This window comes from Cryobacterium sp. TMS1-20-1, assembly GCF_004402355.1.
Taxonomy (GTDB): domain Bacteria; phylum Actinomycetota; class Actinomycetes; order Actinomycetales; family Microbacteriaceae; genus Cryobacterium; species Cryobacterium levicorallinum.
Map to the genome: position 1 here is coordinate 1 of NZ_SOGF01000023.1, position 115,343 is coordinate 115,343.

103 protein-coding genes, 2 tRNA genes and 1 pseudogene (1 of these 106 running past the window's edge) are annotated in these 115,343 nt (G+C 64.5%); 36 read left to right on the forward strand and 70 right to left on the reverse strand.

All coding sequences use genetic code 11. The features are described from left to right. Positions 1 to 186: 186 nt before the first annotated feature. The 4 genes from E3O45_RS04330 (at position 187) to E3O45_RS04345 (ending at position 2,962) form a co-directional block, all read left to right on the forward strand. A complete protein-coding gene (locus E3O45_RS04330; RefSeq protein WP_134442035.1) occupies positions 187 to 672 on the forward strand; it encodes an NfeD family protein in 486 nt (161 codons plus the stop codon). Further along, positions 665 to 1,714, forward strand: coding sequence for an SPFH domain-containing protein (locus E3O45_RS04335; RefSeq protein ID WP_134442037.1), 1,050 nt, complete (start codon positions 665 to 667; stop codon positions 1,712 to 1,714). Before E3O45_RS04330 ends, E3O45_RS04335 begins: the two co-directional genes overlap by 8 nt. A 3-nt stretch (positions 1,715 to 1,717) precedes the next feature. Then, positions 1,718 to 2,482, forward strand: a complete 765-nt coding sequence (locus E3O45_RS04340; protein WP_241985222.1) for a glycerophosphodiester phosphodiesterase family protein — start codon at positions 1,718 to 1,720, stop codon at positions 2,480 to 2,482. Positions 2,483 to 2,593: 111 nt separating this feature from the next. Further along, positions 2,594 to 2,962, forward strand: coding sequence for an RNA polymerase-binding protein RbpA (locus tag E3O45_RS04345; protein WP_092448605.1), 369 nt, complete (start codon positions 2,594 to 2,596; stop codon positions 2,960 to 2,962). Between the two features lie 92 nt (positions 2,963 to 3,054). On the opposite strand, the gene lnt is transcribed toward E3O45_RS04345, so the two are convergent. The 9 genes from lnt to E3O45_RS04395 form a co-directional block, all read right to left on the reverse strand. Continuing rightward, positions 3,055 to 4,578 carry an apolipoprotein N-acyltransferase gene (gene lnt / locus E3O45_RS04350; RefSeq protein ID WP_134442039.1) on the reverse strand — a complete coding sequence of 508 codons (1,524 nt, stop codon included), beginning with the start codon at positions 4,576 to 4,578 and terminating at the stop codon, positions 3,055 to 3,057. Positions 4,579 to 4,585: 7 nt separating this feature from the next. Then, positions 4,586 to 7,048: an RNA helicase gene (locus E3O45_RS04355; RefSeq protein WP_134442041.1), complete on the reverse strand. Its 2,463-nt coding sequence runs from the start codon at positions 7,046 to 7,048 to the stop codon at positions 4,586 to 4,588. A gap of 30 nt (positions 7,049 to 7,078) precedes the next feature. After that, positions 7,079 to 7,840 carry a twin-arginine translocase subunit TatC gene (gene tatC / locus E3O45_RS04360; protein WP_092448602.1) on the reverse strand — a complete coding sequence of 254 codons (762 nt, stop codon included), beginning with the start codon at positions 7,838 to 7,840 and terminating at the stop codon, positions 7,079 to 7,081. A 47-nt stretch (positions 7,841 to 7,887) separates the two neighbouring features. Next, complete coding sequence (gene tatA / locus E3O45_RS18270; RefSeq protein ID WP_134442043.1) at positions 7,888 to 8,118, reverse strand: twin-arginine translocase TatA/TatE family subunit; 231 nt, start codon at positions 8,116 to 8,118, stop codon at positions 7,888 to 7,890. Between the two features lie 19 nt (positions 8,119 to 8,137). Next, positions 8,138 to 8,464, reverse strand: coding sequence for a hypothetical protein (locus E3O45_RS04370; RefSeq protein WP_134442045.1), 327 nt, complete (start codon positions 8,462 to 8,464; stop codon positions 8,138 to 8,140). Positions 8,465 to 8,467: 3 nt separating this feature from the next. Continuing rightward, positions 8,468 to 10,597 (reverse strand): YafY family protein, encoded by a 2,130-nt coding sequence (locus E3O45_RS17915; RefSeq protein WP_241985223.1) that lies wholly within the window; start codon positions 10,595 to 10,597, stop codon positions 8,468 to 8,470. A gap of 17 nt (positions 10,598 to 10,614) precedes the next feature. Next, entirely contained in the window at positions 10,615 to 11,562 is a 948-nt protein-coding gene (locus E3O45_RS04385; protein WP_134442047.1) for an FKBP-type peptidyl-prolyl cis-trans isomerase, read from the reverse strand. A gap of 129 nt (positions 11,563 to 11,691) precedes the next feature. Next, on the reverse strand, positions 11,692 to 12,693 hold the full coding sequence (locus tag E3O45_RS04390; protein WP_092448598.1) for a tRNA (adenine-N1)-methyltransferase: 1,002 nt from the start codon (positions 12,691 to 12,693) through the stop codon (positions 11,692 to 11,694). Continuing rightward, positions 12,690 to 13,454, reverse strand: coding sequence for an HAD family phosphatase (locus E3O45_RS04395; protein ID WP_255452952.1), 765 nt, complete (start codon positions 13,452 to 13,454; stop codon positions 12,690 to 12,692). The genes E3O45_RS04390 and E3O45_RS04395 overlap by 4 nt, the downstream gene beginning before the upstream one ends. A gap of 79 nt (positions 13,455 to 13,533) precedes the next feature. On the opposite strand from E3O45_RS04395, the gene E3O45_RS04400 reads away from it, so the two are divergent. Beyond that, on the forward strand, positions 13,534 to 14,490 hold the full coding sequence (locus E3O45_RS04400; RefSeq protein ID WP_134442049.1) for a proteasome assembly chaperone family protein: 957 nt from the start codon (positions 13,534 to 13,536) through the stop codon (positions 14,488 to 14,490). A gap of 3 nt (positions 14,491 to 14,493) precedes the next feature. Here the strand turns inward: E3O45_RS04400 and mshC are convergent, their stop codons facing one another. The 3 genes from mshC to E3O45_RS04415 are packed head-to-tail and all read right to left on the reverse strand — an operon-like array spanning position 14,494 to position 18,093. Then, positions 14,494 to 15,768: a cysteine--1-D-myo-inosityl 2-amino-2-deoxy-alpha-D-glucopyranoside ligase gene (gene mshC, locus E3O45_RS04405; protein ID WP_134442051.1), complete on the reverse strand. Its 1,275-nt coding sequence runs from the start codon at positions 15,766 to 15,768 to the stop codon at positions 14,494 to 14,496. 43 nt (positions 15,769 to 15,811) lie between these two features. Further along, on the reverse strand, positions 15,812 to 16,666 hold the full coding sequence (locus E3O45_RS04410; protein ID WP_134442053.1) for an undecaprenyl-diphosphate phosphatase: 855 nt from the start codon (positions 16,664 to 16,666) through the stop codon (positions 15,812 to 15,814). A gap of 59 nt (positions 16,667 to 16,725) precedes the next feature. Continuing rightward, positions 16,726 to 18,093, reverse strand: a complete 1,368-nt coding sequence (locus tag E3O45_RS04415) for a M20/M25/M40 family metallo-hydrolase (protein ID WP_134442055.1) — start codon at positions 18,091 to 18,093, stop codon at positions 16,726 to 16,728. Positions 18,094 to 18,199: 106 nt separating this feature from the next. Between E3O45_RS04415 and E3O45_RS04420 the strand changes: the two genes are divergently transcribed. Continuing rightward, a tRNA-Leu gene (locus tag E3O45_RS04420) sits at positions 18,200 to 18,284 on the forward strand. 110 nt (positions 18,285 to 18,394) lie between these two features. On the opposite strand, the gene E3O45_RS04425 is transcribed toward E3O45_RS04420, so the two are convergent. Genes E3O45_RS04425 through E3O45_RS04440 form a run of 4 tightly spaced genes read right to left on the reverse strand, consistent with a single transcriptional unit; the run spans position 18,395 to position 21,873 of the window. Further along, positions 18,395 to 19,267, reverse strand: coding sequence for an ABC transporter permease (locus E3O45_RS04425; protein WP_241985224.1), 873 nt, complete (start codon positions 19,265 to 19,267; stop codon positions 18,395 to 18,397). Next, positions 19,254 to 20,234, reverse strand: coding sequence for an ATP-binding cassette domain-containing protein (locus tag E3O45_RS04430; protein ID WP_134442057.1), 981 nt, complete (start codon positions 20,232 to 20,234; stop codon positions 19,254 to 19,256). Before E3O45_RS04430 ends, E3O45_RS04425 begins: the two co-directional genes overlap by 14 nt. 37 nt (positions 20,235 to 20,271) lie before the next feature. Continuing rightward, on the reverse strand, positions 20,272 to 21,414 hold the full coding sequence (locus E3O45_RS04435; protein WP_134442059.1) for a DUF2092 domain-containing protein: 1,143 nt from the start codon (positions 21,412 to 21,414) through the stop codon (positions 20,272 to 20,274). Between the two features lie 51 nt (positions 21,415 to 21,465). After that, positions 21,466 to 21,873, reverse strand: coding sequence for a hypothetical protein (locus E3O45_RS04440; RefSeq protein ID WP_134442061.1), 408 nt, complete (start codon positions 21,871 to 21,873; stop codon positions 21,466 to 21,468). An 83-nt stretch (positions 21,874 to 21,956) separates the two neighbouring features. Here E3O45_RS04440 and E3O45_RS04445 point away from each other — a divergent pair, with 83 nt between their 5' ends. Next, entirely contained in the window at positions 21,957 to 22,835 is an 879-nt protein-coding gene (locus E3O45_RS04445) for a hypothetical protein (RefSeq protein ID WP_134442063.1), read from the forward strand. 3 nt (positions 22,836 to 22,838) lie between these two features. Here E3O45_RS04445 and E3O45_RS04450 read toward each other — a convergent pair whose 3' ends face one another. From E3O45_RS04450 to E3O45_RS04455, 3 genes are all read right to left on the reverse strand, one after another. Continuing rightward, positions 22,839 to 23,768 carry a nuclease-related domain-containing protein gene (locus E3O45_RS04450; RefSeq protein ID WP_134442065.1) on the reverse strand — a complete coding sequence of 310 codons (930 nt, stop codon included), beginning with the start codon at positions 23,766 to 23,768 and terminating at the stop codon, positions 22,839 to 22,841. A 129-nt stretch (positions 23,769 to 23,897) separates the two neighbouring features. After that, positions 23,898 to 24,062, reverse strand: coding sequence for a hypothetical protein (locus tag E3O45_RS17460; protein ID WP_166787591.1), 165 nt, complete (start codon positions 24,060 to 24,062; stop codon positions 23,898 to 23,900). A 91-nt stretch (positions 24,063 to 24,153) separates the two neighbouring features. Beyond that, complete coding sequence (locus E3O45_RS04455) at positions 24,154 to 24,873, reverse strand: SOS response-associated peptidase (RefSeq protein WP_134442066.1); 720 nt, start codon at positions 24,871 to 24,873, stop codon at positions 24,154 to 24,156. Between the two features lie 59 nt (positions 24,874 to 24,932). Between E3O45_RS04455 and E3O45_RS04460 the strand changes: the two genes are divergently transcribed. After that, entirely contained in the window at positions 24,933 to 25,769 is an 837-nt protein-coding gene (locus E3O45_RS04460; RefSeq protein ID WP_134442068.1) for a DUF3097 domain-containing protein, read from the forward strand. Between the two features lie 309 nt (positions 25,770 to 26,078). Beyond that, entirely contained in the window at positions 26,079 to 26,282 is a 204-nt protein-coding gene (locus E3O45_RS04465) for a cold-shock protein (RefSeq protein WP_035840308.1), read from the forward strand. Between the two features lie 71 nt (positions 26,283 to 26,353). On the opposite strand, the gene E3O45_RS04470 is transcribed toward E3O45_RS04465, so the two are convergent. Then, entirely contained in the window at positions 26,354 to 26,833 is a 480-nt protein-coding gene (locus tag E3O45_RS04470; RefSeq protein WP_092107921.1) for an Lrp/AsnC family transcriptional regulator, read from the reverse strand. 106 nt (positions 26,834 to 26,939) lie between these two features. On the opposite strand from E3O45_RS04470, the gene E3O45_RS04475 reads away from it, so the two are divergent. Then, positions 26,940 to 28,142: a PLP-dependent aspartate aminotransferase family protein gene (locus E3O45_RS04475; protein ID WP_134442070.1), complete on the forward strand. Its 1,203-nt coding sequence runs from the start codon at positions 26,940 to 26,942 to the stop codon at positions 28,140 to 28,142. Here the strand turns inward: E3O45_RS04475 and E3O45_RS04480 are convergent. After that, positions 28,139 to 29,956, reverse strand: coding sequence for a DEAD/DEAH box helicase (locus E3O45_RS04480; RefSeq protein ID WP_134442072.1), 1,818 nt, complete (start codon positions 29,954 to 29,956; stop codon positions 28,139 to 28,141). The two genes, E3O45_RS04475 and E3O45_RS04480, sit on opposite strands and share 4 nt — an antisense overlap. 87 nt (positions 29,957 to 30,043) lie before the next feature. On the opposite strand from E3O45_RS04480, the gene E3O45_RS04485 reads away from it, so the two are divergent. After that, complete coding sequence (locus E3O45_RS04485) at positions 30,044 to 30,832, forward strand: SGNH/GDSL hydrolase family protein (protein ID WP_134442074.1); 789 nt, start codon at positions 30,044 to 30,046, stop codon at positions 30,830 to 30,832. 61 nt (positions 30,833 to 30,893) lie between these two features. Here E3O45_RS04485 and E3O45_RS04490 read toward each other — a convergent pair whose 3' ends face one another. Both E3O45_RS04490 and E3O45_RS04495 read right to left on the reverse strand, forming a co-directional pair. After that, positions 30,894 to 32,129 (reverse strand): D-alanyl-D-alanine carboxypeptidase family protein, encoded by a 1,236-nt coding sequence (locus E3O45_RS04490; RefSeq protein ID WP_134442076.1) that lies wholly within the window; start codon positions 32,127 to 32,129, stop codon positions 30,894 to 30,896. A gap of 44 nt (positions 32,130 to 32,173) precedes the next feature. After that, entirely contained in the window at positions 32,174 to 32,983 is an 810-nt protein-coding gene (locus E3O45_RS04495; RefSeq protein WP_134442078.1) for an RNA methyltransferase, read from the reverse strand. 130 nt (positions 32,984 to 33,113) lie between these two features. Between E3O45_RS04495 and E3O45_RS04500 the strand changes: the two genes are divergently transcribed. Beyond that, the gene (locus tag E3O45_RS04500) at positions 33,114 to 34,037 is read left to right on the forward strand and encodes a Sir2 family NAD-dependent protein deacetylase (RefSeq protein ID WP_134442079.1); all 924 of its coding nucleotides are present in this window, start codon (positions 33,114 to 33,116) and stop codon (positions 34,035 to 34,037) included. Positions 34,038 to 34,088: 51 nt separating this feature from the next. Continuing rightward, entirely contained in the window at positions 34,089 to 34,691 is a 603-nt protein-coding gene (locus tag E3O45_RS04505; RefSeq protein WP_166789398.1) for a histidine phosphatase family protein, read from the forward strand. Positions 34,692 to 34,974: 283 nt separating this feature from the next. Here the strand turns inward: E3O45_RS04505 and E3O45_RS04510 are convergent. From E3O45_RS04510 to E3O45_RS04520, 3 genes and pseudogenes are all read right to left on the reverse strand, one after another. Beyond that, positions 34,975 to 35,385, reverse strand: a pseudogene (locus tag E3O45_RS04510) (MFS transporter); the annotation flags it as partial. A gap of 71 nt (positions 35,386 to 35,456) precedes the next feature. Next, positions 35,457 to 36,527, reverse strand: coding sequence for a glycosyltransferase family 1 protein (locus E3O45_RS04515; protein WP_134442082.1), 1,071 nt, complete (start codon positions 36,525 to 36,527; stop codon positions 35,457 to 35,459). Next, the gene (locus tag E3O45_RS04520; RefSeq protein ID WP_241985226.1) at positions 36,524 to 37,486 is read right to left on the reverse strand and encodes an alpha/beta fold hydrolase; all 963 of its coding nucleotides are present in this window, start codon (positions 37,484 to 37,486) and stop codon (positions 36,524 to 36,526) included. Before E3O45_RS04520 ends, E3O45_RS04515 begins: the two co-directional genes overlap by 4 nt. A gap of 118 nt (positions 37,487 to 37,604) precedes the next feature. Here E3O45_RS04520 and treS point away from each other — a divergent pair, with 118 nt between their 5' ends. The 4 genes from treS (at position 37,605) to E3O45_RS04540 (ending at position 41,780) form a co-directional block, all read left to right on the forward strand. Then, positions 37,605 to 39,302: a maltose alpha-D-glucosyltransferase gene (gene treS / locus E3O45_RS04525; protein ID WP_134442086.1), complete on the forward strand. Its 1,698-nt coding sequence runs from the start codon at positions 37,605 to 37,607 to the stop codon at positions 39,300 to 39,302. Positions 39,303 to 39,445: 143 nt separating this feature from the next. Continuing rightward, a complete protein-coding gene (locus E3O45_RS04530; protein WP_241980491.1) occupies positions 39,446 to 40,126 on the forward strand; it encodes a GAF and ANTAR domain-containing protein in 681 nt (226 codons plus the stop codon). A 29-nt stretch (positions 40,127 to 40,155) separates the two neighbouring features. Then, entirely contained in the window at positions 40,156 to 40,869 is a 714-nt protein-coding gene (locus tag E3O45_RS04535; protein ID WP_104132461.1) for a GAF and ANTAR domain-containing protein, read from the forward strand. 224 nt (positions 40,870 to 41,093) lie between these two features. Next, on the forward strand, positions 41,094 to 41,780 hold the full coding sequence (locus tag E3O45_RS04540) for an exonuclease domain-containing protein (RefSeq protein WP_134442088.1): 687 nt from the start codon (positions 41,094 to 41,096) through the stop codon (positions 41,778 to 41,780). A 105-nt stretch (positions 41,781 to 41,885) separates the two neighbouring features. Here E3O45_RS04540 and E3O45_RS04545 read toward each other — a convergent pair whose 3' ends face one another. The 3 genes from E3O45_RS04545 to glgA form a co-directional block, all read right to left on the reverse strand. Continuing rightward, on the reverse strand, positions 41,886 to 42,137 hold the full coding sequence (locus E3O45_RS04545) for a type B 50S ribosomal protein L31 (protein ID WP_092448573.1): 252 nt from the start codon (positions 42,135 to 42,137) through the stop codon (positions 41,886 to 41,888). A 173-nt stretch (positions 42,138 to 42,310) separates the two neighbouring features. Further along, positions 42,311 to 43,093 (reverse strand): ABC transporter ATP-binding protein, encoded by a 783-nt coding sequence (locus E3O45_RS04550; RefSeq protein ID WP_134442090.1) that lies wholly within the window; start codon positions 43,091 to 43,093, stop codon positions 42,311 to 42,313. A gap of 97 nt (positions 43,094 to 43,190) precedes the next feature. After that, positions 43,191 to 44,372: a glycogen synthase gene (gene glgA, locus E3O45_RS04555; RefSeq protein WP_134442091.1), complete on the reverse strand. Its 1,182-nt coding sequence runs from the start codon at positions 44,370 to 44,372 to the stop codon at positions 43,191 to 43,193. Positions 44,373 to 44,451: 79 nt separating this feature from the next. On the opposite strand from glgA, the gene E3O45_RS04560 reads away from it, so the two are divergent. Next, positions 44,452 to 45,696, forward strand: coding sequence for a glucose-1-phosphate adenylyltransferase (locus E3O45_RS04560; RefSeq protein ID WP_134442093.1), 1,245 nt, complete (start codon positions 44,452 to 44,454; stop codon positions 45,694 to 45,696). Next, positions 45,693 to 46,346, forward strand: a complete 654-nt coding sequence (gene serB, locus E3O45_RS04565) for a phosphoserine phosphatase SerB (RefSeq protein WP_134442094.1) — start codon at positions 45,693 to 45,695, stop codon at positions 46,344 to 46,346. The genes E3O45_RS04560 and serB overlap by 4 nt, the downstream gene beginning before the upstream one ends. Positions 46,347 to 46,368: 22 nt before the next feature. Here the strand turns inward: serB and E3O45_RS04570 are convergent, their stop codons facing one another. Then, entirely contained in the window at positions 46,369 to 47,079 is a 711-nt protein-coding gene (locus tag E3O45_RS04570; protein WP_134442096.1) for a beta-ketoacyl-ACP reductase, read from the reverse strand. 147 nt (positions 47,080 to 47,226) lie between these two features. Between E3O45_RS04570 and E3O45_RS04575 the strand changes: the two genes are divergently transcribed. The 3 genes from E3O45_RS04575 (at position 47,227) to E3O45_RS04585 (ending at position 48,619) form a co-directional block, all read left to right on the forward strand. After that, positions 47,227 to 47,502 carry a DUF3099 domain-containing protein gene (locus E3O45_RS04575; protein WP_134442098.1) on the forward strand — a complete coding sequence of 92 codons (276 nt, stop codon included), beginning with the start codon at positions 47,227 to 47,229 and terminating at the stop codon, positions 47,500 to 47,502. 143 nt (positions 47,503 to 47,645) lie between these two features. Beyond that, positions 47,646 to 47,774 (forward strand): hypothetical protein, encoded by a 129-nt coding sequence (locus E3O45_RS18345; protein WP_370450307.1) that lies wholly within the window; start codon positions 47,646 to 47,648, stop codon positions 47,772 to 47,774. Continuing rightward, positions 47,771 to 48,619: an SURF1 family protein gene (locus E3O45_RS04585; RefSeq protein ID WP_134442100.1), complete on the forward strand. Its 849-nt coding sequence runs from the start codon at positions 47,771 to 47,773 to the stop codon at positions 48,617 to 48,619. Before E3O45_RS18345 ends, E3O45_RS04585 begins: the two co-directional genes overlap by 4 nt. Before the next feature lie 56 nt (positions 48,620 to 48,675). On the opposite strand, the gene E3O45_RS04590 is transcribed toward E3O45_RS04585, so the two are convergent. The 8 genes from E3O45_RS04590 to sufB form a co-directional block, all read right to left on the reverse strand. Next, positions 48,676 to 49,902 carry a glycosyltransferase gene (locus E3O45_RS04590; RefSeq protein WP_134442102.1) on the reverse strand — a complete coding sequence of 409 codons (1,227 nt, stop codon included), beginning with the start codon at positions 49,900 to 49,902 and terminating at the stop codon, positions 48,676 to 48,678. Positions 49,903 to 49,963: 61 nt separating this feature from the next. After that, positions 49,964 to 51,562 carry an ABC-F family ATP-binding cassette domain-containing protein gene (locus E3O45_RS04595; protein WP_134442104.1) on the reverse strand — a complete coding sequence of 533 codons (1,599 nt, stop codon included), beginning with the start codon at positions 51,560 to 51,562 and terminating at the stop codon, positions 49,964 to 49,966. 106 nt (positions 51,563 to 51,668) lie between these two features. Then, entirely contained in the window at positions 51,669 to 52,226 is a 558-nt protein-coding gene (locus E3O45_RS04600; RefSeq protein ID WP_158251654.1) for a TetR/AcrR family transcriptional regulator, read from the reverse strand. Positions 52,227 to 52,475: 249 nt separating this feature from the next. Next, positions 52,476 to 52,805, reverse strand: a complete 330-nt coding sequence (locus tag E3O45_RS04605) for a metal-sulfur cluster assembly factor (RefSeq protein WP_092448561.1) — start codon at positions 52,803 to 52,805, stop codon at positions 52,476 to 52,478. Between the two features lie 4 nt (positions 52,806 to 52,809). Then, entirely contained in the window at positions 52,810 to 53,574 is a 765-nt protein-coding gene (gene sufC, locus E3O45_RS04610) for a Fe-S cluster assembly ATPase SufC (protein WP_134442107.1), read from the reverse strand. 55 nt (positions 53,575 to 53,629) lie between these two features. Then, positions 53,630 to 53,956, reverse strand: coding sequence for a non-heme iron oxygenase ferredoxin subunit (locus tag E3O45_RS04615; protein ID WP_092340113.1), 327 nt, complete (start codon positions 53,954 to 53,956; stop codon positions 53,630 to 53,632). A 2-nt stretch (positions 53,957 to 53,958) separates the two neighbouring features. Continuing rightward, complete coding sequence (gene sufD / locus E3O45_RS04620) at positions 53,959 to 55,197, reverse strand: Fe-S cluster assembly protein SufD (RefSeq protein WP_134442109.1); 1,239 nt, start codon at positions 55,195 to 55,197, stop codon at positions 53,959 to 53,961. Then, a complete protein-coding gene (sufB, locus tag E3O45_RS04625; protein WP_134442110.1) occupies positions 55,198 to 56,616 on the reverse strand; it encodes a Fe-S cluster assembly protein SufB in 1,419 nt (472 codons plus the stop codon). Positions 56,617 to 56,951: 335 nt separating this feature from the next. Here sufB and E3O45_RS04630 point away from each other — a divergent pair, with 335 nt between their 5' ends. Continuing rightward, entirely contained in the window at positions 56,952 to 57,926 is a 975-nt protein-coding gene (locus tag E3O45_RS04630) for a heme A synthase (protein ID WP_241985227.1), read from the forward strand. 226 nt (positions 57,927 to 58,152) lie between these two features. After that, positions 58,153 to 58,740 (forward strand): hypothetical protein, encoded by a 588-nt coding sequence (locus E3O45_RS04635; RefSeq protein WP_134442114.1) that lies wholly within the window; start codon positions 58,153 to 58,155, stop codon positions 58,738 to 58,740. Positions 58,741 to 58,762: 22 nt separating this feature from the next. Here E3O45_RS04635 and E3O45_RS04640 read toward each other — a convergent pair whose 3' ends face one another. After that, positions 58,763 to 59,683 carry a heme o synthase gene (locus E3O45_RS04640; protein ID WP_134442116.1) on the reverse strand — a complete coding sequence of 307 codons (921 nt, stop codon included), beginning with the start codon at positions 59,681 to 59,683 and terminating at the stop codon, positions 58,763 to 58,765. A gap of 324 nt (positions 59,684 to 60,007) precedes the next feature. Between E3O45_RS04640 and tkt the strand changes: the two genes are divergently transcribed. The 6 genes from tkt (at position 60,008) to pgl (ending at position 68,383) form a co-directional block, all read left to right on the forward strand. Further along, positions 60,008 to 62,101, forward strand: coding sequence for a transketolase (tkt, locus tag E3O45_RS04645; RefSeq protein WP_134442117.1), 2,094 nt, complete (start codon positions 60,008 to 60,010; stop codon positions 62,099 to 62,101). Between the two features lie 115 nt (positions 62,102 to 62,216). Beyond that, on the forward strand, positions 62,217 to 63,344 hold the full coding sequence (gene tal / locus E3O45_RS04650) for a transaldolase (protein WP_134442119.1): 1,128 nt from the start codon (positions 62,217 to 62,219) through the stop codon (positions 63,342 to 63,344). Beyond that, a complete protein-coding gene (locus E3O45_RS04655) occupies positions 63,344 to 64,945 on the forward strand; it encodes a glucose-6-phosphate isomerase (protein WP_134442121.1) in 1,602 nt (533 codons plus the stop codon). Before tal ends, E3O45_RS04655 begins: the two co-directional genes overlap by 1 nt. A gap of 155 nt (positions 64,946 to 65,100) precedes the next feature. After that, positions 65,101 to 66,642 carry a glucose-6-phosphate dehydrogenase gene (zwf, locus tag E3O45_RS04660; RefSeq protein ID WP_134442123.1) on the forward strand — a complete coding sequence of 514 codons (1,542 nt, stop codon included), beginning with the start codon at positions 65,101 to 65,103 and terminating at the stop codon, positions 66,640 to 66,642. After that, a complete protein-coding gene (locus tag E3O45_RS04665; RefSeq protein WP_134442124.1) occupies positions 66,639 to 67,595 on the forward strand; it encodes a glucose-6-phosphate dehydrogenase assembly protein OpcA in 957 nt (318 codons plus the stop codon). Before zwf ends, E3O45_RS04665 begins: the two co-directional genes overlap by 4 nt. Before the next feature lie 2 nt (positions 67,596 to 67,597). After that, a complete protein-coding gene (gene pgl / locus E3O45_RS04670; RefSeq protein ID WP_092448722.1) occupies positions 67,598 to 68,383 on the forward strand; it encodes a 6-phosphogluconolactonase in 786 nt (261 codons plus the stop codon). A 104-nt stretch (positions 68,384 to 68,487) separates the two neighbouring features. Here the strand turns inward: pgl and E3O45_RS04675 are convergent, their stop codons facing one another. The 10 genes from E3O45_RS04675 to uvrA form a co-directional block, all read right to left on the reverse strand. Beyond that, positions 68,488 to 68,856, reverse strand: coding sequence for an RNA polymerase-binding protein RbpA (locus E3O45_RS04675; RefSeq protein ID WP_092107849.1), 369 nt, complete (start codon positions 68,854 to 68,856; stop codon positions 68,488 to 68,490). Between the two features lie 143 nt (positions 68,857 to 68,999). Further along, the gene (gene secG / locus E3O45_RS04680) at positions 69,000 to 69,251 is read right to left on the reverse strand and encodes a preprotein translocase subunit SecG (RefSeq protein ID WP_092107845.1); all 252 of its coding nucleotides are present in this window, start codon (positions 69,249 to 69,251) and stop codon (positions 69,000 to 69,002) included. 132 nt (positions 69,252 to 69,383) lie between these two features. Further along, positions 69,384 to 70,184 carry a triose-phosphate isomerase gene (tpiA, locus tag E3O45_RS04685; RefSeq protein WP_174843050.1) on the reverse strand — a complete coding sequence of 267 codons (801 nt, stop codon included), beginning with the start codon at positions 70,182 to 70,184 and terminating at the stop codon, positions 69,384 to 69,386. Continuing rightward, entirely contained in the window at positions 70,175 to 71,389 is a 1,215-nt protein-coding gene (pgk, locus tag E3O45_RS04690) for a phosphoglycerate kinase (protein WP_134442126.1), read from the reverse strand. The genes tpiA and pgk overlap by 10 nt, the downstream gene beginning before the upstream one ends. Before the next feature lie 9 nt (positions 71,390 to 71,398). Then, positions 71,399 to 72,406 carry a type I glyceraldehyde-3-phosphate dehydrogenase gene (gene gap, locus E3O45_RS04695; RefSeq protein ID WP_092448548.1) on the reverse strand — a complete coding sequence of 336 codons (1,008 nt, stop codon included), beginning with the start codon at positions 72,404 to 72,406 and terminating at the stop codon, positions 71,399 to 71,401. A 123-nt stretch (positions 72,407 to 72,529) separates the two neighbouring features. Next, entirely contained in the window at positions 72,530 to 73,156 is a 627-nt protein-coding gene (locus E3O45_RS04700; RefSeq protein WP_134442128.1) for a superoxide dismutase, read from the reverse strand. 100 nt (positions 73,157 to 73,256) lie between these two features. Beyond that, positions 73,257 to 74,237, reverse strand: a complete 981-nt coding sequence (whiA, locus tag E3O45_RS04705; RefSeq protein WP_134442130.1) for a DNA-binding protein WhiA — start codon at positions 74,235 to 74,237, stop codon at positions 73,257 to 73,259. 84 nt (positions 74,238 to 74,321) lie between these two features. Beyond that, positions 74,322 to 75,197, reverse strand: a complete 876-nt coding sequence (gene rapZ, locus E3O45_RS04710) for an RNase adapter RapZ (RefSeq protein ID WP_092448545.1) — start codon at positions 75,195 to 75,197, stop codon at positions 74,322 to 74,324. 61 nt (positions 75,198 to 75,258) lie between these two features. Further along, a complete protein-coding gene (uvrC, locus tag E3O45_RS04715) occupies positions 75,259 to 77,163 on the reverse strand; it encodes an excinuclease ABC subunit UvrC (RefSeq protein WP_134442132.1) in 1,905 nt (634 codons plus the stop codon). A gap of 14 nt (positions 77,164 to 77,177) precedes the next feature. Continuing rightward, complete coding sequence (gene uvrA, locus E3O45_RS04720) at positions 77,178 to 80,045, reverse strand: excinuclease ABC subunit UvrA (RefSeq protein WP_134442133.1); 2,868 nt, start codon at positions 80,043 to 80,045, stop codon at positions 77,178 to 77,180. Between the two features lie 136 nt (positions 80,046 to 80,181). On the opposite strand from uvrA, the gene E3O45_RS04725 reads away from it, so the two are divergent. The 3 genes from E3O45_RS04725 (at position 80,182) to E3O45_RS04735 (ending at position 84,355) form a co-directional block, all read left to right on the forward strand. Further along, complete coding sequence (locus E3O45_RS04725) at positions 80,182 to 80,790, forward strand: PadR family transcriptional regulator (RefSeq protein ID WP_092448542.1); 609 nt, start codon at positions 80,182 to 80,184, stop codon at positions 80,788 to 80,790. Continuing rightward, positions 80,787 to 81,515 (forward strand): ABC transporter ATP-binding protein, encoded by a 729-nt coding sequence (locus tag E3O45_RS04730; RefSeq protein ID WP_134442135.1) that lies wholly within the window; start codon positions 80,787 to 80,789, stop codon positions 81,513 to 81,515. The genes E3O45_RS04725 and E3O45_RS04730 overlap by 4 nt, the downstream gene beginning before the upstream one ends. Positions 81,516 to 81,586: 71 nt before the next feature. After that, complete coding sequence (locus tag E3O45_RS04735; RefSeq protein WP_166789399.1) at positions 81,587 to 84,355, forward strand: FtsX-like permease family protein; 2,769 nt, start codon at positions 81,587 to 81,589, stop codon at positions 84,353 to 84,355. Positions 84,356 to 84,488: 133 nt separating this feature from the next. Here E3O45_RS04735 and uvrB read toward each other — a convergent pair whose 3' ends face one another. From uvrB to polA, 7 genes are all read right to left on the reverse strand, one after another. Beyond that, positions 84,489 to 86,552 carry an excinuclease ABC subunit UvrB gene (gene uvrB, locus E3O45_RS04740; protein ID WP_092448539.1) on the reverse strand — a complete coding sequence of 688 codons (2,064 nt, stop codon included), beginning with the start codon at positions 86,550 to 86,552 and terminating at the stop codon, positions 84,489 to 84,491. A 29-nt stretch (positions 86,553 to 86,581) separates the two neighbouring features. Further along, positions 86,582 to 87,247: a dephospho-CoA kinase gene (gene coaE / locus E3O45_RS04745; RefSeq protein ID WP_134442139.1), complete on the reverse strand. Its 666-nt coding sequence runs from the start codon at positions 87,245 to 87,247 to the stop codon at positions 86,582 to 86,584. Continuing rightward, positions 87,238 to 87,606, reverse strand: a complete 369-nt coding sequence (locus tag E3O45_RS18350; protein WP_134442141.1) for a nuclear transport factor 2 family protein — start codon at positions 87,604 to 87,606, stop codon at positions 87,238 to 87,240. Before E3O45_RS18350 ends, coaE begins: the two co-directional genes overlap by 10 nt. An 18-nt stretch (positions 87,607 to 87,624) precedes the next feature. After that, a complete protein-coding gene (locus tag E3O45_RS04755; protein WP_134442143.1) occupies positions 87,625 to 88,638 on the reverse strand; it encodes a response regulator in 1,014 nt (337 codons plus the stop codon). Between the two features lie 299 nt (positions 88,639 to 88,937). After that, positions 88,938 to 90,392 (reverse strand): 30S ribosomal protein S1, encoded by a 1,455-nt coding sequence (gene rpsA / locus E3O45_RS04760; protein WP_092448535.1) that lies wholly within the window; start codon positions 90,390 to 90,392, stop codon positions 88,938 to 88,940. A 206-nt stretch (positions 90,393 to 90,598) separates the two neighbouring features. Beyond that, entirely contained in the window at positions 90,599 to 92,275 is a 1,677-nt protein-coding gene (locus E3O45_RS04765; RefSeq protein ID WP_134442145.1) for a DUF885 domain-containing protein, read from the reverse strand. A gap of 144 nt (positions 92,276 to 92,419) precedes the next feature. Then, entirely contained in the window at positions 92,420 to 95,092 is a 2,673-nt protein-coding gene (gene polA, locus E3O45_RS04770) for a DNA polymerase I (RefSeq protein ID WP_134442146.1), read from the reverse strand. A gap of 53 nt (positions 95,093 to 95,145) precedes the next feature. Here polA and E3O45_RS04775 point away from each other — a divergent pair, with 53 nt between their 5' ends. After that, positions 95,146 to 95,571, forward strand: a complete 426-nt coding sequence (locus E3O45_RS04775) for a hotdog fold thioesterase (protein WP_134442148.1) — start codon at positions 95,146 to 95,148, stop codon at positions 95,569 to 95,571. On the opposite strand, the gene E3O45_RS04780 is transcribed toward E3O45_RS04775, so the two are convergent. Together E3O45_RS04780 and E3O45_RS04785 are read right to left on the reverse strand one after the other, a co-directional pair. Then, a complete protein-coding gene (locus E3O45_RS04780; protein WP_134442150.1) occupies positions 95,568 to 99,194 on the reverse strand; it encodes a bifunctional RecB family nuclease/DEAD/DEAH box helicase in 3,627 nt (1,208 codons plus the stop codon). The two genes, E3O45_RS04775 and E3O45_RS04780, sit on opposite strands and share 4 nt — an antisense overlap. Before the next feature lie 133 nt (positions 99,195 to 99,327). After that, complete coding sequence (locus E3O45_RS04785; RefSeq protein ID WP_035879545.1) at positions 99,328 to 99,933, reverse strand: ANTAR domain-containing response regulator; 606 nt, start codon at positions 99,931 to 99,933, stop codon at positions 99,328 to 99,330. Between the two features lie 37 nt (positions 99,934 to 99,970). Here E3O45_RS04785 and E3O45_RS04790 point away from each other — a divergent pair. Together E3O45_RS04790 and E3O45_RS17465 are read left to right on the forward strand one after the other, a co-directional pair. Further along, positions 99,971 to 100,056: transfer RNA gene (locus E3O45_RS04790), tRNA-Leu, on the forward strand. Between the two features lie 51 nt (positions 100,057 to 100,107). Then, a complete protein-coding gene (locus E3O45_RS17465) occupies positions 100,108 to 100,278 on the forward strand; it encodes a hypothetical protein (RefSeq protein WP_166789400.1) in 171 nt (56 codons plus the stop codon). 57 nt (positions 100,279 to 100,335) lie between these two features. Here the strand turns inward: E3O45_RS17465 and pyk are convergent, their stop codons facing one another. The 12 genes from pyk to hisF all read right to left on the reverse strand — a co-directional run. Next, a complete protein-coding gene (pyk, locus tag E3O45_RS04795) occupies positions 100,336 to 101,781 on the reverse strand; it encodes a pyruvate kinase (protein WP_134442152.1) in 1,446 nt (481 codons plus the stop codon). A gap of 66 nt (positions 101,782 to 101,847) precedes the next feature. Next, a complete protein-coding gene (locus E3O45_RS04800; protein ID WP_134442154.1) occupies positions 101,848 to 103,305 on the reverse strand; it encodes a glutamate synthase subunit beta in 1,458 nt (485 codons plus the stop codon). Then, a complete protein-coding gene (gene gltB / locus E3O45_RS04805; protein WP_134442156.1) occupies positions 103,298 to 107,875 on the reverse strand; it encodes a glutamate synthase large subunit in 4,578 nt (1,525 codons plus the stop codon). Before gltB ends, E3O45_RS04800 begins: the two co-directional genes overlap by 8 nt. A gap of 165 nt (positions 107,876 to 108,040) precedes the next feature. Beyond that, the gene (gene lgt / locus E3O45_RS04810) at positions 108,041 to 109,030 is read right to left on the reverse strand and encodes a prolipoprotein diacylglyceryl transferase (protein ID WP_134442186.1); all 990 of its coding nucleotides are present in this window, start codon (positions 109,028 to 109,030) and stop codon (positions 108,041 to 108,043) included. A 94-nt stretch (positions 109,031 to 109,124) separates the two neighbouring features. Then, positions 109,125 to 109,958, reverse strand: a complete 834-nt coding sequence (trpA, locus tag E3O45_RS04815; protein WP_134442157.1) for a tryptophan synthase subunit alpha — start codon at positions 109,956 to 109,958, stop codon at positions 109,125 to 109,127. After that, positions 109,955 to 111,181 (reverse strand): tryptophan synthase subunit beta, encoded by a 1,227-nt coding sequence (gene trpB, locus E3O45_RS04820; protein ID WP_134442158.1) that lies wholly within the window; start codon positions 111,179 to 111,181, stop codon positions 109,955 to 109,957. Before trpB ends, trpA begins: the two co-directional genes overlap by 4 nt. Next, positions 111,182 to 111,952, reverse strand: coding sequence for an indole-3-glycerol phosphate synthase TrpC (trpC, locus tag E3O45_RS04825; protein WP_134442159.1), 771 nt, complete (start codon positions 111,950 to 111,952; stop codon positions 111,182 to 111,184). A 19-nt stretch (positions 111,953 to 111,971) separates the two neighbouring features. Then, positions 111,972 to 112,202, reverse strand: a complete 231-nt coding sequence (locus tag E3O45_RS04830; protein WP_092448525.1) for a DUF6704 family protein — start codon at positions 112,200 to 112,202, stop codon at positions 111,972 to 111,974. A 74-nt stretch (positions 112,203 to 112,276) separates the two neighbouring features. Next, complete coding sequence (locus E3O45_RS04835) at positions 112,277 to 112,951, reverse strand: Trp biosynthesis-associated membrane protein (RefSeq protein WP_134442161.1); 675 nt, start codon at positions 112,949 to 112,951, stop codon at positions 112,277 to 112,279. Then, positions 112,951 to 114,498, reverse strand: coding sequence for an anthranilate synthase component I (locus E3O45_RS04840; RefSeq protein WP_134442163.1), 1,548 nt, complete (start codon positions 114,496 to 114,498; stop codon positions 112,951 to 112,953). Before E3O45_RS04840 ends, E3O45_RS04835 begins: the two co-directional genes overlap by 1 nt. Then, the gene (gene hisI / locus E3O45_RS04845) at positions 114,495 to 114,872 is read right to left on the reverse strand and encodes a phosphoribosyl-AMP cyclohydrolase (RefSeq protein WP_134442165.1); all 378 of its coding nucleotides are present in this window, start codon (positions 114,870 to 114,872) and stop codon (positions 114,495 to 114,497) included. The genes E3O45_RS04840 and hisI overlap by 4 nt, the downstream gene beginning before the upstream one ends. After that, positions 114,872 to 115,343, reverse strand: the 3' portion of a protein-coding gene (gene hisF / locus E3O45_RS04850; protein ID WP_092448521.1) for an imidazole glycerol phosphate synthase subunit HisF. 290 nt of this gene lie beyond the right edge of the window; only the last 472 of its 762 coding nucleotides appear in the window; the start codon falls outside the window, past its right edge — the gene reads right to left on this strand; the stop codon is at positions 114,872 to 114,874. Before hisF ends, hisI begins: the two co-directional genes overlap by 1 nt.

Here is a 115,343-nt window from a genome sequence, read left to right on the forward strand (position 1 = left end):
CTCGATCGGCGATGTCAGCCCCGTCACCTTCGAACTGCAATACTCGTCAGAGACCGCGGAAGTTCAACTCGCCGCTTAACCCGTGTCCACTAACCGGGGGCAAGGCCAAGCACCGGTCGCTCCCCCGGCGTGTTGTCGGTGGCACCTGCTAGTTTCAGAGGAAATGGATTGGGGAAAGTGGCACCCATGGTCGACCTGACTGATTATCTCTGGATTCTGTGGCTCGTCTTCATTCTCGTCGCCGTAACGATCGAGCTCCTGAGCCTGGAATTCACCTTCCTGATGATTTCCATCGGCAGCCTGGGCGGCCTGGGCGCCAATCTGCTCGGTCTGGAGTGGTGGCTGCAAATCGTCGTCGCCGCCGGCCTTTCGGTGCTGCTCCTACTCACCATCCGGCCGTTCCTGCTGCGTGCCCTGCGCAGGGGCGGCGATCCGGCCTTGAGCAATATCGACGCCCTGATCGGCATGACCGGTCGCGTCGTCGCGACGGTAACCCAGACCGGCGGGCTCGTCAAACTGGCCAACGGTGAAACCTGGACCGCGCGCCTGGTCGGACCGGCCGGCACCACCGACAACGGATCCGTTGATCCCGGACAGGCGATCACCGTGCACCTCATCGAAGGCTCCACCGCCGTCGTCATCTCCGCCGAAAGGACCCAGAATCATGCTTGACCCCGCAGCCTTCATCGGACAGATCTTCGTGTTCGCCCTGCTCGCCGTTTTGGCGGTGTTCGTCATCGTCATTTTGTTGCGCGCCATTCGCATCATTCCGCAGGGCAACGCCGGCGTGGTCGAGCGCCTCGGCAAGTACCACAAGACCCTGCTGCCCGGTCTGAACCTGCTCGTGCCTTTCGTCGACCGGGTGCGTCCCCTCCTCGACATTCGCGAGCAGGTCGTGTCCTTTCCTCCGCAGCCGGTCATCACCGAGGACAACCTCGTCGTCTCGATCGATACCGTCGTCTATTTTCAGGTGACGGATGCCCGGGCGGCCACCTATGAGATCAACAACTACCTCGGCGCGGTCGAGCAGCTCACCACGACCACCCTGCGTAACGTCGTCGGTGGCCTGAACCTCGAAGAGGCCCTCACCAGCCGGGACAATATCAACAGCCAGCTCCGCATCGTGCTCGACGAAGCCACCGGTAAGTGGGGCATTCGTGTCGGCCGAGTTGAGCTCAAGGCCATTGAACCGCCGCACTCCATTCAGGACTCGATGGAAAAGCAGATGCGCGCCGAACGTGACCGCCGTGCGCTCATCCTCACCGCTGAGGGAACCAAACAGTCCGCGATCCTCACCGCCGAGGGCGCCCGCCAGGCGGCCATTCTCGAGGCCGAGGGCGACGCCAAGGCTGCCGTCCTGCGCGCCCAGGGTGAGGCCGAAGCGATCACGACCGTATTCAAGGCCATCCACGATGGCGACCCCGACCCCAAGCTGCTGGCGTACCAATACCTGTTGACCCTGCCTAAGCTCGCCGAAGGAAGCGCCAACAAGCTCTGGATCGTTCCGAGCGAACTCACCGAGGCGATGAAGGGAATCGGCAGCGCGTTCGGTGCTCAACAAAGCGGTGCTCAACAAAGCGGTCCCCAACACAGCGGTCCCCAACAAAACGGCGCACAACAAAACGGTGCCCAGACTGCTGGTGCGAACCCGGCGGATGCTGCCGGCGCGGCGGCACCGGCAGCATCCGCTCCCCCGGTTTCGCCGCAGGGCTAGCCGGTGGCCGAAAATGCCCAGTCGGTGTTTCTCAGCGGGACGCCGCCCCGGGTGTTCGCGCATCGGGGCCTGACCCAGGCCGCCCCGGAAAACACGCTGCTAGCCTTCGTGAAGGCGCTCGCGACCGGAGCCACGCACCTCGAGACCGACGTGCAGGTATCACTCGACGGTGTCGCGGTGCTCAGCCACGACCCCGACCTCACGCGGCTGGGTCGGGATGTGCGCATTGATCAGCTGACCATGGTCGAGCTCAAACGCATCAGTCTGGGCGAGGGCCAGGGGTTCACGTCGCTCAGCGATGCTCTGGAAGCTTTTCCGGACGCCCTGTTCAACATTGATATGAAAAGTGATGCTGCGGAGGAGCCGACCGCGCGGGCGATTCTCGATCAGCGGGCCTCTGAGCGAGTGCTCGTGACCTCGTTCAACGAACCACGGCGGCGGCACGCTCTCAGCCTTCTCCCCGGCGTGGTGTCGTCGGCGTCATCGTCACTGGTGGCCCAGGCCGTCGCCGCGACGAATCTGGGGCTGACCGCCCTGGTTCGACGCACCCTGCAGGGGTGCGTCGCTGTGCAGGTGCCCGAACGGCTCGGACCGGTGCGCATAGTCACTCCCCGATTTATCGCGATGATGCATCGGGTCGATGTCGAGGTGCATGTGTGGACCGTGAACGATCCGATCGACATGATTCGACTCCTCGACAGCGGAGTTGACGGCCTCGTCACGGACCGTGCAGATCTGGCCGTTGCCGCCATTACTCGCCGAACCTGAGAGTTACCTCCCAGAACGGGGGGAGTGGGAAGGTTAACGCCCAGCTTGATGGTTTAGAACTGTGAAGGCATCGTGATCGATCTGTGATTACGAGCGAGAGGAGACCACACTATGGCTGACCGCAGTTTGCGTGGCATGAGATTGGGCGCACAAAGCCTACAGAGCGAAGAAGGCGTCACCTTCTCCCCCCGAGTGGGCCACACCTACCGGTGTGAAACATGCGGGCGCGAGACGGTAATGATTTTTTCGGCCGAAGCCGAGGCTCCGGACGAATGGGAATGCAAGTACTGCGCACGGACGGCGACTCGGCTCGTCGACTCCATGCCCGTAATCGTTGACCACTCCGACGAGAAAATTCCTCGGACCCACTGGGATATGTTGCTGGAGCGTCGCACCAGGGACGAACTCGAAGAGCTGCTCGAAGAGCGCCTCTCGGTGTTGCGTCTGCGTCGTGGTGGCCAGCAGAAGATCGGTGCCTAACCGCTCAAAATCCCCGCTCGACCCCGCACCAATGTGTTTGTACCCCGTACTCGCACCCGTGGTGGCGGGGTCGTCGTTGGTTAACCCGGATTTTACCGGCGCTGTCGCCGGGCCGCGCCCAGGCAGAGCGCCAGACCGGCCAGGCCCAGACCCGACAGCAACCACTCAGTTGCCCGACCGGCCACCATCGCCGGCGTGATGGTGTCGCTGAGCGGCACCGTCTGCACCATGGCGCCCGCAGTGAAGGTGGGCAGGCTGTCGAGGGTGTCACCGTTGGGTGTGATGATGGCGCTCGACCCAACCGTGGAGATATTCACAACGGTGCGACCGGTTTGGATCGCACGCAGCCGGGCGATGGCGAGCTGCTGCACGCTTTCATCGGTGTGTCCGAAGTCAGCATTGTTGGTCTGGGCCAGAATCAGCTGCGCCCCGCTGTCGATCATCTCCTGCACGAGCTGGTCATCGGCGATGTCGAAGCAGATTGCGATGCCGGCCAGCACACCGTCGATGTCGAAGACATTGTCGCGGGTACCGATACCGTAGTCGCGTGCGATTAGATCAATCAGCTCCGGCGCGAACGGGCGCCAGAATGCTCGATCCGGCATATATTCGGCAAACGGCACCGGATGCACCTTGTCGTAGACGTCGACGGCCCCGCGTCCGGCCTCCCAGAGCAGAGAACTGTTGAAATAGGTGTCTTCGGGCTGGGTGATCGTGCCCGTGATGAGCGGAGCATCCATTTCGGTGCTGATGTAGTCCAGTACCTGCGCCGCCGCCGCCGAGCGGGTCGGGTCGATGTCGCTCGCGTTCTCCGGCCAGACCACAAAGTCCACGCTCTCGCCGATCAGCGGCAGGGTGGCCGAAGTGTGGTCCTGCAGAATCTGACCGGGTGAATACTCCGCAAACAGACCGGCGTCGGCGTTGCCCTGCACCGCTGCCAGCCGGGTCGTGCCGCTGGGCAGCGTCGGCCACGCGGGGATGGCGAGCACGAGGGCGACCGCACCGACCGCCACGGCTGCCCGCAGGGTGTGGGCCAGGTCGGGCTCCCGTAATAGTTGCACGGCGAGGGCGCTCAGCCAGACCAGGATGAAACTCAGGCCGGACAGTCCCACCCAGGCGACGAGCGAGCCGAACGGACTCTCCGATTGGGAGAGCGCGACTCGGCCCCAGGCGAATCCGCCGTAGGGCCAGACCGCGCTGATCGCTTCCCTGGCCGTCCAGAGCCCGGCCACGATGACCGGAACCAGTCCGACGCGGCCCCAGACGCTCGGCCAGAGGCGCGGTCCGTGCCGCAGAACGAGCGCGGTGAGGCCGAGGCCGAGGCCGAAGAACAGGCTTTGCAAGCCACCGAGCGCGAACCACGGCACGAGTCCGAGATACAGAGTGATCCAGTAGATGTGGATCAGCCAGAAGGACAGCCCGGCGACCAGCCCGACCAGCAGCCCGGTACCGAGGCTTCGACCGAGCAGCGCCACGAGCATGAGCGCCACGCCGACCGGGGCGAGAAACCACCAGTCCCGGTCCGGAAATCCGGCGTCGAGGATGGCGCCGGCACCGGCCGCCACCAGAACGGATGCCCACAGTGGCAGGCTGAACGCACGCTCGCTCCCCCCCATGGCTGGTTCAGGCCACCGAGGAGTACGCGACGATGCCGCGACGGATCGAGTCCATGGCCTCACGCGCGGTCGGCCCAACGCGACCGTTACCGGCGATACTGCGCTGGTCAACCTGCACGAGCTGGTCGAGGAGGTCGATGGTCTGTTTGGTCCAGCGCACGAAATCTCCCGCGGCCATTTCGGCTTCGTAGAGCACATCGGCGAGCGACGCGCCGCGGGCCCATTTCCACATGGCCAGGCTAAGGCCAACCGCCAGCGGATTGCTGCCGGGCAGTTTGTGGTCGCGTTCGAGGTCGTCGATGCGGCTCCACAGGTCTTGCGTCTCGTCCAGTGCCGGTCGGAACGGCCCCTTGGGCAGGTAGCGGGCATCGATCAGCCCCTCGTCGCGGCGAGGCTCGAACACCAGAGCGCAGGCCATGGCGGCCAAACTGGCGGCATCGAGGTCCTTCCACAGGCCGCGGCGCAGGGATTCGGCGACGAGCAGGTCCCGCTCGGCGTAAATGCGGCGCAGGATGCGTCCGCTTTCGCTCAACGCGATCGTTCCGCGCGCGTCGGATTCGAGGTAGCCGTAACCGAGCAGAACGTCGGTCACCCGGTCGAAAACCCGCGCGATGGCGCCGGTGCGCTCGGAGATCTGCTGGTTGAGGGCATCCGTTTGCCGCTTGAGCTTGAACCAGCGCTCAGCCCAGCGGGAGTGCGCCTCGCGGTCGGGGCAGTGGTGACAGCCGTGGGCGCGCATCTGCTTGCGCAGGCTGGCCACCTCACGCTGCCGCTTGTCGCGCTCCCCACGGAGTGAGTTGTCGGCCTTGGTACCTTCACGCTCGACCTCGGTCAGCCGTCGTCGAATGGATGAGTACTCCTCGAAATTGCCGAGGTGGCAGGTCATGCTCGTCTTGAACCCGGCCAGGGACTCTTCCTGCTGACGCACGGAGCGCGCGAGGTCGACGACAGCCCGATCGGCCTGGAACTGGGCGAAGGAGGATTCGAGGACACCTCGGGTACGGGCGACGCCGAACTGATCGATCAGGTTGACGGCCATGTTGTAGGTCGGCTTGAAACTCGAATTCAGCGGATAGGTACGACGGGAGGCCAGCGACGCGACAGCCTGCGGGTCCAGACCCTGGGCCCACTGGATGACGGAGTGACCGAGCGTGTCGATGCCGCGACGGCCGGCCCGCCCGGTCAGCTGGGTGTACTCCCCCGGCGTGATCGGCACCCGGGCTTCACCGTTGAACTTCTCGAGCTTGTCCAGGACCACGGTGCGCGCCGGCATATTGATGCCGAGGGCAAGGGTTTCGGTCGCGAAGACGGCCTTGACCAACTTCTTCTGAAACAGCTCCTCGACCACCTCCTTGAACGCGGGCAGCAGGCCGGCATGGTGAGCGGCTACTCCGCGTTCGAGCCCGTCGAGCCACTCAAAGTAGCCGAGCACACCGAGGTCTTCGTCGAGCAGGGTGCGACAGCGGTCGTCGACGATCCGGCGTATTTCGTCGCGCTCATGTTCCTGGGTCAGGCGCACACCGGAGCGGAGCACCTGCCGCACGGCCTGGTCGCAGCCGACCCGGCTGAAGATGAAGAAGATCGCCGGCAGCAGATGTTTACCGTCGAGCATGCGCACGATGTCGCCACGGTCCATCCGGCCGGCATCGAACTGCGGGCGGTGCTTGTCATGACCGCGATACCCTCCGGAGGAACCGCCCTGCCGGCCGGAGCCACGGCCGCGCCCGCCGGCGTGGGCCAGCCGAACGAGTTCAGGATTCACCCGATGAGTGCCGATCAAACCGGTGGAATCGAAGAGATCGAGCATGTTGTTCTTGACCAGAACGTGTTGTTCCAGGGGTACTGGGCGCTCCTCGGAGACAATAACATCGGTTTCGCCGCGGACCGCCTGCAACCAGTCGCCGAATTCTTCCGCGTTTGACACGGTGGCGCTCAGCGAGACCATCCGCACCGGTTGCGGAAGATGGATGATCACTTCTTCCCAGACAGCGCCGCGAAAGCGGTCGGCGAGGTAGTGCACCTCGTCCATCACCACAAAGGCCAGGTTGGTCAGCAGGTCAGAACTGGCATAAAGCATATTGCGCAGTACCTCGGTCGTCATGACCACGATGCGCGCCCCCGGGTTCACATTGCTGTCGCCCGTGAGTAATCCGACCTGATCCGCACCGTACTCGGCGACAAACTCCTGGAATTTCTGATTGCTGAGCGCCTTCATGGGCGCGGTATAGAACACCTTTGCGCGAGACTGCTGCATCGCGAGGTAGATGGCGAATTCGGCCACGATCGTCTTGCCGGCACCGGTCGGTGCCGCGACGAGCACGCTATTGCCCGCCTCCAGACAAGCGCAAGCCTCGCGTTGAAACGGGTCGAGGTCGAATTTGAGACCGCTTTCGAAGGCCTGCAGTTTTGGCTGACTGGCCCGGGTGCGAGCGGCCGAGTAGCGTTCGGCCGGCGATTGCGTGTGCGTCACGTGATCCTTAACAGTTACGACAGCGGGCTCCTAGGGTGCCCGGAGTCCAAGTTCCTTTTCGAACGCGAGCACTTTTCTGGCCGCGCGTCGATCGTGCAGCCACGCGATCCCGTAGGCGGCAAAGTACAACATGACCATGGGGATCGCCAGTAGGAACATCGACACGACATCGGCCGCGGGGGTGGCGATCGCGGTGAACAGCACAATGACCAGAATGGCGATCCGCCACGATTTGATGATGGATGCAGCACTGATGACACCGGCAAAGTTCAAAAGCACGATGAACACCGGCAGGACAAAGGCGATCCCGATGGCAACGACGAGCTTCAGGACGAAGTCGAAGTACCCTTGGGCGTTGATGAATGCGGAGTCCTCGGTCGGGGCGAAACTCGTCATGAGTTCGACCACGTGCGGCAGCACGACCCAGCCGGCCGCGCATCCCGCCAGGAACAACGGGATGGCGGTGAACAGAAAACCGAAGGTGTACTTCTTCTCCGTGCGCGTCAGGCCGGGAACCAGGAACGCGAACACCTGGTACAGCCAGACCGGGCTGGACACGATCAAGCCGACATACAGAGAGATCTTGAGCTTGAGGTCGAAGGCGCTCGTGATGTCGGGGTAGTTGATCTGCGCGTTGCGATGTTGGGCGTTGATGATGGCGTAGATCGGTTCGCGCAGCTGGTCCCAGACAAAATCCGAGAGGAACCAACCGGCAATCGCACCGATCAGTAGGCCAGCGGCGGCTAGGTAGAGGCGCTTACGCAACTCGACCAGATGCTGGCCGAGCGACATTTTGCCTTCAACGGGCGTACGCCGACGCGTGCGTACCGCCACGGTAGCTAGGGCTTCGCGGCCGGGTCGGTCGGACCCGCGGATTTCGCGGCGTCATCGCCCGACTGGGTCGGTGCGTTGGGATCGGGGTCGACGCTGTCGCTCTTGATTTCGCTTTTGAAAATCTTCATCGACTGGCCGAGGCTGCGGGCGAGTCCGGGCAGTTTGGGCGCACCGAAGAGAAGCAGTACGACCACGAGGATGATCAGGAAATGCCATCCGGTCAGGTTTTGCAGCATGAGGGTGTGTCCTCTTGTCTTAGCGGGTAACGTAGCGGGCGTTTCGCATCAGTTTACCCCGCACGATCCGGCCGTCGCGACGAACCTGCCGCCGATGGACGCGTTCCGCTTCGCGCTGCTCGACCTCGAGGCGCAGCGCCGCTAGATCCGTGAAGACGGCCGGTCTGAACTGCTCCGGCCTCGGGCTGACGTCCACGTTCAGTACGGCGATCCGATCGCCCAGGGCTTCGAAGGCACGCAGCGCACCGAGGGATTTTCGGTAGAGCCGCACACCGGACCACACCAGCAGGGCGAGGAAACCCAGCGTCAGCGCGCTCCAGATGAGCAGCCAGGACCACCAGGGCATCCGCTACTCCTCGCTGGCCGGGGCATCGGTGTACTGCGCGACGCCGGCCGCCGCCCACTCGGCGACGACACGGCGTGATTCGGCCGGTTCGAGAACGGTGACGATCCCGGCCAGTCCAGCGACCAGTCGTTTGAGGGCGTGGGAGTGGGCGACCCGCAGGGTGGTGCGCGTACGACCCCCCGTACCGACCGGAACCGACCGTTCGGGGCGATAGTCGGCGAGCAACGGCAATGCCGCGGTTTCGAGTTCGAGTCGCACGTCCAGGTCGCCGCTGGAGGCCTGGAACAGGGTATCGGGCAACAGAATATCCGCAGCGTGCGTGCTGCGTGCTCTGCTGGTCGTGCGCGGGTCGCTGATGCGATCGAGACGGAAGGTGCGCACCGCTTCGCGGAGATGGCACCAGCCGCGCAGGTACCAGTCGTTGTCAACAGATTCGATGCGCAGCGGATCGACGAGACGGTGTTCCTGAGCACCGCGGGCGTTGAGGTAGTCGAACTCGACCTGCATCCCCGACGTGAGAGCTGCCTGGAGGAGCACTCGTGTCGCCCCGCCATCGCGCCGCGCGACGGCGAGTTGGGTCGGCGGCGCCGACGCGCCGCGGGTCAATTTGGCCATCAGCGATGCAATCGCATCCGTATCAGCATTCTCGGGTAGGGCCGAGAGATATTGCAGGCCGGCGATGAGCGCTGCAGCCTCCCGGGCCGAGAACCTGGGCGAATCGTCGATGGCGACCTGATGGGTGAGGACGATGCGGTCGTTCAGCTCGAATTCATCCCAGAGGATGTCGAAGAGATCGCCGTGCAAATACTGACGGGTTTCTCCGGGAATTCCGGATAAGGCGATGAGACTGACCAGGGAGCGCACACGCTCAGGGGGCAGGTCGAAATGCTCGGCGACCTCCGTGACGGTCACCCGACCCTGCTCGATCAGGTACGGAACCAGCGAGAGCAGGAGAGTGAGCTGGTCGCTGGCGATTCGCGACTGCGCGGCCGTCGTGGCCGGTTGCGTTTTGGGTTGCGTCAGGCGGCGGCGCGGCGCCGCTCCGGCTGCCCCGACCGGCAGGTCGGGCGAATGAGCATCGCGAACAGCGAGCAATCGGCTGGTCACGGCCGTGCGGAGCGCGGGAGGACCAACGACGAATACTTCCGGCCCGAAGGCGGCCAATTCGTCGGCGAGAACGTGCAGGTCGGTGAAATGCACGACGCGCTCCGGGCTGGACGCCGGGTCAGTTGCCGGGATTCCCGACTGACGCGCGCCGAGGCGCACTGCCGCGTCGGTGCCCGGCTGCACCAGGACGTGCGCGACGTTGCTCGCCCACAGTTCTTCCAATTCGGCCAGGGCGCGGGCACTGTCGGCGGCAGTGCTGGCGGACGCGTCGTTGGCAGCATCGGTGACCGGGGACGGGAACGCCGCCGGTACGACCTTGACCGCTCCGACGATGCGCGAAAGGAGGAAGGTGCGCGGAGCATGAGCGACTTCATCGGTCGCGTAGAGGTGCCAGCGCCCCTCGTGCTGCACGAGCGCCCGGGGGACGACCACGCGACGAAGCGGTTTCCTGTTGCCCGGTTTGAGGTAGAGAAAGGCCACTACCTCGGTGCGATCCAGCGCTTTGCTGAGCGGGTCAAAGCTTTGGTCCCGCGTGCGCAGCAACGGTGCGTAGCCGAGCACAGGTTCGCTCGAGTCGACGCCAAGCGAATTCAACTTGATCAGGGCGCGACGGGATTCACCGGACAGCGATCCTTCACGCCAGACCGTGCCGGCGAGTTTGAGCAGCGACACTTCGTCGGGAGTGAAGGTCACATCGGCCGGGAGGTCGTACAGCCCTTTCGGTATGCGATAGCGCAAGTGATGGTTGCTGCCCGGAACGTCCGGCGTCTCGATCGTCTCGAGGGGAATGCCCAGTTCGCGAATGTCGTCCTTGTCGCGCTCAAATTGGCGCTCCAAACTGCCATTGGGTCCAGCGATCAGGAATCGCTGCCGATAGCCCTGAACGTTGGCGAGGATATCCGCCTTGGTCAGCCCGGTGTCCGTCGCTACGAGCGCCAGGACCAGGCTGAACAGACGTTCCGGAGCGGTGACCGGGCGCGGTTTGGGCGCGTCGCCGCGTTCGTCTGGGTCGACCGGGGAAGGCACGAGGTTACTCCCGCCGTTTAGTTGATGCCGAGGATGTCGAAGACGAAGATGAGCGTGGAATCGGCCGGAACTGCGCCCGACGCGGTCTTACCGTAGGCCTGTGTGGGCGGAATGACGGCGACGATCTGCGACCCGACGGTTTGCCCGGTGAGAGCCGCTGCCATGCCGGGGATGAGCTCAGTGGGAACGAACTCGACCGGGCTGCCGTTCGCCCAACTGGAATCAAAGACCGTCTTCTCTTTCCAGAGCACTCCGGTGTAGTTCAAGGTGACCGTCGAATCTTCCAGGACCTTGGCCCCGGTGCCCTTCTTGAGGACCCCGATTTCAAGTTCAGTGGGCGCATCGCCGGACGGCACCACGATGCCGGGCGTGCCGTCGGCGTCCAGGACGACGGCGGGAAGACCGTTGGCGACCAGCTGGTCTGCACCGTCGGCGCGAGGCAGGAAGGCCTTCACGATGTCGACCACGAGCACGAGGGAGTCCGTCGCCGCGACCTGGAACTGTTCGTTGCCGCCGGCTGGTCCGAAGGCGTCCTCGGGTGCGATGACGATCGCGACACGTGCCCCGACCTGGGTGCAGAGCAGACCGTCGACGAATCCAGGAAGGGTGCTCTCGTTGAGGATGATCGGGACGGCCGTTGAGCCGTCGAAAGCACTCTGCTGGATCGCAGCACCGGTCGTACCGTTGTAGAGGTTGAACTCTGCGGTGATCTTCTGTCCGGGAACGATGTTGTCCCCCGAACCCGCAATCACCTCGGTGCGCTGGGTGGACGCGGACTTGAGGGGCGTCGGAAAAGTGACCTCCGGTGCTGAACCAAAGTCGCCGGAAACTTTCACCAGCTCGGAGGCGGCACCCGCGGAGACCGGTGCGTCACAGGAGGCCTGGGCCGTGCCGGGGCTGGCACAGGCGGTCAATGCCGCCATCACGAGTCCGGCGGTGGCGATCAGCGCGGATGCTTTGCGCACAAGTCCTTCTTTCGATACGGGGTTGCTGCAGCACTGGGCGCTGCGCTGGATGCTGTGGGGTCGATCTGTGACCGGGTGGCGCGGCCGAGGCCTCGCACGTAGTACAACCGAAACGGGCCGGGCCCTATCCTAACCGGCGTCGAGGTCTCGAGCTTTGGAGAGGTCTGCGCTGGTCCCGGCGATCCGCACGCGTTTGCGCATGACCTTGGCACTGACATTGCGCTCACCGAGCGCCCCGGGCGTCCACGCCTCGACGTCGGCGTCACTGAAGTCGGTCTTCGACGGTCGCCGTTTCAGTTCGGGCAGAATCGTGTCGGGAGCGAGCCGTCTGGCGGTGATGAGAAAGCCGGTGTGCCCGATCATGCGATGGTCTGGGCGAACGGCGAGTCCCTCGACGTGCCAGCCACGAATCATGGTCTCGCTGGAGTCCGGGTTGGTGTACAACCCGGTACCACGAATGGCCTCGGCCACGCGAGACAGCTGCGTCACCGTGGCAACATAGCAGAGCAGGACCCCGCCGGGCTTGAGGGCGTCGGAAACCGAGCCAAGGCACTCCCACGGTGCCAGCATGTCCAGGACGACCCGGTCAACGCTCTGCGCCGGCAGGGTCTCCGGCAGGGTTTCGGCGAGGTCACCGAGCGTGATGGTCCAGTTCTCCGGATCGTTGCCGAGGAACGTGGCGATATTGTCCCGGGCGACGTCGGCGAATTCTTCCCGCCGTTCGAAGGAAGCGAGCCGACCGGCCGGACCGATCGCCCGCAGCAGCCAGAGCGAGAGCGCTCCCGAACCGACCCCGGCTTCGACGACAGTGGCACCGGGAAAGATATCGGCCTGGGCCAAAATCTGTGCAGCATCCTTGGGATAGATGATGGCCGCGCCGCGCGGCATGCTCATCACGAAGTCCACCAGCAGGGGGCGCAGCGCAAGATGCTCGACCCCGACGTTGTTGGTGACGACCGATCCGTCGGGCTGCCCGATGATGTCGTCGTGCGCGAGAATTCCGCGATGCGTGTGAAAGGTCAGGCCAGCCTGGAGCGAAATGGTGTTCATTCGCCCCTTCGGTCCGGTGAGTTGCACGCGGTCGCCGACGCGAAAGAGTCCACTGTTTTGGATTACCTGGTTGTTGCTCATGCGAGTGGTGCGCTTTCGTGTTGGGCAGCCCGGGTGGGGGCGAGAAGATGAACGGGTTCGGAAAGTCCAGCGGTGGAGAAACGATAGAGCGCTGCCAGATCATCAATCGTGCGACCGACCAGCGTCGACCAGCGGGTGTAGTCGTCGCTTTCCGGCAGGTCGATCTGGTGGGGCACAGCGATGGTGATGGTACCGGCGGCCACGGCCGAGGCGACGCCGGGAACGGAATCCTCAATGGCGATGCACCGGCGCGGATCGACGCCGAGCCGTTCGGCGGCCACGAGGTAGGGGTCAGGGTGCGGCTTGCTGTTGGCGACCATATCGCCGGCGATAATCAGGTCGAACGCGGGAAAATCGATCAGGTCGATGATCTGCCGAGCCATGCGCTCGACCGACATCGTCACGAGCGCAGTGGGCACTCCCGCCGCCTTCAACTCTTGCAGGAGTTCACGAGAACCGGGGCGCCAAGGAATACCATGCTCGGCCAGCTGCTGCTGCACCCGGTCGGTGAGGCGAGCGACAATGGCGTCTGGCGTGAGATCCACCCCGCGGGACTGCAGAATCGCCGCAGAGTTCCACAGTCCGGAGCCGACCAGCAGCATGCCATCATCATGCGTCCAGACGCCGCCGAATTCAGCGACCAGCTCCGTTTCCGCACGCATCCAGTACGGTTCGGTGTCGACGATGGTCCCGTCCATGTCCCAGAGGACGGCGGCGGGAAGGGAAACGGGCGCGGAGGGCGGCACAGGAGAAACATTCACGGGGTTCAAGTCTAGGGCCACCGCCTATCCTTGACTGAGGCGCTCCACCGGGAGTCCGAAAGAATTGAGGATATACACGGTGACTGACGGTAATGGGTTTCTGGGCGGGCGGCTTCTCGTCGTTGCTTTCGAGGGCTGGAATGATGCCGGCGAAGCTGCGACCGGGGCAGTACGTGCGCTCAAGGACCTCCTCGACGTCGAGGTCATTACCGAGGTCGATCCGGAGCTGTACTTTGACTACCAGTTCAACCGGCCGACCGTGTCGACCAATGAAGACGGCGTGCGTGCCATCGGATGGCCGAGCGCGATCATGTACGGACCGACGGCCGCCGGCCCGGTCAGCGTTCCGCTGGCCGAGGACGCCGAGTTGCGGGTCAGTGGTACGAATGCCGGCAACATCTACCTGCTCATCGGTACCGAACCGTCACGAAGTTGGAAGAGTTTTGCGGCGGAGATTCTCGACGCTGCCCTCGCCGCCGATGTCAGCGGTGTGGTGTTTCTGGGAGCGATGCTCGCCGACGTTCCGCATACCCGGCCCATTTCCATCTTCGTGTCGAGCGACAATTCGAAGGTGCGCGGCGAATTGCAGATCGAACGAAGCAATTACGAGGGGCCCGTCGGCATTCTCAGCGTGCTGTCGGACGCCGCCGAGACGGCGGGCATTCCGACGCTGTCGATTTGGGCATCCGTTCCCCACTACGTGCACAACGCGCCGTCCCCCAAGGCGATGCTGGCCCTGATCGACAAGCTGGAAGAAGTGATCGACGTCGTGATCCCCCGTGGTGCCCTCGTCACCGAGGCGGCCGAATGGGAAACCGGGATCGATGTGCTGGCCGGTGAGGATGAAGAGATGGCCGCCTACATCGCCCAGCTCGAGCAGGCCCGAGATACCGTCGACTCCCCCGAAGCGAGCGGCGAAGCCATCGCTCAGGAATTCGAGAAATACCTGCGTAAACGCGGCACTGACGGACGCGATGGACGCGCTGACGGACGACCCGACGGGCCGGGCAGCCGGCCAGAGGGCCCGCGGCAGTAGGTTCTAGAGCTCCACGCCGAGCAGGGCATGGACGGCGCGATGGACGAGTTCAGGGGCGTCAACGGTGTCGGCTGCAGCGTGGTCGAGAATGCGCAGCGCCTCCGGCGTGTCCAGATCGTGTCGGAGAGCCAGACGAAGCGACTGCACGATTGCTGTTGCTGAACCGGAGGCACCGGCGCCGAACGTGGCACCGGCACCGAAGGCCGCCGACCAGCGGGCCAAACGCTCCACCCCTTCGTCGAGCAGGGAGGACGTCCACTCCCAGTCGGTGCGATAGTGGCGGTTGAGCAGGGCAAGACGAATGGCCCGGGGATCGATGCCCCTGGCCCGCAGGCGCGACACCAGCACGAGGTTTCCGAGCGACTTGCTCATCTTCTCCCCCCGATAGGCAACCATGCCGGTGTGGCTGTAGACGCCGGCGAGCGGATGCCCGGACAGCCCTTCCGCGTGTCCGGCGCTCATGTCGTGGTGCGGGAAGATGAGGTCGGATCCGCCGCCCTGCACGGTGAAGTCGGTGCCGAGCTCCTTCAGGGCGATGACCGAGCACTCGATGTGCCAGCCGGGTCGCCCCGCACCGACGAGGGATTCCCAGGCAGGTTCTCCGGCCCGGGCGGCCCGCCAGAGCAGCGGATCGAGACGGTCGCGCTTGCCCAATCGGTCAGGGTCTCCCCCGCGCTCAGCGAACAGTCGGAGCATGCTCACGAGGTCGAGGCTGCTCTCCTCGCCGAGCGTCCAGCCCGTGTTCGCTTGCGCTGCTGCGATATCGAAGTAGAGATCGGCGGCGATCTGCCCGTCAGCACCGGCCACGGCATCGTCGGTCGGCACGGGGTAGGCCAGCCCGGCATCGCGAAGCGCGGCGACCGCCTCAGCAATCTCGTCGATGACCTCGGTCACGGCGACGAAATCGTTCGGTGGGATGATGCTGAGCGCTTGCATATCGGTGCGGAACAGCTCCACCTGAGATGCGGCGAGGTCGCGCCAGTCCACGCCGGTGGCCGTCGCCCGCTCCAGGAGCGGGTCATCGACATCCGTTACATTCTGGGCATAGTGCACCCGGAAACCGGCGTCGATCCAAACCCGCTGCAGGGTATCGAAGGCCAGGTAGGTGTTGGCGTGACCAATGTGCGTCGCGTCGTAGGGCGTGATGCCGCAGACGTACAGACGGGCCGCATCGCGTGGCTGTGCCAGCACCAGGCTGTCCGTTTTGGTGTCGTGGAGCCAGGGAGCACTGGATTCCCCGGGGACAGAGACAATTTCGGGTCGTTCCCATGCACGCATACAACCAGCCTAGCTTTCAAAGGGCGGTCGCCTTGCGAGCGGGCTAGGCGGAGATGACGTTCGTGCCGAGGAGCACGAACAGCACGATGCCGAGCACGATGCGGTAGATCACGAACGGCAGGAAGCTGCGCTTGGAGATGTAGTTCATGAAGAACGCGATCACGGCGAGGGCCACGAAGAAGGCGATGACGGTGGCCACGAGCGTTTCCAGCGGACCGAAGATTTCGGGCGTGCAGTTGGCTGCGCCAGCCAGACACGGCTCGGCAATGGACTTGTAGATCTGGAAGAAGCCGCTGCCGAGCACCGCCGGAATGGCCAGTAGGAAGGCATAACGGGCGGCGGCAGCGCGCTCATAGCCGAGAAACAGTCCGGCCGTGATGGTTCCGCCGGAGCGCGACACCCCAGGGATGAGGGCGAGGGCCTGGGCGAATCCGAAGATGACGCCGTGCCCGACCGTGACGTCCTGCAGCCTGCGCCGTTTGGCTCCGACATGATCGGCGATTCCGAGCAGAATGCCGAAGACGATGAGCATGGTCGCGGTGATCCACAGCGACCGCAGCACGGTCTCGATCTGGTCCTGGAACAGCAGTCCGAGGATGATGATCGGCAGCGAGCCGAGAATGATGAGCCAACCCATGCGGGCATCCGGATCTGTGCGGGGAACGCTGCCCCCGAGCGATCTGGCCCATTGGCCGATGATGCGCACGATGTCGCGCCAGAAAAAGATCACCACGGCCGCCTCGGTGCCGATCTGGGTGATGGCGGTGAAGCGTGCCCCCGGATCTTCGCCGGTGCCCAGAAACTGGCCGACGATGGCGATGTGCGCGCTCGAGGATACCGGGAGGAACTCGGTCAGGCCCTGGACCAGACCCAGGATGATCGCATTCAGAAAGTCCACACGCTTCGCTTTCTCAGATTATTCAAGGGATGCCCGCTCCGCGTCGGATCCAGGGCTTGCTAGTAGCTGGAGAGCAGGTCGGTCAAAACCCGCCTGCCAAACACTAATGCGTCGAGGGGCACTCGTTCATCCACGCCGTGGAACATGGCCGGAAAATCGAGGTCGGCCGGCAGCCGCAGCGGGGCAAACCCGTAGCCCTTAATGCCGAGCGTGCTCAGTGCCTTGTTGTCCGTTCCGGCGGACAGCAGGTACGGCAGCACCGGCGCTCCGGGATCGTGGCGCTCCAGGGTGCTCACGACGGCGTCGATCAGCGGACCGCTGAACTCGGTCTCGAGGCCGATATCGCGGTGCATCGTCACGATTTCGATGTCCGCACCGACGATGTCCTGAATCTGAGCGAGCACGAGGTCTTCCTCCCCCGGCAGCGAGCGGATGTCGATCAGCGCCTCGGCCGCGTCCGGGATCACATTGTGCTTATATCCGGCGGTGAGGCCGGTCGGGTTGGCGGTCGTGCGCAGGCTGGCCTGGATGAAGCCGGAGGCGGTGCCGGTCGCCAGGGCGAGCTCGTCGGGGCCGACCTGCTGCGGATCGACGTCGAGAATGCGTGCGATCTCGCCGAGCAGCTGTTCGGTCGTGTCGGTGAGCCGAATCGGCCACTCGTGACGCCCCAGTTTTGCCACGGCCTCGGCGAGCCGGGTGATCGCGTTGTTCGGATGCATGCGGGAGCCATGCCCGGCCTCGCCGCGGGCCACCAACTTGATCCAGATAAGGGCTTTCTCTCCGGTTTGCAGCAGGTAGGCGCGTTTGCCGCCGAGGGTGATGGAGTACCCGCCGACCTCGCTGATCGCCTCGGTCGCACCGTCGAACAGGTGCGGGTGTTCGTTCACCAGAAAATGGGAACCGAGCACACCGCCGGCCTCTTCGTCGGCGAAGAAGGCGATGACCAGGTCGCGCTCCGGCGCACCGCCGGAGCCGATCACGTCCTGCAGGGAGGCCAGAATCATGGCGTCCATATTCTTCATATCGACCGCGCCGCGCCCCCAGAGCAAGCCGTCCTTGATGACGCCGGCGAAGGGGTCGACACTCCAGTTCGCCGGGTCGGCCGGCACCACGTCGAGGTGCCCATGCACGACCAGGGCCGGGCGGGACGTATCGCGACCCTGCACCCGCGCCACCACACTGGTGCGGCCGGGTTCGGAATCGAACAGTTCCGGCACGAGGCCCAGGGCTCGCAGCTTCTCGGCAACGTACTCGGCGGCATCAGTTTCACCGTTTGAACGACCCTCACCATAATTTGTGGTGTCGAAACGGATGAGATCGCGCGCGATTTCGGCGGTCAGATCGAGTTTCGCAGCGGCCGTTCCGGGTGACGCACCCGCTGAATCAGCGGAACTTGCGGCCGGAATCGTGTTCGGGGAGGAAGCCATAACCACACGCTACCCGTCGCCAACGGGCGCAGTGACACAACGGGCGTTCTAAACCGTGCTAAGTTATTACCTCGGCAGCCGGTTCATCCGGAGGCCGTTTCACCCAGTCCGGGTGGCGGAATTGGTAGACGCGCTGGCTTGAGGTGCCAGTGCCCGTTAAGGGCGTGTGGGTTCAATTCCCATCTCGGACACGGAGATTTCTTTCAAGAAATCAACGAGGACTGGTTGAGACAGTTCACAAGGCCGGATCCCCTGGATCCGGCCTTGTCTCGTTTAGATTCATGGCAGTGACGGGAGTCGGTCAGGACAGGATGTCCCTGGTCACGAATCGGCTATAGGCCAAAGCCCCGAAAACGGCCACGTAGCAAAACTGCACGATCGCGTTCTGGCCAAACGAACCCAGGTCGAGCGGTTGCCGGAGCAGATCGGCGAAGCCGAGCCAGTAGTGACTGAACAGCCACGGGTGCAGCCAGTCGAGCTGCGGGATGACGTCGAGTATCTGCGCGATCACCGAGACCACGATTGTTGCCGCCATGGCTCCGACGGGCACATCGGTGAGGGTAGAGATGAACAGTCCGATCATGGACAGTCCGAGCAGCGACACCGTCACGTACGCGGCCACCAGCAGCGACCGCAACAGCGATTCAGGCACGCTGATGGTGTCGCCGGAGAGTAGCGTCACTGGCCCGACCGGGAACAGTGCCGCACCGATGAGTGCGCCGGACACGGTCAGCGTCAGCGTCGCGACGAGGCAGAACAGGGCAGCGCCGGCGTATTTGACCAATAGCAGCCGTACGCGGCCGGCTGGGGCCACCAGGAGGTAGCGCAGGGTGCCAAGGCCCGCCTCCCCCGCGATGGTGTCTCCGGCGACGACTCCGATGGTCAGTGGCAGAAACAGGGGAATGGCGACCACCATGGCGGTGAAGCCGACGAACAGGCCGTTCTGGGTGACCCGGTCGAGGAACGGTGGCCCCTCCCCCGGGTCCAGCGTCGACGAGGACAAACGCACGGCCACGGCGAGCAAAATCGGGATGAGCGCCACCGCGATGAGCATGGCCCAGGTACGACGACGACGAAACAGTACGGAGATCTCCGAGCCGAGCAGATCCCAGCCTCCCGCGCGGGCTGACAGAACGCGCTCCGGCATCTGCGGCAGGACCTCACTGGACGACATCAAAACCCTCCCCGGTCAGTGCGACGAAACGTTCTTCCAGGCTGGGTTCCACGATGGCGAAACCACGGATGCGCACGCCACCGGCCACGAGAGCCGTCACGATGGCCTCCGGCTGCCAGTTGGTGTCCCCGAGCGGCGCAACGACGACCGCGTCGGCGGCATCGCTCGTGGCGTGTGCTGGCCCGAGCCCGAGGTGGGTGAGCACCCGGAGCGCGCCGGCGGCGTCCGGTGTGCGCAGGTGGACCCGTGATTCGCCCACCTGCCGCAGCTGGGCCAGGGTGCCCTGCGCGACGAGGCGGCCCGCACTCATCACGGCGGCGTGCGTGCACATCTGCTCGACTTCGGCGAGCAGATGGCTGGACACGAACACGGTCGTGCCCTCGGCGGCCAGCGAGCGCACGAGGCTGCGCACTTCACGCATGCCCTGCGGGTCGAGGCCGTTGGTGGGCTCATCGAGCACCAGCAGCTCGCGTGGGAGGATGAGCGCGTTGGCGATGCCGAGCCTTTGTTTCATGCCCAGTGAATAGGCGTGCACCTTCTTATCGGCAGCGTGGGAGAGACCGACCCGTTCGAGAGCACCCTGAACTCGGGCCCGACGGGTACCGCGTGGAGCGAACCGATCGGCGGTATCGAGGCGCCGCAGGTTTGCCGCACCGGACAGAAACGGGTAAAAGGCCGGACCTTCAACGAGGGCGCCGACGCGGGGCAGCACCTCGCGCAGTCGGGCGGGCATGGACTGACCGAGCAGGCTGATGGTGCCGCTCGTCGCCTGGCTGAGTCCGAGGAGCATGCGGATGCTCGTCGTTTTGCCCGATCCATTGGGCCCGAGAAAGCCGAAGACCGAGCCGCGCGGCACCATGAGGTCGATGCCGTTCACCGCCGTTTGCGAGCCGAATTTTTTGGTGAGCCCCCGGGTCTCGATCGCCAGGCCGTGACCCTGGCTAGCGGCTGTCACGGTGCCGGTCATCGTGCCGTGCGCAGGATGCCGGTCCCGGACACCGTCGTCACTCCGCGGCGGCCTGCAGCGCGGCGAGCGGAACCGCGCCGGCGAACACCCGCCCGTCGTTGCTCAGGAACAGCGTGACGAGGGAGGTGGTCACGGCACGGCCACCGTCGACGGCCGTGGTCAGCTGGTCAAGCATGGGGTTGGCGCTCAACTCGGCCGGCACGGCCGCTGCCGGCACCTCAACGATGGTGGACCAGCCGGTACCCGTCACGACGGGAACCTGGCCCGCTGCCGGGCTGTGATCGCCCGGCTGGTCGCCGGTAGCGCCTTCCGTCGGAGCCGGCATGGCCTGTTCCGTCACGGTGGCCGTGGCCGGGGGCGTGAAGGCGAACAGGTCGGCGTTCGGGGCCGCGAAGTCGATGGCGGTGAAGCCGACCTGGAATGCCGGCGCGCTCTGGCCCTGGGCCAGCACGGTCACCTGAAGCGGCAGCCCGGTTTCGGAGTCAACGGCGATAGAAACGGATGCGACGAGCGTTTCAGTCGTTTTTGGCGTGAGGACCAACTCGTACACGCTGCGCCCCGCGACTCGGGCATCGGTGCCGACCGAGACCGTCGTACTCGGGTCGAGCTCGCCGAGGAAGCGCTCGGCGAGCTGTGCCGGCGTCGCGAGGTCGGTGGGCAGCTGTGACTGCAGTTCGGCGGACTTCGCCTGGGCGGTGGCTTCGAGGTCGAGGCTCAGGTGAGTCGCCGCGTTCGTGCTGGAGTCATAAAGCCAGATGTCTCCGCCGTTGTGCACGACATCACGTTCGGCCATGCGGTCTTTGATCTGCACCCGGGACTGGCTTTCGCCGCCGACATACACTCGAAATTCGTGCGAGCCGCTCAGCAATTCGAGGGCCGTGGTCACTCCCAAAGGAATAACGCTGTCGTTGCCTTCGGGCAGGGCTCCCGTCATGGATTCGCTCATACCCGCGCTGAGGTCTAATGACGGAAGGCCCAGGTCCGCTGATTGTTCAACGGTTCCCGAGAAAGCGGACACCGTGCTGTCGTTCACCAGAAGGAGAACCTGCTCCGGTGTCTTGTCCGGCAGATCGACGGTGGCACCGGCCTGGAGCGGCACAGCAATGACGGCAGCGACGACGACTGCCGGAACGACGAACGCCGGGAGCCAGCGGAGAGAATTTCGAGACACGAGCTTCATACCGCGATCGTACGCCCCGTACGCCGCACTCAACCGGTGGGGTCAGCGTATTTACAGGTCCCCGGACTCGGGGCTATCGCGGGTCGGTTCGCTCCGGCTCGGTGCCTCATCGGTGATGCCTATGAACTGACTGCCGATGCCGTCGCACTCGGTGCGTCCGAGGCCGTCGGCCGGATCGGGCAGTTCATCCGCCCGGTGGTTCGAGCAGGTGATGTAGGTGAAGGGCGGCCACCACTTCTTGGGCCGCACGGCCTCGGTGTAGCCACAGATGGTGCAGGTGAGCGACGCCCAGACCGGCTTCTTTCCGGTGCGATTCGCGCGCGACTGCAGCAACCAGGCCGGCGGTTCGGCCTCCAGCCTGGCCAGCTGAGCTTCGCTCAGGCGCGACGGAATACCGTGGCGGGCGGCCATTTCCAGGGGGATATCCAACCGCAGTGCTACTTCTCGTCGCGTAATCATCTCGCACTACGATAGGCGCTTTTTGGGGGCCGCGCGGAGCATCCGTTCGCAGCAGGCGCCCGTCACTATGGGAGAATGACCCAATGCCAAACACTCCGTCCCCGCTGGGGCTGCTCCTGGACGTGGACGGGCCGATTGCGAGCCCGATCACCCGCACGATCAGTACGCCGAGCATTGTGACCGACCTGATCACCCTGGCCGGGGCGCACGTGCCGATCGCCTTCATTACGGGGCGGTCTGCCGATTTCATTCGCGACCAGGTCGTCGCGCCGCTCGTGGCCGCGGGTCTGCCCGAGAATTTTCGCATGTACGGGGTGTGTGAAAAGGGTGCTGTTTGGTTTCCGATCGGGTCAGACGGCATGGGCACAGTCGTGGTTGATCGGGCCGTCGCCCTACCGCTGGCCGTCACCGACGAAGTGCGCCAACTGGTCGCCGACTCATTCGCCGCCGAGATGTTCTTCGACGAGACCAAGCAGGCGATGATCTCGGTTGAGCAGCGCACCGATGTCAGCCGGGAGGCCTTTCAGGCCCGCCAATCCGAGTTCAATGACGCCGCTTTCGCCATTCTGGTCAGGCACGGGCTCGGCGTTCGATTCGAGAATCGCGAAAGCTCCGATGCCTCGGGGCAGATTCCGTTTCGGCTGGACGCCACCATCATTTCGACCGATATCGAATCGGTCACCCTGGACAAGGACCATGCGGCCAAGCGAGCGCTCGATTTCTTTGCCGAGAGCGGTCCGCTTCCCCGGTTGTGGCGGTCGGTGGGTGATTCACGCAGCGACTACCGTATGGCCGACCACCTGCACGAGGCCGGCTATGACGTGTCGCACGTCGACGTGCGCCCGGCCGATGGAGTTCTCGACCGGCCGTATCCGGTCATCGTCATCGGTGATCAGATTCACGATGAAGCCGGGGCGACTTTTCTGCGTTACTGGGTCGACAAGTTGGCGCTGCCCGCCTGATCGTCACGTATTGACGAAGCGGATGCCGTTCTGCAGCGTGCTGCGCAGCTCGAAGACCTTCTCGAAGCTGCCCCGTTCCATGCCGATCAGTCCCTCTCGCAGCACGCCGACCAGTCGTGACCGCGGAATGCCGATGATCATCGGGCGGCGGCCACGCTTCGGCAGCGACACCGGCTCGTCGAGTGCGCCGTCGGGCAGCACGATAATGAGGGCGGTGAAACGCACCTTGAGGGCACGCGTAATCGATTTGGCGGCGTCTTCGAACTGATGGATCGGGCGGTCGTCGGGGTCGAGATCGTCACCGACCAGTTCGCCGCGGCGCAGCTGCACCGGGCCGCCCCAGTCTTCGGAGAGGATGCCGAACAGGCCGGCCGGGCCGAGGATGATGTGGTCGAGTTTATCGGTCTGCGGGCCGGTGTCGATGTCGTGCCAGGCGGTGAATCCGATGCCGAGGTTGGCCACGAGTTGGGCGGTGGCCTCCTCGGCGAGGGCCTTGGCGAGGCAGTGCCGCACGAGACGGGGGGCGCTGCGGATCAGGGCTGGCGCGTACGGATCGTCGATGACGGTACCGCGGCCGGCCCATTCGCGCACGAGATCCAGGTATCTCAGGCGTGCCTGGCCGCCGGGGTGACCGTGCATGCGGGTTTTCAGGCTGGATTTCGTGGCCGGGCCACGGGCGGCGGGGGCGGCGTAGGCATCCGCTTCTGGATCGGTGTCACCGAAGCGACGGCGATCGTAGGCCGCCCGGTGATCGGGAGTACCGATGCGTTCCCACGCCCGCTGAACGGCATGAAACCGGGTCGCGCTGCCTCCGACGTCGGGGTGAGTTTTGCGCAGGAGGAGCCGGTAGGCGCGGCGCAACTCGTCGTTGGTCGCCGTCGGGCTCACACCGAGCACCTCGTAGGGGGTGGATGCGGCCGGGCTGTCATGCATCCTGAACGGTACCTTTCTGCGGGTGCGAGCAGATCGTCTCAGAGACGATCAGAGAATCCACCGTATCGCGGGAATCTGACATCCCGCCGAGGGCGACGGTCTCGCAGCAGCGAGGGTTCAGCGTGGCTGCTAGTCGCGCAGCAGGTGGAACGGGATCGCCATGGAGAGGGACACGCAGAGAATTCCGGCTACGAAGGTCAGGCCCATCAGCGACGTGACGGAGAACGCCAGACCGAACAGCCAGAGGCCGAGGACGAAGATCGCGAACGCGGCGATGAAGGCGACAATGTGCATGGGAAACCCTTTCACGGCAGTGCCCGGTGTTTTCGCCCAGCCACTGGTTTGAACGTACTTATTCGAGCGTACCGGCTGGGGCCGATCGGAATTACAGGGAATCGCCGACGATCGCGTCGAGCGGCTCGATCAGTTCGGGTCCATTGCCGACCACCGGGGCGACCGCGTAGAAGTTCAGTGTTTCCACAACCTCATGGGATGCGGCGACGGCAGCATCGACGAGGGTCTGGTCGCCGTCCGTGGCCGGATCCAGCCACTGGTCCCACCACTCCTCGGGCAGGGGAACCGGGGTGCGGTCGTGAATCTGCGTGAGCGGACCCAGAGCATCCGTTGTCAGGATTGTGGCGGACAGTACCCACCGCGCTGGGTCATCGTCGGCGGCCGCCGGATTCTTCCACCAGGCGTACAGGCCGGCGAAGGCGAGCGGAAGGCCGTCGTCCGAGTGGATGAAGTACGGCTTCTTCGTAGTTCCGTCGGTGTGCCACTCGTAATAGCCGGTGGCCGGCACGAGCGCACGCCGGGAACGCACCGACGTTTTGAAGGTCGGTTTTTCGGCGGCGGTCTCGGCTCGCGCATTGAAGGTCGGGAACTTCGAGGTGGGCTCGGTGGCGAAGGACGGAATCAGGGACCAGCGCGCCGATTCCAGCCGGCGCACGGCCGGATCGGTGCGCGCCGACTCGAGCACGATGGGGATCTGCTCCGTTGGCCGAATATTCCACGAGGGTTCCGGCAGGTTCTCTCCCTCATGCTCGACGTCGAACATGGCAGCCAGATCGGGCGCCGTATCGGTAATGATGAATCGACCACACATGTCTCCAGAATACCGTGGCCTGCCTAACGTATTAGCGAGCATCAGCTAGCGTCGATGCAATGGACGATCGATACAGCGCAGACGTGCTCTCCCCCGGCTGGCGCGAGGCCGGTCGCATCATTATTCCGACCCAGGAAGCGACCAGGGACCTCGTGGTGGAAGAGGTCGCGACCGGGTTCTGCGGGGCCGTCATTCGGGTCGAGAAGAAGATCGTCACTCTGGAAGACCGCCACGGCAAGCTGCGCCTGTTTCCGCTCGGCTCGGGGTTTCTCATCGACGGTAAACCGGTCACACTGATAGCTCCGACCATGGCGGCAGCCCTCGGCCGGGTGCGCACCGCCTCGGGCTCGACGGCGGTTCCGGATGCCCCGGCGCGCGTCGCGCGCGCCAGCCGGATCTTCGTTGAGGGCCGGCACGACGCCGAACTCGTGGAGAAGGTCTGGGGTGCCGACCTGCGCATCGAGGGCGTCGTCGTCGAGTACATCGAGGGCGTGGACAACCTGGACGAGATTCTGCGCGCGTTTCGACCGGGTGCCGGGCGCCGCGTCGGCGTGCTCGTCGACCACCTCGTGCCGGGGTCGAAGGAGAGTCGCATTGCGGAGGCTGTGGCGCGCGGGCCGTTCGCGGCGAACGTGCTGGTGGTAGGGCATCCGTTTGTCGACGTGTGGCAGTCGGTGAAACCGGCTCGCGTCGGCCTCGCCGCCTGGCCCGAGATACCGCGGAACATCGAGTGGAAGCACGGAATCTGCGCGGCACTCGGCTGGCCGCACGAGGAGCAGGCTGATATTGCCAGGGCCTGGCAGCGTATCCTCGGTCAGGTGCGCACTTTTGCCGATCTGGAGCCGCAACTTCTCGGCCGGGTGGAACACCTGATCGACTTTGTGACAGCGGAATGACGGTTTTGTCGTCGCTTTCGGCAATCTCGCATTCGCGGTCATTCCCAGTGGTGGACCCGGAGTTCACTCCTTTTCCGCAGCAAACGACACGCTTTCCGGTAAAAAAGGCGCTGAATTCCGAAACCATCCAGACTTGTGGGCTAGTGTTGGACTCGAAGTTGTAGTGCTTGCACGTCTTAAACGCACTGATCGTGATTCATCTGGATCACAGTTAGTGCGCCACATTCCTTTCGGAAGCGGACGACGAATACCGCGACGAACGGTCCCGACAGTCGGGGCCGGTCTAACACTCCTGGAGGAGTTTTACAAATGGCAACAGGTACCGTGAAATGGTTCAACGCTGAAAAGGGCTTCGGCTTTATCGCACCCGACGACGGAAGCGCCGATGTTTTCGCGCACTACTCCGCGATCGCGTCGAATGGCTACAAGTCCCTCGATGAGAACCAGAAGGTCGAGTTCGAGGTAACCCAGGGCCCCAAGGGTCCTCAGGCCGAGAACATCCGCGCCCTCTAAATAGAGCTTGCGAAGAACGCCTCCCGCTCACGCGGGGGGCGTTCTTGTTTTAATCCTCGTGGCTGACCGGCCTACTTCACCAGGTCCTGCCACCCATCACCGTCGACATACTCGAAGATCAGGTTGGTCTCGGTGTGGGCGACGGCCGGATGCTCCGCGAGATGTTCCAGCACAAAGTCGCGCAGGTGCGAGGCATCCGCTGCAGCCACGTGCAGCAGGTAGTCGTCGGCACCGGCCGTGTGGAAGAGCCCGATCACACCGGGCCAGTGCGGGGCGGCATTCCGAAAGTCATCTATCTGCACCCGAGCATGTTTGGCCAGCCGCACCGAAATAAGCGCCTGCAGGCTGGCCCCGAGCGCAGCCAGGTCGATATTGGCCCGGTAGCCACGGATATGGCCGAGCTGCTGCAACCGACGCAGTCGCAGCGATACTGTGGACTCGGCCACTCCGATCTCGCTGGCCAGGGCCGCACCGGAGGCCCGAGCATTGACCGACAGGGCGCGCAGCAGTGCACGGTCGACCCGGTCAAGTTCCGGCTTCTTTGATTCCATCAGCAGACTCCCTTATTTCTAGCAAGCTTATGCGATTCGGCTTTATTATTTGCAAGGGTCTGCATGGTCACTTGCGTTCAAGGGCAGAACCTGTTTCTGTTGGCTCATGTTGCCACCGCTGTCACATATCGAAACCGTTGCCGTGCACGCCGGAATGGACGGTCTCACCGAGGCCGGAACGCACGTTCCGGGCATCGATCTGTCCACCACCAATCCGCTGCGCGGAGTGGAGTCTGGCGGGGATTCCTACGAAAACCTCGCCACCGGCGGCACGCCGGAACAAGGCGATTCCGCCGTCTACCAGCGACTGTGGCAACCGGGCGTCGCCCGGTTCGAGAACGCACTGTCGGCCCTGGAACGGACCGCCGGCACCGTTGCCTTCGCCACCGGAATGGCGGCCCTGACCGCGACCCTTATTGCCACCGTGACGGCCGACAAACCGCACATTGTGGCGCTGCGTCCCCTGTATGGCGGTACCGATCATGTTCTCGCGAACGGGCTGCTCGGCACGACGGTCACCTGGACCGACCTGGCCGGCGTTGGTGCGGCCATCCGTTCGGATACCGGTCTGGTCATTCTGGAGTCACCGGCCAACCCGACGCTTGAGTTGACGGACATCCGGGCGGTGGCGGATGCTGCCTGTTCGGTTCCCGTGCTGGTGGACAACACCTTTGCGACGCCCGTGTTGCAGCGCCCGGTCGAGTCGGGCGCCACGCTCGTGCTGCACAGTGCGACCAAGTTTCTCGGCGGTCACGGCGATGCTATGGGCGGCACGGTGTCCGGGCCGGCCGAGTGGATGGCGCGGTTGCGACAGGTACGCGCGCTGACCGGCGGCCTGCTGCAGCCGTTCAACGCATACCTGCTGCATCGCGGGCTGCGCACCCTGCCGATTCGGGTGCGCGCCCAACAGACGAGTGCTGGCGAGATTGCTGACCGGCTCAGCGCCCATCCGGCGCTGACCCGGGTGCTCTACCCCGGGCTGCCGGGCCAGGACCCGCACGGGCTGATCGGCAGGCAGAGCGCCGGTGCCGGGTCCCTGATCGCGCTCGATCTCGGCTCCTTTGCCGCCGCCGTGCGTTTCACCGAGGCGCTGCGACTGATCACCCACGCGGTGTCGCTCGGCGGGGTCGATTCGCTCGTGCAGCATCCGGCCTCGCTCACCCACCGACCGGTGGCGGCTGATGCACGACCGGGCGCCGGCATCGTGCGGCTGTCGATCGGGCTCGAGCACGTCGACGATCTGATGGACGACATCCTTACAGCCCTGCTGGTCGCTCGCGTGCCGGTGGGAGCAGTCGCGACGGCCTAGCTGCGGCCGAGGCGGCGGCGCAGCAGATCGATCCGCATCTGCAGCTGGGTCACGCTGGCCTGGGCGACGGCGGGCCCGCCGCAGATCCGACGCATCTCCGCGTGGATCATGCCGTGCGGTTCATTGGCGAGCTTGGACCACATGCCCACGAGGCTCGACAGCAGGGTGCGCTGTTCCTTCAGGGTTCGGTACAGGGGCGGCGGCTCGAGCGGGGCGATCTCCCCCGTCACCGGATCCTTGCGTTTGTCAGTTGAACGTTTGGACTGCCGTGACTGGCGTTGACGCAGCAGCTCCGACACCTGTTCCGGTTCGAGCAGGCCGGGGATGCCGATGAAGTCGAATTCCTCGTCGGTGCCCGGTTCGGCGAGCTCGCCGAATTCGTCGCCGTCGAACATGACCATGTCGAAGGTGGCCTGCGAGTCGAGGGCCTGCCAGGTGAAGTCGTCCAGGCCGAGGTCGTCTGACGCCTTGTCGTCCTTGTTCGCCGCGGCGACCATGGCATCTTCGGGGTTGTACATGCCGTCGTCGCCGTCGTCACGATTGCTGCGATCGAGGGCGTGATCGCGTTCCAGCTCGAGCGCGTTGGCGAGGCTGAGCAGCCCGGGCACGTTGGGCAGAAAAATGGAGGCCGTTTCGCCGCGTCGGCGCGCGCGCACGAACCGGCCGATCGCCTGGGCGAAGTACAGCGGTGTGGCCGCGCTGGTCGCGTAGACACCGACGGCGAGCCGCGGCACGTCGACGCCCTCCGACACCATGCGCACGGCGACCATCCACCGACGGGTGTTCTTGGAGAACTCGTCGATCCGGTCGCTGGCTTCCTTCTCGTCGGAGAGCACAATGGTGACCGGTTCACCGCAGATGTCCTCGAGGATGACGGCGTAGGCGCGTGCGGTGGTCTGGTCCGTGGCAATGACGAGGCCACCGGCATCCGGAATGCCGCGCCGCACCTCGGTCAGTCGGGAGTTCGCGGCGCGCAGCACCGAGGGAATCCACTGCCCGCTGGGCTCGAGCGCGGTGCGCCAGGCCTGGCTGGTGATGTCCTTGGCGTTGCCCTCGCCGAGCTTGGCTTCCATCTCGTCGCCGGCCCGGGTACGCCACTTCATGTGCCCGGCGTAGACCATGAACATCACGGGGCGCACAACACCGTCGGCGAGGGCCCGACCGTAGCCATAGGCATAGTCGCTCTGCGACATACGGATGCCGTGTTTGTCGGGCAGGTAACTGACGAACGGGATCGGCGAGGTGTCCGAGCGAAACGGGGTGCCGGTGAGTGAGAGGCGCCGGGTGGCCGGGCCGAAGGCCTCACGAATCGCGTCGCCCCAGCTGAGGGCATCTCCCCCGTGGTGAATCTCGTCGAGGATGACCAGGGTGCGGCTGGACTCGGTGAGCTGCTTGTGCAGGGCGGCGCGGGCAGCCACCTGGGCATAGGTGACGACGACGCCGTGATAGTGGCTGCCGTAACTGCGGTCGGCGTTCTTGAACATGGGATCGAGACGGATGCCGGCGCGTGCCGCAGCATCCGCCCACTGGTTTTTGAGATGCTCGGTCGGCGCGACAACGGTGATGCGGTCGATTGTGCGCCGGGAGCGGAGTTCAGCGGCCAGGCGCAGGGCAAACGTGGTCTTTCCCGCTCCCGGCGTTGCCGCGGCGAGAAAGTCGCGTGGCTCGTGCACGAAGTAGGCCTCGAGCGCCTCGGCCTGCCAGGCGCGCAGCTTGCCGGCGGTACCCCAGGCCGCGCGTTCGGGGAAGGACGGCGACAGGTGTTCGGCTGCACTCGTTCCCTGCGCGGGACCGAAAACCGATGGAGTATTCACTTCTCACAAATCTACCAAAGACCACCGACGTTCGTCGCCGACGGCACCGTTTGCACCAATAGCTCAGGGTTCAGACACAATGGTTTGATGACGAAGCAACAGCATCCATGGTCGCGCTACGTCGCGCTCGGCGATTCGTTCACCGAGGGCATCGGTGACCCGGAAGAGCAGAGCCCTGGTGGGCACCGGGGCTGGGCAGACCGGGTCGCCGAGGTACTGAGCGAAGGGACCGATGATTTCGCCTATGCCAACCTGGCCGTGCGCGGCAAACTCATCCGGCAGATCGCCGACGAACAGATCGAGCCAGCGCTGGCCCTGCGCCCGGACCTGATCACGATTTCGGCCGGCGGCAACGACGTCATTCGCCCCGGAACTGACCCGGATTTCATCGCGGCCCGCTGCGATGAGGTGGTTTCCGGGCTCTCCCGGGACGGCGCGACGGTCGTGCTGTTCACCGGAGCCGACGTGGGATTCTCTCCCGTGTTTCGTAGCATTCGCGGCAAGGTCGCGATCTACAACGAGAATATCCGGGCCATTGCCACGAAGTACGACTGCATCGTGGCCGACATGTGGCAGCTCACCGAAATTCAGGATCCGCGCATGTGGGCGCCCGACCGGCTGCACCTCAACGCCCTCGGGCACCACACCGTGGCGCGCATGGTGTTGCAGACCCTCAATGTGAAGAACTCGCTCGAGCCGAGCGAGCCGGAGCCCATGCCCGGAACCACCTGGCGGCAGGCCCGCACCGAAGATTTTGTCTGGGCGCGGGAGTACCTCGTGCCGTGGGTGCTGCGCCGGGTGCGCCACCAGTCCTCCGGCGATCACGTCCTGCCCAAGCGTCCCAAAGCCGGCCCCTCCACGCCCCCCCGCGTCTGACCCGCATTTCGGTCCACTAGACGGGGCAGGTCGTGGCCGGGCGGGTGGGCAGCCGGGCGGGTCAGCCGGCGGCGAGTTCGCCCGGGTGGCCCATGCGCCAGGCCGGGCCGGGATCGGTGACGCTGTCCTGGAGTTCAAGCGGTACCGTCACCGGAGATCCCGTGCCGATCGTGAACGACAACTCGCCGACGTCGTCGCCGGCCCGGCCCAGCTGCAAATCGGTCGCCGTCGCGGAACCCGAAATAGGTGAGTCTGACCAGACCAAAGCGGATGCCGCCCGCGCGGCGACGATATCGCTCACGTCACCCCACTGGGTCCTATAGCTGCCGTACACGGTGCCGGCCTCGGCCAGGACGACGTCGTGGAACCCGGGCTGCACACTCTGGATCAGCGCCGCGATCGCCGAATTGAGTTCGGAGTGGGTGTCGCCACCCAGCATCACGCCTACGAGCGTGACCGTGTTGTCGCCGACGGTGAAATCGGTGGAAAAGAGCAGGCAGGCACCGGCGACATCCGTTGTACCGGTCTTGATACCGTCGACGCCGTCGCGACCGAGCAGCTTGTTGGTGTTGGTGACCGTGCCGATGACCGGCAGCACCGCCGACGGCAGGGCGACGATTTCGGCCAGCGCCGGGTGACCGACGACGAGCTTGCCGATCTCAACGAGGTCGGCCGGAGTGCTCACGCTCAACGACGAGATGCCGCTCGTGTCGGCGACGCTGGTCTGGCTGAGTGAGTTGTCGGCCAGCCAGGTTTTCGCCGCCGCCAGGTAGCCGTCGGTCGAGCCGAACGCCCACACCGCGAGAGACGCCGCATAGTTGTTGGCCGAGGGCAGCAGCATCGCTTCAAAAGCCTGCCGCTGGGTCAGTTCCATTCCGGCGACCACGGGCGCGACCGACCCATTTTCGGCAATCACCTCGTAGTAGATATCGACGTCGGCGTCGGTGAAAGTGATCGCGGGGCCGTCCTCCCCCGCGCCCAGCGGTTTGGCATCGAGGATGACGAGGGCGGTGACCATCTTGGTAATGCTCGCGATCGGCACCGTGTCCTGTTCGCCGCTCGAGGCCAGCACGCCGGGAAAACCGACTGCGCCGATCGCGCTTTCACCGAAGGTCGGCCAGACCAAAGCGGCGGCTGGTTGGGTCAGCGCCGCCGGCTGCACGATCGTGGCAGCGCTCTCCGGAACGGGAGCCAGGGTGGTGGCGCCGACATAGCCGACGCTGCCCAGCACCACGAGCAGAACGCTGGCGACGGCGAGTCGACGCCGTCGGAGGGTGACACGCCGGGAGGGAGACATCCGCTCAGCCTAACTTCTTCGTCGCGCTCAGCGGGTCGGCGCGCTCACGCCCGCGTGCGCAGCGCGTACAGCGCGACCGCGCTCGCGGAGGCAACGTTGAGCGAGTCGACGCCGTGCAGCATCGGAATGGTCACGACCGTGTCGGCGGCTTCGAGCGCGTGCTGGCTGAGCCCGTCGCCTTCGGCACCGAGGATGATCGCGAGCCGCTCGGGCGGCGCCTCGGCAAACACGTCGAGGGAGACCGCATTGTCGGCCAGCGCCAGCGCGGCGAGGTGAAAACCGGCGGCGTGCAGCAGCGGGGTGGCCACGCTCCATTCCGGGAGGCGGGTCCACGGCACCTGCAGCACCGTGCCCATGCTCACGCGCACGCTGCGCCGGTAGAGCGGGTCGGCGCAGCGCGGGGTGATCAGCACGGCATCGGCGCCGAGCCCGGCCACGGAGCGAAAGATGGCCCCGACGTTGGTGTGGTCGACGATGTCTTCGAGGATCACGATGCGGCGGGCCTGGGTGAGAAGCGCCTCGACCGGCTCGAGCACCGGCCGGTGCATCGCGGCGAGGGCACCGCGATGCAGGTTGTAGCCGGTCAGCTGTTCCAGCACGCTCGCGTCGCCGACATAAACCGGAACGTCGGGCCAGTCGGCGAGCAATCGTTCGGCGTCGGGCATCCACTGTTCCTGAATAAGTAGGGAGCGCGGGCGATGGCCGGCCCGAAGAGCACGAGCAATGACCTTGGGTGACTCGGCGATATAAAGGCCGCCGGCCGGCTCCAGCACTCGTCGCAGTGCGACGTCGGTCAAACGCGAATAGTCGGCGAGACCCGGGCTGGACAGGTCGGTAATGCGGGTGATCTGCACGGAAAAGTGCCTTTCAGAAGGGATATTGAGCTCAAGCCTGACAGGTGGGTAGTCAAACGGGAAAACAGACGAGTTTAGAATCAAGGGACCACCAACTTTTGCTGCCCGTCTTTGCCCGAAAGGAACGCCGATGACTGCCGACTCGGTCGTGCCCCGCGACACGGTCCTGGTGGACGCGCTCGAGCCCACCGACGCCCCCGACGCCGACGCCGCGCTCGCCTCGGCGGTTGCCCTCGATTCCGAGCGGGCAGTGGATGCCGTCGCCACGCTCCTGCGCGGCAAGCGCGCCGCCGTGCTCACCGGCGCCGGCCTCAGCACCGATTCGGGAATTCCCGATTATCGCGGGGAAGGCGCGCCGAAGCGCACGCCGATGACCTTTCAGACCTTTGTCGCCGACGAACGATCCCGCAAACGTTATTGGGCCGGCAGCCACCTGGGCTGGAGCGTGTTTCGACGGGCCGAACCTAACCTCGGACACCGTTCTCTCGTGCAGCTGGAAAGCGCCGGCGCCATTGCCGGGGTCATCACCCAAAACGTTGACGGACTGCATACCCGGGCCGGATCGCGCCATGTCGTCGAACTGCACGGGTCCCTCGACCGGGTCATCTGCCTGGACTGCGGGCAGGCATTCGGCCGGGATAGCATCGCTGCCCGGCTGGAGGCCGACAACCCGGTTCTGCGTGATTCGGACAGCATCCGAATCGCTCCGGACGGCGATGCCGACGTCGGCAACATCGACGACTTCGTGGTGCCGGCCTGCACGGTCTGTGGCGGCATGCTCAAGCCCCGGGTGGTCTTTTTCGGTGAACTCGTGCCGACGGAAACGTTTCTGGAGGCAGCCGCTTTGATTCAGGCTGCGGATGCCCTGATCGTCGCCGGGTCGTCGCTCGCGGTGAATTCGGGCATCCGTCTGGTCGAGCAGGCCAGGCGCCGCAAACTGCCGATCATCGTGATCAACCGTGGGGTGACCAAGGGCGACGGGCGAGCCCTGCACAAGCTCGAGGCCGGAACCAGTGAAACCCTCGCCGCACTGGCCGACCGGCTGCTGGGCTGACCGCGCTTGTGCGCGGCCCCGGGAGTCACCGGTGAATCGGGGCAATCACTCGTGACCAGGTTCGCCATTGTGCGTCATGGCCAGACCGACTGGAATTTGAACCAGCGGATCCAGGGCCGCACCGACATTCCTCTCAACGCCACCGGGCGCGCCGAAGCCGTCGCCGCCGCTGAGCGTCTGCAGAGCAGGCAGTGGGATGCCATCGTGACCAGCCCTCTGATGCGCGCTGCGGAATCGGCCAGAATCATTGCCGCGGAGCTCGGGTTGGCGGAACCCGAGGTGGTTCCCGCCCTGACCGAACGTCACCACGGCGCCATCGAGGGCCTCACCTTCGCCGAGCGTCAGTACCGTTTTCCTGACGGTGTGGCCGTTCCCGGACTCGAGACCCGCCGCGACGTCATTGACCGGGTGCTCGCTGCGCTATCAGCACTTGCCGCCGGGCATACTGGCCAATCCATTCTCGTGTTGAGTCACGGCGGCATCATCGGAACGCTGCTGCGTCACCTCACGGACGGCGACCGCCCTCGGCACGGCGAGTACATCGCCAATGGGTCCGTGCACGATTTCGCCTGGGCGGACGATCAGCTGCTGCTGACCCACTTCGATGCGGCGATGCGCGAGCCGGGCGACCGCGGCTCGTCGCCGGTGCTGTGATGCCTCCAGCTGATCTGCGGGCGCCTTTAGGGCGCTGAAATTGGCACCTCGTGTTCAGTGGAATGCCTCAGCGGAGCGAGGTGCCACTTTTCGCCCCTTCGTTTTCGCCAGCGGCGAGCACCATGGGGCCAGAGTTGGCGCCTTACCCGAGGCCACAAGCCCTGCACGCGTGACCCGCGCCGCTACTCAAATTTGTCGGCGTTGACCCTGGCCGCTGGAACGGCATCGCCGGTCGGGGATCCGCGGCGAATGCTCACGCTGACCACCGCGGCGATGATGCAGAGGCCATCGACCCCGTTCCGGTGCCGATCAGCACCCCCCAGGTGAGCATCAGGCGCCACGGTGACGTGGCGAAGGTACTGAGCGCACTTCCCGCTGCGACGATGAAGAGCGCACCCGTCGTCACTCCGCGAATGCCGAATCGCTGCATCAGGGCAGCGGCGAACGGCGCGGTCAGACCGAACAACAGCAGGTTCACCCCAACGGCTGCCGCGAGTTCCCCCCGCGACCAGGAGAATTCCTCCTCGATCGGCACCATGAGCACTCCGGGGGCCGCACGGAATCCAGCCGCACCGACGAGCGCAAGAAAGGCCACGGCGGCGATGATCCAGGCCGGGTGGATGCCGCGGGGCCACAGCAGAGAGAGACCCGACCCGCTTTCCGTGCTGGGGCGGCGCCGGCCGAATCGTGTCATCGTTTGATGAATAGCGAATTCTCAGGCAACTCTCGGTCGATTCACGGCATTAGGTCACGGACCGCGAACGGCTATGCCGGGGGCTCGGTACCTTCCAATACCTCGAGCAGGGTTCGGGCCGAAGCGGCCCAGGTGAACCGCGCCGCCTGATCGACTGACTGGGCCGATCTGGCCGCCCACTCCCCCGGCTCGGCGAGGCGCCGAACAGCCTTAGCAATGGAATTCTCGCTGCGAGGGTCGAAATACAGGGCGGCGACCCCGCCGATCTCCCGAAAAATGGGAATGTCGCTGACCACAACGGGGATGCCGAGGCTCATCGCCTCGACCAGCGGAATTCCAAAGCCCTCATCGAACGAGGCGGTCACCAGTGCGGTGGCCGAGCGCAACAGCCGGTGATAATCGGCATCGCTGACCCCATCGTGAAAGACCAGGCGCGCCTGCGGGGCGCGGCGGCTCAGCCGGGAACGTTCGGCTGCGGACACCCGGCTGAGCAGATGCAGCTCGTATTCCGGCAGGTCGGCCATGGCCAGAACCAGGGTGTCGAGGTTCTTGTACGGCATGAACGAGCCCATGTAGACGAGCCGGGTGGTCTCCGGAATGCTGCGATGACGCACCGCCCCCAGAGCGGGATCGGCGGCGTTGGCCACCACCGTGACCGGTCGCCGGGTGAGCCGGTGCTCTGCGATCAGCGTCCGGGTGGTCTCGGACACGGTCACGACGCCGTCGGCGCCGTTGAGCAGCATCCGCTGTGGCCACCAGGAGAGGTGGTAGGCCCGCCAGAGCAGACGGATAAACGCGGGCAGGTCACGCGGTGGTGTGCGGTTGCGGTAATAAATGAGGTCGTGCACGGTGAGAAACAGCCGATACTTGCGGCCCCACGAGCCCATGGTCTGCATCGGACTGAACACCACGTCGGGCTTCAACCGGTTGACCGACAGCGCGATCAGCGGTTCGAGCAGACTGGTCGGTGCCCGCACAAGCTGCCACGGCAAGGCCGGCAGCATCGCCAGTTGCCGATGGTCGCTGATCAGCATGGTGAGCGGATGCAGCCGGCCGAGTTCGGTCACCAAACCAGCGGTGTACCGGCTGATGCCGTCGTGCTGATCCAAGCGGACGTACCGGCAGTCGACCACGATTCTCACTCCGGTCGCTCCTCGGCAAGAAATTCACGAATGTAGGTGGCCGCCGGTTTCGGCGTTTCATAGTGGATGAGGTGACCCACGTTGTCGACGACGCGCAAGGTCGCGTTCGGGAACAAGCTCTGCAGCCGATATTGCGCGGCGAGCGGTGTGATGTCATCGCGGTCGGCCGCGATCAACAGCGTCGGTTGCCGAATGCGTGCCGCAAATTCGCTCACGTCGTGACTGACCGAAGCGGTGAACGCCGCCATGACCACCTGACGGTTTGCGAAGGCGCTGAAGTATCGATCGTGCTGGTTGTGGATCCAGCGCCGCAACGCCGGGTCCCGCGTTTTCGCCATGCTCACGCTCATTACCCGCACAATAGCCCGGTTCTGCAGCAGGGCGTAGCCCCACCGCTCCGGAAGGGATGCTGAGGCCCAGTAGTAGAAGACGGCCAGTCGGGTCAGAATTCCGCGCGGTCCGGACAATGCCGGGGCGGCGATCGGGTTGACCAGAACAACGTCGTCGGCGGCCAGCCCCTCGGCGACGGCCGCGGCGACCACGATCGACCCGAAGGAATGCCCGAGCACGACCAGACGCCCCGTGGGGGCCAGTACCTTCAGAAATTCGCGCAGCCAACGGGAGTATCCGGCCAGGGAATGGTCCCCGTCGGGGAGCGGCCCCGACCGGCCGAACCCGGGCAGGTCCGATGCGATGATGCGCAGGGCGGGAGCTGCGGCATCCGTTTCGACGGCCCTGGGCAATTCACCGGCACCGAGCAGCTCGGCCACGACCAGTTGCAGTCCGTGGTGATCGCCGCGAAATCCGTGCACGAGAACCACAGTGGTCGTGGCAGCGGGGTCGCCGTATACCCAGTAATGGGTGGCGCTGCTTCGCCCGTCGGCGCCGAGAACGCTTGCCGTGAGTTCGCGCACCGTCAGGCCAGCCAGGACTTTGTCGTAGGGAGAAGAAACGATCACCGGCCCTAGTTTAGGCGGGAGACTTCCGCAAAGCTGGACTTGAACCGGATCGCTCGATCTAGACTCAAGCCACGACGCGCAACGAGAGAGAGCCCTTTGCGGGGACGGAAGGACAGCCGTGAGTTTCACTGCACCCATTCAGTTACCCGGATTGGCCCTCGACCCGCTGTGGTATCGCCGCGCCGTCTTCTACGAGGTGATGGTTCGCTCCTTCGTAGACAGCAACGCCGATGGATCCGGCGATCTCTCCGGGCTGGTATCGAAGCTCGACTACCTGCAATGGCTCGGAATCGACGCCCTGTGGATTCCGCCGTTCTTCAACTCTCCGCTGAAAGACGGCGGTTACGACGTGGCCGACTACCGCACGATTTTGCCGGAGTTCGGTACCCTCGAGGAATTCAAGGATCTCGTCACCAAGGCGCACGAACGGAACATGCGGATCGTGATCGATTTTCCGCTCAACCACACCTCGGACCAGCACGAATGGTTTCAGCAGTCCCGTGAAGACCCGGATGGACCCTACGGCGACTTCTATGTCTGGAGTGACACCGACGAGCGGTATCCCAACATTCGCATCATCTTCACCGACACCGAGGAATCGAACTGGGCGTTCGACCCGGTACGTCGGCAGTTCTTTTTTCACCGCTTCTTCTCGCACCAGCCCGACCTCAACTTTGAAAACCCGGCCGTGCAGGAGGCGATCTTCGACGTCATCCGCTTCTGGCTCGACCTCGGCGTCGACGGCTTTCGACTCGACGCGATCCCCTACCTGTTCGAGTCCGAAGAGGGCAACGGTGAGGGCGAGCCGCCGACTCACGAGTTCGTCAAACGTCTGCGGGCCATGGTCGACCGCGACTATCCTGGCCGAGTCATGATCGCCGAGGCCAACCAATGGCCCCGCGAGGTCGCCGCCTTCTTCGGCACCGAGGAAGAACCGGAATGCCACATGGCGTTCGACTTTCCGGTCATGCCACGCATTTTCTACTCTTTACGCTCCCAGCAGGCCAACGAACTGGTGCGCGTGCTCTCCGAAACGACCGACATCCCCGAGGGCGCCGGTTGGGGCGTATTCCTGCGCAACCATGACGAGCTCACCCTCGAAATGGTCAGCGAGGAATACCGGCAGGCTATGTACGGCTGGTACGCCTACGACCCGCGGATGCGCGCCAATATCGGCATCCGCAGACGGCTCGCTCCGCTGCTCGACAATTCGCGGGCCGAGCTGGAACTGGCCCACGCCCTGCTGTTTGCCCTGCCCGGCAGCCCGTTTCTTTACTACGGCGATGAGATCGGCATGGGCGACAACATCTGGCTGCCCGACCGGGACAGTTCACGCACGCCCATGCAGTGGACCCCCGACCGCAATGCCGGTTTTTCGGATGCCGATCCGGGCAAGCTGTTTCTGCCCGTTGTGCAGTCCCTCGTCTACAACTTCACTCAGACCAACGTGGAGTCGCAGCTGGCCCAGTCTGGGTCGCTCCTGCACTGGATTCGCAATGTGATCCACGTGCGCAAGGCACACCAGACCTTCGGACTCGGCACGATCCGCGTGCTCAATACCAACCACGAATCGGTGTTGGTGTTCACCCGCAGCTACGCCGGCTCCGGCTCAATGTTCGGCGACCAGCCCGAAACCGTGCTGTGCGTGTTCAGTTTCTCGCACAACCCGGTCGCGTTCACGATCGACGACGTCGACATGGCCGGAACGCGGTTGTACGACCTGTTCGGTGGAGCAGTCTTTCCGAGCTTCAACGACGAGGGATCGCTCACGCTCACCCTGGGTGCGCAGAGCTTCTACTGGCTGCACTGCGGTTGACACGCAATTAAACGAATGCTGCGGCAGATAAACCAGTGCTGCGAGCTCGGCAAAAGCTCATCCGCTGTCCTTGTTGCCGCAACCGATGGCACGTATCCTTAAGACCAGCAAGCTGTCGTCCTAGGTCTGGAGGCCGGTCGATCGTGCCTGAACTGTCCAGCTCAGATTGTGGCGTCGAAGACGTGGCGCTGTGCGCCAAATTTCTCGACGCGTTGCCGGTCACCGGTGCTGCGGTTTCGGTGTTTGGCGGGGCCGTTCCCGAAACGGTCGTCTGCGCCACCGATGGGCTGGCCGCTCGCCTCGATGAGCTTCAGTTCGATTTGGGCGAAGGCCCCCGGTGGGAGGCGGCGCGCACGCGCATTCCCGTGCTGGAACCTCGCGTGCGCGAGGGTGAGCATCCGCTCTGGCCGGTCTTTTTCTCGGCACTTTTGGACACCGAGGTGGAGGCGCTCTACGTTTTTCCACTCACCCTCGGCGCGCTCGATGTGGGCATCGTCGAGCTCTACAGCACCACCTCCGGAGCTCTGGATCGCACCGACCGAGCGAAAGCACTGGTCCTGGCCAACCAAACCGCCTGGAACCTGTTGGATCGGCTGCTTCGGGTCAAGGAATCCACCGCGTCAGCGACGATTACGGAGGCTTCTCCCCTGTCGAGGCGGGAAATTCATCAGGCCACCGGCATGGTGCTCGTGCAGATGAATGTCACGCCGACGGATGCGCTGCTACTCCTGCGCGGGCACGCGTTTGCGCACGGCAAGACCGTGCGCACGATCGCCGGTGACGTGGTTGCGCGGCGGTTGCAGTTCACGCCGGAAACCGAGTAAAAAAACAGGAAAGGTCATAGAATTAACCCATGGTCACTCAGACTCGCGCCTCGATGGTGAGCGCCGCCTTCGTGAAGTTGACGGACACTCTGGTGGGCGAATATGACGTTCTCGACGTGCTGCACACCCTCGTCGAGGAATGCGTTGAGTTGCTCGACGCCTCAGCTGCTGGCCTCCTGCTGGCCGATCCGAGCGGCGAGCTGCAGGTCGTCGCCTCAACCAGCGAGGAAAGTTATCTCGTCGAAGTTTTGCAACAGCAGGCCGGCGCCGGGCCGTGCGTTGACTGTTACCTCACCGGCAAGGTCGTCACCATGGGCGATATCGCCGCTTCCGGCGATACCTACCCCGTTTTCAAGGCGGCCGCGCTGTCCCAGGGTTTCCGCTCGGTGCACGCCATTCCCATGCGGGTACGTAACCGGGCGATCGGCGCTCTCAATCTGTTCCGTACCGAGACCGGCGATGTCACACCCGAAGACGCTGCTATCGGCCAGGCCATGGCTGACGTTGCAACGATCAGCATTCTGCAGGAACGCACCGTGCGCGAAGACGCCGTGGTCAACGAACAGCTGCAACGTGCCCTCAACAGCCGCATCGTGATTGAACAGGCCAAGGGGGTCATCGCCCAGCTCAGCACCGTCGACATGGACGAAGCCTTCAAGAGATTGCGAGCGGATGCCCGCGCCCGCAACCACACCATGCGCGAGAGCGCCGAGAACGTCATCAACCGTCGCATTCGTCTCTAACGAATTCCCCGCCGATAGCCGACCCACTCCGGGACGCAACCAGGTTGGTTGCTGGCAACAGACACTGCGGCGCCGAAGTCCAGCATCGTGCCTCGCGTACCGACCGCCTACGCCGGACGTGACCCACCCGCAACTCCTGGGTCGATCTCAGCGCTTGCGGCCAGTTCTCTCGCCGGAGAGTGGCGCCGCGGAAGTGTGTCGGTGGTCGGCCCTAGGGTTGAAGTATGAGCACCTGGAGCGATCACCTCGCCGTATTCGACCTTGAGACCACCGGCATCGACGTAGAATCCTGCCGCATCGTGTCGGCCACCGTCGCAGTCCTCGACGCGAGCGGCACCGCCGTTGAGCGCATCGACTGGCTCGTCGATCCGGGCGTTGAGATTCCCGCCGGTGCCACCAACGTGCACGGCATCACGACCGAGCACGCCGTGCAACACGGTCGCGACGCCACCGAAGCCGTCGCCGAGATTGTTGCGGCACTTCGCGCGCACCTGGCCGACGGACTGCCCATCGTCGCCTACAACGCCCCGTACGACCTCACCCTGCTCAATCGTGAAGCCGTGCGCTATGGCATCGCCCCGCTCGTCTCCCCCAGCCCGGTGGTCGACCCCCTCGTCATTGACAAGGCCGTCGACAAGTACCGCAAGGGGAAGCGCACCCTCGAGGTGACGAGCGCGTTCTACGGTGTCAGCCTCGATGAAGCGCACGATGCCGGAGCGGATGCGATCGCCGCCGGCCGGGTCGCCCAGGCGATTCACCGCGCGCACCGCGTGGCCCTGCCGACCACCCTCGATGAGATGCACGCCCTGCAGGTCACTTGGTATCGCCAGCAGGCCGAAAGCTTTCAGGAATACATGCGCCGCGGCCGCGATCCCGAATTTTTGGCCGATACTGCCTGGCCCCAGCGCTAACTAGGACCAGCGCTAACTGGGACCAGCGCTAAGCAACCAACTCCAGATACGAAAAAGCGACCAGCCGAGGCTGGTCGCTTTTTCGTTGGAACTAAAAAACAGGTGCTATTTGCCGAAACCCTTGTAGCGCGAGTTGAACTTCTCCACGCGTCCGGCGGAGTCCATGATGCGCTGCTTGCCCGTGTAGAACGGGTGCGACTCGGAGGAGATTTCCACGTCGATGACCGGGTACGTGGTTCCGTCTTCCCACTCGATGGTCTTCTTGCTGGAGACCGTCGAACGAGTCAGGAAGGTCGCACCGGAGGCGAGGTCGCGAAAGACCACGGGAGCGTACTCGGGGTGGATGTCAGACTTCATGAGAATTTCCTTTTGCACTTCTGGTGAACAGACTTGTAACTGGTCACAGTGCTGTTCGAATGTTGGGCCCGCAGCCCCAGGAGGCGACAAGCTGGTTGGCCAAATGGCCAGCCACTAACTTTAGCAGAACACCGTGGCTTTGGAGCGCTGGGCGCGCGGCGAAAGCAACCGCCCTAGATCGCTCGTGCCGCGTAGCGTCCATCTGTCTCGGTGAGCTCAATCTTGAGACCGAAGGTCTCGCTGAGCGCCGTGGCGGTGAGCGCCTCAGCGATCGGGCCGGCGGCGACGATCTTGCCCTGCGACAACAGCAGTACGTGCGTGAATCCGAGGGGAATTTCTTCGACGTGATGGGTCACCATGATGATGGCCGGAGAGTTCGTCTCGCGGGCAAAACCACTCAGCAGCTGCAGCAGGGATTCCCGGGCACCGAGGTCCAGGCTCGCGGCGGGCTCATCGAGCAGCAGCATCTCCGGATCGGTCATGACCGAGCGGGCGATTTGCACCCGCTTCTGCTCGCCGTCACTGAGGGTGCCGAACTTGCGATCGGCGAGGTGATCGAGGTTCCATTCCTGCAGAACGCGCTGGGCACGGCGTTCATCGATGGTTTCATATTCTTCATTCCAGCGGCCGGTCACCGAGTACGCGGCCGTCATGACAACGTCGATGACCTTTTCGTTGCCGGGAACCTTGCGCGCCATGGCGGTCGAAGCGAAGCCGATACGGGGCCGCAGCTCGAAGACATCCGTTCCACCGAGGGTTTCATCGAGCACCTCGGCCTGCCCGGTCGACGGGTGCATGAAGGCGGCGGCGATCTGCAACAGGGTGGTCTTGCCGGCACCGTTGGGGCCGAGAATCACCCAGCGTTGGTCGTCGTCGACGCTCCAATTCACTGAGTCGAGGATGGCGGTGCCACCCCGGACGACGGAGACGTCGGTGAAATGCAAAACGTTGACCATACAGCCATGTTATCGGGCGCCGCGCTTGCCGACAGACCGTGCGAACATGCCTCGGCGCGTCGCAGTGGGACGCGCCGAGGCAGCAGATACGGCCAGCTCAGAGCAGGGCGGCGTAGATCTCCCGTGTGCGGGTGGCGATCTGAGCCCAGCCGAATACTTGCTCGGCACGGACCCGACCGGCGCGCCCCATCTCGGCCGCGCGAGCCGAATCGCTCACGACCTCGGTGAGGGTGCGGGCCAGGTCGGCGACGAACTGTTCGGGGTGCAGGGGCGTTCCGGTGCCGTCGGTGAGCTGCTCGATCGGCACGAGACGTCCGGTTTCGCCGTCAGCGACGACCTCGGGGATTCCACCGGTTGCGGTACCGACCACGGCGAGGCCGCAGGCCATGGCCTCAAGATTGACGATTCCGAGGGGCTCGTAAATAGACGGGCAGACGAACACCGTTCCCTGCGTCAGGACCGCGGCGAGCTCGTGCTGGGCCAGCAGCCGGTTGATCCAGACCACGCCGGAGCGTTCCTGCTGCAGGGATTCGACACCGGCCGTGACCTCGGCGAGAATTCCGGGCGTGTCCGGTGCGCCCGCGCACAGCACCAATTGCACCTCCGGCGGCAGCAACTGCGCCGCACGCAACAAATAGGGCAGCCCCTTCTGTCGGGTGATGCGCCCCACGAAGACGACGGAGGGGCGCTCGGGGTCTATTCCCAGGCCGCGCACAAAATCGTCATCCGTGGTCGGTTTCCACCGCTCAAGATCGATACCGTTGTAGACCGTGTGCACCCGGCTGGCGTCGAGTGCGGGGTAGCTGCGCAGGATATCGCGACGCATGCCGTCGCTGACGGCGATCACAGCATCCGCTGCTTCAAAGGCGGTTTTCTCGATCCAGCTCGACACCCGATAGCCGCCGCCGAGCTGCTCGGCCTTCCACGGTCGCAATGGCTCCAGGCTGTGCGCCGTGACCACGTGTGGGATGCCGTGCAGCATTTGGGCGAGGTGCCCGGCCGCATTCGCGTACCAGGTGTGAGAGTGCACCAGATCGGCGCCAGCGGCGTCCTGCGCCATCTGCAGGTCGACCCCGAGGGTGCCCAGGGTTGCATTGGCGTCGGCCAATTGCACAGGAATGTCGTAGGCGAACGTGTCGAGGTCGTCACGCGGCGCGCCGAAGCACCGAACGGACACCTCGATGTCCTGTCGGAGCGCTCGCACCAGTTCGGTCACGTGCACACCGGCTCCCCCATAGATTTCCGGGGGGTATTCCTTGGTCATCAGATCCACTCGCATGGAGCAAAGGTAGCAAAGGGCGACACGGCGCACAGCCATGTTGCTAGTCGGCTTGCCGGGGAGGCCCTACTCTGTACACATGAAGGCCAAGAAGATCTTTGGAATCGTGCTCGCGGGTGGTGAGGGAAAACGGCTGATGCCGTTGACCGAAGACCGGGCGAAGCCTGCCGTCCCCTTTGGCGGGCATTACCGCCTGGTGGATTTTGCCCTCTCCAATCTGATCAACTCGGGCGTGACCCAGATCGTCGTGCTGACGCAGTACAAGTCACACAGCCTGGACCGCCACGTGTCGCAGACCTGGCATGTCTCCGGTGGGTTATTCAACTCGTACATCGCCTCGGTGCCGGCGCAGCAGCGCCTCGGCAAGCGCTGGTTCAGCGGCTCCGCCGACGCCATTCTGCAGAGCCTCAACCTCATTCACGATGAAAAGCCCGACATTGTCGTCGTGGTCGGTGCCGACCACGTCTACCGCATGGACTTCAGCCAGATGATCGACGCCCACATCGCGTCGGGGCTGTCCGCCACCGTCGCGGCCATTCGCCAGCCGATCGGTCTCGCCGACCAGTTCGGCGTCATCGAAGTGGATGCCGCCACCCCGGATCGAATCAGCGACTTTCGCGAAAAGCCCAAAGATGCCGTCGGACTCGCCGATGCCCCGCACGAGGTATTCGCCTCGATGGGCAACTACGTCTTCAACACCGACGCCCTGATCGAGGCCGTGCTGCGTGACGGTGAGCGCACCGACTCCAGCCACGACATGGGCGGCGACATTATTCCCGATTTCGTCTCGCGTGGCGACGCCGGCGTCTATGACCTGAAGCGAAACGAAGTACCCGGGTCGACCGATCGCGACCGCTACTACTGGCGCGACGTGGGAACGATCGACTCGTTCTTTGAGGCGCACCAGGACCTCATTTCGGCCCTGCCGGTGTTCAACCTGTACAACCAGAAATGGCCGATTTTCAGCATGCAGTTGAATTCGCCGCCGGCCAAGTTCGTGCGCGACGGCCAAGGCGCCCTCGGCACCATGATCGACTCGATCGTGTCGCTGGGCTGTGTCATCTCCGGCGCGCACATCGAGCGCAGCGTGCTCGGCCCCTGGACGTCGATCGGCTCCGCCTGCGAGGTCGTGGACTCCATCATCTTCGACCGGGTGCAGATTCGACCCGGCGCCATCGTGCGGCGCGCCGTCCTCGACAAGGAAGTCATCGTCGAAGCTGGCGCCACCGTCGGTGTCGACCGGGATCGTGACCTGGCGCGGGGCTTCAGCGTGACCGAATCCGGCATCACCGTCGTCGGCAAGGGCGTGCTCGTTACTCCGTGATCCTTAGCTGCGCAGCACGTTTTCTCGTCGTTCTGGACGCCGACTCCACCCTCATTCAAGACGAGGTGATTGAGTTGCTCGCGGATGCCGCAGGCGTGCGCGAACGCGTCGCCGAAGTGACCGACCGTGCCATGCGCGGTGAGCTCGACTTTTTCGAGAGCCTGCGTGAGCGGGTGTTGACCCTGGCGGGGCTGCCCGAGAGCGTTTTTGTCGACGTGGGGCGACGCATCCGCCCGACCGACGGCGTACACGAGCTGATCGCGGGCATTCATGCCGGCGGTGGCGTGGTCGGGGTGGTGTCCGGCGGCTTTCATGAGCTGCTCGACCCGCTGGCCGCCGAGCTGGAGCTGGATCATTGGCGGGCTAATCGGCTTGAGGTACAGGCCGGCCACCTGACCGGTCGCGTTATCGGACCGATCATCGACGCCGAGGCCAAGGCTGTCGCCCTGCGCGAATGGGCCGCACAGGAGCAGATCGCGCTCGCGCAGACTATTGCGGTCGGGGACGGTGCCAACGACTTGCGCATGATGGACGCGGCCGGACTCGCCGTCGCGTTCAACGCGAAACCGCGGGTGAAACGTGAGGCAGACCTGGTGATCGACCTGTGCAACCTCAGCCAGGTGCTGCCGCTTCTCGGCCTGCGCGGCTGACCGGACAGCTGCAAAAGGACGGTCAATGCCCCATGCCGAGGCCGCCGTCGACGGGAATGACCGCACCGGAAATGTAGCCGGCATCATCGCCGGCCAGCCAGCTGACGACGCGCGCAACCTCGCTCGGCGTAGCGAACCGGCCGGCCGGAATATTGCGTTTGTAGTCGACCTGCTGCGCTTCGGGCAGGGCAGCGGTCATATCGGTTTCGATGAAGCCAGGGGCGACCACGTTCGCGGTGATTCCGCGGGCTCCGAGTTCGCGGGTGACCGAGCGGGCCAGGCCGATCAGGCCGCTCTTCGACGCCGAGTAATTCACCTGCCCGGCCGAGCCGTACAGGCCGACGACGCTGGAGATCAGCACGATGCGCCCGAATCGGGCCTTGAGCATCCCCTTGCTCGCGCGCTTGACCACGCGAAAGGCACCACTCAGGTTGGTGTCGATGACGGCGGTGAAATCATCCTCTGACATGCGCATGAGCAGGGTATCGCGGGTGATTCCGGCATTGGCCACGACAACCTCGACCGGGCCGTAGGTCGCTTCGATCTCGGTGAAGGCGGCGTCAATGGATGCGGCGTCTGTCACGTCGGCCCGCACTGTGAGGCTGCCGGACGGTCCATGACCGGAGCGGGACGTCACGGCAACCCGATGTCCCTGGGCCAGAAACTCCTCAGCGATGGCGAAGCCGATTCCCCGGTTGCCGCCGGTGACGAGCACTGTTCGAGTCGTTGTCATGATGTTCCTGTCCTGGTGCGCTGGGTATCGTAGATCGGGTTCAAGGAAACACCCGGCAAATTCAAGTTTAAGGCGTGCCACAAAGTCGCCGGGCAGACGTATTCTTGAAGAGGTGGAGTTTCCACCGTAGACGAACCCGATGGACCTATGAAGCAGCAGTCGATCACCTCCCTCCCCGCCTCCCCCGAGGTTGAACGCCGCAACCGAATGATCAAATACTCGATTGCTATGGGAGTGCGTGTCATCTGCATTGTGCTCATGCTTTTCGTACAAGGTTGGTGGCTCGTGGTCTGCGCGCTCGGCGCCATTCTGCTGCCGTACTTTGCCGTCGTGGTTGCGACCGTGAAAATTTCTCCTCCGGCAGCAGAAGTGCTCCGGCCCGGCGGCATCGAGCTCTACCGCGGCAACGACGAGGTCAAGTGAGTGCTGACGCGGTTGCTGGCGGCAGTCCGATGATAGGTCTGGGTCGACCTCTGGAATCTACGACTTGTTCGCGGGCGGACTGCCGCGCTGCAGGAAGGTGGCGGCTGGACTGGCGCAACCCGCGCATCCACTCTGCAGATCGGGTGAAAACCTGGCTGGCCTGCGACGAACACGTGGACTACCTGCGCGAATTCCTGGCCGCACGGGACTTTCCGCTGACGGTGAGCGCACTCGTGCCGTGCACGCCCGACTCCTCCGGAGCTCAGCGATGACGGGCTGGAAGTTCGCCTTCAGCCGCCGCTGGGCCGGGTATCTCGTGCTGACCATGCTGTTCGCCGCGGTCTGCGCCGGGCTGGGGTTCTGGCAGCTGGCCCGCCGCGATGAGGCACTGACCGAGCTGTTCAAGATCGATTCCAACTTCGACTCGAACCCGGTGCCCGTCGCCGAGGCTCTTAAAGACCTCGCCGCCTTCGACGAATCGCAAAAGTGGATGCCGGTGGAACTGACCGGAACCTACCTCACCGCTGACGAGATGCTCGCGCGCAACCGCCCGCTCAACGTAAACCCGGGCTTCGAAGTACTGACCCCGTTGCTGCTTACCGACGGCACGATCTTTATCGTCAACCGCGGCTGGCTGCCCACCGGGCAGGAACAGGATGCTCCTGACACCGTTCCGGCGGCGCCCTCCGGAACGGTCACCGTGGTGGCCCGGCTCAAGGCCAGCGAACCTGATCTGCCCGGCCGCACGGCCAGCGGCAACCAGGTCGCGACGATCAACCTCACTACCATCGCCGAACGACTCAATGCCCCGACCTATACCGGCGCGTACGGCCTGATGGACACCGAGAGCCCCGCGGCGACCGAGAAGCGCCCGGCCGCCGTGCTGAAACCGATCCGCGATGAGGGCCCACACCTGTCCTATGCGTTCCAGTGGTTCGTATTCGGGCTGCTCGCCTTCATCGGACTCGGCTGGGCCCTGCGCGAAGAATACCGCAGCGTCAATGCTGAGGACCCCGAGGAGCGCGAACGCGCCGAGGAACGCGCCCGCAAGCGCGCGGCGAAGCCACGCAATGATGCCGAGATTGAAGACGAGCTGCTGGACCGGCAACGGGGCTAGCCACCTCAACGCTCGAGCTGGCCCACTTCGCTGGTCGAGCCCGACGAGACGCCTCCTCAGGCGACGGCGCGGTGGTGCTGCCGAGCCTCGGTCGCGTCGTCGAGGAGACCGCGGTACACCCGAACCAGCGACGCTGCCGAACGGTTCCAATCCAGACCGAGGGCATGCTTGCGAGCAGCCAGCGACAGTTCGCGTGCCAGGGTCGGGTCGGACAGGATCTGCGCCATCGCGTCGGCCCAGACCCGCGGTTCGCGGGATTCCAGGACCAGTCCGGTGATCCCATCGACAACTGCTTCACGCAGGCCACCGGCCGCCGAAGCGACGACGGGCACACCGCTCGCGGCCGCTTCCAGTGCCACCAGACCGTACGTTTCCGAGTGGGAAGGCACGAGCACCAGGCGGGCACCGCTAAACAGTTCAGCCAGGTGCGCATGGGACTGCGGCCCAACAAAGCGGATGCCGGACAGACCGGCCCGTTCGGCGAGCTGTCGGAGCTCCTCAACGTATCCGGAGTAGTCGACTGAGGCATCACCGGCAATAACTAGGTCGGGACGCAGGCCCGCCGGCAGTGCAGCGATGGCCTGAATCGCCAGATCAAGGCCCTTCAGCGGCTGCAGACGCGCGGCGACGACGGCGTAACCGCGCTCGGCCGCGCTGCCGGCGGGCTGGCGTTTGGGTGAGAACAGGTTGCTGTCCACCCCTGGAAGCACGATGCTGGTTCGGCTCGCCGAGCCGCCGAGCCGCCCGGAAATCGTGGCGGCCTCCGCCGCACTGATCGCCACCAGCGCGTCGGACTCCTGCGCCAGCCGCGCTTCTCCGCGCATCCGTCCCGGTGATTCGGCGCGTTCTCCGGCCGAAAGCGGAGACGCATCATCCGCTGCAATGCTGTGGAAACTCTGAACGTGCGGGACGCCCCAGTTGCGGGCGACGGGAAGCGCTGCCATGCCGGAAAACCAGTGATGTGAGTGGATGATGTCGACCGGCTCGAGAGCGTTGAGCCGGTCGGAGAACTCATCGATATAGTTCTCGTGCGTGCCCTTGGACAGCGCTCGGGCGGGCCCGGCGGCTAGAAACCGCAGCGTGAGGCCCTCGGCCAGCTGTTGCGATTCGGGCTGATCCGCCGCTGACCGCCGAGTCAGAATCGTCACACGGTGTCCAAGGGCGGCCAGCTGCTCGGCCTGATGCCGCACGACGACGTTCATACCGCCGGCATCGCCGGAGCCAGGGTCCGTGCCCGGTGAGGTGTGCAGGCAGACCAACGCGATGCGCAGTGGCGATCTCATCGATATCACGCTCTAGTCCTTTTGCCTGGGTCACCGACAGGTGACCGGATCACGGAATTGGTTAAGACAGCTCGATCAGGTCGAGGTAGTCCTTGTTCCAGTGGTCCTCTGTGCCCTCGGGCATGATTAGGACGCGCTCGGGGTTGAGGGCCTGCACGGCGCCCTCATCGTGGCTGACCAGAACGACGGCGCCGGCGTAGTGGGCGAGGGCGTCGAGGATCTCTTCGCGGCTGGCCGGGTCGAGGTTGTTAGTGGGCTCATCGAGCAGCAGCACGTTGGCACCGGAGACCACGATCATGGCCAGGGCCAGACGGGTCTTCTCTCCACCGGAGAGTACGCCGGCCGGCTTGTTCGAGTCATCGCCGGTGAACAGGAACGAACCGAGCACGCGACGTGCTTCCATCTCGGTGATGCTCGGCGAGGAGGAGACCATGTTCTCGAGCACCGAACGCTTCACGTCGATGGTTTCGTGTTCCTGGGCGTAGTAACCGATGCGCAAACCGTGACCGGGTTCGATCGAACCGGTGTCCGATTCATCGACGCCGGCGAGCATGCGCAGCAGGGTTGTCTTTCCGGCACCGTTGAGGCCAAGGATGACGACCTTGGATCCGCGGTCGATCGCGAGGTCGACCGCGGTGAAGATTTCGAGGGAACCATAGCTCTTCGAGAGGTCCTTGGCCATGAGCGGTGTGCGACCACACGGTGCTGGCTCGGGGAAGCGCAGTTTGGCAACGCGTTCAACGGCACGCACGGCGTCGAGGCCGGAGAGCAGCTTCTCGGCCCGGGCAACCATTTGGTGGGCTGCAGCGGCCTTGCTGGCCTTGGCCCCGAACTTCGCGGCCTGCAGCTGCAGGGTCGAGGCCTTTTTCTCGGCGTTTGAGCGTTCCTTCTTGCGACGGTCGGCATCCGCTGTGCGCTGGAGGAGGTAGTTCTTCCAGTTCATGTTGTAGATGTCGATCATCATGCGGTTCGCATCGAGGTAGAAGACCCGGTTGACCGTTTCGCCGACGAGTTCGATGTCGTGGCTGATGATGATGCAGCCGCCCTTGTAGTTCTTGACGAACTCGCGCAGCCACGCCACCGAGTCGGCGTCGAGGTGGTTGGTGGGCTCGTCGAGGATCATCATCTCGGCGGCCGAGAACAGGATGCGAGCGAGTTCGATGCGACGACGCTGGCCACCGGAGAGGGTGCTCAAAGCCTGGTCGAGAATGTGGTCCGGCAGTTTCAGGTTGCTGGCAATGGATGCGGCTTCGGCTTCGGCAGCGTAGCCGCCAAGGCCGTTGAACTCATCGGTCAGACGCCCGTACTTCTTCATGGCGGCGGCGGCGATCTTGGGATCGGAATCGGCCATGGCCATGCTGGACTCCTGCATGCCTAGGGCAATAGTGCCGAGGCCGCGGGCGTCCAGAATGCGCGTACGCGCAAGCATGCTCGGGTCGCCCGCACGCGGGTCCTGCGGCAGGTAGCCGATCTCGCCGGAGTGGCTGATCGAACCCTTGGTTGGGTTTGTCTCCCCGGCAAGGGTCTTCGTCAGCGTCGTCTTGCCGGCACCGTTACGGCCGACGAGGCCGATCTTGTCGCCGCTCACGACGCGGAAGTTGACGCCCTCCATGAGCACGCGGGCTCCAACGCGGATTTCGAGATCTTGCACGTTGAGCACAGCAATAGTCCATTCGAAGTGTTTGTACGGGTGTGAAGTGTGGGTGGGCCAGAGCGGTCCAACTCACTAGTATATTTGCCCTCAGGCTGTGCTCGGCACACGGCGCCTACAGTAGGGACGCCAGAAGCGACTTTTCCAGCCAATTCAGGTACGCCTCCGTCGACCAACCGAGGGACAGCACGAGGGTACGAAACGTGTGCGGGTGGGCCAGCGCCCACATCGTCGCGGCCGCCTCGTGGTCGCTGATGCCACCGCGCAGTCCGCGCTTTTCCCGAAGCGCAGCCGCCACTTCGCCGAAACCGTGCAGCCGGGCAGCGTCCCGTTTCTGCTCGAACTCCCCCACGTCCGGATCGACAACGGCCGCTTCGCTGACAATGCGCAGAATGCCCGAGGTGCGCTCATTCACGAGCGCACTTGACCGGGCCAGAATGCGGATGACCTCGGTCGCCGTTCGCGCCTCAGCAATGCGTTCGCGTGTAGCCCCCGATAGCAACGCCGGTGCCCCCGGTTCCGCGGCCACTCGATCAAGAACCGCCGCGAGTAATTCCGCCTTCGACCCCACGGAGTTGTAGATGGTCTGCACCACCACGCCAGCCTCCGCCGCGATCGCCGCAACCGAGGTGCCCACGTATCCGCGCTCGAGCATGAGGCGCCCCGCAGCCATAACAATCTCCGCCCGCGTACTCGCCGCCTGCGCCGTACGCCGCCTCATGGCCCCGTTTTCCCCTATATCCATACAACTAGCATACCGATCTACTGAGTAGAAACCTTTTCTAAAGCAGATGTCGTGGTGTGACGCGCCGGGACGGGTCACCTGCTATTGCTCGGACATTGAGGTTTCGGCGCGACCCGAACCAGTCAGACCGAAGGCCCCGCCTGCGGTGCAGGCGGGGCCTTCAAGATAGAACTATAGCTACATAGCGAAGCCGAGGGCTCGCATCATGTCGCGACCATCGTCGGTGATCTTCTCCGGACCCCACGGCGGCATCCAGACCCAGTTGATGCGGAACTGGTCGACGACGCCATCGAGCGCCTCCGCCGTCTGCTCCTCGATCACGTCGGTCAGCGGGCAGCCGGCCGAGGTGAGCGTCATGTGCACGATGAGCGCGTCATTCTCGTCGTCCCAGCCGAGGTCATAGATGAGTCCAAGGTCGACGACATTGATGCCGAGCTCCGGGTCCATGACGTCCTTGAGAGCTTCTTCGATTTCGTCGAAGCGGGCCGGACTGAGTGTTGAGACCATACGACTAGCCTACGTTCGACGGGACAAGAAAGCGATCGTAACCTTCGTCCTCGAGGCGGTCGGCGAGCTCGGGGCCGCCCTGTTCGGCGATGCGTCCGTTGACGAAGACGTGCACGAAATCGGGGTGGATGTAGCGCAGGATGCGCGTGTAGTGCGTGATGAGCAGCAGTCCAAGGCCGGTGTTGGCCTTAGCACGGTTGACTCCCTCGGAGACGATCTTGAGCGCGTCAACGTCGAGGCCGGAGTCGGTCTCGTCGAGTACGGCGAACTTGGGCTTGAGAAGTTCAAGCTGCAGGATCTCGTTGCGCTTCTTCTCGCCACCGGAGAAGCCCTCGTTGACGTTGCGCTCGGCGAAAGCCTTGTCCATGCGCAGGTTGGCCATCGACTCGCGCACATCCTTGATCCAGGTGCGGATCGGCGGGGCTTCGCCCTCGATGGCCGTTTTGGCCGTGCGCAGGAAGTTCGTGACGGTGACTCCGGGAATCTCGACCGGGTACTGCATAGCGAGGAACAAGCCGGCGCGGGCACGGGCATCCACTGTCATCTTGAGCACGCCAGCGCCGTCGAGGAGGATGGAACCGCTCTCGACGTGATACTTGGGGTGGCCGGCGATCGTGTAGGCGAGGGTGGACTTGCCGGAGCCGTTCGGGCCCATGATGGCGTGGATTTCGCCCTCGTTGATGGTGAGGTTGACGCCGCGCAGAATCTGCTTGGTGCCCTGGTCGGTCTCGACGCTGACGTGCAGGTCGATAATTTCAAGAACAGACATAAATGTCTTATCCCTTTCTAAAAATGGCTGGTGAGGCGGTTGCTTTAAGGAGTGACTAGACCGCGACGGTGACGGAAGGATCGACGAAGACAAAGCCGTCGATGAGTTCAACGTTGTAGACCGGGACCGGGTCGTAGGCCGGCAGCGAGAGCGGCTTGCCGGTCGTGAGGGAGAACATCGAACCGTGAGCCCAGCACTCGAGAGTCTGGCCTTCCACGAATCCCTCCGACAGGGAGATATCGCCGTGCGTGCAGGTATCACCGATGGCGAACACATCGCCGGCGGCGTCACGCACAAGGGCGATGGCGACCCCGTCGATTTCAACCTTGACGGCCTGGTTTACTTCGAGCTCATCGAGAGCGCAAATCTTCGTCGCGGCCATGCTTAGTCCGTTCCAATAAGTTCGGCTTCGATTGCGAGCTGCAACCGAGCTTCGAGTTCCGGGGAACCGATCTGCTGTACGACCTCGGTGAGGAATCCGCGTACGACGAGCCGACGCGCTTCGTCCTCGGTGATGCCGCGAGACTGCAGGTAGAACAGCTGCTCATCGTCGAAACGACCGGTGGCACTGGCGTGACCGGCTCCCACGATGTCGCCGGTTTCGATCTCCAGGTTCGGGATGGAATCGGCGCGAGTGCCCTCGCTGAGCACGAGGTTGCGGTTCTGCTCATAGCTGTCGGTACCAGCGGCCTTGTTGCCGATCAGCACGTCGCCGATCCAGACCGTGCGGGCGTCCTGGCCCTGCAGTGCGCCCTTGTAGTTGACGCGGCTGCGGCTCTTCGGAGCGTCGTGGAAGACGTACACCTGCTGTTCCAGGTGCTGACCGGCATCGGCGAAGTAGAGACCGAGTAGCAGCGTGTCGGAGCCGGGTCCGGCCAGACGCACAGACGGGTTCACCCGCACGATGCTGCCACCGAGCGAAACAACGACGTGCTTGAGGCGCGCATCGCGACCAATGGATGCAAAATGGTTGGCCAGGTGCACCGCCGAGTCGTCCCATTCCTGCAGCGAGACGACCGTGAGGTTGGCGGACTCGCCGAGGATGATCTCGACGTTTTCGCTCAGCCGGGCGTCGCCCGTGTTCGCCAGGATGACCGTGGCCTGGCTGAACGGCTTGGCCTCGATGATGGTGTGCGCGCCGCGGGCGGAGTTCCCGAGGGCCGATCGCGTGACCGTGATCTCCTTGGCCTCTTCGCCGCTCACCGTGATGGCGAGGGCGTCCTCGAAAACACCCCAGGCGTTCGCGGCGGCGCGTTCTTCCGGCAGACCGGCGGTGCCGATGCGGGCATCCGTTCTGGGGACCCACTCGACGGAGACGTCCTCCGACGGGGTGGACGTTATCTCGTAGCGCGAGCCGTCGAGGGTACCGGCGGTGAGATCGGTGAACTTCGCGACGGGCGAGAGCTTCCAGACGGCTTCGCGGCCGGTGACGGTCTCGAAGTCGGCGACGTTGACACTCTTGAAACGATCCGATCGGGTTTGTACCGGCACGTAGCCGAAACGTCCATCGGAGTGTTTCTTGATTCCGTGCTGACCGGCCGGCAGAACCGACTCGGGCGCGGGTGTGGATGATTCGGGCACAGTTGTTGACGCGCTCTTCGAAAGCGCTGAAGCGGCGGACATTTAGCCGACGGATCCTTCCATGCCCATTTCAATGAGCTTGTTGAGTTCGAGGGCGTACTCCATCGGGAGCTCCCGGGCGATCGGTTCGATGAATCCACGAACGATCATGGCCATGGCTTCGTCTTCGGGCATGCCGCGGCTCATCAGGTAGAAGAGCTGCTCGGCGCTGACCCGGGAAACGGTGGCCTCGTGACCGAGCTGCACGTCGTCGACGCGAATGTCGATGGATGGGTAGGTGTCGGAGCGCGACGAGGTATCGACGAGGAGTGCATCGCAGCGCACGGTGTTGGCGGAGTGGTGCGCGGAGGCATCCATTCGAACCTCACCGCGGTATCCGCTGCGCCCACCACCGCGAGCGATGGACTTGGAAACGATCGACGACTGCGTGTACGGAGCCATGTGGATCATCTTGGCGCCGGCATCCTGGTGCTGGCCGGGGCCAGCGAAGGCCACCGAAAGCGTCTCGCCCTTGGCGTGCTCGCCCATCAGATAGATGGACGGGTACTTCATGGTGACCTTGGAACCGATGTTGCCGTCGATCCACTCCATCGTCGCGCCTTCGCCGGCTGTGGCCCGCTTGGTGACGAGGTTGTAGACGTTGTTCGACCAGTTCTGGATGGTCGTGTACCGAACGCGGGCGTTCTTCTTCACGACGATCTCGACCACGGCGGAGTGCAGCGAATCGGACTTGTAGATCGGGGCCGTGCAGCCCTCGATGTAGTGAACGTAGCTGCCCTCGTCGGCGATGATCAGCGTGCGCTCGAACTGGCCCATGTTCTCGGTATTGATGCGGAAGTACGCTTGGAGGGGAATTTCAACGTGCACGCCCGGGGGGACGTAGACGAAGGATCCGCCGGACCAGACGGCCGTGTTGAGCGCGGCGAACTTGTTGTCGCCGGAGGGAATGATGGTGCCGAAGTACTCCTCGAAGAACTCTGGGTGTTCCTTGAGCGCCGTGTCGGTGTCCATGAAGATGACGCCCTGAGCTTCGAGCTCTTCGTTGATCTGGTGGTAGACGACTTCGGACTCGTACTGGGCGGCGACACCGGAGACGAGGCGCTGACGCTCGGCCTCGGGGATACCGAGCTTCTCGTAGGTGTTCTTAATGTCGTCGGGCAGGTCTTCCCAGGTCTGGGCCTGCTTCTCCGTGGACCGCACGAAGTACTTGATATTGTCGAAGTCGATCTCGGAGAGGTCGGCGCCCCAGGTGGGCATGGGCTTGCGTTCGAACAGCTGAAGTGCCTTCAGTCGTCGCTGCAGCATCCACTCCGGCTCGGATTTCAGGTTCGAGATGTCAGTGACAACCTCGGGAGAAATACCACGACGAGCGGATGCTCCGGCCTTGTCTGAGTCGGCCCACCCGAATTCGTAGGTGCCGATCCCCTCAAGGTCGGGACGGTCTAGCAGGACATCCGACATATTAACCTCTTCTCTACCCATCACAACCCGGATATTAGTCCGGTCATTCCCACGGTGCCTCCAACGGAGACGGGGGAACGGGTTGTCTGGACAGCTACGTTGCGTACCTAGAATATTCATGGAGCATCGCGATGAATCCGAGCCCTGCGGCCCGGATTGAATCCCTAGATCGGATGACCGCGGGAAGGATCTCCATGGATGTTGCAATGCTACAGGTTGATCAGCGGGATTCGCGTGCTTGCCGGTCGATTCACATTTGGACACGGCACGATTAGAACGCACGGATGATAAGCACGACAGAGAGAGCAGAACCGGTGAATCGGAAAAATCAGGGCTTGTCCAGTGCGATCGGCGCAGTATACCGGGTCGTCAGCCAGAAAATTCACGACTGGTTACCGAGCGCTGTCGACCGACGAATCCGGGTCGTCGCCTGGCTGTCACTCGTGACGGAGATCCTGATCGTCGGCACCGGAGGCGCCGTACGCCTCACCGGTTCCGGACTGGGCTGCCCGACCTGGCCGACCTGTGTTGCCGGATCGCTCGTGCCGACGCCGGAGATGGGCCTGCACGGCGTTATTGAGTTCGGCAATCGCCTGATGACCGGACTGATCGGCATTATTGCGATAGCAGCCGTCGTGCTGCTGTGGCGACTGCGCACCGACCGCAAGGATCTGTTCAAGCTCGCCGTCATTCTTGGCGTTGGCGTTCTCGCGCAGGCCCTCGTCGGCGGCGTCACCGTGCTGACCGGTCTCAACCCGTTCATCGTCGGATTTCATTTCATGGCCTCGCTGATCATGGTGTGCATCGCCACCGTGCTGGTGCACCGGGTTTACCTCCCGTCGGGACCGCGCGCCCTCGTCGTACCGGTCGGCTTCGCCGGGCTTGCCCACGCCACGAGTTTCGTGGTGGCACTGACCGTGGTGATGGGAGTCGTGACCACCGCCTCCGGACCGCATTCGGGTGACGCCGAGGCTGGTCGTACCGGTTTCAACGCTGAATTGCTCGAGCACCTGCATGCCTGGCCGGGCTACGCGACGCTGGTCCTGACGATCGTGCTGCTCGCGGCATCCGTTCGAGGCAAGCTGCCCGTGCGTAAATTCGTCGTCACGTTACTCGTGGTCGAGCTTGTCCAGATTGCGGTCGGCCTGCTGCAGGCAAACCTGGGCCTGCCGCCGGTGCTCGTCGGGCTGCACATGGTGCTCGCCTGCGTGCTCGCCGCGGCGATGACCGCCGTCGTGCTGAACCTCAAGGCTCCGACCACCCTCACGGACCGGGTACCCGAAACGACGCACGAGCGCGCTCGCAGCTAACTGAACACGATCGAGAGTCGCGAGACGACACCTTCGCCCCACGGACACGCCTGGTACGGGAGAGACGACACATCCGGCCCCGTGAGCTGCTTTGAATGGGCCGAATACGTCATCACACGCGCATGAAGGAGCCGATGATGGCACCTCAGGGCGCAGCGCAAGTACCCCGATCGGAAATTGCCGCGCGGCACTCCCCCGGCGGTGGCCTCCGGTGTATTCTCCAGACATGCACCTCGCGCCGGGAGCCAAGTCGAAGCCGCCAGACGACGCGGCGCGCCTTGCCCTGTTCGGACCGCCGGTGTTCGGCTTCGTGCCGCAACGGCGTATTCAGGAACGCGGCTGGAGTTGGTACGGCAATCACGGTCGCACACTCGAAGCGCAGGCCCATTACTGGCTCGCCGATCCCACGGGCAATTTCTGGTTCGAGGATTCGCCGGCCGGCCCGATCGGCATCGCCGAATTGCGCGGATTCGTATTCACCGACGTGCCGGGTTCAACAAATCGGGGCGGAGACCCCATTCGTGATGCACTCAACCAACACTTGCAATATATCGTGATGAACTATGCCAAGAATCCCTACGAGTTCGGGTCTGAACTCTGGGCCGGACGGCACACACAGCAGCAGGCGGAGATCGAGCTAGCGCTGGCGCACCGATCGAACCTGATCGTCGACGACACGGCCCTGCCGGCCATCACCGTGACGGCGTCCGATTTCACAGGTACCGCGATGGCCGTGGCCGGACGCGTGGTGACCGTCGTGATTCACTCGGCCGATGTCGGCAAGATCGACGCCCGCCTCACCCGCCGGGTCTAGCGCGGGCTGTGGCTGGTCCCGATTAGAACGGCAGCAGCGGGTCGATTCCGACGGCCACGAACAGCAGGGTCAGGTAAGCGATCGAGCCATGGAAGACGCGCATCGGCGATACATGCTCGTGCCGGATGGCCAGGCTGTACAGGCGGTGCGTCTCGTAGATGAACCAGCCGCCGGTGACGAGCGCGACGAAGGTGTACAGCAGCCCCATGTCAGCGATCGGGACCAGCAGCAGCGAGCAGGCGACGGTGGCCCAGGCGTAGAGGATGACCTGCAGTCCCACCTGGGCACGGCCGCGCACTACGGCGAGCATCGGCACGCCGGCGGCCTGGTAGTCGGCGCGATACTTCATCGACAGAGGCCAGTAGTGCGGCGGCGTCCAGAGAAAGATGATCATGAACAGAATGACCGGCGGCCACGACAGGTCGCCAGTCACGGCGGCCCAACCGATCAGCACGGGCATGCACCCGGCCACACCGCCCCAGACGATGTTCTGCGGGGTGCGACGCTTGAGAATGATCGTGTAAAAGACGACGTAGAGCAAAATGGCACCGAACGACAGTGCGGCGGCGAGCCAGTTGGTCAGCAGTCCCAGCCAGAGAATGGATGCCGCGCCTAACGCCCACGCAAAGATCAAGGCTTCCCGGTCACTCAGTTCACCGGTGACAAGCGGACGGTTCTTCGTGCGCTTCATCAGGCGGTCGATATCGCGATCGAGGTAGCAGTTGAACGCTCCAGCGGAACCAGCGCTGAGGGCCCCTCCCACGAGAGTCGCCAGGATCAGCCAGAGGCTGGGGATGCCCCGTTCGGCGAGCAGCATCGTGGGTGCGGTTACTACCAGGAGCAATTCGACGACTCGCGGTTTAGTCAGGGAGATATAAGCCTTGAGGGTGCGCTTCACTGTGCGCGGTCCGCTTAGGACCGGGGTCTTCAGGGCGACGTTCATTGTTCCTCTAACGCTAGGCAGGTCTTTTTAGTGTAGGTCACCCACTGCCCCTTCCCGACAATGGACATGTCACGTCATATAGAGCGTCCCGCCGCAAACTTCCCTATACTTATAGTGCTCCCCACAGTGAATCAGTAGTTCGGCGAGCCCCCGGGTGGGAGATGGCGGCAACAGCAGGCCAACTCGCTGGGGGTGACATTTCACCTGCATTCTCGCGTCGGGATGGCGCGGCCCCGCAGTGTGAGACGGTTGCCGACACTTGCACATCTATCAAAGGATGGGTTGAGCTCAACCCGCCTTCGCTTCAATGAAGGGTTACGTGACGTGGCAGCTTTCCAATGGGATTCCATTGACGATCAGGCGGTTAACACCGCACGCATTCTCGCGGCTGACGCCGTTGAAAAGGTTGGGAACGGGCACCCGGGTACAGCAATGAGCCTCGCTCCCGCCGCGTATCTTTTGTTTCAGAAGATCATGCGCCGGGACCCGGCCGACAACGACTGGCTCGGTCGCGACCGTTTCATTCTCTCGGTCGGCCACAGCTCGCTGACCCAGTACGTGCAGTTGTACCTCGGCGGCTACGGCCTCGAGCTTGAAGACCTCAAGGCCCTCCGTACCTGGGGATCCAAGACCCCCGGCCACCCGGAGTATGGGCACACCGCCGGCGTCGAGATCACCACCGGCCCGCTCGGCCAGGGACTGGCCTCCGCCGTCGGCTTCGCCTACGCCTCACGCTTCGAGCGTGGCCTGTTTGATCCGGATGCCGCCACCGGCGCCAGCCCGTTCGACCACTTCGTCTACGTCATCGCCGGCGACGGCGACCTGCAGGAAGGCATCACGAGCGAGGCATCCTCTCTCGCCGGCCACCAGCAGCTCGGCAACCTGATCGCGATCTACGACAGCAACCAGATCTCCATCGAAGACGACACCAATATCGCCTTCACCGAAGACGTCGCCGCTCGCTACGCCGCCTATGACTGGCACGTGCAGACGGTGAATTGGAAGAAGACGGGCTCCTACGTCGAAGACGTCGCCGAGCTGAATGCGGCCATCGAGGCTGCCCAGAACGAAACCGGCAAGCCCAGCCTGATCATCCTCAAGACGATCATCGGCTGGCCGAGCCCGAAGAAGCAAAACACCGGCAAGATCCACGGTTCCGCGCTCGGCGCCGAAGAGCTCGCCGGAGTCAAGACGGTTTTGGGCTTCGACCCGGAGAAGACCTTCGACGTGGCCCCCGAGGTCATCGCCCACACCCGCCTGGCCCTCGATCGCGGCGTCACCGCGCACGCCGAGTGGACCGTGCAGTTCGATGCCTGGGCGACGGCCAACCCGGAGCGCAAAATTCTGCTCGACCGGGTCCTCTCCGGCGATCTGCCTGACGGCGTCGACGAGGCCCTCCCGGTCTTCCCCGGCGGCACCGCGGTATCGACCCGCGCGGCGTCCGGCAAGGTTCTCACCGCCCTCGGCGGCGTCATCCCCGAACTGTGGGGCGGTTCGGCCGATCTTGCCGAATCCAACAACACCACTATCGGCGGCGCTGCCTCGTTTATTCCGAGCGAGCACTCCACCGGTGAATGGTCGGGCAACGAGTACGGACGGGTGCTGCACTTCGGCATTCGCGAGCACGCCATGGCCGCCATTCTCAACGGCATCGTGCTGCACGGCAACACCCGCCCGTTCGGCGGCACCTTCCTCATCTTCAGCGACTACATGCGCCCCGCGGTGCGTCTGGCCGCACTGATGAAGGCTCCGTCGATCTTCGTCTGGACCCACGACTCCGTCGCCCTCGGCGAAGACGGCCCGACCCACCAGCCGGTCGAACAGCTCGCCACCCTGCGCGCCATTCCCGGACTCGACGTGGTTCGCCCCGGCGACGCCAACGAAACCACCTGGGCCTGGAAGACCATTCTGGAACGCCGTAATGGTCCGGCCGGCATCGCGCTGACCCGCCAGAACATTCCGGTCTACGAGCGCGGTGAGGGCGCAGCATCTGACGAGGTCTTCGCCTCGGCCAAGAACGTCGCCCGCGGCGCCTACGTCCTGGCCGAAGCGGCCGGCGGAACCCCGGACGTCATTCTGATCGGCACCGGCTCCGAGGTGCAGCTCGCCGTGGACGCCCGCGCCCAGCTCGCCGCCGAGGGCATCAACGCCCGCGTGGTCAGCGCCCCCTGCCTCGAATGGTTCGAAGAGCAGAGCAGCGACTACCGCGAATCGGTGTTGCCCGCAGCCGTCACCGCACGGGTGTCCGTCGAGGCCGGCCTCGCGCTGACCTGGCGTGGCTACGTCGGCGATGCCGGCCGCAGCATCTCAATCGAGCACTTCGGGGCATCCGCTGATTACCAGACGCTGTTCCGCGAATTCGGAATCACCACTGAAGCAGTCGTCGCCGCCGCCAAGGAATCAATTAACGCAGCGTGACGTTGTCCCGTATGTATCGATCAGTACTGCGGGCCAATATCAGTTGGACCATGCCTCTCCACTGAACCGCTACAGTATCGCTGCCTGACGGCAGCATTTATAGGAGATTTTAGAAATGACTACCCCCTCCCCCCTCGCCCAGCTGTCCGCAGCCGGCGTCAGCATCTGGCTCGACGACCTGTCCCGTGAACGCATCAACTCCGGCGGTCTGCAGGACCTGATCAAAAACAGCAACGTCGTTGGCGTCACCACCAACCCGACCATCTTCGCCGGAGCCCTCGCCAAGGGCGAGGCCTACACCGACCAGGTAGCGACCCTGGCCGCCGCCGGCACGAACGTCACCGACGCCGTCTTCGCCATCACCACGGACGACGTTGCCGCCGCCTGCGACATCTTCCGCCCGGTCTACGACGCGACCCAGGGGCAGGACGGCCGCGTCTCGATCGAGGTCGAGCCGAGCCTCGCCCGCGACGCAGCCGGCACGGTCGCCGAGGCCCAGCAGCTCTGGAAGAAGGTCAACCGCCCCAACGCGATGATCAAGATTCCCGCGACGGTCGAAGGGCTCGAAGCCATCACGGCGACCATCGCCCTGGGTATCAGCGTCAACGTCACCCTGATCTTCAGCCTCGAGCGTCACCGCCAGGTCATCAACGCCTACCTGGCTGGGCTCGAGCAGGCCAAGGCTGCCGGCATCGACCTCTCAACCATTCACTCGGTTGCGTCGTTCTTCGTGTCGCGCGTCGACTCCGAGATCAACACCCGCCTCGAAGCCATCGGAACCCCCGAAGCCCTCGCTCTGAAGAGCAAGGCCGGCGTCGCCAACGCGCAGCTTGCTTACCAGGTCTACGAACAGGCCTTCAGCAGTGAGCGTGCCCTCGGCCTGATCAAGGCCGGCGCCACCAAGCAGCGCCCGCTCTGGGCCTCGACCGGCGTCAAGGATGCCAGCCTGCCCGACACCCTGTATGTGACCGAACTGGTTGCCCCGGAGGTCGTCAACACGATGCCCGAGAAGACCATGATGGCTGCAGCGGACCACGGCGTTATCCCGGCCGACTCGGTCACCGGCTCCTACGCCGCTGCCAATGCTGTGCTCGACGCACTGGGAGCGCAGGGCGTCTCGTACGATGACGTCACCCGACTGCTCGAAGAAGAAGGCCTCTCGAAGTTCGAGGTGTCCTGGAACGAACTGCTCGACACCGTGCAGACGGCCCTCACCGCAGCGTCGACAACCGCGGCAGTCTAATGAGCTTTCGCATCTCGGTGAGTGGCTTGGCTGCCGATGCTGTACGCGCCACCGTACCGACGCTGGTGACGGATCTCGTCGCCTCCGGCGTCACCGGCCTCAACCCGGCACTGTGGGGGCCGGAGGCGGAAGCCGAGGCCGCACTGCGCCTCGGCTGGACCGAATCCGTCGTGGTGTCCAGGCCGCTCGTGGCCGAGATTCTGGAGTTGCGGGCCACCCTGCAGGCGCGCGGCGTCACCCAGGTCGCCCTCGCCGGCATGGGCGGATCGTCGCTTGCCCCCGAGGTCATCACTCGCACGGCTGGCGTGAACCTCACCGTTCTCGACGCGACCGACCCCGGGCAGGTGCTCGCTGCACTGAACGACAACCTCGTGGGCACCGCTCTCGTGGTGTCGTCGAAGAGCGGCTCGACCGTCGAAACCGACAGCCAGCGCCGCGTGTTTGAGCGTGCGTTTCGTGCCATTGGAATCGATCCAGCCGAACGTATCGTCGTGGTGACCGATCCAGGATCGCCACTCGAGGCATCCGCTCTCGCGGACGGTTATCGCGTCTTCAACGCCGATCCCAACGTGGGCGGTCGCTACTCCGCACTGACCGCGTTCGGCCTCGTACCCTCGGGCCTGGCGGGCGTTGACATCGGTGCGCTTCTCGACGAAGCAGAGTCCATCTCCCTGGCTTTGGCCGTTGACTCCCCAGAGAACCCGGGGCTCGTGCTCGGAGCGGCGATCGCCGCGACCAGCCCGCGCCGCGACAAGCTCGCCATCGTCTCGGACGGCACCCACATTGTGGGCTTCGCCGACTGGGTCGAACAGCTCATCGCCGAATCGACCGGCAAGCTCGGCACCGGCATCCTGCCGGTCGTGCTCGAACTCCATGCCCCGGAACTGACCGAAACGCTTCCCGATGTGCAACTCGTGCGGGTCGTCGCTGACGCCGGTACCGAGTTGTTCAGCGAAACCGGCGACGAGATCCGCGTCAGCGGAACCCTCGGTGCACAGTTTCTGGTCTGGGAATACGCGACAGTTGTCGCCGGGCGCCTGCTCGGTATCAACCCGTTCGACCAGCCAGACGTTGAATCCGCGAAGATCGCGACCCGCGGTCTGCTGGACGCCCGCCCCGCACCGGAACCCGCCGCGTTCATCGCTGACGGTATCGAAGTGCGCGGCACGCCACACGTCATCGGTGCCGCGAGCGACCTCGCCTCGGCCGTTGATGCACTGCTCGAGGAGCTCGGCCCCGACGGCTATGTGGCCGTGCAGGCCTACGTCGACCGGCTGGCATTGCCCGAGCTGGCCGAGGTTCGCAATAAGCTCGCCGCTCTCTCCAAGCGCCCAGTGACCTTCGGCTGGGGACCGCGTTTTCTGCACTCCACCGGTCAGTTCCACAAGGGTGGAACGGCAACCGCCGTCTTCCTGCAGATTCTGACCACACCGGCGGAGGACCTCGACATTCCAGAGCGTCCCTTCACCTTTGGTGAGCTCATTCAGGCACAGGCCAGCGGCGACGCGAGCGTACTCGCTGAGCACGGTCGGCCCGTGTTGACACTAACGCTGACCGACCCCAAGCAGAACATCAGCACGCTTTTCGACGCCTTAAGCTAACCAATCGGGGTTCCTCTCGGCCAGCAGCCGCGAGGACCCCCCCCCCCCCCNTCCTCTCGGCCAGCAGCCGCGAGGCCCCCCCCCCCCCCGCTTGCGCATCACCCGATTTTTTTTCGTGTCCTCAATTTTCTGCACTGTCCCGTTAAAGGAGCTGCATGTCCCCGGTGGAAATTACCCCGGAGTTTAATCCGCTCAGGTCGCCGTCCGACTATCGTCTGAATCGAATCGCCGGGCCGTCCAGCCTCGTGATCTTCGGCGTCACCGGTGACCTCGCGCGCAAGAAACTCATGCCCGCGGTCTATGACCTCGCCAACCGGGGGCTGCTGCCGCCCGGCTTTGCCCTGGTGGGCTTCGCCCGCCGCGACTGGGACAACGAGGACTTCATGCAGGTTGTGCATGACGCCGTCAAGGAACACGCTCGCACCGACTTTCACGAAGATGTCTGGGCGCAGCTGGCCGAAGGCATCCGTTTCGTTTCGGGCACCTTTGACGATGACGAGGCGTTCGCTCGATTGACGCAAACCATTGACGAGCTCGACCGAGAACGCGGAACGATGGGCAACCATGCGTTCTACCTCGCCATTCCGCCAAAGGCGTTCCCCCTCGTCACCGAGCAGTTGCGCCGTTCCGGCCTGGCCGAGCAGAAGAACGGCCAGTGGCGACGTGTCGTCATCGAGAAACCGTTCGGGAGCGACCTGAAAACGGCCCGTGAGCTCAATGATGTCGTCGAGTCGGTCTTTCCACCCGACTCCGTCTTTCGCATCGACCACTACCTCGGCAAGGAGACGGTGCAGAATATTCTGGCGCTGCGATTCGCCAACGAGATGTTCGAACCGCTGTGGAACGCCAACCACGTCGAGCACGTGCAGATCACCATGGCCGAAGACATCGGTGTCGGGGGTCGTGCCGGATACTACGACGGTATCGGCGCGGCTCGCGACGTGATTCAGAACCACCTACTGCAGCTGCTCGCGCTCACCGCCATGGAAGAGCCAATCTCCTTCGACGCCGCCGACCTGCGCGCGGAGAAAGAAAAGGTTCTCGCCTCGGTGCGGCTCCCCGCCGACCTCGGCCTCGGTACCGCCCGCGGGCAGTACGCCGGCGGCTGGCAGGGCGGCGAAAAGGTCGTCGGTTTTCTCGAAGAAGACGGGATGAACCCGGACTCGGTCACCGAAACCTATGCTGCCATGCGTTTGACGATCGACACCCGACGTTGGGCTGGCGTTCCGTTCTATCTGCGTGCAGGCAAGCGCCTCGGACGTCGCGTCACCGAAATTGCCGTGGTCTTCAAGCGGGCCCCCCAATACCTGTTCGCGCCCGGCCAGACGGCCGAACTCGGACACAATGCCCTCGTGATTCGGGTGCAGCCGGACGAAGGGGTCACTATTCGGTTCGGCTCGAAGGTTCCGGGAGTGGTCATGCAGGTTCGCGACGTGACCATGGACTTCGGCTACGGGCACGCTTTCACCGAAGCCAGCCCTGAGGCCTACGAGCGACTCATCCTTGACGTCCTCCTCGGCGACCCGCCGTTGTTCCCCCGCCATGAAGAGGTCGAGCTGTCCTGGAAAATTCTGGACCCGGTGGAAGAATACTGGGCCACCCAGGGCCAGCCGGAACAATACCGCCCCGGTACCTGGGGCCCCACATCCGCTGACGACCTATTGGCCCGCGACGGCCGCACCTGGAGGCGACCATGATCGTCGATCTGCCCAACACGACCACCGCGAAGATCTCCAAGGCGCTCGTGCGCATCCGCGAGGAGGGTGGTGCGGTCGCCCTCGGCCGAGTGCTGACGCTGATCATCGCCTCCACCCTCGGACACGAAGAGGAAGCCATTGAAGCCGCCAACGATGCCTCGCGGGAACACCCCATGCGAGTCATCGTCGTGTCGACCCAGGACAACGATGAAACGGATGCGACTGCTCGCGTCGATGCGGAAATTCGCGTCGGCGGGGATGCCGGCGCGAGCGAGGTCATCGTTCTGCGCGTCTACGGTGATGCCGCGAACGATCCGGAAAGCCTGGTCACCGGCCTGCTCTTGTCGGATGCTCCCGTCGTCGCCTGGTGGCCGGGCACCGCGCCGGCCGTTCCCGGCGACTCGCCGCTCGGCCGCATCGCCTATCGCCGGATCACGGATTCCTCTGCCCAGCCGGACCCGCAAGCGGCACTGCACCAGCTGTGCGGCACTTATCGTCCCGGCGACACCGACTTCGCCTGGACCCGACTGACGCTCTGGCGGGCCCAGTTGGCGGCCGTTCTGGACCAGCCACCCTATGAGCCGATCATCGGCATCCAGGTGACCGGTGCCGCAGCCTCGCCCTCGACCACGCTGCTCGCTGCCTGGTTGCAGATGCAGCTGCAGGTGCCCGTGGACTGCGTCCTGACGACGGGCCCCCTGGCCAATGGTGTGCACGGTGTACATCTGACGCGCGCGTCCGGGACCATTTCCCTCGAACGCGAGATTCCCGATATTGCCACCCTCACCCAGCCGGGCCAGCCGATGCAGGACCTGACGCTCAAGCGCCGCAGCCTGCGCGATTGCCTGGCCGATGAGCTGCGCCGACTCGATCCCGATGAGCTGTATGGTGAGGTGATCACGCGCGGCCTGCCGCAACTCGATGACGTGGTGGCACAAAGAACCGGAGCGTGACCGTGACCAATGAACGACGCGTGCTGCTGCACCAGAACAAGCAAGCGCTGGCCGGGTCGGTCGCTGCACGCTTTCTGACCAACATGGTTGACGTTCTACACGAACAGGACGAGGCCAACGTCGTGCTCACCGGCGGTTCCGTGGGCATCGCCGTTCTGGCTGCCATCAACGAGTCGGCCGCCCGTGACACCATCGACTGGTCCCGGGTGAATTTTTGGTGGGGCGATGATCGTTGGCTTCCCCGCGCCGATCCGGAACGTAACGAGTTGCAGGCGCGCGAAGCACTTTTGGACCACATCTCGGTGCCTGCGGAAAATATTCACGCTTTCGGAGCGTCCGACGACGACGTCGAAGCGGGGACGGATGCCCTCGACGCTGCGTCCGCCCACTATGCGGCGGAGTTGTTGGCTCGAGCCCCCGAGGGATCCCAGTACCCTCGTTTTGACGTCACGTTTCTCGGAGTCGGACCCGATGGCCATATCGCGTCGCTCTTCCCGCACCGATCGGGTATCCGCGAGCGTGAAGCCAGCGTCATCGCTGTGCGTGACTCCCCCAAGCCCCCGGCCGACCGGCTGTCCCTGACTCGGCCCGTAATCAACTCGTCGGATCGCGTCTGGCTGGTGCTGGCCGGATCTGACAAGGCGTCGGCGCTCGGGCTGGCTCTCGCTGGAGCCAGCCGCGACGAGGTACCCGCTGCCGGGATCAAGGGCCGCTACCACACCGTGTTTTTCGTGGACAACGACGCAGCAGCCCAAGTGCCGGAAAGCCTGATCGCGGCTGCCTACTAGGCTTTCCGAGGGCATCCGCTGGATCGGATACCCTGATCAGGCTTGGAAAACAACAAAAGGCCGGCTCTCGATTTCTCGAGAGCCGGCCTTTTGGGTGGTGCAGATCAGTTCGTAGGCGACAGCTTGCCCCGACGAACGCGCAACTGGTTGAGTGCTTCTTCAAGGAGCGACTCGGCCTCTTCTTCGGTACGACGCTCCTTGACATACGCCAAGTGGGTCTTGTAGGGCTCGAGTTTCACGACCGACGGAGGATTCTCCTTGTCCCGGCCAGCGGGAAGCCCCGACGACGGGCAATCAATGGTCACCGGAATCTCTTCATCGGGCAGGCTCGCAGCAAAGTACCGTACCGTCTCATTGCCCAAAGCATCCCAGTATGAGACCTTGATGCGGTCCGCGTGAAAACCGCGGTCCTGCTCGCCCATGGGCCCCGCGCCTACACGCGAGCCACGAATTGCGCTTCCGCCTGATGCCATCTTGTTCCTCCGTTGACTCGTGCAGTCGTGCGCTGCAGGTTCGAGCTGTGATTGGTGCTACTGCTGTAGACAATGTGCCGTGAAAGCCTGTGCACGACAAAGTGCACCGGAAACCTCAGGGTAACTCCGCACTGGTCGAAAAGTTAAGCCCCTGTGTCAAACTTCGTGATCAATCCGAGAACGACGATGCAGGAGATCCAGAGCAGGCCCAGAATGATCGTGATCCGATTGAGGTTTCGCTCGGCCACCCCCGACGCTCCCAGGTTGGAAGTCACACCGCCGCCGAACATGTCGGAGAGCCCACCACCCCGCCCCTTGTGCAACAAAATGAGCATGGTGAGCAGGAGGCTCGTAATACCGACGAGCACCTGCATGACGACCTGGAGAATCTCCACACGAAACCTTTCAAAACACGGTGGACGCAACTCTGGCGCCCAGACCATCGTAATTATACCCTTCAGCCCACAAGCGGGGCGGTTGCCACACGGGCAACCCCCTCGCTCACGACCGGGAGGGTGCGCGTCGGTTTAGAGACCGACGTGCTTTTGATAGCGGATGATGCTGGAGAACTCTGGAATATCCAGGCTCGCACCGCCGACCAGGGCACCGTCAACATTGGGTTCGCGCATGAACGCGGCGATGTTGCCGCTTTTGACCGAACCGCCATAGAGGATGCGGGTCTTGTCGGCGACGTCCTGCCCAAGCAGCTCGGTGAGAACGCCGCGTAGGGCTGCGGCGACCTGTTCGGCCTGTTCAGGCGTTGCCGCCTGTCCGGACCCAATGGCCCAAACCGGTTCGTACGCGACGACGATATCGGCGGCGTTGGTGACGCCGGCGAGGGCGGCACGCAGCTGAGCCACGGGAACGGCGCTTGGACCGTGAACGGCGAGGTCTACAGCACTTTCGCCCACGCAGATCAGCGGCACGAGATTGTGCTTCAAGGCTGCGGTCACCTTCGCGGCGACCTGCTCATCGGACTCATTGTGCAGGGTGCGGCGTTCGGAGTGCCCGATGATGACGTACTGGCACTCCAGCTGAGCCAGGAACGCCCCGGAGATCTCGCCGGTGTAGGCTCCGGATTCCTGCGCCGAGACATCCTGCGCACCAAAGGCGAGCGGCAGCTTGTCGGCCGAAACCAGGGTCTGCACGCTGCGCAGGTCGGTGAACGGCGGAAAGACTGCCACCTCCACGGCGGCGAAATCATGATTGGCGTCCTTGAGATTCCAGGCGAGCTTCTGCACGAAGGCGATGGCCTGGAGGTGGTCCAGGTTCATCTTCCAGTTGCCCGCAATCAGCGGTGTGCGCCGAGGGTTAATGTTCACTGCCATCCGAGGACCTCCAGTCCTGGCAGGCGCTTACCTTCGAGGAACTCGAGGCTGGCACCGCCGCCGGTAGAAATATGACCAAATTGGTCGTCGTTGAAACCGAGAATACGCACGGCCGCGGCGGAATCGCCACCGCCGACCACGCTGAGGCCGGTGACCTCGGTGAGTGCAGCGGCCACGGTACGGGTGCCCTCCGCGAACGGTGCGAGTTCAAAAACGCCCATCGGGCCATTCCAGAACACCGTGTTCGATGCCCGAATTATTTCGGCAAACGCCAGAGCGGTGTCTGGTCCGATGTCGAGGCCGAGTCCGGCTGCGCCGAACGGGGTGTTCTCGATACCGTCGGCCGGTGTGATGATGTGTTCGGCATCTGCACCGAATTTCGAGGCGACAACGACATCGGTGGGGAGCACGATTTTGACCCCGAGGCGATCCGCCTCGGCCAGGTAACCGCGAACCGTGTCGATCTGATCGCTTTCGAGCAGGCTCGCGCCGACCTGGTGCCCCTGCGCGGCCAGGAAAGTGAATAGCATTCCGCCGCCAATCAGCAGCGAATTCACGCGCGGCAACAGGTGACCGATGACGCCGAGCTTGTCGCTCACCTTGGACCCGCCGAGGATGACCGTGTACGGCGCCTCTGGCTTTTCGGTGAGGCGATCAAGCACGTCGAGTTCGGCCGCGATGAGCAGTCCGGCAGCGCTCGGAAGGAGCGAGGCGAGATCGAACACGCTGGCCTGCTTGCGGTGGACAACGCCGAAGCCATCCGAAACGAGCGCGTCGCCGAGCAGCGCAAGCTGCTGGGCGAACGCGACGCGATCGGCATCCGTTTTGCTGGTTTCTCCGGCGTTGAAGCGCAGGTTTTCCAGGACGACGATTTCACCGTTCTGCAGCGCTGCCACGGCCTCGGTGGCCGAGGCTCCGACGGTGTCGGTGGCGAAGGCGACCGGAAGGGCCACCAGTTCGCTCAGGCGAGCAGCGACCGGCTTCAGGCTGTACTGGGGATTAACAGCCCCGTTGGGACGCCCGAGGTGAGAAACAATCACCACGCGGGCGCCCTGAGCGACGAGGGCGTTGAGGGTGGGCAGTGACGCCCGCACTCGTCCATCGTCGGTGATCTGCCCGTTTTTCAACGGAACATTCAGGTCGAAGCGGACAATAACCCGCTTGCCGGTGAGGGAACCAAGCGAGTCAATCGTGCGTAACGTCACCGGGGGCCGTTAGAGTCGCTCGGCGACGAACTCGGTGAGGTCAACGAGGCGGTTGGAGTAACCCCACTCGTTGTCGTACCAGGAAGCAACCTTGACCTGGTCGCCGATCACCTTGGTGAGGCCGGCGTCGAAGATCGAGGAGTGCGGGTCGCCAACGATGTCGCTGGAGACGATCGGGTCCTCGGTGTAGCTGAGGATGCCCTTGAGGGGGCCCTCGGCTGCAGCCTTGTAGGCGGCGTTCACTTCTTCGACCGTGACCGGGCGCGAGGCCGTCAGGGTGAGGTCGGTGATCGAGCCGGTCGGAACCGGAACGCGCAGCGCGTAACCGTCGAGCTTGCCGACGCTCTCCGGGATGACCAGGCCGAGTGCCTTAGCGGCACCAGTAGAGGTCGGGATGATGTTCAGCGCGGCGGCACGGGCACGACGAAGGTCGCTGTGCGGGCCGTCCTGCAGGTTCTGGTCTGCGGTGTAGGCGTGGATCGTGGTCATGAGGCCACGCTCGATGCCGAAGTTGTCCAGGAACACCTTGACGAGCGGCGCGAGGCAGTTCGTGGTGCAGGACGCGTTCGAGATGATGTTGTGAATCGCCGCGTCGTAGGTGTCTTCATTCACACCGAGCACAAGCGTGGCAACGTCAGCACCGGTTGCCGGGGCAGAGACGATGACCTTCTTGGCGCCGGCCTCGATGTGCTTCTGCGCGTCGACGGCCTTGGTGAAGCGACCGGTGGACTCGATGACGATCTCGACGCCCAGGGCTGCCCAGGGGAGGTTGGCCGGGTCGCGCTCGGCGAGCACCTTGATGGGCTTGCCGTTGACAATGATATTGTCACCGTCGACCTCGACCGAGGCGTTCAAACGACCGGCGACGGAGTCGTACTTGAGCAGGTGTGCGAGCGACGCGGGGTCGCTGAGGTCGTTGACGGCGACGATTTCGATGTCGCTGCCCTTCGCGAGGGCTGCGCGGAAGTAGTTACGGCCAATACGGCCGAATCCGTTGATGCCGATCTTTACGGACACAAATAACTCCTGTTAGAAAAGGGCGCCGACTGGCGCGATGAAAAGTGATGCACTACTGGGTACTGGAGGAAAACAGCGGTGCCCCGCCCGCGCACCGAAATGCTGGGGTGGGGCACCGGCAGGCTACGAGAGTAGCAGCAGGCCGTTGGTCTTCTCGCGTGCGACGGTGAAACGCTCCTGAACGTTCGCCCAGTTGGCGATGTTCCAGAATGCCTTGACGTAGTCAGCGCGCACGTTGCGGTAGTCGAGGTAGTAGGCGTGCTCCCAGACATCGAGCATGAGAACCGGAACGGTACCAGCAGCGAAGTTGGACTGCTGGTCGAAGAACTGCTGGATGATCAGGCGCTGGCCAATGGGGTCCCAGGCTAGAACTGCCCAGCCGGAACCCTGCACGCCCAGGGCAGCGGCGGTGAAGTGCGCCTGGAACTTATCGAAGGAACCGAAGTTGTCATCGATCGCGGCGGCGAGTTCGCCGACCGGCTTGTCTCCACCGTTCGGGGAGAGATTGGTCCAGAAGATGGAGTGGTTGACGTGGCCGCCGAGGTTGAAGGCGAGGTCCTTCTGCAGCTTGTTCACGTTGGCGAGGCTGCCGCTGTCGCGGGCCTCGGCGAGCTGGGCCAGCGCGGTGTTCGCGCCGGTGACATACGCCTGGTGGTGCTTGCCATGGTGGAGTTCCATGATGGCACCGCTGATGCTGGGCTCGAGAGCCGAGTAGTCATAGTCAAGGGTGGGCAGGATATATTCAGCCATTACTTATCTCCTCTTCAGTGGTGGCGCCACATCGGATGCGGCGACCTTGTAAGCACATTCAAGTGTACCTGCGCGGTTCCCAGGCACAGAATTGATGACGTCAGGCGTCTTCCGGGTGAACCGGGTAGGGAACGTCGGTTCCCTCGATGCCAAGCTCGACCGCTTTCTTGTCTGCCATGGCGAGCAGGCGGCGGATCCGGCCGGCGACGGCGTCCTTGGTCATCGGCGGATCGGCGTGGTGGCCCAGTTCATCAAGGCTGGAGTCACGAAAATTGAGGCGGAGATCGCCGGCATAGCGCAGGTGTTTGGGGATATCTTCGCCCAGGATGTCCATGGCGCGCTGAACGCGGGCACAGGCGGCGACCGCGGCTTCGGCCGAACGGCGCAGGTTCGCGTCATCAAAGTTGACCAGCCGGTTGGCGGTGGCACGCACTTCGCGACGCTGCCGCAGTGTCTCCCAGCTGAGCACGGTGTTGGTGGCACCCATGTGCACGAGCATCGCCCCGATGGCATCGCCGTCACGGATGACGACCCGGTGCACCCCGCGAACTTCGCGCGCCTTGGCCGCGACGCCGAGGCGTCCGGCAGCGCCGACCAATGCCATGGCGGCTTCGTTGCCGGGGCAGATGACCTCGAGGGCCGCCGAACGGCCCGGATCCGTCAGAGTGCCGTGGGCGAGGAAGGCTCCGCGCCAGACGGCGGCGATTTCTTCCTTCGAGCCGGTGGTGAGACGGTTGGGCAGACCTCGAATCGGGCGCCGACGGGCATCCAACAGGCCCGTCTGTCGTGCCAGTGTCTCCCCACCCTCGATGACCTGCACGAGGTAGTGGCTGGACTGGCGCAGGCCGGCGGCGGCAATGACCTGCAGGGCGCTGCGCACTCCGTAGAGCTCGGCGAGGTCCTTCCGCACCCGGCGAGCCAGAATGGCCGTGTCCAGTTCGGATTCGATCGCGATGCGGCTGCTGATCATGTGCAAACCTCCGGAGAACCGAAGAATAGTGGCCAATTCGGCCGCGCGCACGGTGGTCTTGGAGACCTCCACGCGCGAAAGTTCGTCTTTAACGTCGGCGGTGAGTGCCAATCGCTTTTCCATTCTGTTGATCAGTTGCGTTAGGTCTGAGGGATGAGAGTGCGGTGGAGCAGCGGATGCTGCGCCCGGTCTCGCTTATTCGCGTCCGAGGTCGCGGTGCTTGATATTAACCACGACTCCGGGAAGTTTTTCGAGTCGGGACGCCAGTTCCCGGGCCATGGCGACGGAGCGATGTTTGCCTCCGGTGCAGCCGATACCGATCGTGGCATGGCGTTTGTTTTCCCGCTGGTACCCGGCCAAAACCGGTGCCAGGGCGGCCGCATAGTGGTCGATAAATTCGAGGGCACCATTTTGGGCAAGTACAAAGTCTCTCACTTCCGGATCGACACCGGTGTGCGCCCGCAGCTCTGGGATCCAAAACGGGTTCGGCAGGAAGCGAGCATCGGCCACCAGATCGACATCCGTCGGCAGGCCGTACTTGAAGCCAAAGCTCATAATGGTGAGCTGCACGCCGGCCGATCCGGCTGCGGCGAATCGCTCAGTGATGGCCGTCGCCAGCTGGTGCACATTGAGGTCTGAGGTGTCGATGACCAGGTCGCTGGACTCCCGCACGGTCAGCAGGCGAGACCGCTCCGCCGCGATGCCATCGAGCAGGGTGCCATCACCCTGCAGAGGGTGCGGCCGACGTACCGATTCGAAGCGGCGCACGAGCGCGTCATCCCGCGCTTCGAGGAAGATCACCTGAACCTGCGTGTTACTTCTCAATTGCTGCACGGTTTCGAGAAAGTCACCGAACAGATCGCGGCCGCGAATGTCGACCACGGCGGCGATCTTGGGCAGGTTGGTACCGGCACGTTCGACCAGATCGACCAGGGGCCGAAGCATTTGCGGGGGCAGATTATCGACGACGTACCAGTCGAGATCTTCCAGCGCATTGCCGACGGTCGAACGACCCGCCCCGGACATTCCCGTGACGATCAGCACTTCCTGCTTGTCGGGATCCGTAGTCATACGTTCAAAGCGCCTTAATGAAAAGTTGTGGGACTATCCAGCCTACCCAGCGGTGGGCGGTTCACGCGCGCAAATGGGCATGGATCGCCTCGGCCAGCACCGGGCCGATGCCGCGAACATCTGCTATTTCCTGCACGGATGCGACCTTGAGCCGGGCCACCGAACCGAAATGCTGCAGCAGCACCTTGACCCGGGCGGGGCCGAGCCCGGCAATCTCCCCCAAGATCGAGGCTACGTCCTTCTTACGTCGGATGCGCTGATGGGTGATGGCAAACCGGTGAGCTTCGTCGCGGATGCGCTGGATCAGGAACAGCGCGTCGCTGTTGCGCGGCAGAATCACCGGGTAGTCGGAGTCGGGCAGCCAAATTTCTTCGAGCCGCTTGGCGATGCCACACAGTTGAATTCCGGTCACGCCCGATTCAGCGAGTGCCCGTTTGGCTGCGGCGACCTGCGGCTGGCCGCCGTCGACGATGAGCAGGTTGGGCTGGTACTTGAATTTGGCTCGCTTCTGCTCGACCTGGGCGATGTCGCTCTGACCGGCGACTGCGGTCGGAGCGGGATCTGCGGCATCCGCTGCCCCGGATTCGGGTTTCAGGTAGGCCAGCCGGCGCGTGAGAATCTGGTAGATCGAGTCGGTGTCGTCGGTGGACACTGGAATGTTGAAGCGGCGGTATTCGTCTTTGCGGGGTAACCCGTCTTCGAAGACAACCATCGATGCGACGATGTTGGTGCCGCTGAGGTGGGATACGTCGTAGCATTCCATCCGCAGCGGCGCGGCCGGCATCTCCAGGGCTTCCTGAATGTCTTCGAGCGCCTTCGACCGTGCCACGAAGTCGGAGCTACGCCGGGTTTTGTAGAGCATGAGGGCCTGTTTGGCGTTGTTGGTGGCCGTGACGAGGAGGGCGGCCTTCTCGCCGCGCTGCGCGGCCACCAGCCGCACCTTGCGCCCGGCCAGGTCGGCCAGCCAGGTCTCGAGGGCTTCCGCGTCGTCGGGCAGTTCGGGAAGTACGATTTCGCGCGGCGGCTTCGACTCGTTGTTGTAGGCCGTCTGCATCATGGAGTCGATGAGCTCGCTCCTGGTCACGTCGAGCTCCTTGTCGACCATCCAACCGCGCACACCGCGGATGCGACCGCCCCGCACGATGAACAGCTGCACGGCGGCGGCCAGCTCGTCCTGCTCGATGGCGAACAGGTCGATGTCGACGTTGTCCCGCAGCACGACGGCGCTCTTCTCGAGTACGGCGTTGAGCGCCCGCACCTGGTCGCGCCGTTTGCCGGCGATTTCGTACTGCTGCGCCGCTGCTGCGTCTTTCATCTCCTGGGTGAGCTCGTTGATGAGTTTCTTGTCGTGACTCCTCATGAAGCTGACGAACTCATTGACGATCTTGCGGTGATCCTCCATCGAGACCAGGCCGGAGCAGGGGCCGAAGCAGCGCCCGATCTGGCCGGCGAAACACGGCTTGCCGCTCTGCATGGCCCGTTTGTAGTTGGCGTTGTTGCAGGTGCGGATGGGGAAGGCCTTGAGCATGAGCTCGATGGTTTCGTGCACGGCCCACACCTTGGGGTACGGCCCGAAGTAGCGGGCGCCCTTGATATTCTCGGTGCGGGTGACGAGAGCGCGCGGCGCCTCATCGCCCAGGGTGACGGCGAGGTAGGGGTAGGACTTGTCGTCCTTGAACTGCACGTTGAACGGCGGATCGAACTCGTTGATCCACATCCACTCGAGCTGTAGGGCTTCAACCTCGGTGCCGACGACCGTCCACTCGACCCCGGTCGCGGTGGTGACCATGCGGCGGGTACGTTCGTGCAGGCTGTACAGCGGCGCGAAGTAGTTGCTCAGCCGGGCCCGCAGGTTCTTGGCCTTGCCGACATAGAGGATGCGCCCGGTCGCATCGCGAAACCGGTAGACCCCGGGGGTCGTGGGAATCTCGCCCGTTTTCGGGCGATAGCTCAGGGCATCGGACATGGCCTCGCGGCCGCCTAGCCGGCAGCCAGGACCTCCTTCAGGAAGGAACCGGTGAAGCTCTTCTTGACCGTGGCGAGGTGCTCAGGGGTGCCGGTCGCGAGTACCTTGCCACCGCCGGAACCACCCTCTGGGCCGAGGTCGATCACCCAGTCGGCGGACTTGATGACGTCGAGGTTGTGCTCGATCACGATGACGGTGTTGCCCTTGTCGACGAGGCTGTTGAGCACGAGCAGCAGTTTGCGCACGTCTTCGAAGTGCAGGCCCGTGGTCGGCTCGTCGAGCACGTATACGCTGCGACCGTTGGAACGGCGCTGCAGCTCCGTGGCGAGTTTCACCCGCTGGGCCTCGCCGCCGGAGAGGGTCGTGGCGCTCTGGCCGAGGCGCACATAGCCCAGTCCGACCTCGACCAGCGTATTGAGAAAACGGTGGATCGACGAGATCGGCTCGAAGAAATCGGCCGCCTCGCTGATCGGCATGTCGAGTACCTCGGCGATGTTCTTGCCCTTGTAATGCACGGTGAGGGTGTCGCGGTTGTACCGGTCTCCCCCGCACACCTCGCAGGCCACGTACACGTCGGGCAGAAAGTTCATCTCGATCTTGATGGTGCCGTCACCCGAGCAGGCTTCACAGCGGCCGCCCTTGACGTTGAAGCTGAAGCGACCGGGCAGGTATCCGCGGGTCTTCGATTCGATGGTCTCGGAGAACAGGGTGCGGATCTTGTCGAACACGCCGGTGTAGGTGGCCGGGTTGGAGCGCGGGGTTCGGCCAATGGGTGCCTGGTCAACGTGGATGACCTTGTCGAGCTGCTCGAGACCGGTGACCCTGGTGTGCTTGCCGGGCAGCTTGCGGGCGCCGTTCAGCCGATTGGCGAGCACGCGGTAGAGGATGTCGTTGACCAGCGATGACTTGCCGGATCCGCTGACCCCGGTTACGGCGGTGAAGGTGCCGAGCGGGAACGTCACCGAGACCTTTTGCAGGTTGTTGGCCTCGGCACCGGTGACGCCGATGAGACGCTCCGGATCGATCGGGCGGCGGGTCGTCGGGGTGGCGATGGACTTGCGCCCGGCCAGGTAGTCGCCGGTGAGCGACTTGGTGTTGGCGAGCAGCCCCTCGTAGGAGCCGGAGTGCACGACGTGTCCTCCGTTGACCCCGGCGCCGGGGCCGATGTCGACGATCCAGTCAGCGGTTTTGATGGTGTCTTCGTCGTGTTCGACCACGATGAGCGTGTTGCCGAGGTCGCGCAGGGTGACCAGCGTCTCGATCAGGCGACGGTTGTCACGCTGGTGCAGGCCGATGCTGGGTTCATCGAGCACGTAGAGCACCCCGGTGAGCCCGGAACCAATTTGAGTGGCCAAGCGGATGCGTTGTGCCTCACCGCCGGAGAGGGTCGCCGCAGCCCGGGCGAGGTTGAGGTAGTTGAGCCCGACTCGAATGAGAAAGTCGAGGCGCGCGCGAATCTCGCGCAGAACCTGCGCGGCGATGGCGGCCTCGCGGTCGGTGAGCGTGAGCTGGTCCATGAACTCGCGGGCGTCGCTCAAACTGAGCGCGCAGACATCCGCAATGCTCGCGTCGTGCACGAGCACGGCGAGCACCTCGGGCTTGAGCCTCGTGCCCTTGCAGACGTGGCAGTCGACCTCGCGCAGGTATTCCGACCAGCGCTGCCGCTGGGTGTCGCTCTCGGCCTGCAGGTACTGGCGTTCGATGTAGGGCACGACACCCTCGAAGCCGGAGGTGTAGCTCATTTCACGCCCGTAGCGGTTCTTCCATTTGACCCGCACCTCGAAGTTATCGCCGCGCATGACGGCGTTCTGCACCTCGCTGGTCAGGTCACCCCAGGGGGTGTCGAGCGAGAAATCGAGGTCGCGGGCGAGACCGTCGAGGAGCTTCTCGTAGTACTGGAACAGGCCCTTGCCCTGGGTGGTCCAGGGCAGCACGACACCCTCGGCGATACTCAGGTCCGGGTCGCCGAGCAGCAGGTCTTCGTCGACCGACATGCGGGTGCCCAGGCCGGAGCACTCCGGGCAGGCGCCGAATGGGGCATTGAACGAGAAGGTGCGCGGTTCGATTTCGGTCAGCTGCACCGGGTGGTTGTTCGGGCAGGAGAGCTTCTCGGAGTAGTTTTGCCAGGCCTTGTCGCCTTCCTCGTCGAGAAAGTTGATCTGCACGAGGCCGTCGGTGAGCTTGAGCGCCGTTTCGAGCGAGTCGGTGAGGCGACTGAGCAGTTCGGGGCCGGCGACCAGACGGTCGACAACAACGGAAATGTCGTGCTTCTGCTGCTTCTTGAGAGTGGGCGGTTCGCTCAGCTGAATCTGGGTGCCGTCGACGATCGCACGGGAGTAACCGCCACCGGCGAGCTCTTGGAAGAGGTCGACAAATTCGCCCTTCTTCTGCGAAATGACCGGGCTGACCACCTGGTAGCGGATGCCCGCCTTCAGTTCCATCAGCTGGTCGGCGATCTGCTGCACGGTCTGCGACTGGATGATCTCGCCACAGATCGCGCAGTGCGGCACGCCGATACGGGCCCAGAGCAGGCGCATGTAGTCGTAGATCTCGGTGATCGTGCCGACCGTGGACCGCGGGTTGCGGTTGGTGGACTTCTGGTCGATCGAGACCGCGGGGCTCAAACCCTCGATGAAGTCCACGTCGGGGCGGTCAACCTGCCCGAGGAACTGCCGAGCGTAGGCCGAGAGTGACTCCACGTAGCGGCGCTGGCCCTCGGCGAAGATGGTGTCGAAGGCGAGCGACGACTTTCCCGAACCGGAGAGACCCGTGAAGACCACGAGCGCATCGCGCGGAATCTCCAGATCTACGTTGTGAAGGTTGTGTACGCGGGCTCCGCGCACACTGAGTTTGGGACCTGTTTCTACCTTGGTAATCGACACTCATTGAGTCTATGCAACGCCGCTGACAGTGCCTGACAGCAAGCATCGCCGAGAGCGAACACCGGCACATCCCGATATTGTTTCAGAGTATGTATATACTCGGTGACTAATAGCCGTTTGAATTGCCGGAGGTCGTATGTCTGTTCGCCAGAGTCTGCTCGCCATCCTGAACCAGGGGCCGTGCTACGGCTACCAGTTGCGGGCCGAATTCGACCGGCGCACCGGGTCGACCTGGCCGCTCAACGTTGGCCAGATCTACAACACCCTCGATCGGCTGGAGCGCGACGGTCTGGTGCAGAAGGCCGATATCGACGCCGACGGTCAGAATTACGTCGAGATAACGGATGCCGGACGGGCGGAGGTCGCCGACTGGCTCGGCTCCCCCGTGGTGCGCACAATGGCCACCCGTGACGAGCTCGCCATCAAGCTCGCGATCGCTGTAACGCTGCCCGGCGTCGACATCGCCCAGGTGATTCAGGTACAGCGCACCGCCACCATGCGCACCCTGCAGGAACTGACCCGCACCAAGAACGCGACCGCCGACCCGGAATCATCCGAGCAGCTGGCCTGGCTGCTCGTGATCGACTCGCTCATCTTCGCCGCCGAGGCGGAAGCACGCTGGCTCGACCACTCGGAGCACCGGCTGGCCAGAGCCCGCGCGGCCGGCCTGGCCGCTCCGCTGCCGCTCAACACCGAGGTACCCAAGCGCGGTCGCCCGGCCAAGACTGCAGCGGCCAACGCATGACCGGCTCCGACATTCTCTTGCAGCTCGACGGAATCTCGATGCAGTATGGCCGCGGCGAGACCGCGATCACCGCGCTTGCGGGAGTCGACCTGTCGGTGCGCCGCGGCGAACTCGTGGCCGTGATGGGGGCATCCGGTTCGGGAAAATCGACCCTTCTAGCGGTGGCCGGCGGACTCACCCCACCGACGGCCGGGGAGGTCGTCGTCGAAGGGCACTGGCTGAGCCAGCTCTCGGCCCGCGAACTCGCGACCCTGCGCCGGCGCAGCCTCGGCTTCGTGTTTCAGGATTTCAACCTGATTCCCTCACTGACCGCGCTCGAAAACGTGAGCCTGCCACTCGAACTCGACGGGTGGACGTCAAAGAAAGCGCACCGTCCAGCCCTCGATGCGCTCAATATCGTCGAGCTCGGTGACCGGGCCCAGCATTTCCCCTCAGATTTGTCGGGCGGCCAGCAGCAGCGGGTGGCGATCGCCCGCGCCGTCGTCGGCGGCCGGTCGTTGATTCTCGCCGATGAACCCACCGGCGCGCTCGATAGCACGACCGGCGAGCTTGTGTTGCGGATGCTCCGCTCGCGAGTCGACGCCGGTGCCGGCGGCATTCTGGTCACCCATGATGCCCGCCACGCGGCCTGGGCCGACCGGATCGTCTTCCTGCGCGACGGGCGCATTGTGGACGAGTCGCGGGCATCCGCTGTGTCGAGCCTGCTGAGCGGGCTGCCGGCATGAGCGTTGAGCCGAGTTCGCTTGGCGGGAAGCGTTCGGGTAGTACCCGGATCGCGTTTCGGATCGCCCGGCGAATGGCCCTGCAATCCCGCGGCCGCAGCGCGCTGATCGCGCTGCTCGTGGCCATTCCCGTGGCCGGACTGGTCGGAATCACCACGGTGGACGCGAGCAACACCGCCTCCCCGGCCGAACGGGTCATGCTCGAACTCGGCTCGACAGAGGCGCGGGTGATGATCGTCGCGTCGCCCGACCCGAAGTTCACCCAGGACCCGCTCAACGACCGCAGTTGGGGGCCGAGCGACGAGGCATTCAACGGCGAAGCCGCGCAGTCCATCGAGCCGGAGCCCGTCACCGCCGCCGCGCTGTTCCCAGCCGGAACCCGTTTGTTGTCCATAAGGCAGGCCAACATCGTCGCCGAGACGAAGAACGGACTCGGCTCCTTCACTGCGGTGCAGGGACAGCCGTGGGATGCGTCCTTCGCCGGAAAATGGGATGTCACCAACGGTTCCGCACCCGCGAATGATGGCGAGATCATGGTAACCGCCGCCACGCTCGACCGCTTGGGGGCAACGGTCGGGTCGACGGCTGTGATCACCGCCCCCGAGCCCGGCGAGTTCACCATCGTCGGCACGATCCGAAGCGCCTCGCTCGACGACGCGGCGGTCTCGTTCTACGGTCTCCCCGGCGCCTTCGACGGGGTCCTGCCCGATGATTCCGACCTGCTGACCGAGTGGTATCTGCCCGACACACCGCTGACCTGGAGCCAGATCGGCGACCTCAACCCGCGCGGCGCCACCGTGCTCTCCCGCTCCGTGCTGCTCGACCCGCCGCCGGTGGGCAGCTATCCTCTGGACGGCACCGTCTCCTTGAGCTTTTTTGATTCATTCCTCATTCTGCTCGGCGGCTTCGCCCTGTTCGAGGTGGCCCTGCTCGCCGGCGCCGCGTTCACCGTCGGCGCCCGAACCCAGCAGCGCACCCTGGCAACCCTGGCCAGCGTCGGCGGCGACAAACGGATGCTGTTTCGCGTTATGTCCTTCGGCGGCGTCATCCTCGGCGCCGTCGGAGCGGGCCTGGGAACGTTGCTCGGCCTGGCCGGCGCATGGATCTTCATGCAGATTTCGGCGAACGGCAGCGCGGCGCGGTATCCGGGGTTTCACCTCGATCTGCTGTCGCTGCTGATCATCGCGGCTTTCGCCGTTCTCGCCGGCTGGTGCGCTGCCGCGGTGCCGGCCCGGGCAGCCGGCCGGATCGACGTTCTGGGAGCGCTCCGCGGCGCCCTACGTCCGCCGCGCCCGACGCGGCGACGCCCAGTGGCCGGGATCATCCTGCTGGCCCTCGGTGCGATCGTCGCTGTGACCGGCGGACTGGTCGAGCTCGCCGCGTACCTCCCCGTCTATCAGGTGTGGCTGGCCAATTTCGGAATCGGCCTGATCATCGCCGGGCCGGTGATCATGCAGCTCGGAGCGGTGTTCCTCGCTCCGCTGATTCTGCGCTGGGCCGCCGGGCTCGCCTCACGGTTCGGCCCCGGCGCCAGACTGGCGACCCGGGACGTGGCCCGGAATCCCGGGCGCAGCGTGCCGGCCCTCGCTGCCATCATGAGCTGCGTTTTCGTCGCCGCCTTCGCGATGAGCCTCATCTCGACCTTCCAGGTGAACTCGATCAAGGACTACTACTATTCTGTTCCCGAGGACACGGCCTGGGTGAGCCTGAACGCCTACGTCGACGAACCGCCGTACGGGACGATGCTGCTGGAGAGCGGACCAGAGGTTCGTAACGCCTTGGACGGGGCCTTCCCCGACTCCCGGGCGCGCCTGCTCAACAGCGTCGCGAACCCGCCCTCATGGGTCGAGACCCCGGCCGACGACGAGACCGCAACCGGCAGCACTGCCCCCGTTTTCGCGTACCCGCGCCTCGATCCGGGCACGGCGTGCCCGAGCGACGCGACTCGGTCGGAGGCCGGTCATCAGGAAGATCGCACCGACATTCGCTGCCCGACGCCGTACTACCTCGATCCGATGATGTCGAGCATCAGCGAACACATCTGGGTGGGCGACCTAGCAGATTTCGCTGCCATTCTCGGCGTGCCGGTGTCAGACGAGTCCCGGGCCACGCTCGCCGCCGGCGGTGCGGTAAGCACCTACCAGCAGTACGTGGTCGATGACACGATCCACCTCGACTGGATGGCCACCCTCGACGCAACCGTGGCACCGGCCCGCAGCGTGGCGCTGGCCGGGAGCGTGCAGTCGCCGGAGCATCCGCTGCCGTATGCGATCTTCATGCTCACGGAGACGGCCGATTCCCTGGAGCTGGACCATCGACCAACCATGGTCGTCAGCAGCCTCAATGCGGCTCCGACTCAGGCACAGCAAGACCAGGTGCAGGGGGCCGTCACCGCCGTCGAACCAGGTCTGTTCGTGCAGGTCGAGCCAGGGCCACAGGCCTTCGGCGCATCGTGGAGCTGGGTTCTCGTTGCCCTCACCGCGATCATCGCATTGGTCACGGCGTCGATCACCATCGGACTCGCCCGCGCTGACGGGCACCGGGACAACGCGGTGCTCACCTCGCTCGGGGCATCTCCACGGGTACGCCGGGCGTTCGGGTTCTGGCAGGCGGTGGTGATCGTCGGCCTCGGCAGCATTATTGGGGTGCTGCTCGGCCTGGTGCCGTCGCTCGCGCTGTCGCTGACCCGCGATACCGCTGGACAGTCTCTGCTGCCGTTCACGCCCCCGTGGCTGCAGCTCGCCCTGATCGTGGTGGCGCTGCCGGCGGTCGTCGCGGTCGGTGGTGCACTCACGGCCGGCGGCAACCGCACCCGGTTCAGCAATCGGGCCGCGTTCGACTGAGTCGGACGGGGCATCCGCTCTCCTGGCACTGGTTTGAGAAGTTGGCCCTGGTTTGAACAAGTGCCAGCTTCTCAAACACGTGCCTTGATCCGAAACGGGAGCTGTGACGGCCCGGTCGGTGGCGCGGTCGCGGTTACTGCAGGTGGCCGGCCTTCTCCATCTGGCGCAACTCGCGCTTGAGCTCGGAGAGCTCGTCACGCAGGCGGGCGGCGAGCTCGAACTTCAGCTCGCCAGCAGCCTCGAGCATCTGCGAATTGAGGTCGGCGATGATCGACTCGAGGTCGTTGGCACCGTTCGCTGCCAGGCCGACCCGGCGGTTGGGCGTCGACGACTTACGGCGGGCATCGCGACCGGCGAGAAGTTCGGCGGTGTCGGCCTCTTCGCGGGCGAGGGCCTCGGTGATATCGCCGATGCGTTTGCGCAGCGGGGTCGGATCGATGCCGTGCAGCGTGTTGTAGGCGACCTGCTTCTCGCGGCGGCGGTCGGTCTCGTCGATCGCTTTCTCCATCGAGGCGGTGAGCCGGTCGGCGTACATGTGTACCTCGCCGGACACGTTGCGGGCGGCGCGCCCGATGGTCTGGATGAGCGACGTGGCCGAGCGCAGGAAGCCCTCCTTGTCGGCGTCGAGGATGGCGACGAGGGATACCTCGGGCAGGTCGAGGCCCTCACGCAGCAGGTTGATGCCGACGAGCACGTCGTAGATTCCGGCGCGCAGTTCGGTGAGCAGCTCCACCCGGCGCAGGGTGTCGACGTCCGAGTGCAGGTAGCGCACCCGTACCCCAGCCTCGGTGAGAAAGTCGGTGAGGTTCTCGGCCATCTTCTTGGTGAGCGTCGTGACCAGCACGCGTTCGTTGCGTTCAGAACGCTTCTTGATCTCTTCGAGCAGGTCGTCGATCTGGCCTTTGCTCGGCTTGACGATGATTTGCGGGTCGATCAGGCCGGTCGGGCGGATGATCTGCTCGACGATGCCATCCGCTATGCCCATCTCGTATTTACCCGGCGTGGCCGACAGATACACGGTCTGGCCGACTCGGTTCTTGAACTCGTTGAATTTGAGCGGTCGGTTGTCGAGCGCGCTCGGCAGCCGAAAGCCGTGGTCGACGAGGGTGCGCTTGCGCGAGGAATCGCCCTCATACATGGCGCCGATCTGCGGCACGGTCACGTGCGACTCGTCGATGACCATGAGAAAGTCGTCGGGAAAATAGTCGAGCAGGCAGTGCGGGGCCTCCCCCGGTTCGCGCGCGTCGATGTGCCGGGAGTAGTTCTCAATACCCGAGCAGAAGCCGATCTGCTCCATCATCTCAAGGTCGAAGGTGGTGCGCATGCGCAGCCGCTGGGCTTCGAGCAGTTTGCCCTCGCGCTCGAGCACCTCGAGGCGGTCGGCCAGTTCGATTTCAATGGTGCCGATCGCCCGGCGCATGACGTCGTCGCTCGCGACATAGTGCGAGCCGGGAAAGACCGAGACCGCGTCGAGTGTCTTGACGATGTCACCGGTCAGCGGATGCAGGCTGTGCAGCGCCTCGATCTCGTCGCCGAACATCTCGATGCGAATCGCGAGCTCTTCGTACATGGGGATGATCTCGATGGTGTCGCCGCGAACCCGAAAGTTGCCGCGAGAGAAGTCGACATCGTTGCGCTTGTACTGCATGGCGACGAATTTGCGCACCAACCAGTCGCGACTGACCTTCTGCCCCACCTGCAGGGCGATCATGGCCTGCATGTAGCCTTCCGGCGTGCCCAGACCGTAGATGCACGACACCGTCGACACCACGATGACGTCGCGGCGGCTCAGCAGCGAGTTCGTGGTGGAGTGCCGCAGCCGTTCGACCTCTTCGTTGATTGAGGAATCCTTCTCGATGAAGGTGTCGGTCTGGGGTACGTAGGCTTCCGGCTGGTAGTAGTCGTAGTAGGAGACGAAGTATTCAACCGCATTGTTGGGCATGAGGTCGCGGAATTCGTTCACCAGCTGGGCGGCCAGCGTCTTATTGTGGGCCAGAACGAGCGTTGGACGTTGCACCTGCTCGATCAGCCAGGCGGTCGTCGCCGACTTGCCGGTGCCCGTGGCACCGAGCAGTACGATGTCGGTTTCGCCGGCGTTGATGCGGGCCGTCAGGTCGGCGATCGCGGACGGCTGATCGCCACTCGGCGTGTACTCACTGACCACTTCAAACGGGTTCACAGAGCGCGTTGGTTCCATACCTTCATTCTACAAAGGCGGTCTGACAGTCAGTCTTGCGCAGCAGAAGACGGCGAGCGGATGCCGTCGGTCACAGCGATCTTGCCGGCTTCAGCCGCGAGAACCCGCTCCCAGAGCGCGTCGACCGGCGCTAGTGTCGCGGCGGTGGACCCGGTGTTGTTGATCACAACGTCAGCGATGGCGAGGCGCTCCTCGTCAGTGGCCTGGGCTCCAATCCGCTGAGTAGCTTCCGCCTCGGTCAACCCGCGGAGGTCGATCATGCGCTGAATTCGGGTTGCGGCATCGGCGTGCACGACCACGACGAGATCGAAGGTCACCAGGCCGCCGGCGACAGCCTCGGCCAAAAGCGGAACATCGTAAACCACGATGGCATGCGGATCGGCGGCGTCCGCGGCTGCAATCCGGTCGCGGGTGAGCTGGCGCACCGCCGGGTGGGTGATCGCGTTCAATCGTTCGCGTCGCTCCGGATCAGCGAAGATGATGGCACCGAGTGCCGGCCGATTGAGACTGCCATCCGGCAGCACCACACTATCGCCGAACTCCGCTTGGATCGCGGCGAGGCCGACAGTGCCGGGTGCGACGACCTCGCGGGCCAACTGGTCGGCGTCAATGCCCACAGCTCCGAGCTCCGCCAACCGTTTCGCCACTGTGCTCTTGCCCGAGGCGATACCGCCGGTCAGCCCAATCAGATACATCCCGCCAGACTATCTGCTGGCTCGGCTTGCTCCGCGCGCAAGCGCCAAGCGAATGCGCCGACTCCTCGCGGGGCCCCGCGTCGAAGTTTCGGTCTGGGTCCACTCGGATACCCGAAATCATCACCGCAGACCCAGTGTTGGTCGTCCCCGTAGTGCACGTTCGGGATGCCCTCGAATCGTTTTGCCAGGCTGGCCCGAACCTCGTCCTTGCCCACGTACTGGTCGCCACGGGGCGGAGTTCCCCGCGGCTTGGAGACGACGCAGTCGTTTGCGAAATAGCCCAGGATGGCGTCGAGGTCGTAGTCATTGCAGGCCCCCAGGAATCCCCCAAGCACTTCGCCTGCCAATTCCTCCCCCATGCGCGTCACCGTATCCGCTTATTCGAGGGCGCGCTTGATCTCAGCGAGGAACGCCTCACGGTTGAGGTCTGGTTTGTTCATGGCGACGACGGGTTGTCCTGGATCGCTGTCGACGGTGTCTTGTTCCTCGTTGGTGATCGCCGCATCGCCGGTCTCAGCAGATTTGACGCAGTAGGTGGGTTTCTCCACATCCGAAGTCACCTGCTCGATGGTTTCCCGGTCTTCGTCAACGACAAGAATGCGGCGGGGATAGGAACGATTGGGGCGCAACCCCAGCAGGGCAAGAGAATTCTGCAGTTCCGCTCGCTGGAGCGGTTTTTCCAGCACGGCCGCTGCGCCACGACTCAGCGCCACACTCATGTCCGCATCGCCGGCGATGACCACGACCGGAATTGATGCAAATTTTGGCGAATCATGCAGCTGCAGCAAAAAATTCCACCCGTCTATGCCCGGCAATTTCACGTCGAGGGTGATGAGGTTGAGCGGAATTTTGCGGGCGAGAACGAGCGCCTCCTCGCCGGTGGATGCTACAACCACCGCGAAACCTTCGGCTTCGAGGAAAAGACGGACGAGCTTCGCCGACTTGTGGTCGTCCTCGACCACCAGGGCAGTGGACGTTGCCCCTGACTCAGCCACTTCGGTAACGCCGTCACGGAGACCCGGGAAAAAGAATTCGGAATCGTGGTCAGCCGTGGCGATCACTTCGGGCAGGGAGCCTTCCCCGAGTGCAGTATCGTTCTCGTCCCCGGGTATCAAAGATTGCTGCGGTCCGGAGCCGGAAGATGCTCTGACCACGGCGCTGGCATTGGGCGCTGACGCCGTATCGGCAAGCGGATCGCCGTCGGTGGTCGTTCGGCCAGCACGGCGCGGCAGTCCGTTGGCTGACGATGACACAGCTCCGTCGAACGGTGTGCCTGCGTCGTCAGTCGAGCTCCGCCATTCAGAATTGTTCTCGACCCGGTTGTCGGTGTAAGTAACGGGACGAAAACTATTCATGAAACTCTCCGATGGGGCTGTGAAACCGTTGCGCACTGTGCCATTCCAGCCAGAAGCTGAATGCACATGGGGGATAGCCGCATCCGCTCGGCAATTTTGTGAATACCGGGACGCAACCAAGTAGAGGAAATTTCCTCACTATTAGGTATACCACGAACCACGACGTGTCTAATAACGGCTGCGTAGTGACGGCGGATGCCACTGTGCGCGCGGTCCGTCGGCATCCGCTTTCCTCGCCCCGGTTAAACACGTCGGGCCGCATCCCGAAAGATGCGGCCCGACGTGCGCAGTCACACTGCGTAGCTGTGAAACAGCGCTGTGGTTGAGCTGTGGTGCTAGTTGCCGCCGGAGAGCTTCTCGCGGAGAGCCGCGAGTGCTTCGTCGTCGGCGAGCGTGCCGGCGCCAGCCGACTCGCTCGAGAAAGCAGAGCCGGCCGGTGCGACGTCGCTGGGGGCAGCGATCTCGTCGTTCGCGGTCGAAACCTGCTTCTTGTGGGCTTCCCAGCGAGCCTGGGCTGCAGCGTAGTCCTGCTCCCACTTTTCGCGCTGCTCGTCAAAGCCTTCGCGCCACTCGTTGGTCTCGGAGTCGAAGCCCTCGGGGTACTTGTACTGGCCCTTGTCGTCGTACTCGGTGAGCATTCCGTAGAGCGCCGGGTCGAACTCGGTGCCGTCGGGGTCGACGCCATCGTTAGCCTGCTTGAGGCTCAACGAGATGCGGCGACGCTCGAGGTCAATGTCGATGACCTTGACGAAGACCTCGTCGCCGACCGAGACAACCTGCTCGGCGAGCTCGACGTGCTTGCCGGAGAGCTCGCTGATGTGCACGAGGCCCTCGATGCCCTCTGCGACGCGAACGAACGCGCCGAACGGAACGAGCTTGGTGACCTTACCCGGTGCAACCTGGCCGATGGCGTGGGTGCGGGCGAAGACCTGCCACGGGTCTTCCTGCGTTGCCTTGAGGGACAGCGAGACGCGCTCGCGCTCGAGGTCAACTTCGAGGATCTCGACGGTGACTTCCTGGCCAACTTCAACGACCTCGCTGGCGTGCTCAATGTGCTTCCAGCTGAGCTCGGAAACGTGAACCAGACCATCGACGCCGCCGAGGTCGACGAACGCGCCGAAGTTGACGATCGAGGAGACGACGCCCTTGCGGACCTGTCCCTTCTGGAGGTTGTTGAGGAACGTGGTGCGGCTTTCGCTCTGCGTCTGTTCGAGCAGGGCGCGACGCGACAGCACAACGTTGTTGCGGTTCTTGTCGAGTTCGAGGATCTTCGCTTCGATTTCCTGGCCCAGGTACGGGGTCAGGTCGCGAACGCGACGAAGTTCGATGAGCGATGCCGGCAGGAAGCCGCGCAGGCCGATGTCGACGATGAGTCCACCCTTGACGACCTCGATGACCGAACCGGTGACAACACCGTCGGACTCCTTGATCTTCTCAACGTCGCCCCATGCACGCTCGTACTGAGCGCGCTTCTTGGAGAGGATGAGGCGGCCTTCTTTGTCTTCTTTCTGAAGAACGAGGGCCTCGACCAGGTCGCCAACCTTGACAACCTCAGAGGGGTCAACGTCGTGCTTGATGGAAAGTTCGCGAGAGGGAATGACACCCTCAGTCTTGTACCCAACGTCGAGGAGAACCTCGTCGCGGTCGATCTTCACTACGGTGCCCTCGATGAGGTCTCCGTCGTTGAAGAATTTCAGAGTCTTTTCGACCGCGGCAAGAAAGTCTTCAGCAGATCCAATGTCGTTGATGGCGACCTGCTTGGGTGCCCGTTCGGTCGTTGCGATTGTCATGTAGTAGTTGCTCCAGGATGGACATAGTCGGGCCAGACGCGAAAAATAGTTCAGGTGTTTTTGGATGCTCCGCGGTACAGAAAGACCGTGGAACGCTCCGCGCATGGCAGCGGATAGGCGTCACAAATGTGACACTCCATACTAGCTACCCGACTCCCCCGCGGGCAACTCGACCACCCCGCCGGTCGCCGACACAAACGGATGCCCTACTTCAACAGCGTAGAACGCAGCGTGTCCAGCCCGACGCCGCCGAGGTCGAGGGCGGCGCGGTGAAACTCCTTGATCGAGAAGGCGGCGCCCTGGCGCTGCTGTGCAGCGTCGCGCAGCTGCTCCCAGATGCGCTGGCCGACCTTGTAGGAGGGGGCCTGGCCCGGCCAGCCCAAGTAGCGGTTGACCTCGAATTTGACGAAGCTCTCGTTCATGTTGACGTTCTGGCCGAGAAATTCGAAGGCGTAGTCGGCGGTCCAGGGGCCGGAGCCGTCGGGCAGTTGCTTGCCGAGGTGCACCCCGATATCGAGCACCACGCGAGCTGCGCGCATCCGCTGCCCGTCGAGCATGCCGAGACGGTCGGCCGGGTCGTCGAGGTAGCCGAGTTGTTCCATCAGGCGTTCGGCGTAGAGCGCCCAGCCCTCGGCGTGGCCCGAGGTGCCGGCCAGCTGGCGGCGCCAGGTGTTGAGCTTGGCACGGTTATAAACGGCCTGCCCGATCTGCAGGTGATGGCCGGGCACGCCCTCGTGGTACACGGTCGTCAGTTCACGCCAGGTGTCGAATTCGGTGACGCCCACCGGAACGGACCACCACATGCGGCCGGGCCGGGAGAAGTCGTCGGTCGGGCCGGTGTAGTAGATGCCGCCCTCCTGGGTGGGGGCGATCATGCACTCGATGGTTTTGATCTCGTCGGGAATGTCGAACTGGGTCTCAGCCAGGTCGGCGACGGCTTTGTCGCTGGTTTTCTGCATCCACTCCTGCAGCGCCTGGGTGCCGTGCAGTTTACGGCTCGGGTCGGTGTCGAGGTAGGCGATGGCTTCGAGCACGCTGGCGCCGGGCTTGATCTGGTCGGCGACTTTCTCTTGCTCTTCAACCATGCGGGCGAGTTCTTCGATGCCCCACTCGTAGGTCTCATCCAGATCGATGGTGGCGCCAAGAAAGCGGCGGGAGGCGAGGGAGTACAGGTCACGGCCGATCGCGTCGTTTTCGGTGGCCTTACCCTCGAGCTCGTCGCGGAAGAAGGTGGCGAGCTTGTCGTACGCGGTCGCCGATTGGCGAGCACCGAGGCCGAGATCCTTGGCCAGGGAGGCGGGTAGGGTTCCGGTGTCGAGCGAGGCATTCGCGGTGAATTCGGCGAAGAACCCGTCGTTGGAAGCGTGGCGCTGGGCCTGGGCGAATACCTCCCGCACCTGCCGGCGCGCCGGTGTCACACCGCGTTCGATGCCGCGGCGCAGGGTCTCGATGTAGCCGTCGATGGCTGCCGGCAGGTTGCCGAGACGGCTGGAGATGTTGGCCCAGTCCTCGACGGTTTTCGTGGGCATGAGGTCGAAGATTTCGCGGATCTCCTGCGCGGGCGAAGCGATGACGTTGAGGTCGCGGAGCTGCAGCTGCGCGTCGGAGCTTTCAACGGTGAGCGACAGTTCGCTGCGCAGGTCGGTCTGCGTGACTTCGTCGACGCTGTCCACCGGGCGGGCGGCATCCAACTGCGTGATCGTCGTCTTCGCCGCGTCGAGGAACCGTTCATGACCGGCCGGGGAGTAGTCGCCGTAGCGACCGTCTCCCGCGGTACGGCCGATGTAGGTACCCACGGTGGGGTCGAGGTCGGCGAGGGTGTCCACCCACTCTTCGGCGATCTGGTCGATGGCCGTGGGAGTGCGCTGGATGTCGTTTGTCATGCATCGAGCCTAGAACACGGCGGTTCGTTGCGAACCCCCCAATTGGGGAAATTGGCCGGTCAACGCGACAGAGTGAGTCGCTCGGAAACCGGGCGGGGGAGGACGCTGTGGGCCCCCTCAGCCTGTCATCCGCGCTCAGTTGGACTAGTGAGCGGCAGCGTCCCAGTTGGCGCCGCGACCGACCTGCACGGTCAGCGGAACGAGCAGGTCGGCAGCGGACTCCATGTTGTGGGTGACGACCTGGCGAAGGGCGTCCCACTCCCCCGGGGCCACATCGAAAATCAATTCGTCGTGCACCTGCAGCAGCATGCGGGACTCCATCGAGGCATCCGTCAGATCGGCGGCGATACCGTTCATGGCGATCTTCATAATGTCGGCCGCCGAGCCCTGGATCGGCGCGTTCAGTGCCGCTCGTTCGGCGTTGTCGCGCAGCACCCGTTTCGGGCTGGCCAGGTCGGGGAACGGCCGCCGCCGCCCGAAGATGGTCTCGGTGTAACCGTCGACCTTGGCCTGCTCGACGACGTTGCGCAGGTAGTCGCGCACCGCACCGAACCGCTCGAAGTAGTCGGTCATGAGCTGCTTGGCCTCTTTGGTGTCGATGCGAAGCTGTTTGGACAGTCCGAAGGCGCTGAGGCCGTAGGCGAGCCCGTAGCTCATGGCCTTGACCTTGCTGCGCATTTCGCCGGACACGTCGGCGGGATCGACACCGAAAATGCGGGAACCGACGAACCGGTGCAGGTCTTCGCCGGCGTTGAACGCTTCGATCAGGCCGGCGTCTTCGGAGAGGTGCGCCATGATGCGCATTTCGATCTGGGAGTAGTCGGCGGTGAGCAGGCTCTCGCTGTCGGCGCCGGCCTGGAAGGCCGCGCGGATGCGCCGGCCTTCCTCGGTGCGCACCGGGATGTTCTGCAGGTTCGGGTCGTTCGAGGAGATGCGGCCGGTAGTGGTGCCGATCTGCACGTAGGTGGTGTGGATGCGGCCGGTCGTGTCGATGGCCTTGTCGAGGGTTTCCACGATCTGGCGCAGCTTGGTGGCGTCGCGGTGTTTGAGCAGCAGGTCGAGGAACGGATGCGGGTTGCTGGCCTGCAGGTCGGCGAGAGCGCCGGCATCCGTTGAAAAACCGGTCTTGTTGGCGCGGGTCTTGGGCATCTCGAGCTGGGTGAACAGCACGTCTTGCAGTTGCTTGGGTGAACCGAGGTTCACCTCACGGCCGATCTCCGCGTAGGCGGCGGCGGCGAGGCTGGCCGTACTCGCACCGAGCTCGGCGGACAGTTCGGCGAGCTGCTCGTGCGAGACGCTGACGCCGGCCAGTTCCATGTCGGCCAGGGCCAGCAGGGTCGGCAGTTCGATCTCGAGCAGCAACTTGAGCGAGCCGGGGTCGAGGACTTTCTCGACGGCGGCAAACAGGCGCAGGGTGAACCAGGCCTGGGCGGGAGCGCCGGCCTGCTGGGTCTCGTCGGGAACGAGCTGGTTGGGGTCGGCGATGGGCACGGTCTCGTCGAGGTAGCGCGACACGAGGTCGGCCAGGGTTTTGTCGGGGCCGCCGGGGCGGAAGAGCCAGGCGCCGACCAGGGTGTCGAAGGCGAGGCCGGCGAAGGGCAGCCCGCTGCGACGCAGCGCCTTCACCTGGTGTTTGGCGTCGTTCATGATCTTCGGAGCTGCGCTCGCGAGCCACGCTTCGAGCGGGGCGTAGTCCTTACGGCCGGGCTGCCAGGGGAGGTTGATGGTTTCGGTCGGGCTGGCCAGCCCGAAACCGATTGCCTTGCCGTCCTGCACCTCCACCGTGAGGCCAAGGCCCGCCGGGTGAGTCACGGTGGCCCGGTCGAGCCAGGATTGCAGCTCTTCGTCGAGCAGATCCTGCGCGACGGGCGCCTGCACGGCGGGGACCTCCACAATGACGGTAACGGATGCTTCAACCGCCGGGTCCTCGCCGGCCAGCTTGAGCACCCGGTCGAGCAGGGTTTTGAATTCGAGGCGGGTGAAGATGTCCCGCACCGCGTCGGTGTCCATGGCGCCGCGTTCGAGCGCGGCGACGGCCATCGGCAGCTCCAGGTTGGTGACCAGGCGGTTGAGCCGGCGGTTGCGAATCGCGTTCTCCTTCTGCTCGCGCAGGTTGTTGCCAACGACCCCCTTGATCTCGTCGGCGTGTTCCAGGATGCCATCGAGGCTGCCGTACAGGCCGAGCCACTTCACGGCGGTCTTTTCGCCGACCTTGCTGATGCCGATCAGGTTGTCGCTGGTTTCGCCGACGAGCGCGGCCACGTCGGGGTACTGCTCCGGTTCGATGCCGTAGCGTTCGCGCACCCGAGCCGGGTCGTAGCGGGTGAGGGCGGACACGCCCTGGCTGGCCGGGTAGAGCAGGGTGACGGTCTCGTTGACCAGCTGAATGGCATCGCGGTCGCCGGAAACGACGAGCACGTTGTAGCCGGCTGCGCTGCCTTCGACCGAAAGGGTCGCGAGGATATCGTCGGCCTCGAAGTCTTCCTTGGTAATGGTGGTGATGTTCATCGCGGCGAGGGCTTCCTGCAGCAGCGGAATCTGGCCGAGGAATTCCGGCGGCGTCGCATTGCGGGTGCCCTTGTATTCGGGGTATTCCCGGGTGCGAAAGGAAGCACGGGAAATATCGAAGGCGACCGCGAGGTGGGTCGGCTTCTCATTGCGCAGCAGGCTGAGCAGCATCGACAGAAAGCCGTGGATGGCGTTCGTATGCTGCCCGGCGTGGGTCTGGAAGCTGTCCACTGGCAGGGCGAAGAACGCCCGGAATGCCAGGGAATGGCCGTCGATGATCATCAGGGTAGGCTTTTCGGAGTCCAACACTCCCCCAGCCTACAAGTGTCTTCCTGCGTGGGCTCCCCCGACCAAAGGTGATCATGTTCAACACGACTGACGATGCACTCGCCTGGGTTCAGCAGCGCGGTGGCGGAGACCTCGCCGACAAGATGGGGCTGGAGTTCACCGAATTCACGATTGACCGGGCAGTGGCACGGATGCCCGTGGCCGGCAACACGCAACCGGCCATGCTCATGCACGGCGGCGCCTACGTCGTGCTCGGCGAGTCCCTCGGCTCAATGGCAGCAAATCTGCACGCCGGACCGGGCAAGCTCGCCGTAGGCATTGAGATCAACGCCTCGCACAACCGCTCGGCGACGTCGGGCTACGTGACCGGGGTCTGCACGCCGATTCACCTCGGCCGTACGCTCACCACGCACGAGATCGTGGTCACCGACGACGCCGGTCGACGCTGCTCGACGATTCGCATCACCAATATCATCAAGGACCTGCCGCCGCGCGCCTAGTTGGCTGCGTAGCCGGGCTTTTCCGCGCGGTCTGACTTCTCTGCGCGGTCTGACTTTTCTGCGGGGTCCGGCTCCACCAGGCTGATGAACGCACTGAGTTCGGTGACACCGGCCGGTGTCACCGGCAGATACTGGGTCAACGCCGGCGAATAGACCAGGTACGCGGCCCATTTCGCGCGTGAGATGGCGACGTTCAGGCGGTTCTTCATGATCAGGAACGACAGGCCGCGCGGCACATCCTCGGCCGAACTGGCCGCAAGCGTAACGATCGCGACGGCGGCCTCCTGGCCCTGGAATTTGTCGACGGTGCCAACCCGCACGCCCGGGTAACCTGCAGCGTCGAGGGACTGCCGCACCAGGGTGAGCTGGGCGTTGTACGGCGTGACGACGATCACGTCGGCTTCGGTCAGCGAGTCATTCAGCCGGTCGGCACTCGGGTCGGTCCACAGCCGGCCGAGCGTGGTCTGCACGAGGTTTACCACGACATGAGCTTCTTCGGGTGAGGAGATGGCGTTGCCGGTGTGCACGACGGGCACCGCGTGCACACCGGGCGCAACGCCGGCGAGCGACCGGGTCGAGGTGACCGGGTTAGCGCGCAGCAGGCCGTCATAGGACAGTCGGGAGACGGGAGCGGTCACCGCCGGATGCATGCGGCGACTTTCGGCGAGAAAATAGCCCCGGTCGGCGGGCAGCACGTCGTGGCCGGCGGCGACCCAGCCGAGCGCGGACTGGTCGATTGGCTCGGGATGGGTGCCCTGACTGACCTGCGGTAGTTGCTGCGGGTCGCCCAGCAGCAGCAGGTTCTGGGCGCCCACACTCGACGCGATCGTCGAAGCGAGTGAGAACTGCCCGGCTTCGTCGACGACCAGCAGATCGAGGCTGTGGCGTGGCACGCGGGCCGGATTGCTGAAGTCCCAGGCGGTGCCGCCGATCACGAATCCGGTCTCGGCATGGTCGAGCGCGAAGAGCAGCTGGCCGTCCTTCGGCAGTACAGTGAAGGCGGCATCGGCCGGGTCGGCCCCGGTCTTCGCCACCTTGCCAACGAGGTCCGGATCGAGCCCCGCCGAGACGACAGCGCAAAGAAGATTCTCGACGACCGCATGGGATTGCGCGACGACACCGATCTTCCAACCGTGCTGCTGCACGAGCGCGGTCATGACGTGGGCACCGAGATAGGTTTTGCCGGTCCCGGGCGGCCCCTGAATCGCGAGGTAGGAGTGGTCGAGGTCGAGCAGCGTCGCAATGACGGCGTCGATCGTGGTGCCAGCGGCCCCGACGGCCGTCAGCTGCCCCGTGCGGGTACGCGGCGGAGTGCGGCGCAGAATGTCGATCATCGGGTCGCTCGGCCAGCGCGGCTGGGCGTCGACGATGGCAGCGGCCCATTCATCGATGGCGGGCTTCTGCTGCATCGGCCGCGGCGGGGCAGCCGGCGCGAGGGCGCTCGGCCGGTGATCGTATCGAGCAACGTCTTTGAGGAGCGTCTCTTCGACCAGGATGCCACCGTCGTCGCTGACCTCGAGCACTTTCACGGCGCGGTGGGTGCGCGCGCCGTCGGAGGTATCCGGGTTGGGGAACGGCCCCGGGTAGTCGTAGAGCAGGTACGGGCCGGTCTGGTCGCCCGGTTTGATACTGCTGCCGGGTGCAAGTCGTCCGCGCAGCCACAGGTGCCGGCGGTCGACGCGCTGCTTACCCTCACGAAACCAGTCGCGTTCCACGGCAACGTGTTCAACGACGAGCACGTCGCGGGTGTCCTGCCATTCGTCGATCGGGTACTCGAGTCGAAAGTAGTGTCCCCACCAGAAACTCTTCTGCTCGCGGCGGTGATAGTCGATCGCGGCGGCAGCGAAGGCGGCCGCGGTCTGGTCGATGCTGCGCGGGGCATGGCTGACCGGGGCCGCGAGGGCGAGCAGGGAGTCCCGCACGGGCGACGGCTCTACCGTGTCGGCATCCGCTTCGAGTGGCGTGCCAGCAGTGCGGATGCCGGCCCCGCGTGCCAGCGCGCGCAGCCAGTCGCGCAGGCGCAGCGTTGACACGCAGTCGTAGCGGTTGTAGTCGACGATGGAGTCGAGCATGCGCTGCGCTTCGGCCCGATCTCCGTGCTCGTGCAGGTCGCGGGCTGCGGCGTATTCGGTGATGGAATCGGCCGCGTTGGTGACCTCGCCACCGCGCAACTCGGCGCCCATGTAGAGGGGTTCGAGCTTCTTGATCGAGTAGGAACGCGACCCCACGCGCATCGTCTTGCGAACCACCGGGTACAGGTCGACCAGCACGTTCTCACGCAACAGCTGGTCGATCTGGTCTTCGCCGACGCCGTGCCGAGCGGCCAGGCTGAGTAGGTGGGTGCGCTCGTACGCGGCGTAGTGGTACACGTGCATGCCAGGAAACCGAGCTCGGCGATCGGCGAGGTAAGCCAGAAAGTCGGTGAGCGCCACGCGCTCCTCGGCCCAGCTGTGTGCCCAGAAGGCATGAAAGGTTTCATCGGTGTCGACCAGTCCGAACAGGTAGTCGAGGCCCCACTGCGTGCTGGTGCCCGCGGTCGCGCTGCCTTCCGTCACGTCTCCCTCCGTCACGTCTCCCTCAGACGCGGCTCCCTCAGACGCGCCTCCCTCAGACGCGCCTCCCTCAGAGTAGAGCGGGTCGCCCTCGAAGTCGAAGAAGATGTCGCCGGGGTTCGGTTCGGGCAACACCATCAGTGCACCCGCGTTGTACAGGTCAACCGGCGGGGCAGTGCCCGCCACCGCCTGCAGCTGCAGCCGCGCCTGCGTGCGCAGGGCGGTGAGCGTCGACTCGGCCATTCCGTCGGTACTGCCGGTCGATGCCGCGAGGTCGTCAATGGTGCGGATGCCGCCGGCCGCCAGCCGGGCACGCTGCGAAAGCCGCAGCCCGGCAACCAGCAGCGGATCGCGCTGCTCCTGCACCTCGGTCTCACAGCTGGCACAACGCCCGCAGACGGTGTACCGCGGGTCTCCCCAGGCGACGGCGACGGTGTCGGCGAGACGCTCGGCAATGATCTGCACCAGCCGCTGCCGGCGTTTGCGATAGACCGGCCGAATGTCGGCGAGGCGGTGCACGCTCACGGAACCGTCGCCGAGCAGCAGTTCGACCGAACGAGCCGTGGCAACTCCGATGCGCTCCAGTTGCTCGGCGTAGGCGGCGAGCTGCAGCAGCGCTGTAACCCGGGCATGCCGGGCGAGTTTGGTGTCCTGCAGCAGCCAGGAACCGTCGCTCTGGCGCACGATGAAGTCGGCGAACCCGAGGAAGGCGATGTCTGCGGTGGGCGAGCCGAAGTCGGGGTCAAACAACGTGGCCTGAAAGATGACTTCAGCGCCAGTGCTGAAAGCGAGCCGCGTGTCGTCGGCGGCTGTCTCGAGGGCGGGGCGGTGCATCCGCTCTGGACGGACAATTTCGACCACAGATTGGTCGAGCCGGTACCGCTCGAGCACCCGGTGTTCGTGCTGGTCGCCGAGCCGCGAGGTGCGTTGCAGCATGGCGTCGACCGGGTCGGCCACGACGTCGATGCGGCCGAGCCGCGCGTCGATGCGGCGCAGGAAGGCAAATTCGCAAACGGATGCCGCGCTCAGGTCACTTGCGCTCGTGACCACGCTGCCGTCCAGTAAAAACATGCGCCCACCCTTGCTCTTTTTCGAGCGTATCGGACACCACCGACATACAATTCGAACCGCCAGCCGGCCACCAGTCCCGGCCGCAACGCACGACGGCCCGGCAGGATCTGCCGGGCCGTTCTCTGGAACTTTTCTACTTCTTGGCGCTGAGCTGCTCGATGATCGCCTGCGACACGTCGTGCATGGTGAGGCGACGGTCCATCGAGGCTTTCTGAATCCAGCGGAAGGCCTCCGGCTCGGTCAAGCCCATCTTCTCGTTCAGCAGGCCCTTGGCCCGGTCGACGAGCTTACGGGTCTCGAACCGTTCGACCAGGTCGGCGACCTCGGCCTCGAGGGTGATGATCTGGCTGTAGCGCGAGAGGGCGATCTCGATGGCCGGCAGCAGGTCGTTGGGGGTGAAGGGCTTGACGACGTAAGCGAGGGCGCCGGCTTCCGTGGCGCGCTCCACCAGTTCCTTCTGGCTGAATGCGGTCAGCAGAACCACCGGAGCGATGTGCTCCTTGGAGAGGCGTTCAGCCGCGCTGATGCCGTCGAGCTGGGGCATCTTGACGTCCATGATGACCAGGTCGGGGCGGAGCTCCCGTGCCAAGGCGACCGCAGTTTCTCCGTCACCGGCTTCGCCGACGACTTCAAAGCCGTTGTCGCGCAGAATCTCGACGATGTCGAGGCGGATGAGGGATTCGTCCTCAGCGACGACAACGCGGCGCGGAGGGGTGGGGGTGCTGTCTTGGTCGGTCACGAGGAAAGCCTACGGTATTCTGAACGAGTAGTTGTAAGCCGGTGTGGCGGAATGGCAGACGCGGAGCACTCAAAATGCTTTGTTCGCAAGGACGTGTGGGTTCGAGTCCCACCACCGGTACCAGAAATCACGGCCAGTTTGTGTTGTCACGCCCGCACCCGTCAGGCTGGACCGATGATGAATAACATGGCGTATTGGGGCTACCTGTCGTTACTGATCTATCCGGCGCTGATCGCACTGGGGTTTTGGGCGGCCTATTTCGTGATTCGAAACGCCATCCGCTCGGGGCTGCGGCAGCACCAGGAATGGCTGGACACGCGACCAGAGAAGCCTCCCGTTCTATAAAACGCACGCACAAAAGCCCCGCCCGAGATGATCGGGCGGGGCTTTTCGCGTTAAGGCTTACTTCTTGACGTACGCCGGTGCGACCTCGTTGTGGGCGTCGCCCACGCGGTGCACGCGAATGTCGTTGGTCGAGCCGACAATTCCGGGAGGGGAACCGGAGATGACGACGACCTTGTCACCGACTTCGGCAAGGCCCTGACCGATGAGAATGTCATCGACCTGACCGAACATGGCGTCGGTGTGGGTCACCGGCTCCACCAGGTAGGTCTGGATGCCCCAGGTGAGGGCCAGACGACGACGGATCCCCGGCTCCGGCGTGAACGCCAGCATCGGAATCTTCGAACGCAGCCGCGACATGCGTCGCGCTGAGTCACCGGACTCGGTGAAAATGCACAGGAATTTGGCGTCAACGAACTCGGCGACCTCGATGGCGGCCAGCGTGATGGCGCCACCCTGGGTGCGCGGACGATTGGTGAGCTTGCCGATGCGCTCCAGGCCGTGAATCTCGGTGGATTCCACAATGCGAGCCATGGTCTGCACCGTGACGACGGGGTACTCTCCGACGCTGGTCTCACCGCTGAGCATGACGGCATCCGCACCGTCGAGCACGGCGTTGGCGACGTCGCTGGTTTCGGCGCGGGTGGGCACCGGGCTCAGAATCATTGATTCGAGCATCTGCGTGGCGACGATGACCGGCTTGGCCATGCGGCGGGCGATCTCAACAGCCTGCTTCTGCACGATCGGCACGGCTTCGAGCGGGAGCTCAACTCCGAGGTCGCCACGGGCGACCATGATCGCGTCGAAGGCGTCGACGATCTCTTCGAGGTTGTCGACGGCCTGCGGCTTTTCGATCTTGGCGATCACCGGAACGCGACGGCCTTCTTCGGCCATGATCTCGTGCACGCGGGTGATGTCCTCGGCACTGCGCACGAAGGAGAGCGCGATGAGGTCAGTGCCGAGGCGGAGGCCCCAGCGCAGGTCCGCTTCGTCCTTCTCGGACAGGGCGGGCACGTTGACGGCCACGCCGGGCAGGTTGATGCCCTTGTTGTTGGAGACGGGACCGGCGACGATGACCTTGGTGGTGACGACGACGCCATCCGTTTCAACGACCTGCACCTTGACCTTGCCATCGTCGATGAGCAAAAAGTCGCCCGGGTGCACATCGTGCGGCAGACCCTTGAAGGTCGTGCCGGACAGTTCCTTGGTGCCGAGCACATCTTCGGTGGTGATCTTGAAGATATCGCCGACGGCGAGGTCGTACGGGCCGCCCTCAAACTTGCCGAGACGAATCTTCGGGCCCTGCAGGTCCACCATGACGGCGACGGCGCGGCCAGAGTCGTTCGCGGCCTTGCGCACGTTGGCGTACACGCTTTCGTGTACCTGATAGTTGCCGTGGCTCAGGTTCATGCGACAGACGTCAACGCCCGCGTCAATGAGCGCCCTGATCTGCTCGTAGCTGGACGCTGCCGGCCCGAGGGTGGCAACGATTTTTGCGCGTCTCATACTGGTGAATCTCCAATTTCCGCGCCCAGAGGGCGCAATTACAGCGTAGTGAGGGAAAACTCAGGGTTAGAGAGCGAAGGACCGGTCGGTCGGCTTCACGGGAGAGGGCAATTGCGTCTTGCCTTCCAGGAACTGGTCAACCGCGGCCGCTGCGGCTCGTCCTTCAGCGATGGCCCAGACGATCAAGGACTGGCCGCGACCGGCGTCCCCGGCGACGAAGACACCCTCGTGGCTGGTCTGATAGTTACCGTCGCGTTCCACGTTGCCGCGGTTGTCGAAGGGAAGCTTCAGCTGGTGGCTGAGTTCGTCCGATTCCGGCCCGGTGAACCCCATCGCGAGCAGCACGAGGTCAGCAGGAATTTCCTTCTCCGTGCCGGCCTTGGGAACGCGACGTCCGTCGAGGTATTCGGTTTCGGCAATGCGAATGGCACGCACCTCACCAAAGTCGTTGGCCAGAAATTCGACCGTCGACGCGAGGTATTGGCGGGTGCCGCCCTCTTCGTGTGCGCTCGATACCTCGAACAGGGTCGGCGACATCGGCCACGGCTGGCTGTCCGGGCGAGTCGTGCCCGGCTGCTTGCCGATCGCCAGGTTGGTGACGGATGCTGCCAGCTGGCGGTGCGCTGTGCCGATGCAGTCAGCTCCGGTGTCACCACCACCGAGCACCACGACGTGCTTGCCCTCAGCGGTGATCTGCGCTTCGAGGCTTCCGCCGGCGCCTAACTTGTTCTGCTGCACGAGGTATTCCATGGCGAAGTGCACACCGGGCAGGTCGCGCCCGGGAATCGGCAGGTCCCGAGGAACCATGGCTCCGGTCGCCACCACGACGGCGTCATACCGGGCGCGCAGGTCGTCCCAGGTGATGTCCATACCGATGTTGACGTTGGCGCGGAACCGGGTTCCCTCCGCCGTCATCTGCGCGAGGCGCAGTTCGAGGTGTTTCTTCTCCATCTTGAAGTCGGGAATGCCGTAGCGCAGCAGCCCACCGATACGGTCGTCGCGTTCGAACACGGCGACCGTGTGGCCGGCGCGGGTCAGCTGCTGGGCTGCGGCCAGGCCGGCGGGGCCGGAGCCGACGACGGCGACAGTCTTGCCAGTCAGGCGTCCGGGTGGTTGCGGCTGCACCCAGCCCTTGGCGAAGGCCTGGTCAATAATCGACACCTCGACCTGCTTAATGGTGACGGCAGGCTGATTGATGCCGAGCACACACGACGATTCACAGGGCGCCGGGCAGAGCCGTCCGGTGAACTCGGGAAAGTTGTTGGTCGAGTGCAGGCGTTCGATGGCCGCTCGGCCCTCGTCGCGCCAGACCAGGTCGTTCCACTCGGGAATGAGGTTACCGAGCGGGCAGCCCTGGTGACAGAACGGTACTCCGCAGTCCATGCAGCGGCCGGCCTGCCGTTTGAGTACGGCCGCGTCACCCTGCTCGTAGACCTCTTTCCAGTCCATCAAGCGGATGGCCACAGGCCGTCGAGCGGGAAGCTCACGTTCCGTGTCCTTGAGAAATCCCTTCGGATCAGCCATTGGTTACCTCCAAAATTCGATTCCAAACAACGAGACCGTCGGGATCGAGTCCCTCGTCGACGGCCGTCTGCCTGGTCTCCAGCACGGCCGCGTAGTCGCGCGGCAGCACCTTGACAAAAGCGTTCATGGTTTCTTGCAGGTTTTCCAGCATCCGCTTGGCAAGTGCCGAGTCAGTCTGGTCCCGGTGTTGTTCGAGCAGGTCGCGCACGATTTCACGGTCGACGCTGTCGAGAGCAAGCAGCCGCAACTCCCCCGAGGTGAGCGCGTCGCGGTTGACCCGTTCGGCGGTGAGTCCGTAGACGTAGGCCGTGCCACCACTCATGCCGGCACCGAGGTTGCGCCCGGTCTCGCCGAGGATGAGGGCGACTCCGCCGGTCATGTACTCGAGCGCGTGGTCCCCCACGCCCTCGACGACGGCGACGGCACCGGAGTTGCGCACCAGGAACCGTTCACCGACGATACCGCGAATGAACATGCTGCCCTGTGTGGCTCCGTAACCGATGACATTGCCGGCGATGACGTTGTCCTCGGCAGGAAACTGGCTGGTTCGGTCGGGGCGCACAATGATCTGTCCGCCCGACAGGCCCTTGCCGACGTAGTCGTTGGATTCGCCCTCGAGCCGCAGAGTGATCCCGCTCGGCAGGAACGCCCCGAAGGACTGTCCGGCGGCACCGGTCAGCCTGACCTCGATCGACCCAGCGGGCAGGCCGTTTTCGCCGTGCCGCAGGGTGACCTCGTGGCCGAGCATGGTGCCAACGGCGCGTTCGGTATTGCGAATCGGCAGATCGATCTGCACCGTGCCGCCGTGTTCGAGTACGCTCCGGCTTCGGCGAATCAGCTCATTGTCGAAGTGCTTCTCGAGTTCGTGCTCCTGGGCCCTGGCCCACTTGCGCGGTTCGCTCTCGGAGAAATCCGGTCCGCTCAGAATGGGCGAGAGGTCCAGCCCCTGTGCTTTCCAATGGGTGAGCGCACGGTTCACGTTCAGGACTTCACTGTGTCCGATGGCCTCGTCAAGGCTGCGGAATCCGAGTTCGGCGAGGTACTCGCGTACTTCCTGGGCGATGAACTCGAAAAAGTTCACGACGTGGTCGGCCTGACCATTGAAGCGCTTGCGTAGGTCCGGGTTCTGGGTAGCGACACCGACCGGGCAGGTGTCAAGGTGGCAGACGCGCATCATGATGCAGCCGGCGACCACGAGCGGGGCTGAGGCGAAACCGAATTCTTCTGCGCCGAGCAGGGCACCGATCAAAACGTCGCGTCCGCTTTTCAGCTGGCCGTCGACCTGCACCACAACGCGGTCGCGCATGCCGTTGAGCATGAGCGTCTGCTGCGTCTCGGCGAGGCCGAGTTCCCACGGCGTGCCGGCGTGCTTGAGCGAGTTGACCGGGCTCGCGCCCGTTCCTCCGTCGTGCCCGCTGATCAAAATCACGTCGGAGAGCGCCTTGGCGACCCCCGCCGCGACGGCGCCGATACCGGACTGGCTGACCAGTTTGGTGTGGATGCGCGCCTTCGGGTTGGCCCGCTTCAGGTCGAAAATGAGCTGCTTGAGGTCTTCAATCGAGTAGATGTCGTGGTGCGGCGGCGGCGAGATGAGGCCGACGCCGGCCGTGGCGTTCCGGGTACGGGCGATCCACGGGTACACCTTGGTGGGCGGCAGCTGCCCGCCCTCACCGGGCTTGGCGCCCTGCGCGAGCTTGATCTGGATATCGTCGGCGTGGGTCAGGTACATGCTGGTCACGCCAAACCGCCCCGAGGCGACCTGCTTCACCGCGCTGCGCCGAGTCGGGTCGAGCAGACGGTCGAGGTCTTCGCCGCCCTCGCCGGTGTTCGACTTGCCGCCGAGGCGGTTCATCGCGATCGCCAGGGTTTCGTGCGCTTCCTGCGAGATCGAGCCATAGCTCATCGCTCCGGTCGAGAACCGCTTCACGATCTGCGACACCGATTCGACCTCGTCGAGCGGCACGGGCGTGCGCTGGCCGGCGCTGAGGGTGAACATACCGCGCAGCGTCATGAGCGATTCAGCCTGGTCGTCGACCATCTTCGTGTACTCGCGGAAGATGTCATAGCGCTTGGTGCGGGTGGCGTGCTGCAGCCGGAAGATGGTCTCCGGGTTGAACAGGTGTGGGGCACCGTCCCGGCGCCACTGGTATTCCCCGCCGGTCGCGAGGCGCTCGTGTGCGGTCACCGCAGCATCCATTGGGTAAGCGGATGCGTGCCGGGCCAGGTTTTCGACACCGATCACGTCGATGCCGACGCCGCCGAGCTTGCTCGTAGTGCCGGTGAAGTACTGGTCGACGAAGGACTGGGCGAGGCCGACGGCTTCGAAGGTCTGGGCACCAGCGTAGGACGACACGGTGGAGATGCCCATCTTGGACATGATTTTGAGCACACCCTTGCCGAGAGCCTTGATCACGTTGCGCACGGCCTTTTCGGGCGTGACGTTGGTGATGATGCCGCTGCGCACGAGGTCTTCGCAGGTTTCCATGGCGAGGTACGGATTGACGGCTGAGGCGCCGTAACCCATGAGCAGGGCCACGTGGTGCACCTCGCGCACATCGCCGGCCTCGACCACGATGCCGACCTTCATGCGGTTTTCGGTGCGGATCAGGTGGTGGTGCACGGCGGCGATCATGAGCAGCGACGGGATCGGGGCGAGGTCCTGGTTGGAGTCGCGGTCACTCAGCACGATGAACAGCGCGCCGGCTTCGATCGCCTCGTCGACCTCGACGCAGATTGCGGCGAGGCGCTTAGCCAGGGCGTCTGAGCCCTCCTCGAACCGGTACAGGCCGCGAATGGTCGTGGTGGTCCGGCTGCCGACAGCGGGGTCGATGTGCTGGATCTTGGCCAGTTCATCGTTGTCGATGACCGGAAAATCGAGAATGACCTGACGGGCATGTTCCGGACCGGCCGTGAGCAGGTTGCGCTCAGGGCCGAGGCCGAGCTTGAGGCTCGTGACGACTTCCTCGCGAATCGAGTCGAGTGGCGGGTTGGTGACCTGCGCGAACTGCTGGGTGAAGTAGTCGAACATGAGGCGCGGGCGGTCGCTCAAAACCGCGATGGGGGTGTCGCTACCCATGGCGCCGAGTGGTTCGGCTCCGGTGCGTGCCATCGGGGTGAGCAGCATGCGCACCTCTTCTTCGGTGTAGCCGAAGGTGCGCTGACGACGTACAACGGATGCCGGTGGGTGCACGATGTGCTCCCGTTCCGGCAGGTCCTTGAGGTTAATACGCCCCTTCTGCAGCCAGTCGCCCCAGGGTTCGCTGGCCGACAGTTCGGCCTTGATCTCCCGGTCGTCGATGATGCGGCCGGCCACGGTGTCGACCAGGAACATCTGGCCGGGGCGCAGGCGGCCCTTGCGCACCACCCGCGCCGGGTCGATTCCGAGCACGCCGATCTCACTCGCGAGCACGACGAGGCCGTCGTCGGTGATGAGGTAGCGACCGGGACGCAGGCCGTTGCGGTCGAGGGTGGCGCCGACGAGAGAGCCGTCGGTGAAGACGATCGCAGCTGGTCCGTCCCACGGTTCCATGAGCATGGAGTGATATTCGTAGAAGTCGCGACGTTCGTCGTCGAGGTCGGTCTGGTTCTCCCAGGCCTCGGGCACCATCATCATGATGGCGTGCGGCAGGGACCGACCCGACAGGCTGAGCAGTTCGACGACCTCATCGAAGGAGGCCGAGTCGCTCGCGCCGGGCGTGACGATCGGCAGCAGGGGTGCGAGGTCACCGAGCAGCTCGGACTCGAGCTGGGACTGGCGGGCGCGCATCCAGTTACGGTTTCCCTGCACCGTGTTGATCTCGCCGTTGTGGGCGATCATGCGGAACGGCTGGGCGAGCGGCCAGGACGGGAAAGTGTTGGTGGAGTAACGCGAGTGCACCAGGGCGAGCGTCGATACGAATCGTACGTCCGACAGGTCGGGGTAGAACGGTTCGAGCTGCAAGGTCGTGACCATGCCCTTGTAGACCAGGGTGCGGCAGGACAGCGAGACGAAATAGATCTCGAGCTCACGCTCGGCCCGCTTCCGCAGCCGAAAGGTCTGTCGGTCGAGCGCGATGTCGCCGAGCAGGTCGCCGGACTCGGTCGTTCGGGTGCTCTGCACAAACAGCTGTTGGATAGCCGGCATGTTCGCACGCGCCTGGCTGCCGAGGTCTTCCGGATGCACCGGAACCTCCCGCCAGCCGAGGATGGTGAGGCTTTCCTCGTCGGCGATCAGGCTGATGGCCCGCTTGATGGCCGTGCGCGCGGTCGGGTCGGTTGGCAGAAAGACGTTACCGACGGCGTACTGGCCAACGGGGGGAAGCGCGAAATCCGTCACGGCGCGCAGGAAGGCGTCCGGTATCTGGGTGATAATGCCGGCACCGTCACCGGTTCCAGCGTCGGAACCGACCGCACCGCGGTGTTCAAGATTGCGCAGCGCGTCGAGGGCCTGGGTGATAATGTCGTGCCCGGCGGTGCCCCGCAGGGTCGCCACCATGGCAAGGCCGCACGCATCGCGTTCGGCGGCGGGGTCGTACAAACCGGCCGCTTCGGGCATGCTGCTGAAGCGGGAATAGAGAGGTTTCTGCGGCATTGAGACCGTCCTCACGAAATGACTAGCAGTAAGGGACGACGCTGGCCCGAAGGAAATGTGTGCAGGGAGTTGTAGCGGGAACCCTGATCGGGTTCGGCCCTGTTCGAGTTTGCCCGGACCGGGCAGAGCTACGAGTGCGTCGGTTGGGATTCAACCGACGTGAGTCTACAGACGCGACGCGCTCGTGCTTGTGGCTGCGGCCTCGGGTGATTCGGTGTGTTCATCGGCATCATCGCTCTGATCCGCGGAGCTTTGATCAAGATCATCCGAATCGCTGTCATCTAATTCTACCCCAGCGTCCGGGCCATTCCATTCCCGACCGGGAACATAGGCGCTGATCTCTAGTCCGGGGTGACGGTGACGTTGCACGAGGATGATCACCAGGCCGAGCACGATGGCGGCCAGAGCGGCCCAGACGTTGGTGCGGATTCCGAAGTAGATCTCGCTCGGGTCAATGCGAATCGACTCAAAAAAGCTGCGACCCAGTCCATACCAGATGAGATATACGCCGAGCGTCTGACCGAAACGCAGACGGAATTTACGCTCGAGGTAGAGGATGACGGCGACGCCGATCAGATTCCAGATGATTTCGTAGAGAAAAGTCGGGTGGAACAGTGTGTCGGCCGGCAGTCCGACCGGGAAGGCGGCATTGCCGGACTCGATTTCCAGCCCCCACGGCAGGGTCGTCGGCAGCCCGAACAGCTCGTGGTTGAACCAGTTGCCGAGCCGACCGGTGGCCTGGGCGACCAACAAAGCAGGAGCAACAGCATCCGCGAAGCTCCAGAAACGGATACCGGCCATCCGGCAGCCGATATAGGCGCCGACGGCGCCGCCGATCAGCGACCCGAAGATGGCGTTTCCGCCTTCCCAAATGTACAGGGTGCGGAGCAGGTCCGCTCCATCAAAGAAGTAGTCTCCCGGGTGCGTCAGAACATGATAAATGCGGGCTCCGACAATGCCGAGGGGAACGGCCCAGAGGATGATGTCGAGTACAACGCCCGGCTCGGCACCGCGCCTGGTCAGGCGGCGCGAGGTGATGATGGTGGCGAGGACGATGCCGGCGAGAATACACAGCGCATAGGCGTGGATGCGGAACGGGCCGAGGTCGAAGAACTGCCACTCGGGGCTCGGAATACTCGTGCTCAGGAGACTCAACAACACCTAGGTACTACCTTTCATCGTGACTCGCGTCACTTGGGGCGTAAATAATCGAACGCCTCGAACAATTTAGTGTAAAACGCGGCTGCGATTACTGGGGCGCGGAGGCCGGGCGAATATCGCTCGCGCCCGCGGCGAGTTCGAGGGCCAGCCGCGCTACGGCGGTGACTCCCCCGTCGGTGAGCGCCTTCACGAGGGCCGACCCCACGATGGCGCCGTCGGCATAGCCGAGAATTTCCCGTACCTGCTCGGGAGTCGAGATGCCCAGCCCGACACAGGCGCTCGTGCAGCCGACAGCGCGGAGGCGTTCCACCAGAATACGAGCAGCAGAATCGACCCCGGCGCGGGCGCCGGTCGTGCCCATCGTCGAGACGGTGTAAACAAAGCCGCGGCTGGCTTCAATCGCCTGCACCAATCGGGCGTCGGAGGAGGACGGCGCGGCGAGGAAGACCCGGTCCAGCCCGGTGCGTACGCTCGCGGTCATCCAGTTTGCGGCCTCGTCGGGAATAAGGTCGGGGGTGATCAGGCCGGCACCACCCGCGGCGCGCAGGTCTTCGGCGAAACGCTCGACGCCGTACTGCACCACGGGGTTCCAGTAGGTCATCACAAGAATGGGGGCGTCGACCTGTGCGGTGATCGCCTTGACGGCTTCGAATCCGTGGCGCAGCTTGAAGCCGTTCGCCAGGGCCTGCTGCGTGGCAGCCTGAATGACCGGGCCGTCCATGACGGGGTCGGAATAGGGCAGACCGAGTTCAATGATGTCGACGCCGTTGGCGACGAGCGCCACGGCGGCGTCAATGCTCTCAGTCAGGGTCGGGAAACCGACCGGCAGGTAGCCGATGAGAGCGCCGCCGCCCTCGGTGCGCCGCCGTGCGATGGTCTGTTCGACCGTACTCACGGTGTCGTTGGGTGCTGTGACCGTCATGATTGTTCCGCGCCTTCGTCGAGCAGGTCGAAGTACCGGCCGGCTGTTTCCATGTCTTTGTCGCCGCGGCCGCTGAGGTTGATCAGAATGGTCGCGTCCGGGCCAAGCTTCCGGCCGAGCTCGAGCGTGCCGGCCAGGGCGTGCGAGGACTCGATCGCTGGGATGATTCCTTCCGTACGGCTGAGCAGCCGCAGGGCGCTCATCGCGTCGTCGTCGGTGATCGGCAGGTACGTCGCCCGGCCGATGCTGGAGAGCCAGGCGTGCTCCGGGCCGACGCCGGGATAGTCAAGTCCCGCGGAGATCGAGTGCGATTCAACGGTCTGGCCGTCTTCGTCCTGCAGCAGCATGCTGCGGGCGCCGTGCAGCACACCGGGGCGTCCCTTGGTGATGGTCGCTGCGTGGCGCGGTGTATCGACGCCGTCTCCGGCCGCTTCGTAGCCGTACAACGCGACATCGGCATCGTCCAGAAACGCGTGGAAGATGCCCATGGCGTTTGAGCCGCCGCCGACACAGGCCGTGACGGCATCCGGCAGGCTGCCGGTCAGGTCGAGAACCTGTTGGCGAGCCTCCTCGCCGATGATCTTTTGAAAGTCGCGGACCATGGCGGGGAACGGATGCGGCCCGGCCACGGTTCCGAAAATATAATTGGTCGTCTCGACGTTGGTGACCCAGTCGCGCATGGCGTCGTTGATCGCGTCCTTCAGGGTGCGGGAGCCGGACTTAACCGGAACAACCTCGGCACCCAGCAGGCGCATGCGGGCCACGTTCAGTGCTTGCCGCTCGGTGTCGACCTCGCCCATATAGACGACGCATTCGAGCCCGAACAGGGCGGCGACAGTGGCGGTGGCAACTCCGTGCTGCCCAGCTCCGGTTTCGGCGATGACTCGGGTTTTACCGATGCGCTTGGTGAGTAGCGCCTGGCCGAGAGCGTTGTTGATCTTGTGCGAACCGGTGTGGTTGAGATCTTCACGCTTGAGAATGATGCGGGCGCCACCGGCGTGCTCGGCGAAGCGCGGCACCTCGGTAATGATCGACGGACGACCGGTGTAATTGATGTGCAGGTCCATCAGCGCCGCGGCGAAGGCTGGATCCTTCCTGGCGAGTTCGTATTCCGCGGTGAGTTCATCGAGCGCTGCAACGAGGGACTCGGGCACGAACCTGCCGCCGAATTCCCCGAAATATGGGCCGGATTCTGCACGTAAGGATTCTTCTCGTAAAGACATTTATACCGCCAAAAACTCAGAGAGGGTTCGGATGGGATCACTCGTAACAAGCGCTTCGCCGACCAGGACAACATCGGCTCCGGCTGCGCGGTAGTGCGCAACATCGGCTGCTGTCTTGACGGCGGACTCGGCGACGCGAATAACGCCGGAGGGGATTTTATCGGCGAGGGTGCCGAACAGGTTCTGGTCAAGTTCAAAGGTTGACAGGTCGCGGGCGTTGACCCCGACCAGGCTGGCGCCGATGTCGAGGGCGCGACTGACCTCATCCCCACTGTGCGTTTCAACCAACGCCGTCATGCCGAGCTCACGGATGAGGTCGTGCAGGGACAGCAGGGTGGCCTGGTCGAGAGCGGCGACGATGAGCAGCACCAGATCGGCTCCGGCCGCGCGGGCCTCGAACACCTGGTACGGCGTTCCAATGAAGTCCTTGCGCAGAATCGGAATGCTCACCGCAGCGCGCACCTGCTCAAGGTCGGTCAGCGAGCCGTGAAAGCGTCGTCCTTCGGTGAGCACGCTGATGGCGCTTGCCCCGCCGGACTCATAGGAGACAGCCAGCGCTGCCGGGTCAGTGATGGCAGCGAGGGCGCCGCGGCTCGGGCTCGCCCGTTTGATCTCGGCGAGAATCTTGACCCGTTCGGTGGGAGCAAGGGCGTGCAGGGCATCGAGTGCGGGCGGGCGGACGCGCGCAGCGGCTTCCACACTCGCGAACGGGCGGGTGAGTAGGCGTTCTTCGGCGTCAGAAACCGCGCCGGCGAGAAGTTCTTGGAGCACCAGGTGGCCGCGCAGCGGGTCAGTGACCGTGCGGCGTGGCGGTCATGGTGTTTACGCCATAGCCAACCTTGCTCATCACATAGCCAACAACGAGACCGGCGAGCAGCAGGCCGAAGGAGGCCCAGACCAACCAGGGCAGCTCGAAGAAGAATGCGGTCGTACCGATGGTGAAAGCCACCAGCATGATGATGACAGCGGTCCAGGCCGCCGGGGAGTGGCCGTGTCCGGGATCTGACGTATCGATGCTCATGGTTCTCCTCGTAAATACATTCTGCTGTGTACGTTGACAAGCACGTCAAGTCTAGCGGAGCGGATGCGAGCGCTTCAGCGTACGGTCGGGTCACCGCCGCGGCTGAGGTCGTCCCAGTCGCCGACGGAGTCGTTCGCGGCGGAGTCGTTCGCGGCGGAGTCGTTCGCGGCGGGCTCGGCCGGGGTTGCCAGTGGTTGTGCGCCGTGGGGCGAAGCCACTTGTTCAAACCGAACGGCCTGATATTTACGGGTCGGACCCGGCCACCGACCGCTCGTGACGATAATGGCCACACCAACACCCGCCATGACGATCGCAGCACCCATCGCCACGAACGGCCAGGGTGTGATAACCGTGCCGAGCACGCTCAACTGAATCGACTCGTGACCGGCTATTCCCGTGGCGGCGGTCACCGCTGCGGCGCTGGCATCGGCGGGGTCTCGCACCGCCAGGAACGCGGCGAGGAACACCGAGAAGCCGAGGAGCCCCTCGAGGGCACCGAGCACGATGCGAATCAGGCGCCCGGCGATGGTGAGCGCCGCGGCGAGGGCGAACCCGGAGAGCGCGAGGGCGGTCAACGCCGGCGCGGCAATGGCTCCGTCGATCTCCAAGACCTGGGTGCCGGCATCGGGGAGTCCGACTTCGGCCTGCACCCAGACCTGGGTCCAGGCCAGCATGGCGAGCGAACTCGCCGCCAAAACGGAGAGGATGAAAACGAGTTTCAGGCGACGCGCTGACCTCCGTTCTGCCATTAGTGCACCCTCCGCATGGCGTTGGCGATGGCGACTGCTCGCAGCGGGGCTGCCGCCTTGTTCTGCGACTCCTGGTACTCGGACGCGGGGTCGGAATCGGTGACGACGCCGCCGCCGGCCTGCACTCGCGCGATACCGTCCTTGATCGTGGCGGTGCGGATGGCAATGGCGAGGTCGGCGTCGCCGGCGAAGCCGAAGTAGCCGACCACTCCCCCGTACACTCCGCGCTGGGCCGGTTCGAGGGTGTCGATGATCTCGAGCGCCCGCGGTTTCGGCGCGCCAGAGAGCGTCCCGGCTGGGAAGGTGGCGCGGAAGACGTCGATCGCGGTCTTGCCGGGAACCAGGTTGCCCTCGACCGAGGAGACGAGGTGCATGATGTGGCTGAATCGTTCGATACGCATGAACTCGGTCACCTCGACCGAGCCGGCCGTGCACACCTTGAGCAGGTCGTTGCGGGCGAGGTCGACGAGCATGAGGTGTTCGGCCCGTTCCTTGGGATCTTCGGCGAGGTCGATCGCGTAGTCGGCGTCGGCATCCGGTGTCGTTCCCCGCGGTTTGGAACCGGCGATCGGGTGGGTGAAGACGCGTTGGTCTTGCACCTTGACCAGAGCTTCCGGCGAGGATCCGACGATCCAGTATGGGTCGCCTTCGTGCGTTTCGAGGCTGAGCAGGTACATGTACGGGCTGGGGTTTAGGCTGCGCAACACCCGGTAGACGTCGATGGGGTGCGCGGTGCAGACCTGGTCGAAGCGCTGCGAGATGACCACCTGAAACACATCGCCGTCGACGATGTGCTGCTTGCCGATATTGACTGCGGTGAGAAAGTCGTCGCGGGTGGTGCGATTGCGCGGCGAGCTCGGTACTTGCAGGTCGACCTCGGCCAGCCACGCTTCGCTGGGCGCGGCGAGTCGGCCCTGCAGCGAATCGAGGCGCTCGCTCGCGGCAGCCCAGAGCTCGTCGGGCGTGTCGGTGCCATCGTTCAGCACGTTGGCGATGAGCTGCACGGTGCCGTATTTGTGGTCGAGCACGACCAAGTCGGCGACAAAGCTGAAGGACTGGCCCGGAACGTCATAGTCGGCCGGCGGCTGGTGCGGCAGGCGTTCGATCTGGCGAATCGCCTCCCAGCCGATGAAACCGACCAGCCCGCCGGTCAGCGGCGGATGTTCGGGCAGCCGCGGCGTCTGCCAGCGGTCGAACAGGTACGCCAGCGCCTCGAGCGGTCCGAGGGAGACCGCAGACCCGAGTGCGCGCTCGGCGGAGAGCCCATAGTCAATCCAGCGGGTCTCGTCGCCCTGTTGGGTGAGCATTCCGAAGGAGGAAACACCGACGAAGGAGAATCGCGACCAGATGCCGCCCTGCTCGGCGGACTCGAGCAGAAAGCTGCCGGGCAGCCCGTTGGCGAGCTTGCGGTAGATGCCCACCGGGGTCTCGCCGTCGGCGAAGAGTTCACGGATAACCGGAATGACCCGGTGCGCGCCGATCAGGGCATCGAACTGGATGCGGGTGGTCGAGCCGGCGGTGCGGGATCCTGCAGGGTTACCGGTCATTCCGTGGGCCTTTCCATGGTGGTCACGCCGAGGTCGCGCCCGTCGAAGCAGGTGTGGCTGCCGGTGTGGCAGGCCGCTCCGACCTGGTCGACCTGCACCAGCAGGGTGTCGTTGTCGCAGTCGAAGGCAGCGGAGTGCACGTACTGGGCGTGGCCGGAGGTATCGCCCTTGCGCCAGAATTCCTGGCGGCTGCGCGACCAGAACGTGACGCGCCCCTCCGTCAGGGTGCGGCGCAGCGCTTCCCGGTTCATCCAGCCGAGCATGAGCACCTCGTGGGTGTCCCACTGCTGGATGACCGCGGGCAGCAGCCCGGCGTCGTTGAACACCGCGGCGTCGAGCTGATCGGTGAGTTTGGCGTTCGGTTCATCGGCCATTAGCGCACCAGCATTCCCTCGGCGGCGAGCTCCCGCTTGACATCATCGATGGTCAATTGTCCGTTGTGAAAAACGGATGCCGCCAGCACGGCATCCGCGCCGGCCCGGATCGCCGGGGGAAAGTCCTCCACGCGCCCGGCCCCGCCGGAAGCGATCACCGGAACCCGACTGTTGGCGCGCATGAGCGCGATGAGATCGGTATCGAAGCCCGCCTTGGTCCCGTCGGCGTCGATCGAGTTGACCAGGAGTTCCCCCGCGCCGAGTTCGATCGCCTGCCGGGCCCAGGCCACAGCATCCAGGTCGGTTTCGGTGCGACCGCCGTGGGTCGTGACGACGAAGCCGCTCTCCGTGCGAGCGGATCGCTTCACATCGAGGCTGAGGACAATCACCTGGGCGCCGAAGCGATCGGCGATCTCGGCGATCAGGGCCGGACGGGCGATGGCCGCGCTGTTCAATCCGACCTTGTCGGCG

Coding starts and splice junctions, on each gene's coding strand:
- E3O45_RS04835 (WP_134442161.1), bottom strand. CDS start 112,951: ATGGCAGAACGGAGGTCAGCGCGTCGCCTGAAACTCGTTTTCATCCTC.
- E3O45_RS04700 (WP_134442128.1), bottom strand. CDS start 73,156: ATGGCTGAATATATCCTGCCCACCCTTGACTATGACTACTCGGCTCTC.
- gltB (WP_134442156.1), bottom strand. CDS start 107,875: ATGCCGCAGAAACCTCTCTATTCCCGCTTCAGCAGCATGCCCGAAGCG.
- E3O45_RS04490 (WP_134442076.1), bottom strand. CDS start 32,129: ATGTCTCCCTCCCGGCGTGTCACCCTCCGACGGCGTCGACTCGCCGTC.
- E3O45_RS04635 (WP_134442114.1), top strand. CDS start 58,153: ATGCACCTCGCGCCGGGAGCCAAGTCGAAGCCGCCAGACGACGCGGCG.
- E3O45_RS04735 (WP_166789399.1), top strand. CDS start 81,587: ATGGCCCTGCAATCCCGCGGCCGCAGCGCGCTGATCGCGCTGCTCGTG.
- E3O45_RS04725 (WP_092448542.1), top strand. CDS start 80,182: ATGTCTGTTCGCCAGAGTCTGCTCGCCATCCTGAACCAGGGGCCGTGC.
- rpsA (WP_092448535.1), bottom strand. CDS start 90,392: ATGACAATCGCAACGACCGAACGGGCACCCAAGCAGGTCGCCATCAAC.
- sufD (WP_134442109.1), bottom strand. CDS start 55,197: ATGTCCGCCGCTTCAGCGCTTTCGAAGAGCGCGTCAACAACTGTGCCC.
- E3O45_RS04590 (WP_134442102.1), bottom strand. CDS start 49,902: ATGAGATCGCCACTGCGCATCGCGTTGGTCTGCCTGCACACCTCACCG.
- tpiA (WP_174843050.1), bottom strand. CDS start 70,184: ATGGCAGTGAACATTAACCCTCGGCGCACACCGCTGATTGCGGGCAAC.
- E3O45_RS04465 (WP_035840308.1), top strand. CDS start 26,079: ATGGCAACAGGTACCGTGAAATGGTTCAACGCTGAAAAGGGCTTCGGC.
- E3O45_RS04545 (WP_092448573.1), bottom strand. CDS start 42,137: ATGAAGTCTGACATCCACCCCGAGTACGCTCCCGTGGTCTTTCGCGAC.
- E3O45_RS04345 (WP_092448605.1), top strand. CDS start 2,594: ATGGCTGACCGCAGTTTGCGTGGCATGAGATTGGGCGCACAAAGCCTA.
- E3O45_RS04460 (WP_134442068.1), top strand. CDS start 24,933: ATGGACGATCGATACAGCGCAGACGTGCTCTCCCCCGGCTGGCGCGAG.
- E3O45_RS04775 (WP_134442148.1), top strand. CDS start 95,146: ATGTTCAACACGACTGACGATGCACTCGCCTGGGTTCAGCAGCGCGGT.
- trpA (WP_134442157.1), bottom strand. CDS start 109,958: ATGACGGTCACAGCACCCAACGACACCGTGAGTACGGTCGAACAGACC.
- rapZ (WP_092448545.1), bottom strand. CDS start 75,197: ATGACTACGGATCCCGACAAGCAGGAAGTGCTGATCGTCACGGGAATG.
- E3O45_RS04730 (WP_134442135.1), top strand. CDS start 80,787: ATGACCGGCTCCGACATTCTCTTGCAGCTCGACGGAATCTCGATGCAG.
- E3O45_RS04600 (WP_158251654.1), bottom strand. CDS start 52,226: ATGGCTGCGGGGCGCCTCATGCTCGAGCGCGGATACGTGGGCACCTCG.
- E3O45_RS17460 (WP_166787591.1), bottom strand. CDS start 24,062: ATGCACATTGTCGCCTTCATCGCCGCGTTCGCGATCTTCGTCCTCGGC.
- E3O45_RS04800 (WP_134442154.1), bottom strand. CDS start 103,305: ATGGCTGATCCGAAGGGATTTCTCAAGGACACGGAACGTGAGCTTCCC.
- tatC (WP_092448602.1), bottom strand. CDS start 7,840: ATGTCGCTCGGCCAGCATCTGGTCGAGTTGCGTAAGCGCCTCTACCTA.
- trpB (WP_134442158.1), bottom strand. CDS start 111,181: ATGTCTTTACGAGAAGAATCCTTACGTGCAGAATCCGGCCCATATTTC.
- E3O45_RS04455 (WP_134442066.1), bottom strand. CDS start 24,873: ATGTGTGGTCGATTCATCATTACCGATACGGCGCCCGATCTGGCTGCC.
- E3O45_RS04500 (WP_134442079.1), top strand. CDS start 33,114: ATGACTGCCGACTCGGTCGTGCCCCGCGACACGGTCCTGGTGGACGCG.
- E3O45_RS04440 (WP_134442061.1), bottom strand. CDS start 21,873: ATGATTACGCGACGAGAAGTAGCACTGCGGTTGGATATCCCCCTGGAA.
- E3O45_RS04550 (WP_134442090.1), bottom strand. CDS start 43,093: ATGGTCAACGTTTTGCATTTCACCGACGTCTCCGTCGTCCGGGGTGGC.
- tatA (WP_134442043.1), bottom strand. CDS start 8,118: ATGCTGCAAAACCTGACCGGATGGCATTTCCTGATCATCCTCGTGGTC.
- E3O45_RS04560 (WP_134442093.1), top strand. CDS start 44,452: ATGAAGGCCAAGAAGATCTTTGGAATCGTGCTCGCGGGTGGTGAGGGA.
- E3O45_RS04570 (WP_134442096.1), bottom strand. CDS start 47,079: ATGACAACGACTCGAACAGTGCTCGTCACCGGCGGCAACCGGGGAATC.
- E3O45_RS04840 (WP_134442163.1), bottom strand. CDS start 114,498: ATGACCGGTAACCCTGCAGGATCCCGCACCGCCGGCTCGACCACCCGC.
- mshC (WP_134442051.1), bottom strand. CDS start 15,768: ATGCGTGCATGGGAACGACCCGAAATTGTCTCTGTCCCCGGGGAATCC.
- E3O45_RS04575 (WP_134442098.1), top strand. CDS start 47,227: ATGAAGCAGCAGTCGATCACCTCCCTCCCCGCCTCCCCCGAGGTTGAA.
- E3O45_RS04585 (WP_134442100.1), top strand. CDS start 47,771: ATGACGGGCTGGAAGTTCGCCTTCAGCCGCCGCTGGGCCGGGTATCTC.
- E3O45_RS04335 (WP_134442037.1), top strand. CDS start 665: ATGCTTGACCCCGCAGCCTTCATCGGACAGATCTTCGTGTTCGCCCTG.
- sufB (WP_134442110.1), bottom strand. CDS start 56,616: ATGTCGGATGTCCTGCTAGACCGTCCCGACCTTGAGGGGATCGGCACC.
- E3O45_RS04430 (WP_134442057.1), bottom strand. CDS start 20,234: ATGACCGGCACCGTGACAGCCGCTAGCCAGGGTCACGGCCTGGCGATC.
- coaE (WP_134442139.1), bottom strand. CDS start 87,247: ATGTATCTGATTGGGCTGACCGGCGGTATCGCCTCGGGCAAGAGCACA.
- E3O45_RS04640 (WP_134442116.1), bottom strand. CDS start 59,683: ATGAACGTCGCCCTGAAGACCCCGGTCCTAAGCGGACCGCGCACAGTG.
- E3O45_RS04540 (WP_134442088.1), top strand. CDS start 41,094: ATGAGCACCTGGAGCGATCACCTCGCCGTATTCGACCTTGAGACCACC.
- E3O45_RS04415 (WP_134442055.1), bottom strand. CDS start 18,093: ATGGCTTCCTCCCCGAACACGATTCCGGCCGCAAGTTCCGCTGATTCA.
- E3O45_RS04535 (WP_104132461.1), top strand. CDS start 40,156: ATGGTCACTCAGACTCGCGCCTCGATGGTGAGCGCCGCCTTCGTGAAG.
- sufC (WP_134442107.1), bottom strand. CDS start 53,574: ATGTCTGTTCTTGAAATTATCGACCTGCACGTCAGCGTCGAGACCGAC.
- uvrB (WP_092448539.1), bottom strand. CDS start 86,552: ATGGAACCAACGCGCTCTGTGAACCCGTTTGAAGTGGTCAGTGAGTAC.
- E3O45_RS04655 (WP_134442121.1), top strand. CDS start 63,344: ATGAGCTTTCGCATCTCGGTGAGTGGCTTGGCTGCCGATGCTGTACGC.
- tal (WP_134442119.1), top strand. CDS start 62,217: ATGACTACCCCCTCCCCCCTCGCCCAGCTGTCCGCAGCCGGCGTCAGC.
- E3O45_RS18350 (WP_134442141.1), bottom strand. CDS start 87,606: ATGGGGGAGGAATTGGCAGGCGAAGTGCTTGGGGGATTCCTGGGGGCC.
- E3O45_RS04665 (WP_134442124.1), top strand. CDS start 66,639: ATGATCGTCGATCTGCCCAACACGACCACCGCGAAGATCTCCAAGGCG.
- uvrC (WP_134442132.1), bottom strand. CDS start 77,163: ATGTCCGATGCCCTGAGCTATCGCCCGAAAACGGGCGAGATTCCCACG.
- E3O45_RS04445 (WP_134442063.1), top strand. CDS start 21,957: ATGCCAAACACTCCGTCCCCGCTGGGGCTGCTCCTGGACGTGGACGGG.
- E3O45_RS04675 (WP_092107849.1), bottom strand. CDS start 68,856: ATGGCATCAGGCGGAAGCGCAATTCGTGGCTCGCGTGTAGGCGCGGGG.
- E3O45_RS04450 (WP_134442065.1), bottom strand. CDS start 23,768: ATGCATGACAGCCCGGCCGCATCCACCCCCTACGAGGTGCTCGGTGTG.
- E3O45_RS04605 (WP_092448561.1), bottom strand. CDS start 52,805: ATGGTCTCAACACTCAGTCCGGCCCGCTTCGACGAAATCGAAGAAGCT.
- pyk (WP_134442152.1), bottom strand. CDS start 101,781: ATGAGACGCGCAAAAATCGTTGCCACCCTCGGGCCGGCAGCGTCCAGC.
- E3O45_RS04780 (WP_134442150.1), bottom strand. CDS start 99,194: ATGTTTTTACTGGACGGCAGCGTGGTCACGAGCGCAAGTGACCTGAGC.
- E3O45_RS04435 (WP_134442059.1), bottom strand. CDS start 21,414: ATGAAGCTCGTGTCTCGAAATTCTCTCCGCTGGCTCCCGGCGTTCGTC.
- E3O45_RS04475 (WP_134442070.1), top strand. CDS start 26,940: ATGTTGCCACCGCTGTCACATATCGAAACCGTTGCCGTGCACGCCGGA.
- hisI (WP_134442165.1), bottom strand. CDS start 114,872: ATGGCCGATGAACCGAACGCCAAACTCACCGATCAGCTCGACGCCGCG.
- E3O45_RS04425 (WP_241985224.1), bottom strand. CDS start 19,267: ATGTCGTCCAGTGAGGTCCTGCCGCAGATGCCGGAGCGCGTTCTGTCA.
- E3O45_RS04370 (WP_134442045.1), bottom strand. CDS start 8,464: ATGCCCTGGTGGTCCTGGCTGCTCATCTGGAGCGCGCTGACGCTGGGT.
- E3O45_RS04830 (WP_092448525.1), bottom strand. CDS start 112,202: ATGAGCATCGATACGTCAGATCCCGGACACGGCCACTCCCCGGCGGCC.
- E3O45_RS17465 (WP_166789400.1), top strand. CDS start 100,108: ATGATGAATAACATGGCGTATTGGGGCTACCTGTCGTTACTGATCTAT.
- lnt (WP_134442039.1), bottom strand. CDS start 4,578: ATGGGGGGGAGCGAGCGTGCGTTCAGCCTGCCACTGTGGGCATCCGTT.
- E3O45_RS04390 (WP_092448598.1), bottom strand. CDS start 12,693: ATGAGCAACAACCAGGTAATCCAAAACAGTGGACTCTTTCGCGTCGGC.
- zwf (WP_134442123.1), top strand. CDS start 65,101: ATGTCCCCGGTGGAAATTACCCCGGAGTTTAATCCGCTCAGGTCGCCG.
- E3O45_RS04615 (WP_092340113.1), bottom strand. CDS start 53,956: ATGGCCGCGACGAAGATTTGCGCTCTCGATGAGCTCGAAGTAAACCAG.
- E3O45_RS04330 (WP_134442035.1), top strand. CDS start 187: ATGGTCGACCTGACTGATTATCTCTGGATTCTGTGGCTCGTCTTCATT.
- E3O45_RS04765 (WP_134442145.1), bottom strand. CDS start 92,275: ATGACAAACGACATCCAGCGCACTCCCACGGCCATCGACCAGATCGCC.
- glgA (WP_134442091.1), bottom strand. CDS start 44,372: ATGCGAGTGGATCTGATGACCAAGGAATACCCCCCGGAAATCTATGGG.
- E3O45_RS04470 (WP_092107921.1), bottom strand. CDS start 26,833: ATGGAATCAAAGAAGCCGGAACTTGACCGGGTCGACCGTGCACTGCTG.
- E3O45_RS04485 (WP_134442074.1), top strand. CDS start 30,044: ATGACGAAGCAACAGCATCCATGGTCGCGCTACGTCGCGCTCGGCGAT.